The 87702-nt window shown below is 54.4% G+C and carries 80 protein-coding genes, 5 pseudogenes and 1 riboswitch (1 of these 86 cut by a window edge); of the genes and pseudogenes, 57 read left to right on the top strand and 28 right to left on the bottom strand.

Translation table 11 applies throughout. The features are described from left to right. Positions 1–84: 84 nt before the first annotated feature. The 3 genes from A1830_RS08710 to A1830_RS23265 all read right to left on the bottom strand — a co-directional run bounded on the left by A1830_RS08710 (position 85) and on the right by A1830_RS23265 (position 1108). Positions 85–522, bottom strand: coding sequence for a DcrB-related protein (locus A1830_RS08710; RefSeq protein ID WP_067704597.1), 438 nt, complete (start codon positions 520–522; stop codon positions 85–87). 290 nt (positions 523–812) lie between these two features. Further along, positions 813–914 carry a MobA/MobL family protein gene (locus A1830_RS23270; RefSeq protein WP_231877599.1) on the bottom strand — a complete coding sequence of 34 codons (102 nt, stop codon included), beginning with the start codon at positions 912–914 and terminating at the stop codon, positions 813–815. Then, entirely contained in the window at positions 914–1108 is a 195-nt protein-coding gene (locus A1830_RS23265) for a hypothetical protein (RefSeq protein ID WP_067704594.1), read from the bottom strand. Before A1830_RS23265 ends, A1830_RS23270 begins: the two co-directional genes overlap by 1 nt. 916 nt (positions 1109–2024) lie before the next feature. Here A1830_RS23265 and A1830_RS08700 point away from each other — a divergent pair. Further along, positions 2025–3251, top strand: a complete 1227-nt coding sequence (locus tag A1830_RS08700) for a hypothetical protein (protein ID WP_067704591.1) — start codon at positions 2025–2027, stop codon at positions 3249–3251. Between the two features lie 794 nt (positions 3252–4045). On the opposite strand, the gene A1830_RS08695 is transcribed toward A1830_RS08700, so the two are convergent. The 3 genes from A1830_RS08695 to tssD are packed head-to-tail and all read right to left on the bottom strand — an operon-like array spanning position 4046 to position 5375. Beyond that, positions 4046–4513: a hypothetical protein gene (locus tag A1830_RS08695; RefSeq protein ID WP_067704588.1), complete on the bottom strand. Its 468-nt coding sequence runs from the start codon at positions 4511–4513 to the stop codon at positions 4046–4048. Further along, positions 4510–4872 (bottom strand): tlde1 domain-containing protein, encoded by a 363-nt coding sequence (locus A1830_RS08690; protein ID WP_067704585.1) that lies wholly within the window; start codon positions 4870–4872, stop codon positions 4510–4512. The genes A1830_RS08695 and A1830_RS08690 overlap by 4 nt, the downstream gene beginning before the upstream one ends. 11 nt (positions 4873–4883) lie before the next feature. Next, positions 4884–5375, bottom strand: a complete 492-nt coding sequence (tssD, locus tag A1830_RS08685; RefSeq protein WP_067704582.1) for a type VI secretion system tube protein TssD — start codon at positions 5373–5375, stop codon at positions 4884–4886. A 613-nt stretch (positions 5376–5988) separates the two neighbouring features. Between tssD and A1830_RS08680 the strand changes: the two genes are divergently transcribed. The 7 genes from A1830_RS08680 to A1830_RS08650 all read left to right on the top strand — a co-directional run bounded on the left by A1830_RS08680 (position 5989) and on the right by A1830_RS08650 (position 12654). Beyond that, the gene (locus A1830_RS08680; protein WP_067704578.1) at positions 5989–7050 is read left to right on the top strand and encodes an ABC transporter substrate-binding protein; all 1062 of its coding nucleotides are present in this window, start codon (positions 5989–5991) and stop codon (positions 7048–7050) included. A gap of 9 nt (positions 7051–7059) precedes the next feature. Further along, the gene (locus A1830_RS08675; protein WP_067704574.1) at positions 7060–7875 is read left to right on the top strand and encodes an alkaline phosphatase family protein; all 816 of its coding nucleotides are present in this window, start codon (positions 7060–7062) and stop codon (positions 7873–7875) included. Continuing rightward, complete coding sequence (locus A1830_RS08670) at positions 7875–8723, top strand: ABC transporter permease (RefSeq protein WP_067704571.1); 849 nt, start codon at positions 7875–7877, stop codon at positions 8721–8723. Before A1830_RS08675 ends, A1830_RS08670 begins: the two co-directional genes overlap by 1 nt. A gap of 3 nt (positions 8724–8726) precedes the next feature. After that, positions 8727–9512 (top strand): ABC transporter permease, encoded by a 786-nt coding sequence (locus A1830_RS08665; protein ID WP_067704567.1) that lies wholly within the window; start codon positions 8727–8729, stop codon positions 9510–9512. 2 nt (positions 9513–9514) lie between these two features. Next, a complete protein-coding gene (locus tag A1830_RS08660) occupies positions 9515–10507 on the top strand; it encodes an ABC transporter ATP-binding protein (protein ID WP_067704564.1) in 993 nt (330 codons plus the stop codon). Between the two features lie 123 nt (positions 10508–10630). Next, positions 10631–12256: a Na/Pi cotransporter family protein gene (locus A1830_RS08655; RefSeq protein WP_067704560.1), complete on the top strand. Its 1626-nt coding sequence runs from the start codon at positions 10631–10633 to the stop codon at positions 12254–12256. Positions 12257–12420: 164 nt separating this feature from the next. Beyond that, entirely contained in the window at positions 12421–12654 is a 234-nt protein-coding gene (locus tag A1830_RS08650) for a hypothetical protein (protein ID WP_067704699.1), read from the top strand. 44 nt (positions 12655–12698) lie between these two features. Here the strand turns inward: A1830_RS08650 and A1830_RS08645 are convergent, their stop codons facing one another. From A1830_RS08645 to A1830_RS08635, 3 genes are all read right to left on the bottom strand, one after another. Further along, positions 12699–13619 carry a ketopantoate/pantoate/pantothenate transporter PanS gene (locus A1830_RS08645; protein WP_067704557.1) on the bottom strand — a complete coding sequence of 307 codons (921 nt, stop codon included), beginning with the start codon at positions 13617–13619 and terminating at the stop codon, positions 12699–12701. Between the two features lie 65 nt (positions 13620–13684). Continuing rightward, complete coding sequence (gene lysC / locus A1830_RS08640; protein WP_067704554.1) at positions 13685–15037, bottom strand: lysine-sensitive aspartokinase 3; 1353 nt, start codon at positions 15035–15037, stop codon at positions 13685–13687. Positions 15038–15132: 95 nt separating this feature from the next. Continuing rightward, a riboswitch (Lysine riboswitch) is annotated at positions 15133–15437 on the bottom strand. 52 nt (positions 15438–15489) lie between these two features. Next, a complete protein-coding gene (locus tag A1830_RS08635; protein WP_067704551.1) occupies positions 15490–17295 on the bottom strand; it encodes a cation:proton antiporter in 1806 nt (601 codons plus the stop codon). Between the two features lie 218 nt (positions 17296–17513). Here A1830_RS08635 and pgi point away from each other — a divergent pair, with 218 nt between their 5' ends. The 9 genes from pgi (at position 17514) to A1830_RS08590 (ending at position 29015) form a co-directional block, all read left to right on the top strand. Further along, the gene (pgi, locus tag A1830_RS08630; protein WP_067704549.1) at positions 17514–19163 is read left to right on the top strand and encodes a glucose-6-phosphate isomerase; all 1650 of its coding nucleotides are present in this window, start codon (positions 17514–17516) and stop codon (positions 19161–19163) included. Positions 19164–19940: 777 nt separating this feature from the next. Beyond that, the gene (gene yjbE / locus A1830_RS08625; protein ID WP_067704547.1) at positions 19941–20189 is read left to right on the top strand and encodes an exopolysaccharide production protein YjbE; all 249 of its coding nucleotides are present in this window, start codon (positions 19941–19943) and stop codon (positions 20187–20189) included. Positions 20190–20266: 77 nt separating this feature from the next. Beyond that, the gene (locus A1830_RS08620; RefSeq protein WP_067704543.1) at positions 20267–20914 is read left to right on the top strand and encodes a YjbF family lipoprotein; all 648 of its coding nucleotides are present in this window, start codon (positions 20267–20269) and stop codon (positions 20912–20914) included. After that, positions 20911–21666 (top strand): capsule biosynthesis GfcC D2 domain-containing protein, encoded by a 756-nt coding sequence (locus A1830_RS08615; RefSeq protein ID WP_067704539.1) that lies wholly within the window; start codon positions 20911–20913, stop codon positions 21664–21666. Before A1830_RS08620 ends, A1830_RS08615 begins: the two co-directional genes overlap by 4 nt. After that, entirely contained in the window at positions 21666–23762 is a 2097-nt protein-coding gene (locus A1830_RS08610; protein ID WP_067704535.1) for a YjbH domain-containing protein, read from the top strand. The genes A1830_RS08615 and A1830_RS08610 overlap by 1 nt, the downstream gene beginning before the upstream one ends. A gap of 121 nt (positions 23763–23883) precedes the next feature. After that, positions 23884–24282 carry a phosphate-starvation-inducible protein PsiE gene (psiE, locus tag A1830_RS08605; RefSeq protein ID WP_067704532.1) on the top strand — a complete coding sequence of 133 codons (399 nt, stop codon included), beginning with the start codon at positions 23884–23886 and terminating at the stop codon, positions 24280–24282. 91 nt (positions 24283–24373) lie between these two features. Next, positions 24374–24901 carry a chorismate lyase gene (ubiC, locus tag A1830_RS08600; RefSeq protein WP_067704529.1) on the top strand — a complete coding sequence of 176 codons (528 nt, stop codon included), beginning with the start codon at positions 24374–24376 and terminating at the stop codon, positions 24899–24901. A 1-nt stretch (position 24902) separates the two neighbouring features. Beyond that, positions 24903–25784 carry a 4-hydroxybenzoate octaprenyltransferase gene (ubiA, locus tag A1830_RS08595; protein WP_067704525.1) on the top strand — a complete coding sequence of 294 codons (882 nt, stop codon included), beginning with the start codon at positions 24903–24905 and terminating at the stop codon, positions 25782–25784. Positions 25785–25910: 126 nt separating this feature from the next. Continuing rightward, positions 25911–29015 carry a hypothetical protein gene (locus tag A1830_RS08590; protein ID WP_156484967.1) on the top strand — a complete coding sequence of 1035 codons (3105 nt, stop codon included), beginning with the start codon at positions 25911–25913 and terminating at the stop codon, positions 29013–29015. A gap of 78 nt (positions 29016–29093) precedes the next feature. On the opposite strand, the gene plsB is transcribed toward A1830_RS08590, so the two are convergent. Beyond that, positions 29094–31517: a glycerol-3-phosphate 1-O-acyltransferase PlsB gene (gene plsB / locus A1830_RS08585; RefSeq protein WP_067704517.1), complete on the bottom strand. Its 2424-nt coding sequence runs from the start codon at positions 31515–31517 to the stop codon at positions 29094–29096. Between the two features lie 128 nt (positions 31518–31645). Here plsB and A1830_RS08580 point away from each other — a divergent pair, with 128 nt between their 5' ends. The 4 genes from A1830_RS08580 (at position 31646) to A1830_RS08565 (ending at position 34651) form a co-directional block, all read left to right on the top strand. Further along, positions 31646–32014 (top strand): diacylglycerol kinase, encoded by a 369-nt coding sequence (locus tag A1830_RS08580; protein ID WP_067704514.1) that lies wholly within the window; start codon positions 31646–31648, stop codon positions 32012–32014. Positions 32015–32121: 107 nt separating this feature from the next. Beyond that, positions 32122–32730: a transcriptional repressor LexA gene (gene lexA, locus A1830_RS08575; protein ID WP_067704511.1), complete on the top strand. Its 609-nt coding sequence runs from the start codon at positions 32122–32124 to the stop codon at positions 32728–32730. Between the two features lie 136 nt (positions 32731–32866). Further along, positions 32867–34195 carry an MATE family efflux transporter DinF gene (dinF, locus tag A1830_RS08570; RefSeq protein WP_067704507.1) on the top strand — a complete coding sequence of 443 codons (1329 nt, stop codon included), beginning with the start codon at positions 32867–32869 and terminating at the stop codon, positions 34193–34195. A gap of 246 nt (positions 34196–34441) precedes the next feature. Then, positions 34442–34651, top strand: coding sequence for a CsbD family protein (locus A1830_RS08565; protein WP_067704503.1), 210 nt, complete (start codon positions 34442–34444; stop codon positions 34649–34651). Positions 34652–34842: 191 nt separating this feature from the next. Here A1830_RS08565 and zur read toward each other — a convergent pair whose 3' ends face one another. Continuing rightward, positions 34843–35361 carry a zinc uptake transcriptional repressor Zur gene (zur, locus tag A1830_RS08560; protein WP_067704500.1) on the bottom strand — a complete coding sequence of 173 codons (519 nt, stop codon included), beginning with the start codon at positions 35359–35361 and terminating at the stop codon, positions 34843–34845. A 477-nt stretch (positions 35362–35838) separates the two neighbouring features. Between zur and A1830_RS08555 the strand changes: the two genes are divergently transcribed. The 3 genes from A1830_RS08555 to pspG all read left to right on the top strand — a co-directional run bounded on the left by A1830_RS08555 (position 35839) and on the right by pspG (position 38627). Next, entirely contained in the window at positions 35839–37083 is a 1245-nt protein-coding gene (locus tag A1830_RS08555) for a conjugal transfer protein TraF (protein ID WP_067704695.1), read from the top strand. A 184-nt stretch (positions 37084–37267) separates the two neighbouring features. Next, the gene (dusA, locus tag A1830_RS08550; RefSeq protein WP_067704693.1) at positions 37268–38260 is read left to right on the top strand and encodes a tRNA dihydrouridine(20/20a) synthase DusA; all 993 of its coding nucleotides are present in this window, start codon (positions 37268–37270) and stop codon (positions 38258–38260) included. 145 nt (positions 38261–38405) lie between these two features. Further along, positions 38406–38627, top strand: a complete 222-nt coding sequence (gene pspG / locus A1830_RS08545) for an envelope stress response protein PspG (RefSeq protein WP_197473303.1) — start codon at positions 38406–38408, stop codon at positions 38625–38627. Between the two features lie 263 nt (positions 38628–38890). On the opposite strand, the gene A1830_RS08540 is transcribed toward pspG, so the two are convergent. After that, positions 38891–39871, bottom strand: coding sequence for a quinone oxidoreductase (locus A1830_RS08540; RefSeq protein WP_067704492.1), 981 nt, complete (start codon positions 39869–39871; stop codon positions 38891–38893). A 99-nt stretch (positions 39872–39970) separates the two neighbouring features. On the opposite strand from A1830_RS08540, the gene dnaB reads away from it, so the two are divergent. The 4 genes from dnaB to A1830_RS08520 all read left to right on the top strand — a co-directional run bounded on the left by dnaB (position 39971) and on the right by A1830_RS08520 (position 43948). Beyond that, positions 39971–41386 carry a replicative DNA helicase gene (gene dnaB / locus A1830_RS08535; protein WP_067704489.1) on the top strand — a complete coding sequence of 472 codons (1416 nt, stop codon included), beginning with the start codon at positions 39971–39973 and terminating at the stop codon, positions 41384–41386. Positions 41387–41970: 584 nt separating this feature from the next. Next, a complete protein-coding gene (locus A1830_RS08530) occupies positions 41971–43164 on the top strand; it encodes an amino acid aminotransferase (RefSeq protein WP_156484966.1) in 1194 nt (397 codons plus the stop codon). Between the two features lie 28 nt (positions 43165–43192). After that, on the top strand, positions 43193–43609 hold the full coding sequence (locus tag A1830_RS08525) for a secondary thiamine-phosphate synthase enzyme YjbQ (RefSeq protein ID WP_067704484.1): 417 nt from the start codon (positions 43193–43195) through the stop codon (positions 43607–43609). Positions 43610–43615: 6 nt separating this feature from the next. Further along, positions 43616–43948: an MmcQ/YjbR family DNA-binding protein gene (locus A1830_RS08520; protein WP_067704480.1), complete on the top strand. Its 333-nt coding sequence runs from the start codon at positions 43616–43618 to the stop codon at positions 43946–43948. A gap of 77 nt (positions 43949–44025) precedes the next feature. Here A1830_RS08520 and A1830_RS08515 read toward each other — a convergent pair whose 3' ends face one another. Together A1830_RS08515 and uvrA are read right to left on the bottom strand one after the other, a co-directional pair. Next, positions 44026–45078 (bottom strand): NAD(P)-dependent alcohol dehydrogenase, encoded by a 1053-nt coding sequence (locus tag A1830_RS08515; RefSeq protein ID WP_067704476.1) that lies wholly within the window; start codon positions 45076–45078, stop codon positions 44026–44028. A gap of 174 nt (positions 45079–45252) precedes the next feature. Next, a complete protein-coding gene (uvrA, locus tag A1830_RS08510; protein ID WP_067704472.1) occupies positions 45253–48084 on the bottom strand; it encodes an excinuclease ABC subunit UvrA in 2832 nt (943 codons plus the stop codon). 304 nt (positions 48085–48388) lie between these two features. Here uvrA and A1830_RS08505 point away from each other — a divergent pair, with 304 nt between their 5' ends. Next, entirely contained in the window at positions 48389–48943 is a 555-nt protein-coding gene (locus tag A1830_RS08505; RefSeq protein WP_067704468.1) for a single-stranded DNA-binding protein, read from the top strand. A gap of 156 nt (positions 48944–49099) precedes the next feature. Here A1830_RS08505 and A1830_RS08500 read toward each other — a convergent pair whose 3' ends face one another. Then, entirely contained in the window at positions 49100–50038 is a 939-nt protein-coding gene (locus A1830_RS08500; protein ID WP_156484965.1) for an aromatic alcohol reductase, read from the bottom strand. An 82-nt stretch (positions 50039–50120) separates the two neighbouring features. Between A1830_RS08500 and A1830_RS08495 the strand changes: the two genes are divergently transcribed. Further along, the gene (locus tag A1830_RS08495) at positions 50121–50543 is read left to right on the top strand and encodes a winged helix-turn-helix transcriptional regulator (protein ID WP_067704686.1); all 423 of its coding nucleotides are present in this window, start codon (positions 50121–50123) and stop codon (positions 50541–50543) included. Between the two features lie 202 nt (positions 50544–50745). Beyond that, positions 50746–51183, top strand: a complete 438-nt coding sequence (locus tag A1830_RS08490) for a DUF3828 domain-containing protein (protein ID WP_067704464.1) — start codon at positions 50746–50748, stop codon at positions 51181–51183. 33 nt (positions 51184–51216) lie between these two features. On the opposite strand, the gene A1830_RS08485 is transcribed toward A1830_RS08490, so the two are convergent. Then, positions 51217–52152 carry a VirK/YbjX family protein gene (locus A1830_RS08485; protein ID WP_067704461.1) on the bottom strand — a complete coding sequence of 312 codons (936 nt, stop codon included), beginning with the start codon at positions 52150–52152 and terminating at the stop codon, positions 51217–51219. Between the two features lie 1108 nt (positions 52153–53260). Then, positions 53261–53656, bottom strand: coding sequence for a transposase (locus A1830_RS08480; RefSeq protein WP_067704458.1), 396 nt, complete (start codon positions 53654–53656; stop codon positions 53261–53263). A 542-nt stretch (positions 53657–54198) separates the two neighbouring features. Between A1830_RS08480 and A1830_RS08475 the strand changes: the two genes are divergently transcribed. Both A1830_RS08475 and A1830_RS08470 read left to right on the top strand, forming a co-directional pair. Further along, a complete protein-coding gene (locus tag A1830_RS08475) occupies positions 54199–55455 on the top strand; it encodes an MATE family efflux transporter (protein WP_067704455.1) in 1257 nt (418 codons plus the stop codon). 8 nt (positions 55456–55463) lie between these two features. After that, positions 55464–56423 carry an ATP-grasp fold amidoligase family protein gene (locus A1830_RS08470; protein ID WP_067704452.1) on the top strand — a complete coding sequence of 320 codons (960 nt, stop codon included), beginning with the start codon at positions 55464–55466 and terminating at the stop codon, positions 56421–56423. Positions 56424–56485: 62 nt separating this feature from the next. On the opposite strand, the gene A1830_RS08465 is transcribed toward A1830_RS08470, so the two are convergent. After that, positions 56486–56767, bottom strand: coding sequence for a YjcB family protein (locus A1830_RS08465; protein WP_067704448.1), 282 nt, complete (start codon positions 56765–56767; stop codon positions 56486–56488). Between the two features lie 172 nt (positions 56768–56939). Beyond that, a complete protein-coding gene (soxS, locus tag A1830_RS08460) occupies positions 56940–57341 on the bottom strand; it encodes a superoxide response transcriptional regulator SoxS (protein ID WP_067704445.1) in 402 nt (133 codons plus the stop codon). Positions 57342–57466: 125 nt separating this feature from the next. Between soxS and soxR the strand changes: the two genes are divergently transcribed. The 12 genes and pseudogenes from soxR (at position 57467) to mazF (ending at position 64976) form a co-directional block, all read left to right on the top strand. After that, a complete protein-coding gene (gene soxR / locus A1830_RS08455) occupies positions 57467–57937 on the top strand; it encodes a redox-sensitive transcriptional activator SoxR (protein WP_067704442.1) in 471 nt (156 codons plus the stop codon). A gap of 41 nt (positions 57938–57978) precedes the next feature. Next, positions 57979–58641, top strand: a complete 663-nt coding sequence (locus tag A1830_RS08450; RefSeq protein ID WP_067704438.1) for a glutathione S-transferase family protein — start codon at positions 57979–57981, stop codon at positions 58639–58641. 405 nt (positions 58642–59046) lie between these two features. Continuing rightward, a complete protein-coding gene (locus A1830_RS08445; protein WP_067704435.1) occupies positions 59047–60396 on the top strand; it encodes an NCS2 family permease in 1350 nt (449 codons plus the stop codon). A 168-nt stretch (positions 60397–60564) separates the two neighbouring features. Then, positions 60565–62214, top strand: a complete 1650-nt coding sequence (locus A1830_RS08440; protein ID WP_067704431.1) for a Na+/H+ antiporter — start codon at positions 60565–60567, stop codon at positions 62212–62214. A gap of 2 nt (positions 62215–62216) precedes the next feature. Then, the gene (locus tag A1830_RS23935; RefSeq protein WP_082804124.1) at positions 62217–62630 is read left to right on the top strand and encodes a plasmid SOS inhibition protein A; all 414 of its coding nucleotides are present in this window, start codon (positions 62217–62219) and stop codon (positions 62628–62630) included. Next, the gene (locus A1830_RS23260; RefSeq protein ID WP_231877591.1) at positions 62602–62739 is read left to right on the top strand and encodes a hypothetical protein; all 138 of its coding nucleotides are present in this window, start codon (positions 62602–62604) and stop codon (positions 62737–62739) included. Before A1830_RS23935 ends, A1830_RS23260 begins: the two co-directional genes overlap by 29 nt. A gap of 58 nt (positions 62740–62797) precedes the next feature. Next, positions 62798–63070 carry an AbrB/MazE/SpoVT family DNA-binding domain-containing protein gene (locus tag A1830_RS08435; protein WP_067704427.1) on the top strand — a complete coding sequence of 91 codons (273 nt, stop codon included), beginning with the start codon at positions 62798–62800 and terminating at the stop codon, positions 63068–63070. Further along, positions 63070–63435, top strand: coding sequence for a type II toxin-antitoxin system PemK/MazF family toxin (locus tag A1830_RS08430; protein WP_067704424.1), 366 nt, complete (start codon positions 63070–63072; stop codon positions 63433–63435). Before A1830_RS08435 ends, A1830_RS08430 begins: the two co-directional genes overlap by 1 nt. A 104-nt stretch (positions 63436–63539) precedes the next feature. Continuing rightward, positions 63540–63618 (top strand): annotated as a pseudogene (locus A1830_RS23930) (IS6 family transposase); the annotation flags it as partial. A gap of 27 nt (positions 63619–63645) precedes the next feature. Continuing rightward, positions 63646–64215: pseudogene (locus tag A1830_RS08425) on the top strand (IS6 family transposase); the annotation flags it as partial. Between the two features lie 116 nt (positions 64216–64331). After that, complete coding sequence (locus A1830_RS08420) at positions 64332–64643, top strand: AbrB/MazE/SpoVT family DNA-binding domain-containing protein (RefSeq protein ID WP_369815696.1); 312 nt, start codon at positions 64332–64334, stop codon at positions 64641–64643. Next, a complete protein-coding gene (mazF, locus tag A1830_RS08415; protein WP_064645507.1) occupies positions 64644–64976 on the top strand; it encodes an endoribonuclease MazF in 333 nt (110 codons plus the stop codon). Between the two features lie 39 nt (positions 64977–65015). Here mazF and A1830_RS08410 read toward each other — a convergent pair. Continuing rightward, positions 65016–65426: pseudogene (locus A1830_RS08410) on the bottom strand (IS6 family transposase); the annotation flags it as partial. On the opposite strand from A1830_RS08410, the gene A1830_RS21290 reads away from it, so the two are divergent. After that, the gene (locus A1830_RS21290; protein WP_082804129.1) at positions 65417–65632 is read left to right on the top strand and encodes a tlde1 domain-containing protein; all 216 of its coding nucleotides are present in this window, start codon (positions 65417–65419) and stop codon (positions 65630–65632) included. The pseudogene A1830_RS08410 and the gene A1830_RS21290 overlap by 10 nt on opposite strands. A gap of 378 nt (positions 65633–66010) precedes the next feature. On the opposite strand, the gene A1830_RS08405 is transcribed toward A1830_RS21290, so the two are convergent. After that, positions 66011–66496 (bottom strand): Hcp family type VI secretion system effector, encoded by a 486-nt coding sequence (locus tag A1830_RS08405; RefSeq protein WP_067704419.1) that lies wholly within the window; start codon positions 66494–66496, stop codon positions 66011–66013. A 170-nt stretch (positions 66497–66666) separates the two neighbouring features. Between A1830_RS08405 and A1830_RS08400 the strand changes: the two are divergent. Then, positions 66667–67089: pseudogene (locus A1830_RS08400) on the top strand (Rpn family recombination-promoting nuclease/putative transposase); the annotation flags it as partial. Between the two features lie 183 nt (positions 67090–67272). Here the strand turns inward: A1830_RS08400 and A1830_RS08395 are convergent. Continuing rightward, the gene (locus A1830_RS08395) at positions 67273–68175 is read right to left on the bottom strand and encodes a LysR family transcriptional regulator (protein ID WP_067704417.1); all 903 of its coding nucleotides are present in this window, start codon (positions 68173–68175) and stop codon (positions 67273–67275) included. 101 nt (positions 68176–68276) lie between these two features. Here A1830_RS08395 and A1830_RS08390 point away from each other — a divergent pair, with 101 nt between their 5' ends. The 3 genes from A1830_RS08390 to A1830_RS08380 all read left to right on the top strand — a co-directional run bounded on the left by A1830_RS08390 (position 68277) and on the right by A1830_RS08380 (position 70123). Continuing rightward, positions 68277–68705, top strand: a complete 429-nt coding sequence (locus A1830_RS08390; RefSeq protein ID WP_067704413.1) for a CidA/LrgA family protein — start codon at positions 68277–68279, stop codon at positions 68703–68705. Next, positions 68698–69396: an LrgB family protein gene (locus A1830_RS08385; RefSeq protein ID WP_067704410.1), complete on the top strand. Its 699-nt coding sequence runs from the start codon at positions 68698–68700 to the stop codon at positions 69394–69396. The genes A1830_RS08390 and A1830_RS08385 overlap by 8 nt, the downstream gene beginning before the upstream one ends. Positions 69397–69577: 181 nt before the next feature. Then, complete coding sequence (locus tag A1830_RS08380; protein WP_067704407.1) at positions 69578–70123, top strand: YfaZ family outer membrane protein; 546 nt, start codon at positions 69578–69580, stop codon at positions 70121–70123. A gap of 48 nt (positions 70124–70171) precedes the next feature. Here A1830_RS08380 and A1830_RS08375 read toward each other — a convergent pair whose 3' ends face one another. The 3 genes from A1830_RS08375 to acs all read right to left on the bottom strand — a co-directional run bounded on the left by A1830_RS08375 (position 70172) and on the right by acs (position 74414). Then, positions 70172–71815, bottom strand: coding sequence for a cation acetate symporter (locus A1830_RS08375; RefSeq protein ID WP_369815700.1), 1644 nt, complete (start codon positions 71813–71815; stop codon positions 70172–70174). A gap of 20 nt (positions 71816–71835) precedes the next feature. Beyond that, a complete protein-coding gene (locus A1830_RS08370) occupies positions 71836–72147 on the bottom strand; it encodes a DUF485 domain-containing protein (protein WP_067704401.1) in 312 nt (103 codons plus the stop codon). A gap of 311 nt (positions 72148–72458) precedes the next feature. Further along, positions 72459–74414, bottom strand: coding sequence for an acetate--CoA ligase (gene acs / locus A1830_RS08365; RefSeq protein ID WP_067704396.1), 1956 nt, complete (start codon positions 74412–74414; stop codon positions 72459–72461). Positions 74415–74945: 531 nt separating this feature from the next. Here acs and gltP point away from each other — a divergent pair. After that, positions 74946–76250: a glutamate/aspartate:proton symporter GltP gene (gene gltP, locus A1830_RS08360; protein WP_067704393.1), complete on the top strand. Its 1305-nt coding sequence runs from the start codon at positions 74946–74948 to the stop codon at positions 76248–76250. Positions 76251–77120: 870 nt separating this feature from the next. Then, positions 77121–78665, top strand: a complete 1545-nt coding sequence (locus tag A1830_RS08355; protein ID WP_067704390.1) for a methyl-accepting chemotaxis protein — start codon at positions 77121–77123, stop codon at positions 78663–78665. Between the two features lie 609 nt (positions 78666–79274). Here the strand turns inward: A1830_RS08355 and sbmA are convergent. Then, positions 79275–80501, bottom strand: a complete 1227-nt coding sequence (gene sbmA / locus A1830_RS08350; protein ID WP_067704385.1) for a peptide antibiotic transporter SbmA — start codon at positions 80499–80501, stop codon at positions 79275–79277. Between the two features lie 286 nt (positions 80502–80787). Here sbmA and A1830_RS08345 point away from each other — a divergent pair, with 286 nt between their 5' ends. The 3 genes and pseudogenes from A1830_RS08345 (at position 80788) to A1830_RS08335 (ending at position 84477) form a co-directional block, all read left to right on the top strand. Continuing rightward, positions 80788–81525 (top strand): gluconate 2-dehydrogenase subunit 3 family protein, encoded by a 738-nt coding sequence (locus A1830_RS08345; protein WP_067704381.1) that lies wholly within the window; start codon positions 80788–80790, stop codon positions 81523–81525. A gap of 2 nt (positions 81526–81527) precedes the next feature. Next, positions 81528–83152: pseudogene (locus tag A1830_RS08340) on the top strand (GMC family oxidoreductase). An 11-nt stretch (positions 83153–83163) separates the two neighbouring features. Beyond that, positions 83164–84477, top strand: a complete 1314-nt coding sequence (locus tag A1830_RS08335; RefSeq protein ID WP_067704378.1) for a c-type cytochrome — start codon at positions 83164–83166, stop codon at positions 84475–84477. A 39-nt stretch (positions 84478–84516) separates the two neighbouring features. Here A1830_RS08335 and A1830_RS08330 read toward each other — a convergent pair whose 3' ends face one another. Next, on the bottom strand, positions 84517–85458 hold the full coding sequence (locus A1830_RS08330) for a LysR family transcriptional regulator (protein ID WP_067704374.1): 942 nt from the start codon (positions 85456–85458) through the stop codon (positions 84517–84519). Positions 85459–85557: 99 nt separating this feature from the next. Here A1830_RS08330 and A1830_RS08325 point away from each other — a divergent pair, with 99 nt between their 5' ends. Continuing rightward, positions 85558–86625 (top strand): SDR family oxidoreductase, encoded by a 1068-nt coding sequence (locus A1830_RS08325; protein ID WP_067704371.1) that lies wholly within the window; start codon positions 85558–85560, stop codon positions 86623–86625. A 1-nt stretch (position 86626) separates the two neighbouring features. Here A1830_RS08325 and A1830_RS08320 read toward each other — a convergent pair whose 3' ends face one another. Continuing rightward, complete coding sequence (locus tag A1830_RS08320) at positions 86627–87148, bottom strand: GNAT family N-acetyltransferase (protein WP_067704681.1); 522 nt, start codon at positions 87146–87148, stop codon at positions 86627–86629. 234 nt (positions 87149–87382) lie between these two features. Between A1830_RS08320 and A1830_RS08315 the strand changes: the two genes are divergently transcribed. Beyond that, positions 87383–87702, top strand: the beginning of a protein-coding gene (locus A1830_RS08315) for an L-threonylcarbamoyladenylate synthase (protein ID WP_067704367.1). Its footprint extends 460 nt past the window's final position; 320 of the gene's 780 nt are visible here — the first part of the coding sequence; its start codon is at positions 87383–87385; its stop codon lies off the right edge, out of view.

Below are 87702 nucleotides of genomic sequence, written 5' to 3'. Positions count from 1 at the left end.
CGGCAATCATCCCTGCCAGCGCATGAGAATGGCCGATATCATCGCCCACGCGTGCCGCTTCAAACATAACAACGTTCCTTATTGTCAGGTGTTAAAACAAAAGCCGGAGAGCAGCGCCTGAAATTGTTGACTGTCCCCGTCCGTCAGTATCGCGGTGCAGGTCATAGTGAACACCAGAACAGGGTTATCTGCTGAATTAAAGACAGCCTGCTGCTGAAAGACCCGTTTACCTTCACGCATGTAGCTGGCATGCACACATTCACCCTGCAACAGGTTATCACCCAGTACAACAGACACCCGTTCCGTCTGCTTCCAGCCTTTCAGATGCTTCTGCATCAGCGTTAACTGCCGGCCAATATAAGCCGACAGCGTTTCGTCATTATTCATCGAATCGCGGGAGATATTAAAGGCAGGCGTGTTCTTACCGGGGAGGGTGAAGACATTAACGGTGCGGTCCTGATACCGATCAGGAAGGGTGATGCGGCCTTCAGTAAAAACGCAGAGAGGGAGATTTTCAGACATTAAGCAGGTTCCGTATGCTTCAGAAAGGGTTAAGTGTGCCACAGGGNGATGCGGCCTTCAGTAAAAACGCAGAGAGGGAGATTTTCAGACATTAAGCAGGTTCCGTATGCTTCAGAAAGGGTTAAGTGTGCCACAGGGAATGCCCACTGGCTATATACGCTATCGGGTTTCATTAAGTGAGTAGGAACAATGACCATTAATATCGTGAATAACAACGTCGGCAATAATGCCTTGCCTGGTAAAGTGCTGAAGAACAAAAGCTGTAGTGAGTTCAATATTCTGTTTTGGTATTAGCCCGGCAGAAAGGCAATTTTAAGCTCTTTAGCAAGACGAGCATCTTTTATCTTCTCTGAAGCTTGAACAGCATTCCAGAGTGTTTCACTGTCAACAATCAGGTCAGTGGAATATTTTCAGGTGCAAAAATCTGCGCAAAGGCAAGGTCCTTTTTATGCGCAATTTTGCTACCACAAACTTCACCCGTTCTGTTATCGAAGAAAACTTTACGGTGACGATATGCAGCAGAGTTAACCGAAGACTGACCTTCGCCTCTGCTGATGTTCTCCATTTTAGAACTGTATATCGCCATCCAAACATTCCTCAATGCTAAATGCTGCTTTTCATTTTACGCAAGGAAAACGTTGGTGTTGACGTTGACCGTGATTTTGTTTCCGAAGGAAAAGGTTTTAGCCTGAGGCAGGCAACCGTCGCCAGACCCCACGGCAATGCAGCGAAGCGCAATGCGTAAGTGGGTATTGCTTTATTTTTTATTGCCATGAATGGCTCAAAAATAAAGGGATTGTAAAAACCATTACTACTTGATTAATAAGAAATATATTAATGTCTGTAAAAGAATGCCGAATTAAGCGGTGCAGTCTGGATAGGTGGGAGAAGAATTCCTCGATATTATACGGGTAGGTTATTGATGACGTCCGAAGGACGAAAATGCTCTTAGTTTATCCCGCCGTAAGGCGGGATAAACTAAGCACATAAAAGGGCGGGCGGGGATTTTCCAGGTTGCACGATTTACAGGTTCAGATAAGGCGTCAGAATAAAAAATTTACAGGTGAATTTAAAAGTGTCAGTAAAAAATTAAGTAACGTATAAAGAGTTTATTTAAGCAGGCAGAGCGGAGGTAAACAGGTAAAGGAAGATGAAGGATTCAGTGAGTATTTTGAAATCCCTGAAGTGATGATAAGGGAAAGTATAATGAATGATGAATTTCCTGCGGTTTATAACCTTATAACTGTGTTATAGATTTACCGCACATCAGAGCCTGACATGCTTGCTATCATTGAAGATATGAAAAAAACCGATAGGAGAGTATAAAGAAAAACAGGGGTCCAGTTGATCTTTGAGGGAAAAGCGAAGAATTTTATGCATTTTTTAGAACATCGTTTGGAATGAAACTTTTTATTTATTCCATAGCGCTTTTTTGGTTGGTTGTGTTATACACTTAATGGATGTGTAGTTAAATTCCATCCAAATAAGGTATAGGGTATTCAATGACAGCTATCGCACTTTTAAATAGTGAAAACGATCCACATGTAGTTGCTGATACATTACTAAGTGCCGATGGGGCAGATCCAAACAAATATCAAAGTATTTGGCTTCCTGCCTTGGGCGACATCCATAGTGAATGGGAAAATAAGGACGGGAAATGGCATATTCCCCGATTGGGCAGAAAAACTTTCGCCGTTCCTGTTTATTCAGGTCTTTTGGCGTTTGCCGGGCACTGTTCAAGTGCTTTCAATTTTTGGGATGAGTTATCTGCTCATTTCTACAGCCGACAAGCATATGATCCAAACTATAGCATCACTAAGGATATCGTTGAAAGCATCCTGAACAGTAATAAAAATGCTTACCGATTTTCTCTGCTCGGTATGGTGAAAAATAATAATGGGGAATTGATTCCATTAATTCACAGGCCAGATGCAGTTATTGAAACAGAGAGTTATGGCGTATGTTATATAGCCGGCACAGGTTCTGATATGCTAAAAAAAATCATTCTTGAGCGCGATAAGCTAATTGGAAATCATTGTAGGCCTACAAAAATTTCGCATACGGAAGATCTTGCAGAATACATCTCTGCGGAGATGTTATACAATGAGTCTGATATAAAAAATGGATTTGAAGAGGGAACGCCACTCGATTATTATTGCGGTGGGTTTTATGAATGGTATGGAATAAATCGTGAAGGAATAAAGGCTTTACAGCCCAGGGTTGATATGAGTGTTAGCTTAACCGAACATGGTATCGTTATAACGAGATTATATTTTTCAGAACAGCATACGTTTCCTGCTGCGAGTAATTCATCTATTTACTCTTATAAATATCCCATCTTTGTTGTTAGCCTTGTTTCTGAGTTCAAAAATATTAACTATACATCACTTCTTAATGAAAAGTTTACATTTACTTCAGGTGAAGTGTATGGGAACCATATTGATTCAACGTTTTCTGGTTATGACGGTAATTCTCACTTTATTTCTCGACAATCAAAGCCAATTCTTGGTGAAGTAGCTGATCGTTTTTTCGGTTCTTCTGTTGAAGTTAGGAGGATTAGGTTGTTTGTCAATAACGGGGGAGATACTTTATGCAAAGGATTTGTTAATCCTATAAACACTGCTTGTTATGTTATAATTCAGTATGCTGACGATTGCTTTACAATTAGCATTGATGATACAGTTAAAGAATATATCCTCAGTAAAGCATTGTCATCTGGGTTCATTTGATTTTTTTAATTATAAAAAACTGTTTTATAATGCATTCCTATATATTTTTAGTGCTGCTGATCATCTTCTGATGAACTATTTTTCTGGTATGTTAGGAAAAGGTTGGAATTATTTATTTATCACGAATGAAGGAATAAATATGAAAGTTAAACTGTCTACTCTGTATCTATTAAGTGTATGATTTTTTATGCTCAAGCAGATGTGTTATCTAAAGTCGTTTCTGATAATAATAGTTGGGCATTAAAATTTGCCTGTCATAAAAAGAAAGAAAATGAATCATTAACAAATGTTGAACAACTTCATAATCTTGTATATCTCCCCAGTGTCAGGATACGTGTCAACCCCATCAAATACGCTAATGAGGCGATGGGGCCATGGCATGAAACGCATTTCACTCGAAACGAAAGGCTACCACACAGGCCAAATTACTCCCTCCCTACAACATGACGGTCTCCGCAGTTGCGTAAATGGAAGGGATATCGGAAGCGACTCTCTACAACTGGCGTAGTCAGGCAAGAGAAGGGGACAATCGGTGCCGGGTGCAGACAAAAACAGCGAACAGTGCCCGGCGCAAGCCCGCCTGGCGGTGATTATCGAGACCGCCACACTCAGTGAGACCGACATCGCGGCGTACTGCCGCAGAAGGTCTGTATCCGGAGCAGATAATGGGGTTTGAGGGTCAACCGTGTAAAAAACCACGCTAATAACATAATGTATTGTTTTAAATTTAATTTAATTTAATTAATTAGGCATTCGTTAAGAAAACCCGGCAAGCGCCAGGTTTGTTCTGAGGATTACTTTGCTGGGTTTTGTGCGGTTTCTTGTCTGACCTCGTCAATCGTGTCACGCATATTGCTCAGACATTCTGCGGCAGCAGCTCCAGCCTTTTCCAGCACGGGTACTGCCTTCGCGAAATACTCCTCAACTTGTGTCATTGTGGCATTCGTCATCAGTGGAATGCTGCATATCAGTAATGTGCCAAAACGCTGCTGTAGACGGTCTGGGCTCGTCTTAAACTGATTGGTGACGTTAAGCACAGCTACCGGCTCCTTAATCAGAGCCATGCTTATAGCGGTCGTCAGTTGTTCCGTGTGCTTGTCATCCAGGCTGTCACCAATGCTTTTAATTTTCGCTGGCAATGCCTGAATTGTCGCGGGGTCAGCGCTGACGACCAGATTAATGTATGTGTCCCAGTTGCTTTCTGATGCCATACAGGAGGCAGAAAGAAGACAAGTTGCGAGAACGATGCCACGGCGGATCATCTGACAACCTCTAACTTGTTATCACTGGAATGAATGATTTTTCCGCGTACTACCGGCCCCATGATTATGCAGCCCTCAGAGGCGAATCCAGGGACTTTCGGCGGCTTTTTCTCGCCGTGGATACGGAACAGGGAGCGGCCGAAACTTTCTCCGGACGTTTGAATCAGAATGATTGTCATTGGCCCCTTTGAGTTTGTATAGTCACCAATGCGATACGTTCCGCGAGGAATTGGCCCCATACCTTTAACGTGTTGACGATCCGGGTTGTTTTTGTTGGTCAGACTCCCCGAATAACCTTTACCCATTAACTTACCGTTGTGCCACAGTTCGCCGGTACTTTGGTGGTATATCCATGCCATGTGTTGTTCTCCTATGCCGCGCTGCGCTCTTTCCAGGAATCAGAGTGAATAATATTGCCGTCCAGATATTTCCAGGTGATTTTTTCATACGTCATTTCGAGCAATTCAAGGTGATCGTGACGTTCGTAGTCCGGGTCTTTAACATCTTCCATAAAGGGGACGACACAGGTAATGCGGGCATTCTCAAGGAGTACGTTAAAATATTCTTCTTCCTGTCCGGCGTAATTAATACGATAGAATTTAAGCTCGGCAGATTTTAAGAGCTTTCCGGCGCTGACGAACTGATAAAGGTACGGGCTGGAAGAGTCCAGCGCTTTGGTGAGGATAAAGGGAGCATGTTCGCGAGTGGCCGTTATCTTACCGGACAGATCATCTGTGGGGAGAGATACCCCGTGAGCCAGCGCGGTTATCTCTATGCTTCCCTCGCGTTGCTGCACATCAACAGAGCCTTTGACGGGATTTCCCCCATCGTCCTTCAGCCATAAATAAACAGGTATAGCCATTCTGTGAACTCCTTTTCGTGATTAAAGGGGGGATTATCACCTTCTTTTCCTTTATGGAGGAGACACCACTTGAGTTTTTATTAATTTAAATCAATGAAATGAATTGTTTTTGATTTTCGTTTCAGACGGAAATACGTGGCGCGGGATATGCCCGTTTTCTCTGCCACCGTTTTAAATGACTGCCCGCCGCCTCCACGCTGACAAGGATTATTGGTGAAGTAAGTGAACGAGTTAATCGTCGTCTGTGGAGAAAGCTGGCGTCGCTGCCTGACAGCTGGCAGACAGCACAACTGGCTGGTTAACCGCGCGTGATAACGTCCTGCTTATCTCCCTGGTAACGCCCGAAGCACGACGGGTACTATCTGACTCAGCGCATGGGCGATCAGGCCTCTATTTAGTGCGAAGCTGCACATAAACGGATCGAAAGCCGCGCATAAAGCCCGGCCGGCTGCTATCTCAGTTAAGGGCGGTTTCGTGCTTCATGCGCTGGCTGCCTGACATCCGCCCATGCCCGCGTCTTTTCATAAAACTGTCATCTCACCAGGTTAGATTGGCGCGGATCTTGCTGGATTGATCCAGAAATCCCTTCAACGACCCACCCGGAGCAGCAGTGATGAAACCAATATTCGCATCTGTTTTAGTCAGTGCCCTTCTTCTGAACCTCTCCGGCGCCCGCGCGGCGGACGGCGACCTCGCTGCGCTGGAGAAAGCGGCAAAAAGTGAAGGGGAGGTGAACAGCGTCGGGATGCCGGACAGCTGGGCCAACTGGAAGCAAACCTGGGATGACCTCAGCAACAGGTACGGTATTAAGCACAGCGACACCGATATGTCGTCGGCGCAGGAGCTGGCGAAGTTCGCGGCAGAAAAGAGCCAGGCCAGCGCGGATATCGGTGACGTAGGGTCCTCTTTTGGGCCGATCGCGGTACAGAAGGGGCTGGCGCAGCCCTATAAGCCCAGCACCTGGGAGCAGATCCCGGCGTGGGCGAAGGATAAAGAGGGCAACTGGGCGCTGGCCTACACCGGTACCATCGCGTTTATCGTGAATAAGGACCAGGTGAAGGAGGTGCCGCACAGCTGGGCCGATCTGAAAAAGGGCAAATACGTGGTGACCATCGGCGACGTTGGCGTGGCGGCCCAGGCGGCCAACGGCGTGCTGGCGGCCAGCTATGCGCTGGGCGGCAGCGAGACCAACCTCAAGCCTGCGCTGGCGTTCTTTGGCGAACTGGCGAAAGAGGGGCGGCTGGGGGTAAGCGATCCGGTGATTGCCAACATCGAGAAGGGCGAGATTCAGGTGGCGGTGGTGTGGGACTTTAACGGCCTGAACTATCGCGATCGCATTGACAGGAACCGCTTTGAGGTCGTTATCCCGTCCGATGGATCCATCACCTCGGGCTACACCACCATCATCAACAAATATGCGCAGCACCCTAATGCCGCGAAGCTGGCGCGGGAGTATATTTTCTCCGACGCCGGGCAGATTAACCTTGCGCGCGGCTACGCCCGCCCGATCCGCGCTGAACATCTGACGCTGCCCGCCGACGTGCAGGCCAAACTGCTGCCCGCCTCCGCCTATAAGAGCGCACACCCCATCGCCGATCCCGCTGCGTGGGATAAAGCCGCTAAAATGCTGCCGCGCCTGTGGCAGGAAAACGTCATCGTCAATATGAAGCAGTAGGGAGTCGGGATGAAAACGATTCTGGTGGTGCTGGACGGGCTGAATTATGAGGTGGCTGAGGCGACGATGGGCTATCTCCAGGCGGAGTGCGCGCAGGGTAACGGGCAGCTCTATCAGCTGACCTGTGAGCTTCCCTCGCTGTCGCGCCCTTTGTATGAGTGCATTCTTACCGGCGTCACGCCGGTCAAAAGCGGGGTGGTGCATAATGGCGTCAATCGCCTGAGCCGGGAACGCAGCGTGTTCCACTATGCGCGCGAGGCCGGGCTGACCACGGCGGCTGCGGCCTACCACTGGGTGAGCGAGCTGTATAACCGTTCGCCGTGGCAGCCCGCCCGGGATCGTCATACCGTCGATGCGGCGCTGCCCATCCAGTACGGTCATTTCTATTATGACGACGGCTACCCGGATTCCCATCTGTTTGAGGATGCGGAAAGCCTGCGGCTGCGCCATAACCCCGATTTCCTGCTGATCCATCCGATGAATATTGATGACGCCGGACATAAGTTTGGCCTCTCCTCGCCGCAGTACCGTAATCGCGCGCGGACGGCGGACGGCTATCTGTCGCACTGGATGCCGGGCTGGCTGGAGGCGGGGTATCAGGTGCTGGTCACCGCCGATCATGGCATGAATGACGATCGCAGCCACGGCGGCATTTTGCTGGAGGAAACCTCGGTGCCGCTGTTCGTTTTCGGCCAGGCCTTTTCACTGCAAATGGATGCCGCGCCGCTGCAAACCGAGCTGTGCGGCACGCTGTGTGAACTTCTCGGCGTCGATCATGATAAGCCTCTCTGCCCCGAGCTGCTGGCCCGGCGGGAGGCAGAGTGATGAGGGGCAAAGGGTTAGCGCTGCTGTGCCTGGTGCCGTTTACGCTGTTCTATATTGCCTTTCAGGTTGCGCCGCTGGTGTGGATTGCCATCCACAGCTTCTACAGCGAGATGTATGAGGCCTGGGGCTGGGGCAACTACAGCGATATTCTGACCTCCACTTTTTACCGTCAGGCGATGCGCTTCTCGCTGCATATCTCGTTCTGGTCCAGCGTCTGGGGCCTGCTTATTGCCCTGGCGGGCGGGTATTCGCTGCATCAGCTCGGCGGCGGCAGGCTGCACCGCTTCCTGATGTCATTCACCAATATGACCAGCAACTTCGCCGGGGTGCCGCTGGCCTTCGCCTTTGTGATTTTGCTGGGGCTGAACGGCTGCGTGACGCTGCTGATGCATAAATATGGCCTGATGCAGACCTTTAACCTCTACTCGGCCGACGGGCTGATTGTGGTTTACAGCTGGTTTCAGATCCCGCTGGGGATCCTGCTGCTCTACCCGGCCTTTGACGGGCTGAAGAAGGAGTGGCAGGAGTCGGCGGCGCTATTAGGTGCCGGACGCTGGCACTACTGGCGGCATATTGGTCTGCCGATCCTGTCGCCCGCGCTGCTCGGCACCTTTGTGATTCTGCTGGCGAATGCGCTGGGGGCTTACGCCACCATTTATGCGCTGACCACCGGTAACTTCAACCTGGTCCCGGTGCGGATTGCCGCGCTGGTCTCGGGCGATATCTCTCTCGATCCCAATATGGGCAGCGCGCTGGCGATGCTGCTGGTGCTGCTGATGGTGGCGATCACCCTGGTGCACCAGTGGCTGCTGCGCCGCAGCTACCAGTACGCAGGCCGGAGGAGCTGACGGATGTCACGGCGTGAATATCTCTATCATCAAGTGGTGGTGTGGCTGGTGTTTTTGATTCTGGCGCTGCCGCTGCTGGCAACGCTGCTCTATGCGCTTTCCACCACCTGGGGAGCAACCATTCTGCCGCGGGGCTTTACCCTCAGGTGGATGGTGCAGCTGTGGAGCGATCCGCGCTTTATGACCGCGCTGGGCCACTCCCTGCTGATTTGCCTGGGTGCGCTTGTCTTCTCGCTGGTGCTGGTGCTGCCTGCCATGTTTGTGATTGCTTACTATTTTCCCCGGCTGGACGCGGTAATGAACGTGCTGATCCTGATGCCGTTTGCCGTGCCGCCGGTGGTCTCCTCGGTGGGCCTGCTCCAGCTCTACTCCGACCCGCCGCTGATGCTAACCGGTACGCCCTGGATTTTGATCGGCTGCTATTTCACCCTGGCGCTGCCCTTTATCTACCGTGCGCTGGCCAACAATATGCAGGCGATCAATATGCGCGAGCTGATAGATGCCGCGCATCTGCTGGGGGCCAGTACCTGGCAAGCCGCGCTGCTGGTGGTGCTGCCGAATCTGCGCAAAGGGGCCTTTATTGCCGTGCTGCTCTCCTTCTCATTCCTGATAGGTGAGTTTGTGCTTGCTAACCTGCTGGTCGGCACCCGCTATGAAACGCTACAGGTTTATCTCTATAACGTGCGCAATGAAAGCGGTCACTTCAGCAGTGCCTTAGTGATTTCCTACTTCCTGGTCGTCCTGCTGATCACCTGGCTGGCGAACGCCCTGAACCGCGAGAGAGGCTGAATATGAGCTGGCTGAACGTTACCCGCCTGAGTAAAAGCTACGGCCCGACGATGATTTTTCAGGATATTGATTTCTCTGCCAGCGAGGGGGAGTTCGTTACCCTGCTTGGCCCCTGCGGCTGTGGTAAATCCACGCTGCTGCGCTGTATCGCGGGCCTGACCCCGGTCAATGGCGGGCAGATCCTCCTGGACGGGCAGGACATTGCCCCGCTGACGCCGCAGAATCGCGCCGTTGGCATGGTATTTCAAAGCTACGCGCTGTTTCCCAATATGACCGTGGAGCGCAACGTCGCCTTCGGCCTGAAGATGCAGAAACTTCCGGCATCCGCGATTTCGCAGCGCGTCGCGGAGGTGCTGGAGCTGGTGGAGATGAACGACTACGCCCGCCGCTACCCGCATCAGCTTTCCGGTGGGCAGTGCCAGCGCGTGGCGCTGGCGCGATCGCTGGTGACGCGGCCACGTCTGCTGCTGCTGGATGAGCCGCTTTCGGCGCTGGATGCGCGTATTCGCCGCCACCTTCGCGATCGTATTCGCAGCATTCAGAAGGAGCTCAACCTGACCACGCTGTTCGTCACGCACGATCAGGAGGAGGCGCTGGTGCTTTCCGATCGCATCGTGCTGATGGACCAGGGCAGAATTGTGCAGACCGGTAATGCCGAGGCGCTCTATACCCAGCCCGTCAATCTGTTTGCCGCCGGTTTTATCGGCCACTACAACCTGCTGACGGCAGAGCAGGCAGCGCAGCTGACCGGCGAGACCTTCCACCGCCAGGTGGCGCTGCGGCCTGAATCCGTGGTTTTCTGTCCGTCCGGGCAGGGCATTCCGGCGCAGATACTCGGCCACAGCCTGTTGGGGAACGTTATTCGCTACCGGGTTAAGGCAAAAGAGGTCGAGCTGTGGGTCGACGTGCTGAACCGCTCGGTAGAGAGCCTGCATCCGGCGGGCTTTCAGGTCGGTCTGCTGCTGGAGCCGGGCACGCTGCGCGAAGTTGCCTGATAGTGACCAGATATCACGCTGATTAAACACATTTTTTCACCAAATCGACTACGCTTAAGGCGGTAAGCGGGGCGGACAGAATCGCCCCGATGGTATGTTTGTGATGTAACGAGGTCGATACCGGTGTTAACCCTGCTTAATTTACTTTCTGCCGTGGCGCTGCTGATCTGGGGAACGCATATTGTGCGTACCGGGATTATGCGCGTTTACGGTGCTGATTTACGCCGCGTGCTGAGCCGCAGCGTGGCAAAAAAACCGATGGCGTTTATGGCGGGTATTGGCGTCACCGCGCTGGTACAGAGCAGTAATGCCACCACGCTGCTGGTGACGTCCTTTGTGGCGCAGGAGCTGGTGGGACTGACGCCCGCGCTGGTGATTATTCTGGGGGCCGACGTCGGTACCGCGCTGATGGCGCGTATCCTGACCTTTGACCTTTCCTGGCTTTCCCCGCTGTTTATCTTCTTCGGCGTGGTGTTCTTTCTGGGCCGTAAGCAGACGCGCGCCGGACAGTTGGGTCGCGCCAGCATCGGGCTGGGGCTGATCCTGCTGGCGCTACAGCTGATCGTCGCCGCCGCCACGCCGATTACTCAGGCCTCCGGGGTGAAGGTTATCTTCTCGTCGCTGACCGGGGACGTGATGCTGGATGCGCTGATTGGCGCGGTGTTTGCCATTATCAGCTACTCCAGCCTGGCCGCCGTGCTGATCACCGCAACGCTGACGGCCACAGGGGTTATCTCCTTCAAGGTGGCTCTGTGCCTGGTGATCGGTGCTAACCTCGGGAGCGGGCTGCTGGCGATGCTCAATAACAGCACCGCCAACGCGGCGGGCAAGCGCGTGGCGCTGGGCAGCCTGCTGTTTAAATTTATCGGCTCGCTGGTGGTCCTGCCGTTTGTGGATATCCTGGCCGTCTGGCTGCATAAGCTGCCGGTAAACGACGAAGAGCTGGTGATATTCTTCCACGTTTTCTACAACCTGATCCGCTGCCTGATTATGGTGCCCTTTGCCGAGCCGATGGCCAGGCTGTGCCGCCGCCTGATCCGCGAGGAGCCTGAGAGCGATCTGCGGCTTAAACCGCGCCACCTCGATCCCAGCGCGCTGGATACGCCCGCGCTGGCGCTGGCAAATGCCTCGCGCGAGACGCTGCGTATGGGCGACGTGCTGGACCAGATGCTGGCGACCTTCGCTAAGGTCATTCACGGCGAGGTGCGGGAGGATCGCGAAATTCGTCGGCTGGACGACGATGTGGACGTTCTCTATACCGCCATCAAGCTCTATCTCGCCCAGATGCCGAAGGAGGATCTGCCTGAGGACGACTCCCGCCGCTGGGCGGAGATTATTGAGATGGCGCTTAATCTGGAGATGGCGGGCGATATTCTGGAACGGATGAGCGGAGACGTGGCGGACAAATCCCTTAACGCCGGTCGGCCTTTCTCCGTGGACGGGCTGAACGAGCTGGATGCGCTGCTGGAGCAGCTCACCAGTAATCTGCGCCTGAGCCTGTCGGTGTTTTTATCGCAGGATATGACCAGCGCAAAACGGCTACGCCGCGCCAAGCATCGCTTCCGAATCACCAACCGGCGCTACTCGCATAAGCATGTCGATCGCCTGCACCAGCAAAACGTGCAGAGTATTGAAACCAGCTCGCTGCATCTGGGCCTGCTGGGCGATATGAAGCGTCTTAACTCGCTGTTTTGCGCGGTGGCCTACAGCGTGCTGGAGCAGCCGAATGATGAAAGGGATGAGGAGTAGGGCCGGGTCAGCCACGAGGGTATGCGGGAAAGTGCCTGCGCCTTCACCGCAAATCCAGACTGTTCTGGAATCTCTCTCTGTCACCTGTTCTTTCTGATAAAGAGCGCTATGCTCTCCTGTCTGACGATGGTGTATTTTTTGATTTTTTTGAGGATGAGATGGGTATGCGTAAACTTCAAGTATTTGTTGTGACCCTTGGCCTGCTGATGTCTGCAACGTCACAGGTTGAAGCGGCGGGCTGTATCAAAGGTGCCGCGGTAGGCGGCGTGGCGGGGCATATCAAGCATCACGGTGTAGCGGGTGCGGCAGCGGGTTGTGCCGTCGGTCATCATATGGCGAAAAAGAAAGCCAAAAAAGCGGACGAAAATCAGCAGCAGCAGCAGCAGAACGCGCAGTAAAGGGCGTTGAGGGATAACAGAGTCTGCGTTATCCCTCGTTTCCCTCAAAATTTCTTTTTGACGGGTTTACCCGACCAGTATCCTGCCAGCAGCGATCCGGAGAGGTTATGCCAGACGGAGAAGAGGGCGCCAGGCAGCGCCGCCAGCGGGGAGAAGTACAACTTGCCCAGCGTAGCGGCCAGCCCTGAGTTCTGCATACCGACCTCCAGCGCCAGCGTGCGACAGGTTGACTCGTCAAAGCCAAACAGCTTGCCGCCCCAGTATCCACCCAGCAGCCCGATGGCGTTATGCAGAATGACCGCCGCGATCACCATCAGTCCCACTGAACCGATAAAGCCCTGGCTGCCCGCTACCACCGCGCTGATGATCAGCAGAATGCAGACCATGGAAAACGCGGGAAGATACGGCTCCACGCGCCTGACCACGCCGTTGAGCGTATGGTGAACAATCAGGCCAATGCCGATCGGCACCACCACAATCTTGATAATACTCAGCAGCATACCGACCACATCAACCTGAATGTGGGTGTCTACATAGAGCTTAGTCAGCAGCGGCGTAGCGAACACTCCGACCAGCGCCGACACCGAAGAGATGGTCACCGACAGGGCCACGTCACCCTTTGCCAGATAGATCATTACGTTTGACGCGGTGCCGCTGGCGACGCTGCCAACCAGAATCATACCGGCGGCCAGTTCCGACGGCATATGAAAGAGCTTAGCCAGGCCCCAGGCGGCAAGCGGCATCACCAGATAGTGCAGAAAGGTCCCGGCGATAACCGGCGCGGGGCGCGTCAGCACCCGTTTGAAATCGTTGATATTTAGCGTCACGCCCATGCCGAACATAATCAGCATTAACAGCGAGGTAACCCATGGCCCAATGCTCAGAAAGGGGGCAGGGGAGTACCAGGCGGCGGCGGAGAGCAGGACTGCCCAGAGTGGAAACAGTCGCGTAACGGTGGCGAGCATAGCCAGACTTCCTTTTTTCAGTCGTTGTTGTGGTGTGCAGGATTTGCCATCAGCATTCGGAAGCGTTACTCGAACAAATTGTGATGCAGTTTCTGAATGACTTTTTCAGCGTCCTGGCCGGGGACCAGGAAGCAGAGGTTGTAGCTGCTGGCACCGTAGCAAATCAGGCGCAGATTGACCCCCTCCAGCACGCCAAACACCTCTTTACCTACGCCCGCGGCCTGGGAGAGCTTATTGCCGATCAGCGCGACCAGCGCCAGGTTCTCTTCCACCTCGACCCGGCACAGCGACGACAGCTCCGTTAGCAGCGCCTGCGTCAGCAGACTGGTGCCCGTTGAGGTGGAACCGGTAGTATCCAGCGTCAGCGCCACGCTGACTTCCGAGGTGGTTATCAGGTCAACTGAGATACTGTGACGCGCCAGAATATTGAACACTTCGGCCAGGAAGCCGCGCGCGTGCAGCATATTCAGGCTGTGCAGCGTCAACAGGGTTTGCTTGCGGCGCAGCGCCAGCGCGCGGAACAGCGGGGGATTCCGCGTCTGATTGCACACGCGGGTGCCGCCCGCTTCCGGGTCCCGGCTCGAGCCGACAAAGACCGGGATGTCGCTGCGCACCGCTGGCATCAGCGTGGCGGGGTGCAGTACTTTCGCACCGAAGGTCGCCATCTCCGCCGCTTCTTCGAAGGTGATTTCGTCAATGCGTTTCGCTGAGGGCACCACGCGTGGATCGGTGGTGTAGATGCCCGGCACGTCGGTCCAGATATCAATGCGGCTGGCGTGCAGCGCTTCGCCCAGCAGCGCGGCGGTATAGTCGCTGCCGCCCCGGCCCAGCGTAGTGGTGCGGCCTTTGGCTTCGCTGCCGATAAAGCCCTGGGTAACGATCAGCGCTTCTGCCATACGCGGGGCAAGCTGGGTCTGCACAAGGTCAGCAAGCAGCGCAACGTCAGGCTCGGCGCGGCCAAAGTGATCGTCGGTGCGCATCACTTTGCGCACGTCAAACCACAGAGAGGGGGCGTTGCGCTGGCGCAGCACTTCGACGAACAGCAGGCTGGACATCAGTTCACCGTGGCTGACCAGTTCGTCGGTCAGGGCGGTTGAGGTTGCCAGCGCCGCCGCTTCGGAGAGCATGGTAATGTTTTCCAGCACGCGATCAATTTCGTCACGGATAATCTCAGGCTGGGTGAGCTGGTCGATGATGGCATACTGAATACGGCGGATCTCGTCCAGCAGCCGGGCGCGCTGCATCTGCTCCTGGCCTTCAGCCAGCGTGACCAGCAGATTGGTCACGCCCGCCGAGGCGGAAAGCACCACCAAACGCGTACCCGGATTAGCAAGCACCACGTCGGCGCTGCGGTTCATGGCGGCGAAATCGGCCACGCTGGTTCCGCCAAATTTAGCCACTATCAGTGTTTGGGACATGTGTTGACATACCTCGTGTCAGGTTAGTTTCCATCAGCGTTGGCACAAGGGAGGAGCAGAAAGGGGGAAGACGTAGAAAAGCGTTTAACTACGCGTCACCCAGAAGCGCCCCACCTTGTTTACCCGCTTACCTGACGCGGCGGCTATGCTCTCTGCGCTAACTTACCGGTTCACTTTTAACAGTTTATCGGAACGCATTTGCCTGCCGCAACGTCAACTAATCAGGATAGGGCGCGGGATATCGTCGCACGCGCCCGGTGACAACCCAGGGGATTCAGCCCCTGTAGTCGATGCTCCCCACGCCGCAGGGTTCGCACCTCGGCGTCGCTCCCCCTGATGTGTTTTCGATGGATTCGGCTCCTCAAACACACTGCCTGGGCGACGCGCCTCTTCTGGCTTGCACATCAGATGCGCAAGTAGCCGACTACAAATATCGGGTTATGCGTTCGCTGTCAATCCCTGCCGGTTGAGGGGATCTCATTTTGCACCAGCGCAATCAGCGTGCAGGGGAGCGGCGGCGTCTGTTCACCCTTAACCGCACTCAGCTTTCCCTGCTCGTTATAAACAAACAGCGGGATCACCCCCTGGTTTTTCTCCAGGTACTCCAGCCAGCCAAAGTTTTCATTCAGCCGCGTGGCTTTGAGCGTCGCCCCCTTCGCCAGCAGGCTGCTCAGCCGGGCATAGGTCTGCTGCGGGCCAAACAACACTTCATGCCGGCGGAAGCGCGGGCTTTCACTGTCCCGTCGCCCCTTCAGCGTGGCCCCCGAGCGAATGGCGGCCACTTTATCGGCACCAAAAATATGGCTGAAGTGATAGACCGCCAGCGCGTTCTGATGGCGATTAGGGGACAGGGCCAGCACCTGCGCGGTGTCGCTGAGGTCGAGGAAGTTTTCTGCATACTCGGACCAGGCGTTGCCATACCACGCCGGGATCCCCTCCATGCGCGCCTGACGATAGTATTCCCAGCTGCTGTCGGTGACCCGAACCGGAATATCCAGCTTTTTGAGGGCCAGGGCCAGCGCACGAGCCACGCTGTTCGCCCCGATAATCAGCACGCCGTGAGGCTCGCGCTGCCTGACGCGCAGCACCCGCGCCAGTACGGCGCTGGTGAGGCTCTGTAGCACCACGGTGCCAATAATTACCGCAAAAACCACCGTCACCAGCCTGTCCGCGCCCTGATAGCCGATTTTTTCCAGCGTCAGCGCAAACAGCGAGCTCACGGCAGCGGCAACAATCCCGCGCGGTGAGATCCAGCTGAGCATCAGCTTTTCACGCCAGTGCAGGCTTGACCCCAGGGTCGAGGCGGCAATACAGAGCGGGCGGGCGATAAACTGCACCACCAGCAGCAGGCCAATCAGCGGCCAGCCCATCGCCACCAGCGCGCTGACGTCCAGCCGGGCGGCCAGAATAATGAACAGCGCGGAGATCAGCAGCGCCGACAGCTCCTCTTTGAACGCGATAATGTCCGTGAGATCGACATCGCGCATATTGGCCAGCCAGACGCCCATCACCGTCACCGTCAGCAGCCCGGACTCATCTGCAATGGCGTTGGAGAGGCCAAAGGCGGTCAGCATCACGGCCAGCACCGCAAAGTTTTGCAGGTATCCCGGCAGCCAGACGCGCTTCAGCGCGATGCCCAGCAGCCAGCCAAAGAGCGCCCCGGCAATCAGGCCGACGGCGGCGGTAAAGCCCAGCGTCCAGAACAGATGCGTTAAGGATTCAGCTTTCTGACGCAGGACAATGAATTCAAACACCATCAGGGTAAAAATAGCGCCAATGGGATCGATAAGAATGCCTTCCCAGCGCAGGATCTGATTGATGGCTTTATTAGGCCGCACTACGCGCATCAGGGGCGCAATCACCGTCGGGCCGGTCACCACGGTAACCGCACCGACCAGCGCTGCCAGCTCCGGGGGGAAGTTCAGCAGCCCCCAGCAGGCCACGCTAATGACCAGGAAGGTGAGCAGCATGCCAATGCTAACCAGATTACGTACCACGCTGCCGAGGCCGTCAATTTCATCAAAGCGCAGAGTCAGCGCGCCTTCAAAGAGGATGATGGCCACAGAAAGTGAGACTAAGGGGAAGAGCAGGCTGCCAAACAGCGCATCCGGCTGCAAAACGTGGCAAAAAGGCCCCAGGACAATGCCGAAAATGAGCAGGGGCAGAATGGCAGGCAATCGCAGCAGCCAGGCTACCCACTGGGCTACCAGTGAACTTAGTCCGATGATAACCAACAGCAGTGGGGCGGATAACTCCATAAAATTTTTCCTTTCGACGGTAAGAATAGTCATACTGAAAAGCTGAACGGCGTTAATCCCCGTCGCATGAATTATAAATAACCCCGGACAAAAGGGTGGGAAAATCCTGCCCCTGATAGTTTTAGCCTGTTGCAGCAAAAGAGGTGTTGCAGAAGACGCTTCCGCTAACATGGCGTCCGGTCTGATTTACGGTTCTTAAATAAAAAGAGTGTGTTGCTATGAAAAATATCAATCCGACACAAACCGCTGCCTGGCAGGCTCTGCAGCAGCATTATGAAGAAATGAAAGATATCAGCATCGCGGACCTGTTTGCCAAAGATGGCGACCGCTTTGCCAAATTTTCTGCCACTTTTGACGATCAGATGCTGGTGGATTTCTCGAAAAACCGCATTACTACCGAAACGCTTGAGAAGCTCCAGGCGCTGGCAAAAGAGACCGACCTGCAGGACGCCATTAAATCGATGTTCTCCGGTGAGAAGATCAACCGCACCGAAGACCGGGCGGTACTGCACGTGGCGTTGCGTAACCGCAGCAATACCCCGATTGTGGTTGACGGCAAAGATGTGATGCCGGAAGTGAATGCGGTGCTGGAGAAGATGAAGTCATTCTCTGAGCGCATCATCAGCGGTGAGTGGAAAGGCTATACCGGCAAAGCGATCACCGACGTGGTGAATATCGGTATCGGCGGCTCCGATCTCGGTCCGTTTATGGTCACCGAGGCGCTACGCCCGTATAAAAACCACCTGAATATGCATTTCGTCTCCAACGTTGATGGCACGCATATTGCCGAAACGGTCAAGGATCTCAGCCCGGAAACCACGCTGTTCCTGGTGGCGTCAAAAACATTCACCACCCAGGAAACCATGACCAACGCCCACAGCGCGCGCGACTGGTTTTTGAAAACTGCGGGCGATGAGAAGCACGTTGCGAAGCACTTTGCCGCGCTCTCTACTAACGCTAAAGCGGTGGGCGAATTCGGTATTGATACCGCCAATATGTTCGAGTTCTGGGACTGGGTCGGCGGACGCTACTCGCTGTGGTCAGCGATTGGCCTGTCAATCATTCTGTCGGTGGGCTTTGATAATTTTGAGAAACTGCTCAGCGGCGCACACGCGATGGACAGGCATTTCTCCACCACGCCAGCCGAGAAGAACCTGCCGGTGATCCTGGCGCTGATCGGTATCTGGTATAACAATTTCTTCGGCGCCGAAACCGAAGCGATTCTGCCTTACGATCAGTATATGCACCGCTTTGCGGCCTACTTCCAGCAGGGCAATATGGAGTCCAACGGCAAGTACGTTGATCGCAACGGTACGCCGGTTACCTATGAAACTGGCCCTATTATCTGGGGTGAGCCGGGTACTAACGGCCAGCACGCGTTTTATCAGCTGATTCACCAGGGCACCAAGATGGTCCCCTGTGACTTTATTGCCCCGGCCGTGACGCATAACAAGCTGGGCGATCACCACGCCAAGCTGCTGTCAAACTTCTTTGCGCAGACCGAAGCGCTGGCATTTGGGAAGTCGCGCGAGGTGGTGGAGAAAGAGTTTACCGATGCGGGCAAATCGGCCAGCGAAGTTGAACACGTGGTGCCATTCAAGGTATTTGAAGGTAACCGCCCCACCAACTCCATTCTGCTGCGCGATATCACCCCGTTCAGCCTGGGCGCGCTGATTGCGCTCTATGAGCACAAAATCTTCACCCAGGGCGCAATCCTTAACATCTTCACTTTCGATCAGTGGGGCGTTGAGCTGGGTAAACAGCTGGCTAACCGTATTCTGCCCGAGCTTTCCGGCAGCGAGCAGATCAGCAGCCACGACAGCTCCACTAACGGGCTGATTAACCGCTATAAAAACTGGCGCGGTTAATTAACCTCGCTCGCGCAGCGCGCTAAGCGGGTTTAAAGGGCCGGGGGGATCCGCTTCCGGCTCTGCTATCAGGTCTACAGGGCCGGGGAGGATCCGCTTTCGGCTCTGTTATCAGGTCTACAGGGCCGGGGAGGATCCGCTTCCGGCTCTGTTATCAGGTCTACAGCGGTCGCGCCATGCGGTTTGCACCGAGGTCTGTGGCTGCACCCCTTTATAGCATCAGCGCCAGCATATTCTGCGGTGGTCCTGGTTGACAGATCCGTATTAGCCCATCCCGCCCGCTAAATCACTCACCGGCGTTAGGAAAAGCCTTATGCCGCGCATAATTACCCCCAATATTTACTCAAGTCGCCTGCACGAGGATGAGGATATTCTTAAAACTGACCCATAAAGGGTGTTTTCTGGCAGGATAATTCTGAAACGTTTGTGCCGGGATTTCTGCGATCTGGCGCAAAGTTAATATCTAATTCGTTGAAAAATAACTATTATTAAGCTTTACCCCTCCTCACAAAGCCCGTTAAGCGATAGCTTCCCCTGAAAAAGTCATTAATGGCGAATGGTACTAATTAAAGCCATTAATTCAGTCATAAATTTCAATATATCGCATCATTTCGATAAACATCACCATATTAAGCTGAATAATCTCGATTTTCCGCGCGCGAAGACTCCCCCTTGCCAGCCAGGGGCGCTTCATGATTTCTGGTAATTTATTGCCTTATACTGAACGCGCCTGAAACTCTTCAGGCGATATCCATTCATTCAATGAAGGGAAATGCTATGAAAAAAGTCTTATGTGCTGCTGCAGCCATAGTGTACTTAGCGGGTGCTTCTGCTGCGTTTGCTGCACCAGAAGAGACCGGCACCGCAGCCGGTGCGACCGCGGGAACGCTTTCCACGGGAACCGCGACCGCAGTAGGTGTGGGTGCGCTTGGCGCACTGGTCGGCGTTGCGCTGGCGGCGAGTAGTGGCGGTAATGGTTCCAATACGGGTACCACGACCACCACAACCACAAGCACCACGCGTTAAGTACTCAAAATTAATCATAACCACACGCCCGTGTGGTTATTTTTCGACATTGTCAGACTTTTCAGGGACTCACACCGTTGCGCTACATACCACTGTTGTTTCTGTGCCTGTTTCTCCAGGCCTGTACCCAAACGCAAAAAGGGCTGGGAGAGACGGTTAAACTCGCCCTGCTTGGTCCGGATGATGTTCAGGTCTCCGATGAACAGGTTGAAAGCCTTCCCTATGCCAGCATGTATCTGCGCGTCGACGGCGGGCAGCGCATCTTTGTGGTGCTGGGCTTTGACGAAAACGGCCAGCAAAAATGGATCACCCGCGACCGCTCAATGGTGGTCACGCAGCACGGCCGCGTGGTCAAAACGCTGGGGCTGAGAGACAACCTGACTGAGGTGACAAACCTCCAGCAGGATCCGCTGGCCGATCCGCTGCATCTGACCGAGGGAGCAAGCTGGACGCGCCTGATAAGCTGGACAGAGAGCGGTAAATTCCGTGCCGGGACGGCCGTTTCCCACTTCAGCCGCCTGAACGATCGGGTACTTGATATCGCCGGTCGCCGCGTGGCCTGCCGGGTATGGCAGGAGAAGGTCTCCATCGCCGCAGACGGCAGCGCATGGACCAACACCTTCTGGATCGACACCACCACCGGACAGGTTCGTCAGACACAGCAGAAGCCCACCGGCGATGACTTCCTCGTTGAAACCACAATCCTGAAGCCCGCGAAATCATGAAAAAAATAACGCTACTCCTCGCAGGGATCTCACTTGGCGTCTCGCTAAGTGCTTATGCAGAAAGTCAGGTTACGGTGTACTCCCCCGGCCAGACGCAAACTTCCACTGTTGACCATGCACAAAACCTCGCGCAGCTGGTTTCCAGCCCGGCGCTGATGGGAAAAACCTGGTGGCCCGGGACGGTGATCGCTGAAAAGCTGGCAACGGCGGCGGCCATTCAGCAGCAGCAACAGCTGCTGGCGCGCCTGCAGGGCTGGAGCGCCCGGCTGCGTGCGGATGATGACGGCGACAAGGCGGCAGTGGTCGATAACCTGCGCCAGCAGATTGCGGCGGTGAGGGTCACCGGGCGGCAGATTGTTAACCTCGATCCTGACTGGGTGCGTATGCGCCCGGCGGAGAATCGCCGTCTTGAGGGTGACTACAGCGTCTATACGCTGCACAAACCTGTCACGCTGACCCTTGCGGGGCTTATCACCGACAGCGGCAAAACCTCATGGCAGCCTGGCCGCAGCGTGGTTGACTACCTTAATGCGCACGACCGCCTTTCCGGTGCCGAACGTAATACCGCCGTGCTGATTTCACCCGAGGGCAGGGTAACGGAGGTGCCAGTCGCCTACTGGAACCGGCGTCACGCTGAACCCGAAGCGGGTAGCACTATTTACGTTGGCTTCTCCTCATGGTCGCTGCCCGGCGATTATGACGATCTCAACCAGCAGATTGTTTCTGTACTGACGCACCGGATCCCTGACTGATGAAAAAAACCTGTCTTCTCAGCCTGCTGGCTGTCTCCGTTGCCTGTGCCTGCCAGGCGCAGGCCGCGACCTTTGCCGATCCGGTTGGGCCATCGCAGTCTGACTTCGGCGGGGTTGGCCTGATGCAGGTGCCGACCGCGCGTATGGCAAAAGATGGCGAATTTAGCCTCAACTACCGCTATAACGACCAGTACCGCTTCTATTCTTCATCGGTGCAGCTGTTTCCGTGGCTGGAAGCCACCATCCGCTATACCGACGTAAAAACCCGCCGCTACAGCGCCGTGGACAGCTTCAGTGGCAATCAGAGCTATAAAGATAAGGCGTTCGATCTTAAAGCGCGGCTGTGGCAGGAGGGCTACTGGCTGCCGGAAGTCTCAGTCGGGGCGCGTGACCTGGGCGGTACCGGCCTGTTCGACAGCGAATATGTCGTGGCGACCAAGGCCTGGGGACCGTTCGACTTCACCCTGGGGATGGGCACCGGCTACCTTGGCAACAGCGGCACGGTAAAAAATCCGTTCTGCCAGGCCGACAGCAGTTTCTGTAATCGCTCGAACGGCAACGGCACGGCAGGATCGGTTAACGGTAAGGACCTGTTTAAAGGTCCGGCCGCGATCTTTGGCGGCGTGGAGTATCAGACGCCGTGGCAGCCGCTGCGCCTTAAAGCAGAGTACGAAGGCAACGATTATCAGGATGATTTTGCGGGCCGCCTGGAGCAGAAAAGTAAAGTTAACGTGGGCGCAATCTATCGCCTCAGCGACTGGGCCGATGTCAACGTCAGCTACGAGCGCGGCAACACCTTTATGGCCGGATTCACGCTGCGCACCAACTTTAACGATCTGCATTCTGCCGCCGCTGACGTGCCGAAACCGGCTTATAAGCCTCAGCCGCAGGGCAGGTTCCTGGAGCCAACCGTCGTCGCCAGCCAGCTGACGGATCTGAAATATAATGCCGGGCTGAACGGTCCGAATTTACAGGTGAAGGGCAATACCCTGTATGCCACCGGCCAGCAGAGTAAGTACCGCAACACGCAGGAAGGGGTCGATCGCGCCAACGTGATCATGATGAACAACCTGCCTGCCAACGTTGATACGCTGAACGTGACGGAAACCCGTAGCAATATGCCGCAGGTGACCACCGTAACCCGCGTTGACAGCCTGCGCCAGCAGCTGGAAGGCTATCCGCTGGGTAAAGAGAAAACCCTCGATCAGCAGCGGGTGGAGCCGGTCGATCCGGGCCATACCGAGCAGGGCTACCATATTGATGCAGACCGGCTGGACTACAGTCTGGCGCCGGTACTGAATCAGTCGGTCGGCGGCCCGGAGAGCTTCTACCTCTATCAGGTTGGGGTGATGGCCAATGCCAACTACTGGCTCACCGACCACCTGCTGCTGGACGGCAGCGTATTTGCCAACCTGGCGAATAACTATGACAAATTTAACTACAACGGCGCACCGACCGACTCCACGCTGCCGCGCGTGCGTACCCATATTCGTGATTACGTCGAAAATAACGTCTATGTGAATAACCTACAGGCTAACTACATGCACGCCCTGGGGAATGGCTTCTACGGGCAGATGTATGGCGGCTATCTGGAAACGATGTACGGCGGCGTGGGGGGCGAAGTGCTCTACCGTCCGCTGGACTCTGACTGGGCGTTTGGTATTGATGCCAACTACGTTAAGCAGCGTGACTGGGACAACATGATGCAGTTTACCAGCTACCACGCAAAAACCGGTAATCTGACCGCCTACTGGCGTCCCTCTTTCTTCAACAATCAGGTGTTGGTGAAGGCGAGCGTCGGGCAGTATCTGGCCGAGGATAAAGGCGCGACGATCGATGTCTCACGTCAGTTTGACAGCGGTGTGATAGTCGGCGCTTACGCCACCAAAACCAACGTGTCGGCGGAAGATTACGGCGAAGGGGACTTCACCAAAGGCTTCTACATCTCGATTCCGATGGATCTGTTTACCGCCTCACCAACGCGAGGACGCGCTCAGGTTAACTGGACGCCGCTGACGCGCGACGGTGGCCAGATGCTCGGTCGTAAATACCAGCTTTATGATATGACCTCCGATCGCGATATCGATTTCCGCTAACCTGCCGCAGGCCGCGTCCCTACGCGGCCTGCAACTAAACTTGTGAACTTCATCACACTAAAGCATATTATCCGTGCCAGGACTTTCCTGACGAATAACGTGTTTTTTTGAGGAAGTTTGCATGATTACCGCTTCGCGTATTGCCTGGATTTTACAGATGGTGCTGAATATTGGCCTGATTATGCTGGCCTGTATTCTGGTGGTTTTTTTAGGCAGGGAAACGTTTCATCTGGCCAATGTGCTACTGAATACCGGGGAGCAGACCTCCTCCTATCTGCTGATCGACGGCATTGTTATCTATTTCCTCTATTTCGAGTTTATCGCGCTTATCGTGAAGTATTTCCAGTCCGGCTACCACTTCCCGCTGCGCTACTTCGTCTATATCGGCATTACCGCCATTATCCGGCTGATTATTGTCGACCATGAAAACCCGTTAGACACGCTGGCCTACGCCGTGGCGATCCTGATCCTGGTGATCACCCTGTGGCTGGCGAACAGCAATCGTCTGAAGCGTGAGTAGTCAAAATTTCCGATAATGGCACCCGCAGCGGTGTACCCGATCGGCGACTGCGCTACACTATGGCACCGAAATTTTTATCCGAGGACGCCGTATGGCTGATAACGCGCTGGCACAACTGCGCGCCATGGCATGGCTGCCTGTGACTTCGTCGCTGCTCACGCCCCCTCTGCTTGACTGGCTGATGGAAGAAGACTCAATGACCCGGCGCCTGGAGCGGCACTGCAGCCAGGTGACCGTGGAGGTCCAGCAGGAAGGGTTTATTCGCGCCGGGGAGGCGGGCGACGAGGTCGCCCTGCTGCCCGCAGAGACCCGCTACTGGCTGCGTGAGATCCTGCTATGCGGCGACGGCGTACCCTGGCTGGCTGGCCGTACCCTGGTACCAGCGTCAACGCTGAATGGCCCGGAGCAGATGTTACAGCAGCTGGGTACGCGCCCGCTGGGACGCTACCTGTTTGCCTCTTCCACGCTGACGCGTGACTTTATTGAGCCAGGGCAGGTTGATGGGCTGTGGGGGCGTCGCTCACGCCTGCGCCTCTCCGACAAGCCGCTGCTGCTGACCGAGCTGTTTCTACCCGCTGCCCCCCTTTACTCATCCCACCCAATGGACAGGAGCCTGTAGCATGGAGAGAACGTTCCCCGCGGGTAAACTCCAGGCCTACAGCCGACTGATGCGTATTGATAAGCCCATCGGGTCGCTGCTGTTGCTGTGGCCAACGCTGTGGGCGCTGTGGCTGGCGGGCATGAGCCTGCCCCCGCTGAAGGTGCTGCTGGTCTTTGTGCTGGGCGTATTTTTTATGCGTGCGGCGGGCTGTGTGGTAAACGATTTTGCCGACCGCAAAATTGACGGCCACGTTAAGCGTACCGAGGGGCGACCGCTCCCCAGCGGCGCAGTCACCTCCAGGGAGGCGAAACTGCTGTTTGCCGGACTGGTACTGGTGTCGTTTTGTCTGGTGCTGACGATGAATACCATGACCATCTGGCTCTCACTGGGCGGCCTGGCACTGGCCTGGGTCTATCCGTTTATGAAGCGCTACACGCATCTGCCGCAGGTGGTGCTGGGCGCTGCGTTTGGCTGGGCCATTCCCATGGGCTGGGCTGCGGTGAGCGAAACGGTGCCGCCAGCCTGCTGGCTGGTGTTTCTGGCGAACGTTTGCTGGACGGTGGCCTACGATACGCAGTATGCGATGGTTGACCGCGACGACGATCTGAAAATCGGCGTGAAGTCTACGGCAATCCTGTTTGGTCGCTTTGACCGACTGATTATCGGGCTGCTACAGCTGGCCACGCTGGTGCTGATGGTCATTACCGGCTGGATGCTGCAGCTGGGTAGCCTGTTTTACCTCTCTGTTCTGCTGGCGGGCGCGCTGTTTATCTACCAGCAAAAGCTGATTGTCGACCGGGAGAGAAAGGCATGCTTTCAGGCCTTTCTGAATAATAACTACGTGGGCCTGCTGCTTTTTGCCGGCATCGTTCTCAGCACTGCGCCGCTGGCGGGCGGCTAACAGAAGGGGCCGGAGAGAGCGTAGGCGGCTAACAAAAAGGGTTGGGAGAGGGCGGGCAGAGCATTTTAGGGAACCCGTCCTGATTAAAAACCACACAGTTTCTTTTATAAGAAAAGGTGTGAAGCCATGAAATCACTTTCGGCTGGCGCAAATCCTGCGCCACCCCTACAACCTCTGTCGCCTGGCGCAAACTCTGCGCCAGCCCAACAACCTGTGCAGCTGGCTCCCACGGAGCGCGACCGTATTAGCGCCCGCTTACGCACCGGCGAGGCGCATCAGGGTGGTCGCCCGATCGCCCGCCGTCAGAGCCTGGACAATGGCTCTCCCCCTTTGCACCTCCAGCAGCAGATTGCTGATGTTGAGAAGCAGATAAACGCGGCGCGTGCGAAAGACGACCTGGACGGCGTTCCGGGTGCGCTCAGTCTGGATTTATATAAGCATCTGGTGACGCAGCACCGCTATGAAAAAGCCGCCACGGCCGATCTGCTCGGGTCGCAACCCTGGAAACGTATGCGCTGTGCGCAGTTGCAGAGCACGCCAGGTGGCGAGGTGGCTGCCGCCCAGTATGGTCTGGGGTTTGCTCACGACGATAGCGGTGGCAAAGCGCCTTTTAGTAAGCTGGACTTAGCACATGAGATGAACGGGTACTATCAGCGTATGGCTCCCTCCGGGGATACGACCCTCCTCTGTGAGCATCTTTATAAGCGGCGATATCCCCAGGCTAAGCAGCAGGATCAGCACTTCGTTAACAGCGAGTTTATGGCGGATAAAATTCTTAAAGAGTTTCACGCGCGGGGACACAATCATGGTCCGATAAAAGCGGAACAGGTTGCGCCCGGTATTGTTGCGATCGGCTGTACCAGCAATAAGGACTGGCAGGCGATAGATATTTTAATCGATAAATTTGGTGCACGTCCGTCAGCGTACCAGGTCGCACGGCATGCCGCTGTGCCACAGGGTAAACCCAGTCCACAGATCAGCGATCCCCGGGTGCAAAATCTTCAGATGATCAGGGCGCTGGGCTCATCCGATCCACAAGGTACCCTCTCGCAGCTCCGCCAGGTTCCCGATATCCTTAGCACGGCGACCTTAGCGCACGCCGATGCCGATATGATTCTCACATTGCTGCATACGCTGACGGTTCCGCACCTGGCACAGAGGCATCAGCACAACCCGCTGGTAGCGCAGGGATTACAGGGGATACGGCATATCGCTGATTCCATGCCCGCGCTGGCAACGGACAGTACCCGTTTTGGTAATGCGCATCGCGCACTGATGGAAGAGCTGCAGGTTGTTTTAAGCGCGGTACGTCCCTATGCTCCGGGGGCGTTCAAATCCTTTGCATCACACCGCATCCGCGAATCGCTCTCACAGCAGCAGGCAGCAAAATTAGCGCCGCCTGAAGCCTTTTTACTCTCTTCCGGCATGCAGGCGCTCACGGAAGGCATCGACACCGCAACGATGGCGACAGGTGGCCGTCTGGCACCCCTGATGAATGGCAGCAAAAGTTCGCAGTTTTACTATGAAGCTCAGGAGTATGCCGACAGCTTCGATACGCCTCCCGATTCAGATCCCCACGACGCCGCATTTTATACTTCCCTGAGCGACAGCTTTGTTCCTCACAGTAGCCAGCCCGAGCACAGCTGGGCACTGAATGACATTATTGAGGGTATCGGGCAGCAGATTGAGGCGCGTAAAAACAAAAATGCGCCGCTGAACGTTGTCATCGACACCACGATTGAAAAAGGGGGTGAGATGAAAGCGCTAATGGACAAGTTTGCTCCTGCGCTAGCCGACAACCAGCTTCGTTTGCTGCTTTGTAAGAGCCATCAAAAGTTTGCCAATCTGGGGGCATCAAAAGTGCTGGGAGGAAGCATAATCCTGGTTGGCGCGAAGACCCCGGAAAATGAAAGCGCGCAGGCGGATTTCAGACGCTACGAAGCGAGCCAGAACTGGTTTGGCAATGATGAAAGCCAGCTGCTGACGCATCTCACCGGCGCAGCCATAAAATCTGAACCCGAGATGTTAAAAACCGCCATTGATAATGCCAATTTTGTCGTTAAGCACTGCTTTAACGGAGAAAACGGTCATACCCGCTTCGCCGGACACCGCCCCGATAAACCCTTCGCGATGTTTGATAGTTTTACTCACCAGCCCGATGAGCGTTTACCTAAACTCCTGATACGCGGTGATAGCGACGAAACGCTGACCCTTAATTCGGTTGACATGGTTGATGGTAATCTAATCCGCGCCAGGGGCTCTTTTGGTTTTACCGAAAGCAATATGGGGGGAATTGGCACTCTGCCTGGCTATGACGGCAAGATGATGCGTTTATCCTTTGGTCAGGAGAACAAGCCCGAGCTGATCGAGCGGTTCTGGATGCTGAGCAGAGAGATGCAGCTCGACAGGCCCCCCTTCACCGCGCAGGCCGCGCGGGATCTGGCCAATAAGCTGGTGAATGATGCTCTGACGCCGGAGCAGCAGCAGAAGCTTTTACATAAGCCTCTGAGCGAGAGGCTACGCCAGGTGGGGAAAAACGAAGCCACGCCGTTAAGCGACAGCCAGCGAAATACCGCCGGGGTGAGTGAGCTGCGGGCAAACGCCGCCGTTTCTCATGGGTATACGCTCAATAAAGTCGCGTCGATTGTCGGGTACCTTAACTTCCTGCTAAGCAGCCGGGACGTGATGACAGAGATGGCCGACTCGGACGATCGTCAGGCGCTGCACGATTTGATCCTTGGGCTGACGGAATCAGGTATGCCCGGCGTGTCCCGTACGGGGCAGGAACAGGCGGTGATGCTGCAGTGTCAGCTAAGCCTGGAGGATATGTGGAATAGCGAGCCGGAGATGCGGCGCTTTGGCGCTAACAATCTGGTTGCTACCCTCGAGAAAAGTCATCTCAGCCGTAGCGTGGGGATCGTTGATGAGTCGCTCCCGAATCAGGCCTGGCAGGAGTTGTCGCAGGCGCACAAAGACAGGCTGATGAATGCCATCTTTAGCAGGCTGGATGTTAACAGCCAGCTGGAGTTTCTGCACAGCAACAAAGAGCGGGTAGCGTGCAGCCAGTTTACCGAGGCGTGCGCGATGCAGCTGGCCGGCAGGCTGCGAAATACGCCCCCTCAGGAAACGGCCCGGCACTGGCAGGGTACCATCGCGCAGGCGATGATAGCTCACGGGATTATTGAGCCAGAACCAGAGCCTGCTCAGGGCGATGATCCCTCATCGCCCTGATTATCAGTTATGCGACAGGCTACCCATGCTCACCGGGCAGCGTTACGTCGTAAGCCTGATTATCACTTACGCGACAGGCTACTCGTGTACCGCCGCGCTCTCGATGGTCATTCTCACTTCCTGCGTAATCAGCTCGGCCAGCAGATGATAGACCCGCTGCGTCTGCTCTACATGGGCATCGCCGGTATCGCTGATATAGCCTTGATCACGTAACGTCAGCACCAGCGTGGAGAAGACCGCCTTATCAAAAAACTCCGGCGCGTTAATGCCGTGCAGTACAGACAGGCGCTGAGCCATGGTCCGGCTCTCTTTCTCCAGCGTACCCCGGTTGATTGACGGGTTGGCGCTGAGGATGGAGAAGGTGATGGCGTAGCGCTGTAGCGTTTCGCGAACGCCCGCCGCCAGCAGCTGCAGGGTGCGGAAGCGGGCCGGGCTGAGGCGCAGACTCTCTTCATCAGCGGTGAGCAGGCCCTGGCGGGCCATTTCGCTGACCAGTCCATTAAGCACCGTCGGCAGATCTTCCTTGTTCCAGTGCAGGAACAGCTCGCTTTTAAGCATCGGATAGATAACGCTTATCTGGCGCAGCAGTTCGGCTCGGGTAAGCTCGCGATGCTGCATGACCAGGACGGCGATAAGCGACGGCATGACCAGCATATGGTGAATATTGTTGCGGTAATAGGTCATCAGCACCGCCTGCTCGCGCGGCAGAATGATGATCTCGCCAATATTATCCTGCTCGATTTCAAACTTGTTCATGCCCAGCGCATGATCAAGCAGCGCCTCCGGGGTCATATCCGGCACCGTGGCATCGGGTGAGTAGGGCACATTGCGCAGTAGCTGTACGTAGCACTCGAGCTGTGCAATCAGCTGTTCACGCGTCATCGAGCGCTGGCGCGAGGCCAGCAGGGCGGTGACGCAGAGGTTCATGGCGTTAGCCGCCCCGGCGTTGTTTATACGCATCATCACCTGCGAGGCGATGTCGTTAACCGCGGGAGTGAGCCAGGCGGGACGCTGCGCTTCGATAGGATCGATGGCGTCGCGCCATTCCGGGACGCGCTGATTCAGATAAGTGACCAGCGGCAGCGGCTCGCCAAAGTTGACGTAGCCCTGGCCCAGGTTGCGCAGCTTGCGTAACCCGCGCACCATCTGTAAAAAGCCCTCTTTCTCTTTGGTCGCGCCACGCAGTTCCTTCGCATAGGTGCCCACCTCCATAACGTGTTCATAGCCGATATAGATCGGCACCAGCGTTATTGGACGGTTGCCGCCGCGCAGCATGGCCTGAATGGTCATCGACAGCGTGCCGGTTTTCGGATCAAGCAGGCGACCAGTACGCGAACGTCCGCCCTCAACGAAATACTCGACCGAGTAGCCGCGGGTGAACAGCTCGCCCAGATACTCGCGGAATACCGTGGAGTAGAGTTTGTTGCCCTTAAAGGTACGGCGGATAAAGAACGCGCCCAGGCGGCGGAATATCGGCCCGGCAGGCCAGAAGTTCAGATTGATCCCGGCAGCAATGTGCGGCGGTACCAGCCCCTGATGATAGAGCACGTAGGAGAGCAGCAGATAATCCATATGGCTGCGATGGCAGGGAACATAGACTATCTCGTGTCCATCCTGTGCCAGCTGGCGTACGCGCTCGCCGCCGTTAACGTTAATACCCTGATAAAGCTTGCTCCACGTCCAGCCCATAATGCGGTCGGTCAGGCGTATCGCTTCATAAGAGAAGTCGGCGGCAATCTCCTCCATCAGCTCAACGGCATTCTGCTGAGCCTTTTCAAAGGGGATTTTTTTGCTGCGCGCTTCGTCCTCTACTGCTTTAGCAATCGCCCTGGACTGCAGGAGCCTGTTGAACAGGTCCTGGCGAACGGGCAGGCGCGGCCCAACGGCGGCCAGGCGCTGGCGGGCGAAATGCATGCGCGCCACGCGAGCCAGCTTCTGAGCAATGGTTTTATCGGTGCCGTGCTCCGTTGCCATGCGCCGCAGAGAGAGCATCGGCGAAAAGCGCACGAAGCTGTCACGGCCCAGCCACAGTACGGCGAAGAACTTTTGAATGCCGTTAAGCACGCGAAGATGGGGCTGACTCTCGCCCTGAACCTCACGGCCAGGGGCGCGGCCAAACATCACCGATACCGGGACCATCTGCACGTCCAGCAGCGGGTTGCTGCGGTGCAGATCCAGATATTCGTGAAACAGCTTCACCGATTCAATATTCGGCACAAAATAGGGGAATACGCGCGGACCGTCATGAATAAAGACATGGCGGGGCAGCACTGTCCCATCGATTTCCAGCGGATCTAAGGGATCGGGGAGATCCTGTTTGCGACACTGTTCACGTAGCGCGAGCAGATCGGCCTTTGAATCGTAAGGCAGCACATACATAATAGGGCGCGACGTATCAAGCCCCAGTTCAGCGACCGGCTCGGCGGGGATCGCCTTACTCTTTAGCAAGAATTTAACCGGTAAATTCAATAGGTTATAATATAAATTACGCCAACCTGACATAGACAACATGAAGCCTCTTGTTAGCAAAGCGCGGCAAGCATACCAGAAAGCGCCAGTGAGATCTGTGGTGTTGCAAAATGTGCGCCACTCAGACATTGACGTTAAACAGTTCAAAGGGTTCCCTCATTATGACAAATAACGTCACCGGATTGACCAGAATTATCAAGGCCGCAGGTTATTCGTGGCAGGGACTGCGTGCGGCATGGCAGAACGAGGCGGCTTTTCGTCAGGAAGCCATTGTGGCGCTTGTCGCCATCGTGCTGGCCTGCTGGCTGGACGTGACGCCGATAACCCGGGTGCTGCTGATCGGTTCGGTGGTGCTGGTAGTCGTGGTTGAACTGCTTAACAGCGCCATAGAAGCGATAGTGGACCGCATCGGCAGTGAGCGGCACCCGCTGGCAGGCCGCGCAAAGGATATGGGTTCAGCGGCAGTGCTGCTGACTATTCTCATGGCGATGACCACCTGGCTGATGTTGTTAGTGCCACATATGCGATAGACGTTCCAGAATCAGACAAACTGCTGTTTTTTGTCCATCTTTAGGTTTTCAATGCGCAAATACCTGTATATACTCACAGTCGACTGTATAAACAACCAGGGGGCGGGATGAAAGCACTAACGGTAAGACAGCAACAGGTTTATGACCTGATACGCGCCCATATTAACCAGACCGGCATGCCGCCAACGCGGGCAGAAATTGCCGCTCAGCTTGGCTTCCGCTCGCCAAATGCGGCGGAAGAACATCTCAAGGCACTGGCACGTAAAGGCGTAATTGAGATTGTGTCCGGTGCCTCGCGCGGCATTCGACTGATGATGGAAGACGAAGAAGGCCTGCCGCTGATTGGCCGCGTCGCCGCCGGTGAGCCGCTGCTGGCCCAGGAACATATCGAAGGCCACTACAAGGTTGACCCAGGTTTGTTTAAACCCAGCGCCGACTTCCTGCTGCGCGTGAGCGGTATGTCGATGAAAGATATTGGCATTATGGATGGCGATCTTCTGGCGGTTCACAAAACCCAGGAAGTGCGTAACGGCCAGGTTGTGGTTGCACGTATTGATGATGAAGTTACCGTCAAACGGCTGAAAAAGCAGGGCAATACGGTCCATCTTCTGCCTGAAAACAGCGATTTCGAGCCGATCGTCGTCGATCTTCGCCAGCAGACCCTGTCGATTGAAGGTCTTGCCGTGGGTGTGATCCGTAACGGTAACTGGGTTTGATACCGTTTTATCCGTTCTAACTGACTGTTAACTGACGCGCCGCCTCGCCAGCGCGTCAGTTTATCGTTGGCTACCACTCAGCAGACGATGTGTATGACAGTGACTTGCGCAGACACCCGTCGCGCAGTGGATACCGATGCGATTTTTAAACGCTGCTGACAAAAGCCTCTGGCGGCTTGCGCTGCCGATGATCCTCTCAAATATTACCGTGCCGCTGCTGGGGCTGGTCGATACCGCTGTCATTGGCCACCTCGATAAGCCTGTCTATCTTGCGGGCGTCGCGATCGGCACCACCATCACCAGCTTCCTGTTTATGCTGCTGCTTTTTCTGCGTATGAGCACCACCGGACTGACCGCTCAGGCTTTCGGTGCCGGCGACAACGCCGAGCTTGCACGCGCGCTTATGCAGCCTCTCTGCATTGCGCTGGCGGCCGGACTGACTTTTATCGCGTTGCAATCCCCTCTTACGCATCTGGCGCTGACGCTGGTCGGCGGCGATCCTGACGTGCAGTACCAGGCATCACTGTTTATGCATATCCGCTGGCTCAGCGCGCCTGCCACGCTGGCGAACCTCGTGCTGCTGGGGTGGCTGCTTGGCGTTCAGTATGCCCGCGCGCCCGTCATCCTGCTGGTAGTGGGCAATCTGGTGAATATTTTGCTCGATCTCTGGCTGGTGATCGGGCTGAAGTGGGGTGTCCAGGGGGCGGCTACGGCTACGGTTATCGCGGAATACTGTTCGCTGGCCGTCGGGTTGCTGCTCGTCTGGCGTGTAATGAAGATGCGTGGCATTCCGATGGCGCTAAAAAGCGCATGGCGGGGCGGGCCTGGACGTTTGTTCAGGCTTAGCCGGGATATCATGCTGCGTTCTCTGCTGCTTCAACTCTGCTTCCTTTCGTTAACCGTACTGGGCGCACGGCTGGGGGGCGACATCGTCGCGGTGAATGCCGTACTGCTGATGTTCCTGACCTTTACGGCTTACGCGCTGGATGGGTTTGCTTATGCCGTTGAAGCCTGCTCGGGCGAGGCCTTTGGCGCGCGCGACAGGCAGAGGCTGCTGCTGGTATGGCACGCTGCATGCCGTCAGGCGGGATGGGTCGCGCTGTTTTTCTCACTGCTCTATGCCTTTGCCGGGCCTTATATTGTCGCATTGCTTACCTCGATCCCTGCTTTACAGCAGCAGGCGGATCGCTACCTGATTTGGCAGGTCCTTCTGCCGGTATGCGGCGTCTGGTGTTACCTGCTGGATGGCATGTTTATCGGTGCAACCCGCGCCGCAGAGATGCGTAACAGCATGGCACTAGCGGCGCTGGGTTATGGCCTGACCCTGATTACCGTTCCGGTGCTGGGGAATCACGGTCTGTGGCTGGCGATGACGGTTTTTCTGCTGTTAAGAGGGCTAACGCTGGGCGCGATATGGCGGCGGCACCAGCGCAACGGAACGTGGTTTTTGCCTCCGGGTCAGTGAAATGTATATTGCATTGCCTTATTAACCTTTGATAAAAAAGAGTTTTTTACCTGCCGGGTCAGGAATAGTCTTAATCTGCCGCTTATTATCGTGTCGTTCCGTGCAATCCCCTCATCTTCTACTACAATTATCGTTAGGTTAAGCAGTTGAGCAGCGTTTTATATTGCTGCCAGGCGTTATGCTTAGACGATTGTACTAAATCTATTACACCTAACGCTCTTTACACTCAAAGTCAGGAGACACAAGATGAATAAAGATGAAGCCGGCGGTAACTGGAAACAGTTGAAGGGTAAAGTGAAAGAAAAATGGGGCAAGCTGACCGATGACGACATGACCGTCGTAGAAGGTAAACGCGATCAGCTGGTCGGTAAAATTCAGGAGCGCTATGGCTACGCAAAAGACCAGGCTGAGAAAGAAGTCAGCGACTGGGAAAGCCACAATAATCACCGCTTCTGATAAGTAAGTTCTTTTCTCTGACAGCATTAAAGCGTTTCAGGAAGATACTCCTACCCAGGCACATGGACTGTGCCGCTTAAACTCCGCAATCCCTTTTGAACCTTTACCAACACCTCACCTGAGCAGCGACCTGCAATCTGTACCTCGTCACTGGCCTGATTGTATTTTTGGGAGCGTTTCTCTCATTCCGGTTAGCGTCCGCGCTTTTTACCGGCAGTCTGGGTGTGATCGTGGTGGCAATTGTCCTGATGGGTACAGGCCTCAACCTCGCTACAGTCCCGACATAATCCATGCGTTTCGATGATGCTATGGGACAGGGTAAAGCCTGAGTTAAGGGCCAGCGTATTCAGGATATTTTCCACCCCTTCCGCGTGCTTCTCGGCGACAGACCCGCAGCGATCGCAGATCAGCATGGCAGAGGTGTGGGAGGGTTGCTCAAAATGATGGCAGACAACGTAGCTGTTGGTCGACTCAACGCGATGAACAAATCCCTGTTCCAGCAGAAAATCCAGCGCGCGATAGACGGTAGGGGGCTTAGCCTGAGGTTCCGTGGTGCGCAGCAGATCAAGCAAATCGTAGGCGCTAATAGCCCCGTGGTGTCCGCTCATTAGTCGCAACACTTCCAGACGCTGAGGCGTCAGTCTTACATTACGCTGCTGACAAAGTGATTCCGCCTGTGACAGGATTTTTTCAGCACTGCTAGTAGTCATTTTTCTTCCCCCTCACGCCAGATCGAATTGTTATGTTATCACGCCCGCCACAAAACGCCGAATCTCCTCGCGCCCCTCTTTTGTTGATTAACCGTCAAGGGTAAGCCGCTGAAAAAATTCCAGAAATGATTGGTATTTGACTAAAGTGGCTATCATTAAGCACTCTTAATCTGTCAGAGCATTTGGGGATATGACGTAAAAGGTCTATAAAACATCGTTTATGTAATTTGCAGCCACAAACGTTACTGACTACCTTGAGATAAGGAATAGCGGCATTTTAAGCGTAAAGGATTGAGATACCGGGCTAAACGATTAGTGTGATAACAGATAAATAAATCGGCAATGAGCTGATAAGCCCACGCATTGTTATTTACTTCACGGCAATGAATAGCTGCCTCTGTGTCCATTATGCAGGCAGTCGCACTCTTCTCGCTTACGTTAAGCGCTTTTTCCTTTTCTGGATGGGTCTACGGTAAAATGATTAAATTGATCGGTAAGTTGAACAGGCTGTCCCGGCCTGCGGTTTTCCCCGTATTGTTCCTTGCTCCCCTGAGCGCTCTTGCTGCCGGTAATTATTATGATGCGCGTAATGATGCAATGGGGGGAACGGGCGTCGCCTCTTCCACCTACGGCACGGCGGTGCTGGCTAACCCGGCGCTGATGACAAAAGCTCAGCCCGATGATGACGTCAGTATCATTCTGCCCGCTGCCGGACTACAGGTAACGGACAAAAATAAGCTGATTGATAAAGTCGATGACCTGACCGACAGCGTCGATCGTTATAAGGATATTGCCAGCAGTGGCGCCTTCAACTTTGCCGACTACCCGAAAATCCAGAGTGCCGCGGGCGATCTTGCCAGCCAGCTGCGTCACATAAAGGGCAATGAAGCCTCCGGCACCGCAGGCGCCGCCTTTGCCGTCACCATCCCGAATGAACAGCTACCGTTTGCCTTTGTGACCAAAGCCTACGGCACGGCACACATTACTGCTGCCGTCAGCCAGAGCGATATTGATTACCTGCAGGGCGTGGCCGATGGCACGATTTTTCCGCTGCCGGGCGACCAGAGTAAACTGACATCAGCAGGACTGGGGCGCGGGGCTATTGTCTATGACTACGGCATCGCCGTTGCTCATGAATTCAGTATCGCCGGGCATCCGGTGTCGTTCGGCGTGACGCCGAAGTTGCAGAGAACCTACCTGTATAACTACAGCGCCTCGGTTTATAACTACAATAAGTCCGACTTTACTAAAGGGCGTTATAAAAACTCTGATACCGGCTTTAACATTGATGCCGGTGCCGCGACCGATCTGGGCGAAAACTGGACGCTGGGCCTGAGCGCGCAGAACCTGATTTCGCGCGATCTGGAGACGAAAGAGGTTAACGGCTATAAGGATACCTATCAGATCCGCCCCATCGTGACGCCGGGGATCTCTTACCATATCGATCGTCTGACCACCGCTCTGGATGTTGACGCGACGCCCACGAAGCGATTTAAATCGCAGGATGAGAGCCAGTATGCGGGTGTCGGTGCCGAGTACCGTCTGCTGAGCTGGTTGCAGCTGCGTGCCGGCTACCGTGCCGATATGAAATCCAACGATACAAACGTGGTCACCGCCGGTTTTGGCATCTCTCCCTATAACCGCGTCCATCTGGATCTGGCGGGTATGAAAGGCGACGACCATACCTGGGGTGCCGTTGCTCAGCTAAACTTCACTTTCTAACGATGGCGGCAGGGCGCACGTGCTGTGCGTTCCTGCCATCACGTTATGCATCCTGCCACGCCTGCACCCCATCACTTCCTGAGGCGACACACTCAACGCGCGGTGTTAATGATTGCGGCATCAAGCCGTGATACCATTGCACACATTATCATCGTTTATTAAATATACCGAGTTTGCGCGCTTTATGACCCAGAACCTACCTGCACACCGCTTTTCTGTCGCGCCGATGCTCGACTGGACCGATCGCCACTGCCGCTATTTCCACCGCCAGCTGACGCGTCAGGCACTGCTCTACACCGAGATGGTTACCACCGGCGCCATTATTCACGGCAAGGGGGACTATCTGGCCTGGAGTCAGGAGGAGCAGCCCGTTGCCCTTCAGCTGGGAGGCAGCGATCCCGCTGCGCTGGCCGAGTGCGCCAGTCAGGCCGAAGCGCGTGGCTATAACGAAGTGAACCTGAACGTCGGCTGTCCCTCCGATCGCGTACAAAATGGCCGCTTCGGTGCCTGTCTGATGGGGGAAGCCGGGCTGGTTGCCGAGGGCATTAAAGCCATGCGCGATCGCGTTTCAATCCCGGTGACGGTAAAAACGCGCATCGGTATTGACGAACTGGACAGCTACGAATTCCTCTGCGATTTCATTCGCCAGGTTTCAGAGCAGGGCGGCTGCGAGATGTTTATTATCCATGCGCGTAAAGCCTGGCTCTCCGGCCTGAGTCCGAAAGAGAACCGCGAAATCCCACCGCTGGACTACCAGCGTGTCTATCAGCTAAAGCGTGATTTTCCGCATCTGACCATGGCTATTAACGGTGGCGTGAAAACGCTGGAAGAAGCGAAGGCCCATTTGCAGCATCTGGATGGCGTGATGATGGGCCGTGAAGCTTATCAGAACCCCGGCCTGCTGGCTCAGGTTGACCGCGAGCTGTTTGGCGCTGAAGGTCCTGCCGTTGATCCGGTGGCTGTTGTGCGTTCAATGTATCCCTATATTGAGCGTGAGCTGGCGAATGGCACCTGGCTGGGTCATATCACCCGCCATATGCTGGGCCTTTTTCAGGGCATTCCCGGCGCGCGGCAGTGGCGTCGTCACCTCAGTGAAAATGCGCACAAGGCGGGAGCCAATATTGAAACGGTTGAGCAGGCGCTGTGCCTGGTTGCAGATAAAATCCCAACGGCGTGAATTGTTCACCACTAAATAATCAAATTGACTAACCCCGCCTGCGGGGTTTTTAACCTGACTGAATAATTTCAACAGGTTAGCGTTTTCCCTCTTCTGGCATGATTCTTGTAATACCCCTGTAGCGATTGTCAACAGGAGCCATCTGATGGAAATTTTATTTGTGCTGGGCTTTTTCTTTATGCTGCTGCTCACCGGTATCTCGGTGCTCGGTATCCTTGCTGCGCTGGTCGTGGCGACCGGGGTAATGTTTTTTGGCGGAATGCTCGCGGTTGTCATAAAAATGCTGCCGTGGCTGGCTCTGGCGGTAGTCGTGGTATGGATTTATCGGGCGAATAAAAAATCAACGCCAAAGGTGAGTCGATGGTAGTGAGCCAGTGGTAAAGAGGCGTGAAATACCGCCCTGGCACATTTAGCCCGCAATGTGGCGCTGGTCACATTCCTGGACTTTGACCCGCTACTTTGGCATTCAGCCATTCTTTTTTCTTATGATTTCTGCAACCATAGGCGACTGAATTGAAATATATTCATTCGCCGCTGTACCCTACATTCAGCGCGAACTAAAAAAAGAAAAAAGGGCTTCCCACGGGAAGCCCTGCTCACATCTGGCGCGTGGGTAAGCGTGGAGCCAGCCTACGGGATCAGCAGGCTTGAGCCCTGGGTTCCACGGCTCTCCAGCGTTTTATGCGCCTGTTGCGCATCCTTCAGCGCAAACTTCTGCTGCTCGGGAACGTCAACCTTTATCGCGCCGCTGCCAATCATCGAAAACAGCTCATTGCTGGCCCAGATCAGCGCTTCACGCGTGGTCACGTAGCCATTCAGCGAGGGACGCGTGACGTAAAGCGAGCCTTTCTGGTTGAGTATGCCGAGGTTAACGCCGCTCACCGGCCCTGACGAGTTGCCAAAGCTGACCATCAGGCCACGTCGTTGCAGACAGTCCAGCGAGGACTCCCAGGTATCCTTACCAACGGAATCGTAAACCACCCGCACTTTTTTACCGTTGGTCAGCTCACTCACGCGTTTGGCGACATCTTCCTCACGATAATTAATGGTTGCCCAGGCTCCCGCTTTTTTGGCTCGCTCCGCTTTTTCTGCTGACCCTACCGTGCCAATCAGGTGCGCGCCGAGCGCTTTTGCCCACTGGCAGGCTATCAGGCCGACGCCGCCAGCGGCAGCCTGAAACAGGAAAATCTCATCAGGCTGGATAACATAGGTCTGACGCAGCAGATAATGTACGGTCAGTCCTTTCAGAAAGGAGGCCGCGGCCAGCTCGAAGGAGATGCTGTCCGGCAGGATCGCCAGCTTGTCGGCCTGTACGGCGTGAAATTCGCTGTAGGCACCCAGCGCTGACTGGGCGTAGACCACGCGATCGCCCGGTTTTACCGCCGTGACCCCCGCGCCAATGCTTTTGACGACGCCCGCCGCTTCCGTTCCCAGACCGCAGGGCAATGAAGCGGGATAAAGCCCGCTGCGTACGTAGGTGTCGATGTAGTTGATCCCGATGGCTTTGTTTTCCACCACCACTTCACCCGCCTGCGGTTCAGGCACATCGACCTCTACCCACTGCATCACTTCCGGCCCACCGTGCTGGCTGATTTGTATACGTTTTGCCATGGTCACTCCTGCTGATTCAGCGTCATTGAAAGAGGACGACGAGTCACCAAACGGGTATACTTGCGCGTCCCCCACTCAGATTTTTGGTATTGCATCACTATGGCAGGAAATAAACCCACCAACAAATCCGTTGAGAACCGTGAGCCACGGGATCGTCAAATGGAAGGGCTCAAGTTACCGCCTCATTCTCTGGAGGCAGAGCAATCCGTGTTGGGCGGGCTGATGCTGGACAACGAGCGCTGGGACAATGTGTCAGAGCGCGTGGTGGCGAAAGATTTCTTCAGCCGCCCACATCGAATGATCTTCAGCGAAATGCAGCGCCTGTTAGAGCTGGGTAAGCCGATTGACCTGATAACCCTGTCCGAATCGCTGGAAACCAAGGGTGAATTGAGCATGGTTGGCGGCTTTGCCTACCTTGCGGAGCTGTCGAAGAATACCCCCAGCGCGGCAAACATTGGCGCCTATGCGGATATCGTCCGCGAACGTGCGGTCGTCAGAGAGATGATCGCCGTTGCCAATGAGATTGCCGACGCCGGTTACGATCCCCAGGGGCGAACCAGTGAAGATCTGCTCGATCTGGCAGAATCCCGCGTTTTCCAAATCGCCGAAAATCGCGCCAATAAGGATGAGGGACCGAAAAGCGTCGATCAGATCCTTGAGGCGACCATCGCCAGGATCGAATCGCTGTACCAGACCCCGCACGATGGCGTGACCGGTGTGGATACGGGTTACCAGGATCTGAATAAGAAGACCGCCGGTTTGCAGCGTTCAGACCTGATCATCGTTGCCGCGCGTCCGTCGATGGGTAAAACCACGTTCGCCATGAACCTCTGCGAAAATGCTGCGATGTTGCAGGAGAAACCGGTACTGATTTTTAGTCTTGAAATGCCCGGCGAGCAGCTAATGATGCGTATGCTGGCCTCCCTTTCCCGCGTCGATCAGACCCGCATTCGTACCGGCCAGCTCGATGATGAAGATTGGGCGAGGATCTCCAGCACTATGGGTATTTTGCTGGAGAAGAAGAATATGTTTATTGATGACTCCTCAGGGCTGACCCCAACGGAAGTGCGTTCGCGCGCGCGCCGCGTTTTCCGTGAACATGGCGGCCTGAGTATGATTATGATCGACTATCTTCAGCTGATGCGCGTGCCGGCGCTGTCCGATAACCGTACGCTGGAGATCGCCGAAATCTCCCGCTCGCTGAAGGCGCTGGCGAAAGAGCTACAGGTGCCAGTGGTGGCGCTGTCGCAGCTTAACCGCTCGCTGGAGCAGCGCGCCGATAAGCGTCCGGTCAACTCGGATCTGCGTGAGTCTGGCTCCATCGAGCAGGATGCCGACCTGATTATGTTTATCTACCGTGATGAGGTGTATCACGAGAACAGCGATCAGAAAGGGATTGCGGAGATTATTCTCGGTAAGCAGCGTAATGGTCCGATTGGCTCAGTACGACTCACCTTCAATGGCCAGTGGTCGCGGTTCGATAACTACGCCGGACCCCAATACGACGACGACTGATCCTCATTCTGCATCCCTGCATTTTTCGTCGGCCATCAGAAAATAGTGTTGGACAGGGCGGCGAAGAATGCGGTTACCGGACCAGGTGGTGTACTGGAACAGCCTGCGGATTGAATCTGACTCAGATTGATGACTACGACCTTAAATGACTGACCTGACGTGAAGCCAACGGACGTCTGACTCATCAGGAGCTGAGCGAACGGGTTGGGCATTATGATCTCTTCCTCCCTCCAGCCTCACGGATAAGCCCGACACTATCACCACGATTCTCTGTTGCGTGAAGCCTTGCCTGGTGACAGCTTTCTTCGACGGGGGGCGAAGGCTATCCGCGTTTTACATCCGCTTTTCATCCATTTTCCCACGCTTAATTCCTTTTCTGCCACACTGTGCAGTAACCTGATAAGGAAAATTAGGTTTATAGTGTATTTTCGCTATATGGCCGGGCTGGGGAAAATTCTTACGCTGAACCAGGCGATTAATCCCTAATCGGTTGAGCCCCGCCCTGCCATAGCAGAACGTCGAGATTTGAGGGGCTTCCCGTTGGAGCACCTGAACTGCCCAATCATTAAATGGAGATCTGCACCGTGTTTCAAAACGTTGATGCCTATGCCGGCGATCCAATTCTCTCCCTGATGGAGACATTTAAGCAGGATTCGCGACCCCACAAGGTGAACCTGAGCATCGGGCTGTACTATGACGCACAGGGTGCGGTTCCACAGCTGAATGCGGTTGCCGGGGCTGAGGCCCGTCTGACCGCTCAGGCATCTGGTGCCTCTCAGTATCTGCCTATGGATGGCCTGCCTGCGTACCGAAGCGCTGTTGCACCGCTGCTGTTTGGTCAGGATCACCCGGCGCTGACAGCGGGGCGTATTGCCACTATCCAGACCGTTGGCGGCTCCGGCGCACTCAAAATTGGTGCCGATTTTCTGAAGGCCTATTTTCCACAGTCACAGGTGTGGGTCAGCGATCCTACCTGGGAAAACCACGTGGCGATCTTCTCCGGCGCCGGTTTTGAGGTCAATGCCTATCCGTGGTATGACGACACCACCAACGGCGTGAAGTTTGACGAGCTGGTTGCCACACTGAAAACCCTGCCGCCGAAAAGTATCGTGTTGCTGCACCCGTGCTGTCATAACCCCACTGGTGCCGATCTGACTAACGATCAGTGGGACGTGGTGACCGGCGTACTGAAAGGACGCGACCTGATCCCCTTCCTGGATATTGCCTACCAGGGGTTTGGGGCCGGAATGGAGGACGATGCCTACGCCATTCGCGCCATTGCCTCCGCCGGATTGCCCGCCCTGGTCAGCAACTCTTTCTCCAAAATATTCTCGCTGTATGGTGAGCGTGTGGGCGCCCTCTCCGTGGTCTGTAACGATGCGGAAGAGGCCTCGCGCGTGCTGGGCCAGCTGAAAGCGACCGTCAGGCGCAACTACTCCAGCCCGCCTAACTTCGGCGCGCAGGTGGTGTCATGCGTGCTGAATGATGCACAGCTTAAGGCGAGCTGGCTGAAAGAGGTGGAAGCCATGCGCCTGCGGATTCTGGCTATGCGCCAGACGCTGGTCGACGTGCTCTCCACCGCCGTGCCCGGTAAAAACTTCGACTACCTTGTGAAACAGCGCGGCATGTTTAGCTACACTGGCCTGAGCGCTGCACAGGTTGACCGGCTGCGTAATGAGTTCGGCATCTATCTGCTTACCAGCGGACGTATGTGTGTCGCAGGCCTGAACGACAAAAACGTTCATCTGGTGGCTGAAGCTTTTGCCGCTGTGATGTAATGCCTATATTTCCTGAAGGAGCCGTATGATGTGGTATCAGCAAACGCTAACGTTAAGCGCAAAACCGCGCGGATTTCACCTGGTCACTGATGAAGTGCTGGGTGAGCTGCGTCGCCTGAAAGACGTACAGGTAGGGATGCTGCATTTGCTGCTACAACATACCTCGGCATCCCTGACGCTGAATGAAAACTGTGACCCTACGGTAAGAAGCGATATGGAGCAGCATTTCCTGCGCGCGGTGCCGGATAACGCCCCCTACCAGCATGACTATGAGGGAGCAGACGATATGCCAGCGCATATAAAATCATCGCTGCTGGGGGTGTCACTGACGCTGCCCGTTGCCCGGGGGCAGCTGGTACTCGGCACCTGGCAGGGGATCTGGCTGGGGGAACACCGAATACAGGGTGGTACCCGGCGCATCGTTGCCACGCTGCAAGGAGAATAAGAGAGTATGACTGTTTCGGATCTTCTTACTTACTGTATGGATAAGCCGGGCGCGGAACAGAGCGTGCACAGCGGCTGGAAAGCGACGCAAATTAAACTCGATGATGTGTTGTTCGCTTTGGTGCATGAAGTTGAGGGACGTCCAGCGGTAGCGCTGAAGTCCACACCCGCGCTGGCTGAGCTGTTGCGGGACTCACACAGTGACGTACGGCCCAGTGAACATTTGAACAAGTCGCACTGGAGCACGGTGCTGCTGGACGGAACGCTGAAGGATTCGCAGATCTACTACCTGGTGGATGCCTCATGGCAGCAGGCGCTTAACAGTAGAACGGCGCACTAAGCAGTTTAAATCAGCGGTAGATGAAATTGTAAAACGGGGCGAATCGCTTCGCCCCGTTTCAGGTTTCGCGCGGCCTGTTAGCTGCGCAGTGAATCAATGTCGATCACAAAGCGATATTTCACATCGCTTTTCAGCATACGTTCGTAGGCTTCGTTGATCTCATCAATTTTAATCATCTCAATATCGGAAGTGATATTGTGCTTACCACAGAAATCCAGCATTTCCTGGGTTTCTTTAATCCCGCCAATCAGTGAACCAGCAACGCTACGACGTTTGAACACCAGGTTAACCACCTGAGGTGCCGGGTGGTCATGCTCCGGTACACCAACCAGCGTCATGGTACCGTCACGGCGCAGCAGGTTAATAAACGGGTTCAGATCGTGCTGAGCCGCTACGGTGTTCAGGATAAAGTCAAAGCTGTTGGCCTGTGCTGCCATCTGCTCGGGATCTTTAGAGATAACCACTTCATCCGCGCCCAGGCGCTTACCGTCTTCAATTTTAGAAGGGGAGGTGGTGAACAGTACGACGTGTGCGCCCATCGCATGGGCAATTTTCACACCCATATGGCCTAAACCACCCAGACCGACAATCCCGACCTTTTTGCCCGGGCCCACGCCCCAGTGGTTAAGCGGGGAGAAGGTGGTGATACCGGCGCACAGCAGCGGTGCGGCGGCAGCCGGATCAAGGTTTTCCGGGATGCGCAGCACGAAGTCTTCGGTTACCACAACCTGCGTAGAGTAGCCGCCGTAGGTGATGTCGCCGGTAACGCGATCTTTACCGTTATAGGTGCCGGTAAAGCCGTTTTCGCAAAACTGCTCCAAATCTTCTTTACAGCTGTCGCAGGTGCGACAGGAGTCGACCAGACAGCCTACGCCGACCAAATCGCCCACTTTATATTTTTTCGCGTGGCCGCCGACGGCGGTGACACGACCGACAATTTCATGGCCTGGGACGACGGGAAAAACGGTGTTTTTCCACTCGTTGCGGGCCTGATGGAGGTCTGAGTGGCAAACGCCACAGAATAAAACTTCGATCTGCACATCGTGATCGCGCAGCTCGCGCGGCTGATACTCAAAGGGAGCCAGTTTGGATTTAGCGTCCTGTGCTGCCCAGGCATGCGTAATATTCATGGTATCTCCAGCTAATGAAAAGTGTCGTGAACGTAACGCAGAAATCTGAACGTTAAGGATAGTCAGTGCAGGTGAAAGCGGGTATGTCTGAACCTGTTTAAATCTTGCCTGATCCTGCAAGATTGTGGGGAAGTGGGTGAAGAATGGGGCGGAAAGTACCGCCCCGGCTCCATATTATTTCATTTTTAATAAAGGCTTGAGAAAGCGGGCCGTGTGCGATGCTTTGCATTTCGCGACCGTTTCCGGGGTGCCGGAAACCAGTATTTCACCGCCGCCGCTGCCGCCCTCAGGACCCAGGTCGACAATCCAGTCTGCGGTTTTAATCACGTCCAGATTGTGCTCAATCACCACAATGGTATTGCCCTGATCGCGCAGCTGATGCAGCACCTCCAGCAGCTGTTGAATATCGGCAAAGTGCAGGCCGGTAGTCGGCTCGTCAAGGATATAGAGCGTCTGGCCGGTGCCGCGCTTGGACAGCTCGCGCGCCAGCTTCACGCGCTGCGCCTCCCCGCCGGAAAGCGTGGTGGCTGACTGGCCAAGGCGGATATAGGAAAGACCTACGTCGATCAGCGTTTGCAGCTTACGCGCCAGTGCCGGTACGGCATCGAAGAATTCACGCGCCTCTTCAATGGTCATTTCCAGCACTTCATGGATGCTTCGGCCTTTATATTTGACCTCCAGCGTTTCGCGGTTATAGCGCTTGCCCTTGCACTGGTCGCACGGCACGTAGATATCCGGCAGGAAGTGCATCTCTACCTTAATGACGCCATCGCCCTGGCAGGCCTCGCAGCGCCCACCACGGACGTTAAAGCTGAAGCGACCCGGCGTATAGCCGCGCGTACGCGACTCGGGAACGCCGGCGAACAGCTCGCGTACCGGGGTGAATATTCCCGTGTAGGTTGCCGGATTCGATCGCGGCGTGCGGCCAATCGGGCTCTGGTCAATGTCGATAACCTTATCGAAGTGTTCCATCCCGCTGATATCGCGGTACGGCGCCGGTTCAGCAAGCGTTGCACCATTCAGCTGACGCTGAGCGATAGGGAACAGGGTATCGTTGATCAGGGTCGATTTACCCGACCCGGATACGCCGGTGATGCAGCTAAACAGGCCTACCGGCAGCGTGAGGGTCACGTCTTTCAGGTTGTTGCCTTTGGCCCCGGTCAGCTTTAATACCTTCGCAGGATCGGCTTTAACCCGCTCTTTGGGTATGGCGATCTCGCGCTTGCCGCTAAGGTACTGACCGGTGAGAGAGGCTTCGACCGCCATGATATCGTCCACCGTTCCTTCTGCCACCACCTGACCGCCGTGGACACCAGCGCCTGGCCCGATATCAATAACGTGGTCAGCGGCGCGGATCGCGTCTTCATCATGCTCGACCACAATGACCGTATTCCCCAGGTTCCGCAGGTGAACCAGCGTCTCCAGCAGGCGTTCGTTGTCGCGCTGATGAAGACCGATTGACGGCTCATCCAGCACGTACATCACGCCGACCAGCCCGGCACCAATCTGGCTGGCGAGGCGGATACGCTGCGCCTCACCGCCGGAAAGGGTTTCGGCAGAGCGGGAGAGAGAGAGGTAGTTCAGTCCGACGTTGACCAGGAACTTCAGCCGGTCGCCAATCTCCTTAAGCACCTTTTCGGCGATTTTCGCGCGCTGACCGCTGAGCTGCATATTCAGGAAGAAATCCATCGCATGGCCGATGCTCATATCAGAGATTGTCGGCAGCGTGGTGTTCTCAACGTAGACGTGCCGCGCTTCACGACGCAGACGGGTACCGTGACAGCTGGCGCAGGAGCGGTTGCTGATAAACTTAGCCAGATCCTCACGCACGGCGGAAGATTCCGTCTCTTTATAACGGCGCTCCATATTATGCAGCACGCCTTCAAACGCGTGGCGGCGTACCGAGGTGTCACCGCGGTCGTTAATATATTTAAACTCAATAGTCTCTTTGCCGGATCCGTAGAGGATCACCTGACGGGCTTTCTCACTTAGCGAGCCAAATGAAGCTTCAATATCGAAGTTCAGGTGCTCGGCCAGCGAACGCAGCATCTGGAAGTAGTAGAAATTACGGCGATCCCAGCCGCGGATCGCACCGCCGGCCAGCGACAGCTCAGGATTCTGTACCACACGATCCGGATCAAAATACTGCTGTACACCGAGACCGTCGCAGGTCGGACAGGCACCGGCCGGATTGTTAAATGAGAACAGGCGCGGTTCCAGCTCGCTCATGCTATAGCCACAGACGGGGCAGGCGAAGTTGGCGGAGAACACCAGCTCTTCCACTTCAGGGTCGTCCATATCGGCAACCACCACCGTACCGCCGGAGAGCTCGAGCGCGGTTTCAAAGGATTCAGCAAGGCGCTGCTGCAAATCGTCGCGCACCTTGAAACGATCCACGACGACTTCGATGGTGTGCTTCTTCTGCAACTCCAGCTTGGGCGGATCGGAGAGATCGCAGACCTCGCCATCAATGCGGGCGCGGATATAGCCCTGCGATGCAAGGTTTTCCAGCGTCTTGGTATGCTCACCCTTACGCTCTTTCACAATCGGGGCCAGCAGCATTAGCCGGCGGCCTTCCGGCAGCGCCAGCACGTTATCAACCATCTGGCTGACGGTCTGCGCGGCCAGCGTCACGTCGTGATCGGGGCAGCGCGGCTCACCCACGCGGGCAAACAGCAGGCGCAGGTAGTCATGAATTTCAGTGATCGTACCGACGGTGGAGCGCGGGTTATGCGAGGTAGACTTCTGCTCAATGGAGATGGCTGGCGACAGCCCTTCTATATGATCGACATCCGGCTTCTCCATTAAAGAGAGAAACTGCCGGGCATAAGCAGATAGGGACTCAACGTAGCGGCGCTGTCCTTCGGCGTACAGCGTATCGAACGCCAGCGAAGACTTACCGGAGCCTGACAGGCCTGTGACAACGATCAGTTTGTCGCGAGGGATGATCAGGTTAATATTTTTCAAATTATGGGTGCGTGCACCCCGTACTTCGATCTTATCCATTCACAATTCCCGGATTAACACAGACCTCGCCATGCCGGTCCGGCACGGCCAGAATGAAGCCTGTAAGTATGGCACAAAAAAACCTGATTGAATATACAGTGTTCTGGCGCAGCCCGGGGGACAGGATCCCAACGGCTATCATGCCCCCGACTTAAAAATTTACGATCCCGCGCAGGCCGCTCGCTGCAATGCGGCAAGCCGTATAAAGCCTCTGAGACCCACATCTGAAAGTAGGATATAAAGGTACGCCATGTTAGAATTTTCGGCTTAGACTTAAAGCAGAACAATTATCGGAGAGACGTACATGGCCAGCAGAGGCGTAAACAAAGTGATTCTGGTCGGAAATCTGGGTCAGGACCCGGAAGTCCGCTACATGCCGAATGGCGGCGCCGTTGCCAACATTACCCTCGCCACGTCCGAAAGCTGGCGTGACAAGCAGACCGGCGAAACCAAAGAGAAGACGGAATGGCACCGCGTCGTGCTGTTCGGCAAGCTGGCAGAAGTTGCCGGTGAGTACCTGCGTAAAGGCTCTCAGGTTTATATCGAGGGTGCACTGCAGACGCGTAAATGGACCGATCAGGCGGGCGTGGAAAAATACACCACCGAGGTCGTGGTTAACGTTGGTGGCACCATGCAAATGCTCGGTGGCCGTCAGAACGGCGGTGCAGGCGCGCCAGCTGGCGGCGGTCAGGGCGGCAGCAACAATAACAACGGTTGGGGCCAGCCACAGCAGCCACAGCAGGGCGGCGGTAACCAGTTTAGCGGCGGTTCACAGCCATCCCGCCCGCAGCCTCAGCAGAACAACGCACCGGCCAGCAGCGAACCTCCGATGGATTTTGATGACGATATCCCATTTTGATTCTCGTCTGAGAATATGTCGTTAGCGGGCAAGAGTCCGTTTTAGGGCAGCCAGAAATTCTCTGGTTGTCTTAGCAGGTAAGGCTCCGTCAACGCGGGGCCTTACTGGTTTATGGAAGAATAAAACCCGTCCTTCCTGGCCTCTGCCCCGCCGTTATCAACCAGCGACTGCCCTGTCATTATCTGCCAGCCACTGCTCTGCCGTCACCGTCGCAATGCCCCGTTGTGCATTAAAGGTGTCGCTTTTACGCCAGGCCACGCCGTCTTTGCGGGCAAATGCCAGACGATACTTCGCCGCGACGTCATCGGGGCGCGCACGTATGTCGGCATTGAGTTTTTCCTTATCCAGCAGTACGCGGTTGACGCGGCTATTCCAGACCTTTCCCATCAGATCAGCCAGCTCAGCATAGGTCAGCGTGTCACCGGCAATGAAAATGACCTGATTACGTATCACGGGCTGGTAAAAGAAGAGGGCGGCGGTCAGTCTGCCGATATCCTCCGGCGTGGTCAGCGTTACAGCATACTCCCAGTCACCTAAGGCATATACCGTCCGGGTACTGGCCTCAACCACGCCAAAGGAGGGTTCAAAGAGATAGCTGGTGAAGATGCCGGTAGAGACAATCACCCAGTCGGTGGCCGTTTGCCTTCGCAGCAGGTGACGGACGTCGAGCTGCTCATCCCACACCTGCTGACCGCTGCCTTTTCCGACCACATCGTAATCCACGCCGAACTGCCACGGGAAATAGCGTTTAATACCTGCATCAAGGACTGCCTGGGTTACCCTTAACTGTGTTCCAGGCCCCCCGACAAAACCGCTACAGTTAATCACTGCATTAAAAGGGCGGAACAGCGCAGCCAGGTCGGATGTGGATTGCTGCAAATCGCCCGCCAGCACGCTAATCCCCAGCCTGGCCAGGGCATCCAGGCGGGCTTTCCCCTTCCCGGCGGCAGCGTGAGCGGCTTCAGGCCTGAGTAATACGGTGATGTGGGTATGGCTCTGGCGCTGCTGACTCAGCGCACGCAGCACCGCGAGCCCAAGTTCTCCGGCACCCAATACTAAAATAGACGTTGATGAATGTTGCGTTGCATCGATCATACTGTTCTCCTGTTGAGTCGGACCAGGGTGACATGCAGTCGTTTGACGCACAATTAGGTACATGAGTGATACCGGGGGCGAAATGGAGTGGGACAGTGAGGCCGTGCTGCAGTTTTCCAAAATCGTATGTGAAGGGCTGAGCGATGACGACGATGGCCTGAAGCGGGATATTCTTACCCATGCGGGTAATCGCTGGTCACTTGGCGTCGTGCATCTGTTGGGTACCGAGGGGCCAATGCGGCATGCAGAAATCAGCCGTCGTCTGGACGGTGTGACCCAGCGGATGCTCACCCGCACCCTGCGGCAGCTGGAACGTGATGGTTTGATCTCCCGGCACGACTATCGGGAGAAGCGCCCGCGGGTGGAGTACGCTATCACTCCCCTGGGAAAGGGGCTGCTGGTGCATATGTTACCCCTGTGGCGCTGGGTGATTGACTCCGCCGCACAGTTTCGTCAGGCTCGGGGACGTTATGACAATGTGTTGCGGGATGACCAGGAAGAGTGAAATTGGTATCCTCAGTGAGCGGGTAGAGATAAGGCGGCGCTGGCGTGTTGCCCTCCCGGTATAAACGGTTACTAAAAATAACGCAGAAAATCGCTCGACTTCACAGGTTAAAGAGTAAATTAGCTGAGCATTTTACGACGCAGCGGGCAGGGACATCAGCAAAGCGTGAGAGGGAGCGATGAACAGGCAGAGACGGCACTTCATGAAGAGATGGTTACTGGCGCTGGGTATAGCGCTTTTTGCACTGCACGCTGCGGCGAAGGAAAACAGCGCCGATCCCCAGTCACTCAGCAGAGATTTTTACAGCTGGTATCTGACGGCGTTAAGTAAGGATGAAAGCCCAATTGACGAACGCGATCCGCTACTGAAAGAGTACGTCACCCCGCAGCTGTTACAGAAAATCTACGTTCTGATTAAAAGTCCGGACGGCATGGATGATGACTATTTTCTGCAGGATCAGGATTATAGCGATGGCTGGGTCGATCACGTTAGCGCTGGGAAATTCACCATTAACGGTGAAACGGCCTCAGGGGATGTGACCCTGGGCAGCGATGCCAACGACAGGCAGCTGCTGCTGATAACGCTGCATCGGGATCGCGATGGATGGAAGATCGATGATGTGGCAAAAGAGAATCCGTAGCCCTGGGTTAACAGGGCTGTAAACCGGTAAAACTTAGCGGCACTGATCGGCGAACCGTTCAGCCATGGTATCCAGCAGTTCATAACGCCTGCGCGCTTCAGCGCGCTTTTTACTGGCGATGTCTTCAAGCGGCTTGCGCGCGATGGGCATCGGCAGCGTATAAAGATTCTCAGACAGCGGCTGCGCGTTCAGCGTTTCCCAGAATTCGTTATAGTTCGCATGGAAGAGGCTCTTCTTCTTCAGGCGATAACGCAGGCTGCGGAAAATATGCCCGCTGTCGCTGACCGCCTGTATCTGAGTAATTCCCGTCGCAGCAGCAAACAGCATCAGCGTCTCCAGCAGCAATCTTTTAGGGAACAGGCCGTAGCAGGCTTTTGTCGCCTCACGGATCAACTCATGTGGCGTATCGCGATGGGCTCCCTGAATACCACCTATAATCAGCACCTTTACGCCCTGCTGTTCCGTCACTGCAAAGGTCAGCATGGCCAGTTTAACGCCATCACAGGTCACAAACAGGTTCACCTCTCCCTCTCTTTCACAGCTGCCGGTACAGGCAAGGGTGATACTGAAAGCTTCACCGTTCTTTCCCGCAAATTCAACCAGCGCAACGCCCTCTTTGGTCAGCATCGCCTGACGTAAACGTACCGCGCTGAGGTCCTGAGCGAAGCGGTAGTGATCAATTATCGCCTGAGCGCGTTTAACCATCGGCATGCCACCATAAAGGTAGGGGCGATGGATTTTGCTTGGTAGCGTGTGCTGGATCGGCAGAATATCACGCATTACCGGACTCTCTGAGATGGCGCTAACAAGCCTTTGAGTGGCTATCGGGTAGGCCAGCGAGCGGAACAGATACTTAATACGGTAGTCGCGATCGAACCACAATCTTCCTGGCGTTAGCTTGCCAGTAACCAGGGACAGGAAAAAGGTCAGGGAAGTATCCTGACGAGGTGCAACCGCAGTATCAGACATGTTCTGCATTCCAGGGGGGAGGGGTAAAACGGCATTATAAAGATGTCACTATCAACACAGAGTAAATGCGTTTTTAAGGTTGATGTTTGTTTAGGGTTTGTTGAGGAAATTCCTAATGGATGTGGGCGCTAATCTACATTACCCACCGTGGAACGTGGCCTTGCTGGTGGCTCAGCAGACAATCAGGAGGCATAAACCGTCCGGTAGTACATATTTTTTTGGTACCAGGATAAGAGCGATCCCGAGGCGCCTGGTACATTGATTAACCTGCACCAGTACGCAATTAACTCTAAAAATCTTCTTCAGACTGGCCGTAATGTCCCTGGTTTTGTATCACATTTGTGATGTAAGACACTTTTTTAGGAGTGTTCCTGCCCCCTTACCCGCCGTTTATTTTCTCAGGTGTCTGGCACAGCTCAGAATTGTTCCGCTATAAGAATAATCGCTAATGGCATTCATCTATATTTATGGACAGTAAATGTGAGCTACTTAATGCCGTTTCGCCTGAATCTGAGACTACTGAAGATTTATCAATCCAGTATTAACTCAAATTTTGTCCTTAAAGAGTGCGACAGGACGTCAATGTTAAGAGGCAATACATAAGGAAACGGCAGTCTCAGGACGGCCCAATGATTAATAAATGAGCATAAAAGGCGATATCCTTAAGTTTGCCTTTATTGTTTTCCTGGGTGCACATTACGCTGTGGCGTCATGATGTGCGGGTTGGTAAGGGTTGGGGGCCATGATGTCAGTTTTGTGACGCGGGTTTTCTCTTGATATGGATCAAATTTATGAATCATTTGAGACCAGGGAATTATTACGATTTTTCACGTCTAAGAGGGGATGGTTGAACAATCAGTAAGAAGGTTTAATGTCATAGATTGCGCATTTATCTTTGAAAACAAAGATAAATGCGCATTTAACTACATGAAAAAGAAGGGTATTTATCTGATTTGAAAAGCGATCACAGCTAAACTGGTGAAATTGGATACAGCTAACACATCAACTAAAAACGACTCCACGGAAACTATTTATAGATTTCAATTAGCATTAAAGATATTTAAAATTGGCATCAGCAGTCACGAGTTTTAAGATTATTGCGTAAGCCCTAGTGATTTTCACAATTGTAAGGATAGTGGTAAACACTACGGCTAATATCAAGCAGGCGGCAGCTTCGGCGGGTTCCGATTTCAAACGTATCCTGAAGGTAATTCACCGCCTGCCGCTTATCGTGAGTGGTAAAGAAGTTCTTTAAAACGCTTTGCAGCATCTCCTTATCCGAGGAGAGTATCTGCAGCTCACGTTCAAAGTGGTGCACTTTGTCTTCCAACTCCTTGATTTTCCTGCCTTCCTCTGAGGATAATCCGGCATATTTCTTCTTCCAGCTATAGAACGTGGCCTCAGAAATCCCCAGCTCTTCACAAATCTCTTTAACCTTTACACCACTATCAGAAGCTTTAATGGCATTGGTGATTTGCTCTTCGCTATATCGTGACTTTCTCATAAATGCTATTACCTTTCTTAACTATAATGTGATGAGAGTAACTGCACTATTTAATGGATCTGATTAATGAACCAATAAGGGCAATGACATTAAGTGCGCGATTTTTATGACAGTCATTAAGTTAAGGGATTATGGATAAATATCATCATGGGATTTCTCCGATTTTATTTCTAAAGGCCGGAGTTAGCTTTCGATATTTGGGTTTTTGTTATAAATTCGTTTCATGCCGACAACAAGACCAGTGTCTAATTCAGAATTCTCCAGCAGGCGAAGGAGGTTTTCTGTGCGAGTCTGTTAACTGTCAGGCAGCACTTTCAGACGAAGACCGAGGGTTTCAAGACCAGGTAAAGACAGAAAAAGTTATTGCCGTAAGGTAGTATTTTAAAATAACGCTTTTCGTTAAGAGCGAAAGCTATCCTGCTGTATGATTAAAAATATTCAGGCGTCTTTTTTAGCCAGGGGAAATTCAGCAAATTTCTTTTGTTGTAAACAAGGATGTACCGTTTTTTGCAGTAAGTAGTTCGTGTCAAAAGGATGCTTTAATGAAACACAGTGTTATGTCAAACGCCGCCTGGATGATGTCGGAAAAAATCGTTTCCGTCTTCGGCGTGATATTTGTGACGTCTTATGTCGCGAAATCATTTGGTCCTACTGTCTTTGGACAAATAGCATTTTCTGCTTCACTTTTTTCAATTGTTCAGACGGTCGCCATTTTTGGCACAGAGACCATTTTATTTAAGAGTATTAGCAAAAGCGTGCCGAAGGGGATGCGCCTGATGGCAGTAGCGAAGCAGCTGCGGATGGCGCTTTTGCTCATACTTTCTTTACCGGTATTACTTTACATTTGGCTGACCATGCGCGAAAACTTTATGGTATTTGCGATCGCCTCTTTTCTTTCAGCCATATTTGTTACACAGGATATTTTCAGCGTTTACAATAATGCGCGGCTGGCGTCGAGAATGAATACCGTCGCCAATGCCACAGGAATGATACTGAGCTTCGCCATCAGTTTTACCATCGCCTGGATGAAGCTCAGCCCGTTACTGTTATCGCTGTCGATTGTTGCCGTCACGCTGGTGCCCTATCTGATTAAACGCGGCATGTTTTATCAGGCACAGAGCATTACTCCGCCGCCCAGGCGTAAACATAAAACCTATCTGCGCTACCTGCTGCATGCGGGCCTGCCGCTGGCCATATCCAGCGTGTTTATCTCGATTCAGGTGAAGCTGGCGCAGTTTTTTTTGGTTGGGGTGGGTTCAGCGCATGAGCTGGGGCTGTTTACTGCCGCGAATACAATATCGGCCTCGTGGATTTTTATCCCGGTGGCGATCATTACGTCCTGCTTTACAGAGATATTCAGGGCGCGGTCAGATGTTGCAATCCAGCTGGCCTCAAGGCTCTACGGCTATGTTATGGCAGTCTCATTTCTGATGCTTATTTTCATTGCGCTGTTTGGCGACAGAATTATCAGTGTCCTCTTTGGGCACGACTACACACAATCTGGAAATCTCGTTACGTTATTGTCGTTAGCAACCTGCTTTTCGGCAATGGGGACAGTAGCTTATCGCTATATGGTGAAAGAGGGTGGTTTTAATTATCTGTTGGTAAAGATTATTTTACTGGTGGTAATTAGCGTGGCAACCAACTGGTTTTTCATCCGTTCCTGGGGGTTAACAGGCGCAGCCTGGAGTGTTCTTGTGACGGAACTCTTATCCCTGACCGTAATGAACTATTTCTTTAAGAATGCCGTCATTCTTAAAATACAGCTTTCCTCACTTAACTACAAAACCTACAAATGAGGTGAAAAATGTTCAAGCTCAAAACTGAACTGAGAAAAGGCGTCTTATATCTGTTAAAAAAGATGCCATGGTCCTACCAGGACAGAATTTATTATTTCCATAAATTTAGAAAGTTACCTAACATTCGCCAGCCGAAGTTATTTAATGAGAAGGTTTTATATCGTAAATTTATCACCGGAGACTACGTTCGTTATGGGATCCTATCGGATAAAATTCTTGTGAGAGACTATATTTCAAAAACCATCGGCGAAGAGTATCTCATTCCGCTGCTGTATGAAACGGCCGATCCCATTACGCTGCTGGGACTTAAATCATTAAAAAATACCGTTATCAAACCGAACCACGGCTCCGGTATGGTAGAAATCTTCCTGGATGAGCCGGACTGCATCCAGAAACAGCTGTTGATTAAACGCTGTGAAGAGTGGTTGAGTCGTGATTTTTCGCATGAAGCACGCGAGATCCACTATCGTTACATCAAGCCCAGGATTCTGGTGGAGCAGTATGTGGGCGACGGCAAGTTCGCTGCTATTGACTACAAGTTTCATATGTTCAATAAAAAAGACGGCAATTATGAGTACGTGCTGCAGGTGATTTACAACCGCAGCGGCAACTCGCCGCTCTCTATGAACTTTTACGTCAACAATCTCAGCCACTGCTTCTACAAGATCCGCGATACGGGTCTCGATATCAGCGGCGATCGGGAGACGCTCGAGAAGGCTCTGGAGTTAAGTAAGAAGCTGGCGAGTGACTTCGATTATGTTCGCGTTGACTGGTACATCAGTGAGGGCCAGATCTACTTTGGCGAGCTGACTTTCACGCCGGGCGCGGGGATGGTCACCGGACTGGAACAGGGGCTGGATAAAATGATGGGTGATATGTGGCTCCAGGAGCGTAAATCTGCCGCGCTGCCGCGGGCGCATCGCCCGGAAGAGACCGCGCCTCTACCTGCTGTATTTAAGAAGATCTGATGATGTGGTTAAGGTAAACGGTGAGCCGCCTGTTACTCAGAATTTGCGGCTCACGGGGGCGGTTAAGGCATGGGGTAATCGGCGGGCGTGTGGCTCATTACGTCGATGAAGACATCTTTAGTGACGTGCCAAAAATTTTGTAGATTGCTCATGCTTAGCGTCATGCCCAGCAGGCCGGTTACAAACCAGCAGGACATGCCAATCCCGATGCCGGTAAAGATAAAGGCCATTGCGTTATGGCTGCTTTTGCGGCACCTGACGTTAAATGTGCTGGCCAGAAACATCATCACAGCACTCACCAGTTCCCATCTCATCAATATCAGGCTTGTGGTTAAGGTTCCCATATCTCGTTCAAACTCCGCGAATAACTGCCCTGACAATAGGTAGTGGCATCACGCGATTTGGACGAAGGGTTGCCAGGATAAGCCCTTAGTCGAAGCTGACCCAGAGGTCATGTAAGTGTGACGACGGTCACATTATATCACTCGTTTTTAAAATTTGAATAATTTTTAGGCATTAAAGCAGGCTATTGCTGTGATATCCCATGCCAGCACTGCAGTCAAAGGCATAGCTGGTCTGACGGGTCAGCGACTGGCGGCGCATGCTATGGCGGTAAGCGGTAGGCGTCAGGGAAAACTGGCGGCGGAAGACGCGGGAAAATGTCTGCTGCGAATCATAGCCATACTGCATCGCAATATCAAAAACCGGCCGCTGCGTCTTACGAAGCGCTTCAGCGGCCAGCGTTAACCTGCGCTCACGAATATATCCCCCCAGCGTCTGTTTGGTCACGGCGCGAAACATCCGCTGCAGATGCCATTTTGAATAGCCCGATTTAGCGGCGACGTCATCAATTGACAGGGTTTTGTCGAGATTATTCTCAATCCAGTCGGTCAGTGTGTGGATGATGTTGTCATGCATACGTCTTTTCTCCCTGGTTCAGCTGCGCTGTCAGCCCCGGATGGGTAAATTGCGCCAGAAACGATGTCGCCTTCTCAATGGCTGCTGAGTATAATTCCTCAAGTTAACTTGAGGTAAAGGGCAAAATGAAAAAAAATCTCCACGGCGCGAACAAGCGTGAACTGACACCAGGCGATGTGGCACAGCGCTGTGGCGTCGCCGTATCAGCGCTCCATTTCTATGAAAGTAAAGGATTAATCAGCAGCTTTCGCAATCCGGGAAATCAGCGGCGCTATAACCGCGACGTACTGCGACGGGTCGCAATTGTTAAAATTGCCCAGCGCATCGGTATACCTCTGGCAACCATTGGTGAGCATCTGCTGCAATTTCCACCGGGAAAAAGGATGTCGCCTAAGGACTGGCGAGGCCTGACCGAACGCTGGCGGCAAGAGCTGGATCGACGTATCGCGACGCTGACCCGACTGCGCGACGACCTGGATGGCTGCATCGGCTGCGGCTGCCTGTCTATGGCCGACTGCCCGTTGCGCAACCCTGATGACCGTCTTGGCGAACGGGGGACCGGTGCGATCCTGCTGGAGCCGACGAACGAGCCATAAGGTCTATACTCAACGCTTCGCAATCATTATAAGGCCAGCCCATGATTACCGTTCACCATCTGAATAACTCCCGCTCACAGCGCGTACTCTGGATGCTGGAGGAGCTTGACGTTGCGTATGAAATCAAACGCTATCAGCGAGAAGCGTCGATGTTGGCACCCGAGGCGCTAAGAAAAGTGCATCCGCTGGGCAAATCTCCGGTTATTAGCGATGGCGATCGGGTTATTGCGGAATCCGGCGCGATCCTTGAGTACCTTGCGGAACGCTATGATAGCGAAAACCGACTAAAACCTGTTGATGATGACGCGCGTCTTCAGGCTCGTTACTGGCTGCACTACGCCGAAGGATCGCTGATGCCGCTGCTGGTAATGAAGCTAATCTTTGGCCGGATGGGGAAACCGCCGGTGCCCTGGCTGTTACGCCCGATTGGTGGCGCATTCGGCAAGGGGGTGCAAAAGGCGTATCTCGATAAACAGCTGACCACGCATCGGGAATTCATTGAGCAGCACCTGAGCCGTAATGCATGGTTTGCCGGCACGCAGATAAGTATTGCCGATGTGCAAATGAGCTTTCCGCTACAGGCGTTTTCGGCGCGTGGCGGGGCGGAAAACTCACCGGCTATTCAGGCATGGTTAAGCAAAGTGCAGGCCCGAAGCGCCTGGCAGCGCGCCCTGCAACAGGGCGGCGAAGTCAACCCTGGCTAAATCTTCCCCTGAAATTAGCATGAGCGGCGCAGGTGGCTTCCTGCGTCACCGTATCATAAGAAAGTGCTATTAGAGCGCGTTATGCCGGGTGGGTAGAGTCACCCTGGTGGCTAACTGAGCAGGGTGACCGCCCTGACGACCCTGTCGGCGTAAATATATGCGCGATCGGAGTTGAATCTGCGGCATTAAAGGCTGGATAATCGTTTGCCTTTTAAAACAATGCGGCTTTAAACAATGCGGCTTTTTTGCGTGGCGTAGTTAACGTTTCCCTTTTTTCCGATCGTCGCCTCTGAGGGGGCTTTTGCGATCTGTGAACATAGCGGGCCAGGATGTAAACGTTGAACCCGGTTGTGCTTCCTGCACCACGCATTGATAAATCATAAAAATTTTCAGGGGATTTTCACTATGTCGACTCCTTCACAACCGGCGCGCGGAACGTTAGATGCCTGGTTTAAGATCTCATCGCGAGGAAGCTCCGTTCGTCAGGAGATTCTGGCGGGCCTGACCACCTTCCTGGCAATGGTCTATTCGGTGATTGTGGTTCCGTCTATGCTGGGCAAGGCCGGTTTCCCACCTGCGGCGGTATTTGTTTCAACCTGTCTGGTCGCCGGTTTTGGTTCGCTGATTATGGGAATGTGGGCCAATCTGCCCATGGCTATTGGCTGCGCAATTTCACTGACGGCCTTTACCGCTTTTAGCCTGGTGCTGGGTCAGCATATCAGCGTGCCGGTGGCGCTGGGGGCAGTATTCCTGATGGGGATCCTCTTTACCATCATTTCAGCGACCGGTATTCGGGCCTGGATCCTGCGTAACCTGCCGATGGGTGTGGCACATGGGACAGGCGTCGGCATTGGGCTTTTCCTTCTGCTGATCGCGGCCGACGGCGTAGGCCTGGTCGTGAAGAACCCCGCACCGGGCTTACCGGTGGCGCTGGGTGATTTCGCCTCTTTTCCGGTGATTATGTCGTTACTGGGGCTTGCAGTCATTTTTGGGCTGGAGAAGCTGCGCGTGCCTGGCGGTATTCTGCTGACCATCATTGGTATTTCCGTTATCGGGCTAATTTTCGATCCGGCAGTGAAATACCAGGGGCTGTTTGCACTACCCAGCCTGCACGATGCACAGGGAAATTCGCTGGTTTTCAGCCTGGATATTCTGGGGGCGCTCAAACCTGCGGTGCTGCCAAGCGTACTGGCGCTGGTCATGACGGCCGTATTTGACGCCACCGGCACCATCCGCGCCGTAGCCGGACAGGCTAACCTGCTGGATAAAGATAATCAGATTATCAGCGGCGGCAAAGCGCTGACCACGGATTCCGTCAGCAGTATTTTTGCGGGTCTGGTGGGCGCTTCTCCAGCGGCTGTCTATATTGAATCGGCGGCGGGTACGGCGGCGGGTGGCAAAACGGGCCTGACGGCAATCGTGGTGGGTATCCTGTTTCTGCTGATCCTGTTCCTTTCTCCCCTGGCGTATCTGGTGCCTGGCTATGCGACGGCGCCGGCACTGATGTATGTTGGCCTGCTGATGCTTAGCAACGTTTCAAAAATTGATTTTGAAGACTTTGTTGATGCGATGTCCGGGCTGCTGGCTGCGGTATTTATCGTTCTGACCTGTAACATCGTTACCGGTATTATGCTCGGCTTTGGTTCGCTGGTTGTCGGTCGGATTTTTGCCGGTGAGTGGCGCAGGTTGAACCCAGGTACGGTGATTATTGCCATCGCGCTGGTGGCCTTCTATGCGGGCGGCTGGGCCATCTGATGCCTCGCGGGGCCGTTAATACGGCCCGTTAACTTTTCAGGCTATTCTGCGTCGATAGCGCACATCCTGTTTTTAAACCATCTATTTTTTTGTTTTACTATTGCAGCGAACAAGCTGATTTAATCGATTGGATCACGTGTAAAACCCAGGAAGCCGTTTAAGGAAAGCATGGAAATCTTTTTTACTATCCTCATATTAACGCTGGTGGTGTCGCTGTCTGGCGTCGCTGCCCGCATCATTCCCTTTCAAATTCCGCTGCCGCTGGTACAGATAGCGATGGGGGCGCTACTTGCCTGGCCTACGTTCGGGCTGCATGTAGACTTCGACCCCGAACTGTTTTTGGTGCTGTTTATCCCGCCGCTGCTCTTTGCCGACGGTTGGAAGACGCCAACCAGCGAGTTCCTGCATCACGGACGCGAAATTATCGGTCTGGCGCTGGTGCTGGTGCTGATCACCGTGGTGGGTATTGGCTATCTGATTTACTGGCTGGTGCCGGGTATTCCACTGCTGGGTGCCTTTGCCCTGGCGGCAGTACTTTCGCCCACCGATGCCGTGGCATTATCCGGCATTGTCGGAGAAGGGCGCATCCCGAAAAAAATTATGTCAATCCTGCAGGGTGAGGCGCTGATGAACGACGCGTCTGGCCTGGTGTCACTGAAGTTTGCCGTTGCGGTCGCGATGGGAACGATGGTGTTTACCGTGTCGGGCGCCACCCTTGAGTTCTGCAAGGTCGCGATTGGTGGTCTGCTGGCCGGGATCGCAATCTGCTGGCTGTATGGTAAGTCGCTGCGCCTGTTCAGCCGCTGGAGCGGGGACGACCCGGCAACCCAGACCGTGCTGCTGCTGCTGCTTCCCTTTGCCTCTTACCTGATTGCGGAACATATTGGCGTATCCGGTATCCTGGCCGCCGTCGCGGCGGGTATGACAATCACCCGCTCTGGCATTATCCGTCAGGCCCCGCTTGCTATGCGTCTGCGTGCTAACAGCGTCTGGCAGATGCTGGAATTTGTCTTTAACGGCATGGTCTTCCTGATGCTGGGTCTGCAACTGCCGGGTATCCTTGATACCTCGGTAAGCCAGGCGAAGGCTGATCCTAACGTCGAGTTGTGGATGCTGTTTGCCTCAGTAGTGATGATTTATGGCGCACTGATGATAGTGCGTTTTAGCTGGCTGTGGATGATGCAGTTAATCAGTAAGCGCGTGCTTAAAAAGAGCCCGATGGAATTCAGCAGCTATTCGCTGCGTGAGCTGTTAATTGCCTCATTTGCGGGCGTACGCGGTGCCATTACGCTGGCCGGTGTACTCTCCATTCCGCTCTATCTGACCAATGGGGATGCCTATCCCGCTCGCTATGAGTTGATATTCCTCGCGACCGGCGTGATCCTGCTGTCCCTGCTGGTGGGTGTAGTGCTGCTGCCCCTGCTGCTGCGTGGCATTCCCGGCATGGACAAAACGGCGCATCGACATGAAGTGCAAATGGCGCGCGCGGTTATGGCGGGTACGGCGATTGAAAGCCTGCATAAAATGGAGGAGCGTCTGATTGCCGACACCGAAGAGAACATTGACGTTGAACTGCTGAAAGAGGTGAGTTCGCGGGTGATTGGCAATATGCGCCGCCGGGTGGATGGTAAAGAGGATTTAGAGCGTGCGCTGTTTGCCGAAAATCTTGAACGCCGCTTCCGCCTGACTGCGCTTCGTGCGGAGCGCGGGGAGCTTTATCATCTGCGTGCGACGCAAAAAATCAGCAACGAGACCATGCAGAAACTGCTGCACGATCTTGACCTGCTGGAAACGCTCCTTATCGAGAAAGAAGAGTAGTCATCGGGCACTGCCTGGATTTTCTGAGCTTTGCGCCGCAAACGCGCTACAGCCTGGACGAGCTTATCCGCACGCGGGGCGAGCGTTGCCCGCTGCCGCTGTCCTTATACACGGGACAGAACCTTTTTCCTGAAACCCTGACGCGAACCGCCGAACGCCAGACCCGTCGCATTGAGCTGCGGGTTAACAGGCGGTTTTCACGCGAGGCGAGGGAGCGGGAGCAGACGCGTAGACGCTACCAGAACCGCCTGGCACAGGCCGAAATCGACCTGGCGTTTCACACCCCCTCCACGGTCGGCAGCTGGATGTGTATGAGGAAGATTTGCAGATGCGTGTGTATGCCTGGCTGCGGCGCTTCCCGTGCGGTCCGCGGGCAGGCCGCATGGAATGGGAGGGGGAGAAACTCTGGCGGGTGATGCTGGACATCAGCGATATGGCGGGGAGCTGGTACCTCACAAGCAGCTGGCCGACCGCATGGCGCTGCCTGACCGGCTGCAGGGTCAAAAATATACCGGGGAAGTGTGACTTTGTGGAACATAAAGCGTATCGTAGGTGTAACTAAGTCACACTATGAGAGGCAATTATGTCACTGACAAGACTGAGACAGCAGGGCGGGGCGGTGGTGCTGACCATACCCAGTGATATCGCCGCGAGAGCGGGCTGGAGCGTGGGAACCGTACTGGACGTTACCGCAGAAGGCGAGGCGGTCAGCATCCGGCCAACTGGCCGCATTGCGCGGGGCAGAAAAACGGTCGCGCAGCTGCTGGCCGGAATTGATGAGAGCGAAATCCGCGACTTCAACGAGGCGGTCAGCGACGGGCTGAATGATAACCCGCAGGGCAGGGAGACTATCTGATGGTATCGCGCAGGGTGCCGCAGAAAGGCGAAATCTGGCACGTCAACGGTGACCCCGTTGAGGGCCGGGAGTTTAAAGGCCCGCACTATTACCTGGTTATTTCACCCCGTGAGCTGGTCGCTGCGCTCGGTACGGCGGTCTGCATTCCCGTCACCAGCGGTTGCGGGGCGGCCCGCTCACAGGCCGTCACCGTTTATCTTGACGGTGACAGCACCGATACTGGCCAGGTTACCGGCGTGGCACTGTGTTATCAGCTACGCTCGCTGGACCTGACGGCGCGCAGCGCCAGCTATGCGGCCAGAGTCGAGCCACACATCATGGACGAAATCTTGTCGATGGTGGTTGATCTCATAGACCCGCGCTGAGGGAGGCCGGGGCCGCCGCAAGGCCCCCTTTCCTGCCCCGGTAACGTGACCGCAAATGCTGACCGTAGAGATCGAGGCACTGTTGCAAAAATCTGGAGGTGATAATTTACCGCTGGGTTCAGCGTTATGCGCCTGAAATGGAAAAACGACTGCGCTGGTACTGGCGTAACCCTTCCGATCTCAACCCATGGCACATTGATGAAACGTACGTGNATTTACCGCTGGGTTCAGCGTTATGCGCCTGAAATGGAAAAACGACTGCGCTGGTACTGGCGTAACCCTTCCGATCTCAACCCATGGCACATTGATGAAACGTACGTGAAGGTGAATGGCCGGTGGGCTTATCTTTACCGGGCAGTCGACAGCAGGGGCCGCACCATCGATTTTTATCTCTCCTCACGTCGTAACAGCAAAGCCGCATACCGGTTCCTGGGTAAAATCCTCAAAAACGTGAAGAAGTGGCAGATCCCGCGATTTATCAACACGGATAAAGCGCCCACCTATGGCCGGGCCCTCGCGCTACTCAAACGTGAAGGTCGGTGTCCGCCTGACGTTGAACACCGACAGATTAAGTACCGGATTAACGTCATAGAATGCGATCATGGCAAGCTGAAAAGGATAATCAGCGCCACGCTGGGATTTAAATCCATGAAGACGGCCTACGCCACAATCAAAGGTATTGAGGCTATGCGTGCACTACGTAAAGGTCAGGCCTCAGCATTTTATTATGGTGCTCCTTTGGGCGAGATGCGTCTGGTGAGCCGGGTCTTTGAAATGTAAGGTCTTTCAATAAAACAAAAGGCCACCTCATCGTGAACTTTGCAACAGTGCCCTTTTCGCCCTTACCTATATCACTACTTAAAGTTAGCTAAACACCCGGTCTAGCAGGAAGGGGGATGCTTGTAGATACATTGTTTATCCTCTACAATGTATCTACAAATATGAGGGAGGACATGTTAATGACAACAGTAACGCTAAAAAAATGGGGCAATAGCCCATCGATCAGAATACCAGCCAGCGTAATGCAAGCAGCAGCACTTAATGTCGAAGATAAACTCGATTTGAAAATTGATGAAGCTGGCCAAATTGTTTTAGTACCATTGAAATCTAAAGATTATTCACTGGATGTACTGTTATCAGGTATCACACCAGATAACGTTCACGGAAAAATAGATTTTGGTTCGCCAGTTGGAAAGGAATTGATCTAAATGGTTTCACGTTACGTACCAAATTCTGGTGATCTAATCTGGCTGGATTTTGACCCCGTAGAAGGTCACGAACAGGGGGGCCATCGCCCTGCTGTCGTCCTTAGCCCTTTTTCTTACAATAATCCCGTAGGGTTGCTGCTTTGCGTTCCGTGTACCACTAAAGCTAAAGGCTATCCATTTGAGGTAGAACTATCGGGTAGCCGCGAAAGTGTTGCTCTTGCCGATCAAGTTACCTGTGTTGACTGGAGAGCGCGAAAAGTAACAAAAAAAGGCACTGTATCGCCTGAAGAACTTGCTGAGATCAGAGCAAAGGCTAAGGCTCTAATCGGATGAAAAATCCCTGCCGCGCTTTGCTTGGCGGGGTCTGAAGCCCAACCGTACGATCTCGTACGGTTGGGCTTCAGACCCCTTGTTGAGGATTTTCCCCAGGAACCGATAGGCGGCTTTGCTGTTACGCCGTGGTGAAAGATAAAAATCGATGGTGCGCCCCCTGCTGTCGACTGCCCGGTAAAGATAAGCCCACCGGCCATTCACCTTCACGTACGTTTCATCAATGTGCCACGGGTTGAGATCGGAAGGGTTACGCCAGTGCCAGCGCAGTCGTTTTTCCATTTCAGGCGCATAACGCTGAACCCAGCGGTAAATAGTGGAGTGATCGACATTCTCACCACGCTCAGCCAGCATCTCCTGCAGCTCAGGGTAGCTGATGCCGTATTTACAGTACCAGCGTACCGCCCACAGAATGATGTCACGCTGAAAATGCCGGCCTTTGAATGGATTCATGCGCTGCTCCGTCAGCAAAAGGTGGCCATAATTTTATCAACTTCAGATTTTTGCAACAGTGCCGTAATTTTCGACTACATCCACCTGGGCCTGCGGGAGTTTCTCTGGGTTGCATTACACTTCAGCATCGTACCGATTTTCTCGCCATACGGCAGGCACTGCTTTCTACACAGCAAATTAAACTCCTTAATGGCTTAATGGCTTAATGGCTTAATGGCTTAATGGCTTAATGGCTTAATGGCTTAATGGCTTAATGGCTTAATGGCTTATGGCACAATCGAGGTAATTCTTAATGGAAGCTCAACGTGTCCCAACAGGATTTAGGATTCTCATTGGCGCTGTGATCTGGGTTCTCGCATTTGTTGTAGCAAGACCTTCAGATCCCATTACAAGAGGTGAATTCGCATTCTGGGACAAGGCAGCTAGTCTTTTGGGGAGAATGATGTAGATGGTTTTATCGGTATTTCACTTCTTGTCGGATGTACACTGATAACTATCGTGGGCTACCAGATTGCAGTTCGCCTAATAGAAAAAATGTTGAACAAATTACGATAAACGAAATCGGGCTACGCCCGGTAACTTCTTCAGGCACGGTCTTCCCAGCTGTCAGAGAACAAAATGTTCCCGTCGCAATATTTCCAGGTGATCTTTTCATACATGAAAGATACCGACTCCATGTGGTTTATCGCTGACATTCCTGCCATTTTAGCATTTGGCATACCAGGATTCACTGACACTACTTTTACACCTTCCAGTAGCATATTGAAGTATTCTTCTTCCTGACTTGCATGATTGATCCGATACCATTTGAATTCAGCTGATTTGAGCGTCTGCCCTATTGATACAGCTTTATAAAGATAGGGGCTTGATGAGTCGAATTCTTTTTCAAAGGATATTGGGGCGTGGGAGCATTTTCCGGTAATTTTACCCGTAGCGGTATCAACTGGAAGATTAACGCCGTGCGAAAAACCGAGTATTTCAATACTACCTTCGCGATCCTGTACATCAACAGTGCCACGAATATCGGCACCACCATCATCTTTGAGCCAAACATAAGCGGGTATTGGCATAAAATTTTTCCTTTAACTAATCCATGTAAACATCGTTGATTATGAGGAGTTAAATGGTTTTAGTGGAAAGTTTGTACTCAAAATCATTCTTGAAAATCATCAGAAATACATAAATTACAGATAGTTATTCTCTTAACGTGTTTTTTTATACCGTTGGACTTCAAACCCCTATGGCGGCCCTGACTCTGCTACAAAAGCATATTCACCAGCGTGATCTGACCTGCCTGCTTGACAGGCTGGCTACCGTTTTGCTGAAGGAGCACATGACAGGACAGCAGCTGGTTTCGCTGATAAACTATCTGTTACAGGCGGGTGAGACTTCAGATGCAGAGGCCTTTGTACGCGAACTGGCACAGCGGGTGCCGCAACATGAGGAGAAACTGATGACCATCGCACAACAGCTTGAACAAAAGGGCATTGAGAAGGGCATCGAAAAGGGTATTCAGCTCGGTGAGCAACGCGGTATTGAGAAAGGTGAACGTGAAGCCACCCTTAAAATCGCCCGCACCATGCTGCAGAATGGTATCGATCGCCCTACTATCGTTAAAATGACCGGCCTTTCAGAGGAAGTCCTGGCGCAGATCCGCCACTAAACGTCGTTAAAATGACCGGCCTTTCAGAAGAAGTCCTGGCGCAGATCCGCCACTAAACGTCGNGAAGTCCTGGCGCAGATCCGCCACTAAACGTCGTTAAAATGACCGGCCTTTCAGAAGAAGTCCTGGCGCAGATCCGCCACTAAACGTCGTTTGGGTAGCCTTCACTGCAAATGAACCGGCTTAAACCGATAGCGTGGGCGCTTCACCCGGCCAAAACTCCCGGCAGCAAGCTATCCATGCCTGGGCGCTTTTTGACAGATAGCTCCCTTCCCGCCAGATCAGCCCCAGCTTCCAGACCAGCTCCGACTCCAGAGGCAGCCACAACAGGTGGGTTTTATCCAGCCGCTGGCAGATAGGCTCCGGTAAAATCGCCACGCCCATTCCTGCCTGCACCATTGCTGCCAGAAAATCCCACTGACCGCTGCGCACCGCAATCTGCGGTGTAAAACCGCTGGCCTGAAAGGCGCGCATTAGCTGACGGTTAAGCGAAAACTCCTCGTTATAAATCAGGATCGGATGTCCGGCCAGTTCGGCAATGGGCATATGCGTCCGCCGCAGCCAGGCCTGGGTCCGTGGTACAAGGACGCAAAGTGGATGGCTCATCAGCGGCAGGGCGTTGAGCGGTAAATCGTCGGCGACCGGCAGCGCGGTCAGGGCAATATCCAGCGTGCCCGACAGAACGGCCTGCTGTACGGTCAGGCCGCCAAATTCAGAAATCTTCAGCTCCACGCCGGGGTAGCGCTGGCGAAACGCAGAAATTGAACCCGCAATCTGCATGCCGACCATCGGAGGAATGCCCAGCCGCAGTTCGCCGGTTTTCAGATCGTTGATGTCGCTAATTTCTGCCTCCAGCTGCTTAAACTCCTGAAGGATAGTGACACCGCGCTGATAAACCGCCTGACCGGTATCGGTTAAATGCAGCTTGCGGCCCTCGCGGATCAGCAGCGTACAGCCCAGCTCATCCTCGAGCTGACGCAGCATTTTACTGATGGTGGGCTGGGTAACAAAAAGCTGCTCAGCCGCACGGGTAAAGCTTTGCTGGCGCACCACTTCCACAAAATAACGCAGGGCCCGAACGTCCATAAACATTCCTGTAAGGCATAGTTTGAATAATATTAAGTCATTTTTTTCACAGTTTGATACCGCTTTATACTCTTTCTCTACACCGTAAAGGAGAAATTATTATGGCATTGGTCTCGCGCCCGTCGATATCCGGCAGATGGCAGTGGGTGCAGGTTCCGCTCCAGGTCGCGCTGTATGTCGCTTTTTTTCTACTGGCCGAACAGCTGGTGGACCGTCTGCATCTCCCCTTACCGGCGAATATCGTCGGTATGCTGCTGCTGCTGGCGTTGATTATGCTGCGCGTGCTGCCGTTAAACTGGGTGAGGGCCGGATCGCGCTGGCTGCTGGCCGAGATGCTGCTGTTTTTTATACCCGCCGTGGTGGCAGTGGTGAACTATTCACAGCTGCTGCGCGTAGAGGGCTGGCGCATCATGCTGGTGATAGGCATCAGTACGCTGCTGGTATTGAGCGCTACCGCGCTGGTCGTGGATCGCGTGTACCGTTTCGAGATCTGGCTTGCCCAGCGCAGCCGGGAGAAGGGCGATGAGTGATTTTTTTATCAGCATGCTGTGTCTGGTGGCAACCGTACTCATATACCTGCTCAATAAGCGCCTGTATCGACGCTGGCACAGGCTGTTACTAATGCCGCTGGTGATGACGCCGATGGTTTTGGTCGCCCTGCTGTTGCTCACCCATACCTCATGGCAGAACTATATTGGTGAGAGCCACTGGCTACTCTGGTTGCTGGGACCGGCAACGCTGGCATTTGCCGTACCGGTGTACGAAAACAGGGCGATTATTCGTCGTCACTGGCTCTCGCTCAGCGCGGGTGTCATTACCGCAACGTTGGTTGCCGTTTGCAGTTCAGTCTGGCTGGCCCGGCTGCTGACCCTGCCGGAGGCGATTCAGCGCAGCCTGGCCGTGCGTTCCATTACCACACCCTTTGCGCTGGCGGCAGCTAAGCAGATTGGTGGCCAGCCCGATTTGGTGGCGCTGTTTGTGGTGATTACCGGCGTGTTTGGTATGGCAACGGGCGATCTGCTGTTTATTCGACTGGCGGTAAAACAGGGAATGGCGAAGGGGGCCGGTTTCGGTGCCGCCTCGCACGGTGCCGGTACGGCGCGGGCCTATGAGATTGGGCAGGAAGAGGGGGTAGTGGCAAGTCTGGTCATGATGCTTTCTGGCGTGGTGACGGTGATCCTCGCCCCCGTTATCGGCCATATTATGTGGGCCGCACTCTGACCGCTTGCGGGTGGCTTCTGTATTTGCGGCGGAGGTGAGCGCGCAGGCGCGTCAGAGTTCGGAGAGAGATGCGCGTAAAGTGTGCGCAGATAAGCGGATTTCTCATGTTATTCAGCCTGAAGTTGGTTTACTCTGCGAAGCCGCCGGTAAACGGCGTGAGTAAATTCATCAGGAGAATAAAATGAAAGCAGTGGCAACTCTTGCAGGCGCAGTGGCGATTTTCGCCCTGGCAGGTCCGGCGCAGGCAATCGAAGGCGGCGTTGACGTCGGCGAGCATTACACTAACGTGCGCGTGGGAATGGGTACCACCTCGCCTGGCTTTGCGCTGTCAGGTAACTGGCTACGCAGCGATCACGACGGCAACGCTGAAAGCGTCGGTCTGGGCTATAACGTCGCGGTTGGCGACCTTTTTCTCTCCCCAACCGTGAAGGTTATGTCAACCAACCCTACCGACAGTAAGGATGGCTACGCCGTCGCGGTCGGTGGCAGCGCACAGTACGCGGTGACCAGCATGTTTAACGTTTTTGGCGAGTATTACTACTCCCCGGATGCATTCTCCAGCCATATTGATGACTATCAGGAAGCCTCGGCGGGCGTAAGTTTCCAGCCGATTTCGCTGGTGGACGTGCGCGTGGGCTATAAATATATGACCATGAACGGCAAAGATGGCCGTAAAGATAATGTGATTGCTGATGGTCCGTATGTCGGTGCAGCGCTGCATTTCTGATGAAAAAAAGGCGAATCTCACGATTCGCCTCTCTTCCCCTCACTGGCGCTAATGCACCTGGCCGTCGTCTATTCCTATCCCCGTTTGTGACCTGACAAACTGCGCCTTAAAGCGCAGACGCTCCTGTTTGCCCTCGGCTGAGCTGTCCGTTACTGAGAACAGCCAGATGCCAATAAAGGCCACTGCCATGGAGAACAGCGCAGGGTATTCATAGGGGAAAATCGCTTTAGTGTGTCCCAGAACCTGAACCCACACCGTCGGGCCCAGGATCATCAGCACCACTGCCGTCAGCAGCCCCAGCCAGCCACCGATCATCGCCCCACGCGTTGTCAGCTTCGACCAGTACATCGACAGCAGGATGATCGGGAAATTACAGCTGGCGGCCACGGAGAAGGCCAGCCCCACCATAAAGGCAATATTCTGCTTCTCAAATAAAATGCCCAGCGCGATGGCAACGAAACCCAGCACTACCACGGTGATTTTGGACACTTTTAGCTCCTGCCGTTCCGTGACCTGGCCCTTACGCACCACGCTGGCATACAGGTCATGCGACACGGCTGAGGCTCCGGCCAGCGTCAGCCCGGAAACTACGGCCAGGATGGTGGCAAAGGCGACCGCAGAGATAAAGCCGAGAAACAGACTGCCGCCCACGGCATCCGCCAGATGTACCGCAGCCATATTATTCCCGCCAATCAGCGCGCCCGTCGCATCCTTAAACGCTGGGTTCGACCCGACCAGCAGGATGGCCCCGAAGCCGATAATAAAGGTAAGAATATAGAAATAGCCCATAAAGCCGGTGGCGTAGAACACGCTTTTCCTTGCCGCGCGCGCATCGCTGACGGTGAAAAAACGCATCAAAATATGCGGCAGCCCAGCGGTGCCAAACATCAAGCCCAAGCCGAGCGACAGCGCTGAAATAGGGTCGTTCACCAGGCCGCCGGGCCGCATAATCGCGATGCCTTTTGGATGAACCGCAATGGCCTGCGTAAACAGATTATTAAAGCTGAAACCCACCGTTTTCATCACCATGATGGCCATAAAAGTCGCGCCAAACAGCAGCAGCACCGCTTTGATGATCTGTACCCAGGTGGTGGCTAGCATGCCGCCAAACAGCACGTAGAGCATCATCAGAATTCCGACCAGCACCACGGCAACATGATAGTTAAGCCCGAACAGCAGCTGAATAAGCTTACCCGCGCCTACCATCTGCGCAATCAGATACAGCGCCACCACCGCCAGCGATCCGCAGGCGGAGAGCGTACGAATCGGAAGCTGTTTCAGACGGTATGAGGCCACGTCGGCGAAGGTATAACGCCCCAGGTTACGCAGGCGTTCGGCGATCAGGAACAGGATAATGGGCCAGCCGACGAGGAACCCGAGCGAGTAAATCAGTCCGTCGTAGCCGGAGGTATAGACCAGCGCCGAGATCCCGAGGAACGAAGCCGCTGACATAAAGTCTCCGGCCATCGCCAGACCATTCTGAAAGCCGGTGATATTGCCGCCAGCGGTATAATAATCACTGCGTGAGCGGGTGCGTTTTGCGGCCCACCAGGTAATCCCCAGCGTGGCGGCGACAAAGACGATGAACATCACGATGGCTTCATAGTTGACCGGTTGCCGCTCAACCGCACCGCTGAGCGTATCAGCCGACAGGGCAGAAAAGGCAATCGGTAACAGCAGGGCAGGAAGCATATAAACCAGGGGGCATCGTTTCATCCCTTCACCTCTTTCAGCAGCTGACGCGTCAGGCGATCAAACTCGCCGTTAGCCCGCCAGACGTAAAGACCAGTGAGCAGGAAGGAGATAAGAATTAAACCGATACCGATGGGAATACCACGCGTTACGCTGGTACCCGCATAAAGCGGCGTGCCCAGCCAACCCGGCGCAAAGGCGATCAGTAAAATAAAACCGACATAAAGGATAAGAACAATGGCGGTGAGCAGGGCGGCAAAGGTCTGGCGTTTTCTGACCAGCTCTTTAAAGCGCGCACTCTTCTCCATCCGTTGATAAATAACGTCATTCATCACAGTTTCTCCCTAGGGTATATTATGGCGGCCTTACCCTGTGCTGCCGGATAATGTCCGCCTCCGGAATGCTCTTTAGTAATTATTGCGAACTAAATGACTGCGCGTAATATCGCTATACGTTATTGCGCACCCCGTTTGCACCATGCCGGTTAATGTTATAATGCGTAAACCAGAAATTTTATTTATTCGGCTATCATCATCGAACTGAAAATCAAAGTGGGTTCTGAAAAGGTATGTTAAGGAATATTATGAGAGCCTCATGATAATAAAAATGAGGCTCTCGTATGCATGAATCTTCACCAGGGAACTTAAGGCATTTTAATCGCCTGTTTTTCCTCAAGCAATTTATCCACTACGCCCGGATCGGCCAGCGTAGAGGTATCCCCCAGGTTGCTGATATCACCGGCGGCGATTTTGCGTAATATCCGTCGCATAATTTTTCCCGAGCGGGTTTTTGGCAGTGAATCCGTCCAGTGCAAAATATCGGGCGTGGCAATCGCGCCAATCTCCTTACGCACCCAGTTGCGGACTTCGGCATATAACTCCGGTGACGGCTCTTCACCGCTGTTAAGGGTAATATAGGCGTAGATCGCCTGACCCTTAATACTGTGAGGGATGCCAACAACGGCTGCTTCGGCTATTTTGGCATGAGAAACCAGCGCAGATTCAATCTCGGCCGTCCCCAGCCGGTGGCCGGATACGTTAAGCACGTCGTCCACCCGGCCGGTTATCCAGTAGTAGCCGTCCTCATCGCGCCGTGCGCCGTCCCCGCTGAAGTACATGTTTTTAAAGGTAGAAAAATAGGTCTGCTCAAACCGATCGTGATCGTTAAACAGCGTGCGGGCCTGACCGGGCCAGGAGTCGATAATGACCAGATTGCCTTCGCAGGCCCCTTCCTGCGCATTACCTTCGTTATCCACCAGCGCAGGCTGTACGCCAAAGAAGGGTTTCGTTGCCGAACCCGCCTTCAGCTCGATGGCACCGGGCAGCGGGGCGATCATAAAGCCGCCGGTCTCCGTTTGCCACCAGGTATCGACAATGGGGCAGCGGCCATCGCCAATTTTGTTGTAATACCACTCCCAGGCTTCCGGGTTGATGGGCTCGCCGACTGAACCGAGGATCCGCAGGCTGGTACGGTGGGTCCCGGCTATTGCCTTATCGCCCTCAGCCATCAGTGCACGGATAGCCGTTGGCGCCGTATACAGCAGCGTGACCTTATGTTTGTCCACCACCTCAGCCATGCGCGCTGGCGTCGGCCAGTTGGGTACGCCTTCAAACATCAGCGTGGTGGCACCACAGGCCAGGGGCCCATACAGCAGGTAGCTGTGGCCGGTGATCCAGCCCACGTCGGCGGTACACCAGTACACATCTTCAGGGTGATAATCGAACACGTATTTAAAGGTGGAGGCGGCATAGACCAGATAGCCGCCGGTGGTGTGTAGAACGCCTTTGGGTTTGCCGGTGGAACCCGAGGTATAAAGGATAAACAGGGGATCCTCAGCGTTCATCTCTTCCGGCTGGTGGTGGGCGCTGGCCTTATTCACCAGCTCATGCCACCAGATATCCCGGCCGTTTTCCCAGCTCGATTCCACACCCGTGCGGCGGAAAACCACAACGTTGGTGACTGACGTGACTTTCGGATTCGCCAGCGCAAGGTCGACGTTCTTTTTCAGCGGGATGGTTCGTCCGGCGCGGAGACCTTCGTCTGCGGTAACGACCAGTCTGGCGTTGGAATCAATGATGCGGCCAGCAACCGCGTCCGGTGAAAAGCCACCAAAGATGACGGAGTGCACTGCGCCAATGCGCGCGCAGGCGAGCATGGCGATAGCGGCCTCAGGCACCATTGGCATATAGATGGCGACCACATCGCCCTTTTTAACCTCCAGCTCCTTCAGCGCGTTGGCGAAGCGGCAGACTTCACGATGCAGCTCGCGGAAGGTCAGCGTTTTGCTTTCACTGGCGTCATCGCCTTCCCAAACGATCGCCGGATGGTCACCCCGGCTGTGCAGATGGCGATCAAGGCAGTTGGCAGCAAGGTTCAGCGTACCGTCTTCAAACCAGCGGATATCGATATTACCCGGCGCAAACGAGGTATTTTTCACGCGGGTATAAGGCTTAATCCAGTCGAGGATCTGGCCCTGTTCCCCCCAGAAGGCATCCGGGTCCTGTACCGATAGCTGGTACATTGACTGATACTGTTGGGCATTAATCAGGGTGTGCTCCGCAATGCTGGCGGGGACGGGATGTCTGTATTGTTGGCTCATGGCTGATCTCCTTGAAGTTGTTAATACTATGTCAACCAAAGGTTAAATGGGGTATGGCGCGTGGCTTTGTTTTCTTTTTGCGCGACAGATCACGTCATAGCGCCCTTAATAAGAATAAGGGCATTAATGACCTTAAGTCAGCGGCTTAAAAGGGCCTGTGCAGTCGCTTAAGTCATTTCATAACGAAACTCACCGTGTAATTTTTAGTCAATTAAACCCGGCGATGCATAGCGAGCCAGGGCCTGGTTTGCATACCTATGCGTAATACCTTCGCAATATTGCCAATTATAACAACAGGTTAAATCTTTTGGCCCATTCCAGAGCATTATCCTGTCAGGTGCTAATAAAGTAGCCACAATTCACGCAGGCTTGCATTTGTACCAGTGAAAATGGTACTTATCATCTGCCTGAAAATCAGGTATCAACCATCCCATATCCGTGAATTAGCCGACTTCGGCAAAGCCTCCCTTGAGCGTGATTCATTCCGCAGCCCACCGCGGAGAGCGGGTTTTGTTAAGGAAAAGATAAGTTATGAAAGCTGCTAAATTCAGCCTGGCCTGGCAAATATTGACGGCGCTGGCCCTGGGGATCATCGTTGGCGCGATACTGCATAACCAACCCTCCGATCGTGAATGGTTAATCACCAATATCCTCAGTCCGGCCGGTGATATCTTTATTCATCTGATCAAGATGATTGTTGTACCTATCGTTATCTCTACCCTGATTGTAGGCATTGCCGGCGTGGGTGATGCGAAAAAACTGGGACGTATCGGTGTAAAAACCATCGTCTACTTTGAAGTGATTACCACCATTGCCATTGTGGTAGGTATTACCCTGGCGAACGTGTTTCAACCCGGCTACGGCATTGATATGTCGACGCTGGCAACGGTGGATATCTCTAAGTATGAAGCGACAACGGCGCAGGTGCAGGGTGGGGCACACAGTCTGGTCACCACTATCCTTTCGCTTATCCCGCAGAATATTTTTGCTGCAATAGCGAAAGGTGACATGCTGCCGATTATCTTCTTCTCGGTACTGTTTGGGCTGGGGCTCTCTTCGCTGCCGTCTGAGCACCGCGACCCGCTGCTGAAGGTGTTCCGCTCGACCTCTGAAGCCATGTTCAAGGTAACGCATATGATTATGCGCTATGCGCCGATTGGCGTCTTTGCGCTGATCTCCGTGACCATTGCTAACTTCGGCTTTGCCTCGCTGTGGCCGCTGGCTAAGCTGGTTATTCTGGTTTACGCGGCGATCCTCTTTTTCGCCTTTGTGGTACTGGGTACGGTTGCCCGCATCTGTAAGCTGCGTATTACCACCCTGATACGCATCCTGAAAGAGGAGCTGATCCTGGCGTACTCGACCTCCAGCTCTGAAACCGTGCTGCCGCGCATTATGGAGAAGATGGAGGCCTACGGCGCGCCCAAGTCGATTTGCAGCTTTGTCGTCCCTACCGGCTACTCGTTTAATCTGGACGGTTCCACGCTCTATCAGAGTATTGCTGCGATATTTATTGCCCAGCTGTACGGCATTAACCTGTCCATCGGTCAGGAGATCGTTCTGGTACTGACCCTGATGGTGACATCTAAAGGTATCGCCGGCGTGCCTGGCGTCTCCTTTGTGGTCCTGCTGGCGACGCTGGGCAGCGTAGGTATTCCGCTGGAGGGGCTGGCGTTTATTGCCGGTGTCGACCGTATTATGGATATGGCGCGTACTGCCCTTAACGTCATTGGCAACGCACTGGCAGTGCTGGTTATCGCCAAGTGGGAGCACCAGTTTGACTCAAAGCGGGCCGTTGCTTATGAAGCAAAAATGAAGCATGCGGCGTTGAATCCTTAACACCCGGCCTGATCGGGGGCAACACGGCGTGGGGCGTCAGGCAGTTAACGCTGCGACGGCCCCGCGCGGTTTATTGCGTAAGACCGATGATAATCGTCGTCAGAGAGCGCTTTTTATCTCTGACGCTGTTTAGCTTAACCCATTAATTGTGACCGCTTTTAATACGACATTTCCATTCTGAATAACGCTGCATTTCCTGAGTTGTGCTAAAAAAACCTTCTCTCGCGCACGCTTTTATTTCGTGAATCTTAAAATTTCTTATTTTCATGCTGTTCTACCTGCGACTAAAAGCGATGCTTAGCCCACTGTCTGAAAAAGTAATTATCATTTAATTATGTTCCGTTTAAAATCAGGGTCCGGGTAGCGCTTTTCCTGGTTTCTATTTATTTCATTATTTATTCTGGTGGGTGTGGGTTTTATATCCCGCCTGGCGATAATGAAAGTGGCTCGCTCGTATTAACCGTTGTGTATTGTTAAAATAACTCTACTGATTCTTTTTAACGCCATTTTCCTGCGTGGTTTCTCCCATTTTGTGGAGGGTTACCCCTTGCTGAAATTACATCCTCTGGTTGTTGCCCTTTTTGCTGCGCAGGGTCTGTCGCTGGCTGCATACACTCGCCAGGCGATAATATGGGCGCGGGTACTATTATGATATTAATAAATATAACTTATCAAAATGGTGTTTTTCTGCGGCTGGAGTGGATACCCTCCTCTACGGGTGGATCACTGTCCGGCCTCTGCCTGCTTTGTAACCGCGATCGCAAAATGGCGTTTACAGGCTAAAGATCCGTTCATTCCCGCCGAAAATAATAAAAAATAATAATCATTCAATTCAAGCTCAGTCCTGCCACTGCTTCAAGGATCCATCGCATGCGAACCAATCTACCCGTTACCCAGCAGGAATATCCTTTTGACGACAGCGCGACGCTGATGTCGACCACGGATACCCACAGCCATATCACCTACGCTAATGATGCCTTCATCGCGGTTAGCGGCTTCGAGCCTGATGAGATTAACGGGCAGCCACATAATACCGTGCGCCACCCGGATATGCCGCCGGAAGCCTTTGCTGATATGTGGGCGACGCTGAAGCAGGGTGAACCCTGGACGGCGCTGGTCAAAAATCGCCGCAAAAATGGCGATCACTACTGGGTCAGGGCCAATGCGATCCCGGTGGTGCGTGAAGGGAAGGTGCAGGGCTATATGTCAGTGCGAACCAAACCGGGCGCAGAAGAGATTCAAAAAACCGAACGGCTCTACCGCGAATTCCGCGAGGGGAAGCGTAAGGGCTGGCACTTCCATAAGGGCTTGCTGGTGCGCACCGGTCTGCTGAAGTGGACCTCAATTTTTAAAACCCTGCCTCTGCGCTGGCGTATCCGGACTACTTTGGCCGCCATCCTGCCATTCACCCTGGCGGGCGCCTGGGCGCTGGGTATGGCCGCGCAGCCTCTGAGCCTCTTTGCGGGTATCATGGCCGTGTTGCTGTTTATGGCCGGCGCCTGGCTGGAGCAGCAGGTCTCCCGCCCGATCGAACGCGTTTGCCAGCAGGCGCTTCAGGTAGCGACCGGCGCCAGTCATAAGGTCGATCAGCTTGACCGGGTGGACGAGGTGGGCACCACGCTGCGTGCCGTCGGCCAGCTGGGACTGATGTTTCGCTGGCTGGTGGATGATATCAGTGGGCAGGCCGTAAACGTCCTCAGCGGCAGCGATGCCATCGCGCAGGGGAATAACGATCTTAGCCGCCGTACCGAACAGGCGGCAGCAAACGTACAGCAGACCGCCGCAACAATGAATGAAATGACCGCGACGGTGAAAAGTAATACCGAAACCGCCAGGCAGGTGAATACCCTGTCGCAAAGTACCCGGGATGCGGCGATGCAGGGCGGGCAGGCCATGAATGACATGGTGGATATGATGGATGAGATCGCCCTCAGCTCACAGAAAATCGCCAGCATAACCAGCGTCATCGACGGTATTGCCTTTCAGACGAATATTCTGGCGCTCAATGCCGCAGTAGAGGCCGCCCGCGCCGGGGAAGAGGGTAAAGGCTTTGCCGTGGTCGCAGGGGAAGTACGCAGCCTGGCCCAGCGCAGTGCAAAGGCCGCCAGTGAAATCAAGGCTCTGGTTGAAAACAGTACGGCTAAGGTCCAGTCCGGCAGTCAGCATGTCAACGATGCCGGAAAGACGATGGAAGCGATCGTTTCCCAGGTGCAGAACGTCACCGCGCTGGTTGCTCAGATTAGCGCGGCTACCGCTGAACAGGCGACTGCCCTCAGCGAGGTCAGCCTGGCGGTGGAAGACCTGGATAATATTACCCATCAAAACGCGGCAAGGGTCGAAGAGGGCGCCCAGGCGTCGGATCGTATGGCGCGGCAGGCCACCAGGCTGGTTGAGGCGATCAGCGTATTTCGTTAGCCGTCTGGTCAGTGCTGCTCTGGCTTGCCTCCGAAGCCTGCGCGTAGCTGTCATTCGCTGACCTGTCGGTCAGCGCCTTTTCCGCTCACTGAAGCCACAAAAAAAAGCAGACCTCTCGGTCTGCTCTCGGGAACGCCCTGGTGTTGGCGTGATAGAAACTGAATCAGGGTGCCTCGCGGCGGTCTGAGGCTGTCACCTCTGACCGATACTTTAATCACGTGCGTTTATTCTGTCCGACACTTATGCACCAGAAAACCCATTATTTTTAAATTATTTAGTGATCTCATGCAGCTGATTTATTAGCAAAACGTGATTGTACCTGCAAAGAATGCGTTATCAGACACGCTTTAAGCGTCTACAGCATTAATAGTAGTATTTTTTTAAAATAATTTTCCGCTTTTTAATTCTAATCGGGCAGATTAAAGCGCGCTCTTTGCCTGAAATGAGCCTGCTGCGTGAGCATTGATGAGGCTGCAAGATATTATGCTAAATAATGCATGATACGAAATAGAAATAATTAGCTGTTCTACGTAAGGAAATTCCTGGTTATATTTGCCTGCCCGACTCTTCCTGTTCATGCGGCGGCCCCTTTCAGGGCCGCCGATCCGTTCACAGGCTGACGCTCTCTTTTTCCGGCTGTGCATTCAACACCTGTTCAAAGCTGCGCAGACGCTTGTAAATGGACAGCAGTTCCACCAGCGTTGTCCAGGAGTTAATCAGATACTGGAACGAGCTGCGCACCTGATCAAATACATTCGTTATCTGCGTCATCAATCCCAGGGTAATCGCGCCGGTAATGATGGAGGGAAACAGGACGAAAAGGCTAAAAACGGCATCAAGCTGCAAATAGAGGATACGGGCAATATTGAAATATAGGTAATGAAAGTAGAGGCGGAAATAGTTTTTACGCACGTTAGAAAAAAGTTTGCGTACGGTCGGCGGCGTTGCGCGCTGCGGATCATCTTCGCCATAGACCAGCTCTTTACGATAGGCGGCTTCCACCCGCTGATTACGGAAGGAGAGACCAGGAAGCTTAATGCCGATTACGGCCAGCATACCGGTGCCAAGCAGCGACCAGAGGATGGCGGCAATCACCAGCGCGTAGGGAATACTGCCCAGAATCGGCACGGTTTTCACATGCACCGACAGCGCGACCAGTACCGGTAGAAACGCAATCAGCGTCATAATCGCGTTAATAAAGCTAACGCCCATATCCTCAAGCGTGGACGAGAAACGCATGGTGTCTTCCTGCACACGCTGTGCTGCTCCCTCAATCCCGCGCAGCTGTGACCAGTGCGCCATATAGTAGTTGTTCATCGCCGTGCGCCAGCGGAAGACGTAATGGCTGATAAAAAACATATTAAGTACATTAATGACCACCGCGATCAGCGCAATACTGAGGAAACCCGCCATCTGCGTATAAAACGTCTCAATTTTAACGGTATTCGGGTGTGACATCGCCTGCTGAATCAGATCGTAAAAGGGATCATACCAGCTGTTGACCGCCACGCCAACCTGCACGGAAAACCAGGTGGCAAAGATAATCAGCGCCGATCCGAGCACCGACCAGCGCTGCCACGGGTGAGGGCTGAACAGGAACCACATACCAGCAAACAGGGTGACCACCACCAGATAATAGAGATAGAAAGCCAGCCCGCCCGGCGCAATAAACCGCAGCGCATTATTGGGCAATGGTGCGCTGGCATTTCCGGCAAACAGCGGCAGGTGAAGGATCCAGTCTCTGCCGCCGCCAAACCATAGCAGGATGGCAAGGGCGCTCCAGAGAACAACACTGCTGAAGAACAGCGCTGGCCGGGGGAAGAAAGATTTAAACATAGGCACTCCGCTGTTAATGTTCTCTTTTTTTATAACGCTTTTTAACGTTAATGGTCTCATCGCGGTTGTTTCTATTAATTTCAGCGCCGCAGGGATTGTTAATGAATTAGTGCTTTTTTGTTTGTTTTGCTAAATTATTGCTGGAAGAACTGTTAAACTTAGCCTTTGTTACCGGTAACAATGGTGATTAATACCCCTGATTTTTCAATCATTACTAAAATAGACCCTCAGGCAATCGTCAAACCCGATCGTTTTCATGCGGCTTACGCGTGAATAAGGCAATGTTATGTCGCAAGAAAAGAAGGGGAGCTCCCGCAGAGAGTTCCTGCTTAAGACTATTACCCTCGCCCCCGCCGTCGCCATTGGCACCAGCGGGGTAGGTTCACTCACCGCCGCAGCGCCTGCCATGGCCAAAGAGCCTGTTCCCAGCGGGCCTCAGCGGGCCAGAACCTACCAGCCCAGCTGGTTCACGCCGGAAGAGTATGCCTTCCTCCAGGCTGCGGTCGCCCGCCTGATCCCCGCCGACGATCGGGGGCCTGGCGCGCTGGAAGCGGGCGTCGCGGAGTATATCGATCGGCAGATGAACACGCCCTATGCCACCGGTGCTAACTGGTATATGCAGGGACCTTTCAACCCCGAGGCCGATAAGGCGCTCGGCTATCAGCTACCGCTGGTGCCGCAGCAGATCTATCGCCTGGGCCTCGCCGACGCCGACGCTGCTGCCAAAGCGAAGTACGGCAGCGTCTTCGCCAGCCTGCGTGCGGAGCAGCAGGATGCGCTCCTTGAGGCCTTTGAAGCCGGGAGCGTCGAATTCAGGCAGGTTCCGTCCACGCTATTCTTCAGCTATCTGCTGCAAAACACGCGGGAGGGCTTTTTCAGCGATCCCATCCACGGCGGCAATCAGGGAATGGTTGGCTGGCAGCTGATTGGTTTTCCGGGCGCGCGCGCGGACTTTATGGACTGGGTTGAGCGAGGTGAACGCTATCCGTTCCCACCGGTCTCGATTCGCGGGGAGAGAAGCTGATTATGGGCACTGAAATGAAAAAGGTTGATGCGGTAATCGTCGGCTTTGGCTGGGCCGGGTCAATAATGGCGAAAGAGCTGACCGAAGCTGGTCTGAATGTCGTGGCGCTGGAGCGTGGACCGCATCGTGATACTTATCCGGACGGCGCCTACCCGCAGGTAATTGACGAACTGACCTATAACATCCGTAAAAAGCTGTTTCAGGACCTGTCGAAAAGCACCGTGACCATCCGCCACAATTCAACGCAGACCGCGCAGCCCTATCGCCAGCTGGCGGCATTCCTGCCGGGAACCGGTACCGGCGGGGCAGGGCTGCACTGGTCGGGCGTTCACTTTCGCGTCGATCCCATTGAGCTGCGGATGCGCAGCCATTATGAAGAACGCTACGGTAAAAAATTTATCCCCGAAGGGATGACCATTCAGGACTTCGGAGTGACCTACNCTCGGCACAAATGTTTGCCCAGGCGGCAGAGGCTGTGGGTTACCATCCTTACGACCTGCCCTCGGCCAATACCTCCGGTCCCTATACCAACACCTATGGCGCGCAGATGGGGCCATGCAACTTCTGCGGCTACTGTAGTGGTTATGCCTGCTACATGTACTCGAAGGCTTCGCCAAACGTCAATGTGCTGCCCGCCCTGCGCCAGGAAGCGGGATTTGAGCTGCGTGAAAATTCCAACGTGCTGCGCGTAAACCTGACGGCAGATAAAAAGCGCGCCATCGGCGTCACCTATGTTGATGCACTGGGCCGTCAGATTGAGCAGCAGGCCGATCTGGTCATCCTCTCTGCATTCCAGTTTCATAATGTGCATCTGATGCTGCTCTCGGGTATTGGCAAGCCTTACGATCCGGTGACGAATGAGGGGGTGGTGGGCCGCAACTTTGCCTACCAGAACATCTCCACCATTAAAGCCTTCTTCGATAAAAGCGTCTTTACGAATAACTTTATTGGTGCGGGCGGTGCGGGCGTCGGTGTGGATGACTTTAACGCCGATAACTTTGACCACGGCAAATATGGTTTTGTCGGCGGGTCACCTTTTTGGGTGAACCAGGCAGGGGTGAAGCCGATTTCCGGCCTGCCTACACCCCCGGGTACGCCCGGCTGGGGCAGCAAGTGGAAGGCGGCGGTAGCCGATCACTACACGCACCACGTCTCCATGGATGCGCACGGTGCGCACCAGTCCTATCGCAGCAACTACCTGGATCTGGATCCCACCTACAAGGACGCCTTTGGTCAGCCGCTGCTGCGTATGACCTTTGACTGGCAGGAAAACGACATCAAAATGTCGCAGTTTATGCATGGCCGCATGCATAAAATCGCCGAAGCCATGAATCCCATGATGATCAGCGGCTCGCCAAAAATGCCGGGAACGCACTTTGACACCACCGTTTACCAGACCACCCATATGAACGGCGGGGCAATAATGGGAGACGACCCGAAAACCAGCGCGCTGAACCGCTATCTGCAAAGCTGGGACGTACCGAACGTGTTTGTGCCGGGTGCTTCGGCGTTCCCACAGGGTCTGGGATATAACCCGACTGGCCTGGTGGCCGCCCTGACGTACTGGTCGGCGAAGGCGATCCGTGAACGGTATCTGAAGGAGCCAGGCCCGCTGGTGCAGGCGTGAGGAGATCCACGATGAAAATGTTAATTTCTGCCCTGTTACTGGGGATGACCACCTGTGCCGCCTTCGCGGATGATAGCGGTGCGGCGCAGATCAAACGCGGCGAATACCTGGCACGGGCAGGCGACTGTGTAGCCTGCCACACCAAAATGGGCGGTAAACCCTTTGCGGGCGGGCTGCCGATGGCAACGCCGATCGGCACCATTTACTCCACCAATATCACTCCCGATAAAAAAACCGGCATTGGAAACTACAGCTGGGATGACTTCCAGAAAGCGGTGCGGCACGGCGTGGCGAAAAATGGCCAGACGCTCTATCCGGCAATGCCTTATCCCTCTTATGCCGTGGTGAGCGATGAGGATATGCACGCGCTCTATGCCTGGTTTATGCACGGTGTGCAGCCGGTTGAACAGGCTAATCGTAAGAGCGACATTCCCTGGCCCCTCTCGATGCGCTGGCCGCTGGCGATCTGGCGCGGCATTTTCGCCCCTGACGTTAAGGCTTTCCAGCCGCTCAGCGGGCAGGATGCGGTGCTGGCGCGTGGGCAGTATCTGGTGGAGGGGTTAGGCCACTGCGGTGCCTGCCACACGCCGCGTAGCCTGACCATGCAGGAAAAAGCCCTGAACGACAGTGAAGGCAGCGACTATCTTGCCGGCAGCAGCGCGCCAATTGATGGCTGGACCGCCAGTAATCTACGCGGCGACAGCCGTGATGGATTGGGGGGCTGGAGCGAGGATGAGCTGGTGCAGTTCCTGCGCACCGGGCGTAACGACCGCACGGCGGTATTTGGCGGGATGACGGACGTCGTCCAGCACAGTCTGCAACATCTGAGCGCGGAGGAAGCAACGGCCATTGCCCGCTATCTGAAGTCGCTGGGTGCACGCGATCCGAACCAGGTTGGTTTTGCGGCCGATAATGCTGAAGCCAACGCGCTCTGGCACGGCGATGACAGCAAACCGGGAGCGTCGGTCTACATTGATAGCTGTGCGGCCTGCCACAAAACTGACGGCAGCGGCTACAAGCGCTTCTTCCCGATGCTGCGTGGGAATGCCGTGGTGCAGGCCGGGGATCCGACGTCGCTGATCCATATTGTCCTCAGCGGCGCCACGCTGCCCGGCGTAAAGGGTGCACCCTCGACCATCACCATGCCGGCGTTTGGCTGGCGGCTGAGCGATCAACAGACGGCCGACGTGGTCAACTTTATTCGCACCAGCTGGGGGAATACGGCAAAAACCCCGGTCAGCGCCCGCGACGTGGCGAAGGTGCGCAAAGAGATGGCAGAACCGCAGGGAAGCCCCGACGTAGAGAAGCTGATCGAAGTGAAATAAGCCTGAGCAGAACGGCCAGCGGGCTGGCCGTTCTGATTTTCAACGGGTCTCCTTCTCCGCCTGGAGGCCGTTCTGGCCAGAAATGGATAGCCCCTCCAGCGCCGTTAACAGCGCATCCACCTTTGGCGTAAGCTGCTTTCTGCGCGGCCACACCACGTAGAGCGGCAGGCCAGTGACGGCCAGTTCGGGCAGAATTTGTACCAGCTGCCCCTCAGCCAGCTGCTTTTCCATCAGCCAGGTCGCCATTTGCGCCACGCCCAGGCCGGCGACGACGGCGGCAACCTGCGCTTCGCCGTCTCCCAGTGCCATGCGGTGCGGGACGGTGCGCGTAGCAATGCGCCCGTCAGGCGAGGCGATGTACCACGGGCTGGTGCTGCCGTCCACGCGGTCATAGACAATAGCCTGGTGATCGCTAAGTGATTCAAGTGAATCTGGCGTGCCGTGCTGCGCCAGATAGTGCGGCGCGGCGCAGAATATCAGCTGCTCGTTGCCCAGATAGCGAAATCCCAGCGAGGGCGGATACTCTGCCGGGCCACCGATGCGCACGGCGATATCCACACCCTCTTCAAACAGGTCAACAAAGCGGTCGGAGAAGGCCAGGCCAATCTGCATATCCGGATTCTGCTGGCAAAACTGCGTAAGCAGAGGCATTACGCTCATCCGGCCAAAGGTGTGCGGAACGGCGATCCGCATCCTGCCGACCGGACTGGTGCGCTGTGCCGCCAGCACCGATTCCGCTTCCGCCAGCTCGCTCAGCACCCGATTACAGGTGTCGTAAAAAGCCTGTCCCGCGTCAGTGAGCGCCAGACGGCGCGTGGTGCGCTCAAACAGCCGCGATCCCAACCGGTTTTCCAGCCGTGCAATGCTTTTACTGACGGCAGAACTGGTCAGATGCAGGCTCTCTGCGGCGGCGGTAAAGCTGCCGTGCTCAACGGTGGCCACAAAGGGCGTGATCCCCCGTAGCCGATCCTGACTGTGCATGATTGATGACTCTTATTCATTAATGATGTGAATTTATACCTGAGATAAGAATTTAATTCTCTATTAAGCTTACCGGATAATCAAAACAGGAGATAAATTATGCAACAGCGTGCATTAATCGTTGGCGTCAGCGGCGTGATTGGTACCGCCCTGGCCGAACAGTTGAACACCGATGGCTGGCAGGTTCTGGGTCTGTCCCGTGGCCGTACCGCCGTCCCGGCAGGCTGCACCTCACTGACGGCTGATTTGACCGACAGGGAGTCCGTAAAGCAGGCGCTGAAGGATGTTAAGGTCGATAAGGTCTTTTTCAGCGTCTGGGCGCGTCAGGAAAACGAGAAAGAGAACATTCGCGTGAATGGTGCGATGGTACGCAACGTGATTGACGCGCTGGGCGATGGGTTGAAAGGCGGTCACGTAGCGCTGGTCACCGGGCTGAAGCACTATCTGGGGCCGTTTGACGCCTACGGTAAGGGTGCCGTTCCGGTAACGCCGTTCCGTGAAGAGCAGGGCCGTCAGCCGGTTGATAACTTCTACTACGCGCAGGAAGATGAAGTCTTTGCGGGCGCAGAGAAATATGGCTACACCTGGAGCGTCCATCGCCCGCATACCATTATCGGCTTTGCCCTGGGCAATGCGATGAACATGGGTCAGACGCTGGCCGTCTATGCCAGCCTGTGCAGGCAGACCGGCCAGCCGTTTATCTTCCCTGGCTCGAAAACCCAGTGGGAAGGTGTGACCGATATGACCGATGCGCACGTCCTTGCGCAGCAGCTGGAGTGGGCTGCTACCTCGCCTGCTGCCCGGGATCAGGATTTTAACGTCGTCAATGGCGACGTCTTCCGCTGGAAGTGGATGTGGAGCGAGATTGCCAGCTACTTCGGCATTGAGGCGGCGCCGTACCCGGATGAGATGCAGCCGCTTGATGGCCGGATGGATGCCGCGCCCGGGCAGTGGAAAGCGATTGCCCAGCAGTTCGATCTGAAAGAGGACGACATCAGTCGTCTGGTCTCCTGGTGGCATACCGACGCCGACCTGGGCCGCCCAATGGAAGTGATCACCGATATCAGCAAAAGCCGTAAGGCGGGCTTCACGGGCTATCAGTCTACCCGGGATGCGTTTATCACCCTGTTTGATAAGCTGAAAGCGGAAAAACTGATCCCAGCCTGATTCAGGCGGCGCTGCGCGCGGTGAATTCCGCGCGCAGCAGGCCATAAAAAGCGCTGTCCCAGCGCGCCTCTCCTACCGCTACGCATGCCCGCCTGACCCCCTCACGCACAAATCCCAGCTTTTCGTAGGTGCGCACCGCCGCCCGATTCTGCGGATAAACAACCAGCTCAAGCCGTTCGATAGCGGGATCCTTAAAGGCGGTATGGATCATGACGTTCAGAAGTTCGCCCGCCAAACCTTTTCCTCGCAGCGCCGGATTGACGGCCACGCGGCACAGGCAGGCAAGATGGTTCTCCCAGTCGAAGCTCAGCTGCGCTACCGCCGCGAGCCGGCCGTCACGTCGCGTGGCAAAGGTGAGCAGGCGTGCTGGCTGCTGTTCATCGGAGTCAAGCAGCGTACGCATAAATCCCGCCGTCAGCGGCCAGGCGACACCCGGCCCGGCCCACTGCGTCACCGCCTCCTGGGAGGAAAACCAACTGCGCAGCTCGCTCTGATCTGCCGCGCGGAAAAAGTCGATGTGCATGCTCTTGCTCCTCTCAGATTTATGCTGGGTGGCCAGGGTGAAAGAAAAGTTCAGTCTTGCCATCTTATTTGCAACGACTGTTTCCTGATGGAAACAATGAATCTAAAAGATGCTTAATTGTTGCGAATACGGGCGGGGAGGGTAGGATGGCTTTAACAGGTTATGCCGCCCTCCACCTGCATAAGGGAGGGGCGCAGACTGACACTCTTAATTTCTGAACAGGCAGGTGTGCTCATGAGTAATAAAACCATTCACTGGAACGGCGGCTTACAGCCAGAAGCGGTAAAAATTCTGTCTGCTGACGGCGGGATGATCGTTTGCCCAACCAAGGTGGGCTACATCATTATGACCTCTGATGCCAAAGGTCTGGAGCGTAAGTTTGACGCCAAGCAGCGTAACCGTAATAAGCCGGGCGTGGTACTGTGCGGTTCGCTGGAGCAGTTAAAAGAGCTGGCTCAGTTGAACCCGGAAATTGAGTCCCTGTATCAGCAGCACTGGGATAACGATGTGCTGCTGGGCTGCATCCTGCCGTGGAAAGAAGAGGCGGTGGCGCG

This window comes from Erwinia sp. ErVv1, assembly GCF_900068895.1.
Taxonomy (GTDB): Bacteria; Pseudomonadota; Gammaproteobacteria; order Enterobacterales; family Enterobacteriaceae; genus Erwinia.
This window is presented reverse-complemented; position numbering and strand designations above follow the sequence as displayed.

Bases quoted from the DNA above. Each gene is read 5' to 3' on its own strand.
- A1830_RS08710 (WP_067704597.1), bottom strand. From the start codon at position 522: ATGTCTGAAAATCTCCCTCTCTGCGTTTTTACTGAAGGCCGCATCACC.
- A1830_RS23265 (WP_067704594.1), bottom strand. From the start codon at position 1,108: ATGGCGATATACAGTTCTAAAATGGAGAACATCAGCAGAGGCGAAGGT.
- A1830_RS08700 (WP_067704591.1), top strand. From the start codon at position 2,025: ATGACAGCTATCGCACTTTTAAATAGTGAAAACGATCCACATGTAGTT.
- A1830_RS08695 (WP_067704588.1), bottom strand. From the start codon at position 4,513: ATGATCCGCCGTGGCATCGTTCTCGCAACTTGTCTTCTTTCTGCCTCC.
- A1830_RS08690 (WP_067704585.1), bottom strand. From the start codon at position 4,872: ATGGCATGGATATACCACCAAAGTACCGGCGAACTGTGGCACAACGGT.
- tssD (WP_067704582.1), bottom strand. From the start codon at position 5,375: ATGGCTATACCTGTTTATTTATGGCTGAAGGACGATGGGGGAAATCCC.
- A1830_RS08680 (WP_067704578.1), top strand. From the start codon at position 5,989: ATGAAACCAATATTCGCATCTGTTTTAGTCAGTGCCCTTCTTCTGAAC.
- A1830_RS08675 (WP_067704574.1), top strand. From the start codon at position 7,060: ATGAAAACGATTCTGGTGGTGCTGGACGGGCTGAATTATGAGGTGGCT.
- A1830_RS08670 (WP_067704571.1), top strand. From the start codon at position 7,875: ATGAGGGGCAAAGGGTTAGCGCTGCTGTGCCTGGTGCCGTTTACGCTG.
- A1830_RS08665 (WP_067704567.1), top strand. From the start codon at position 8,727: ATGTCACGGCGTGAATATCTCTATCATCAAGTGGTGGTGTGGCTGGTG.
- A1830_RS08660 (WP_067704564.1), top strand. From the start codon at position 9,515: ATGAGCTGGCTGAACGTTACCCGCCTGAGTAAAAGCTACGGCCCGACG.
- A1830_RS08650 (WP_067704699.1), top strand. From the start codon at position 12,421: ATGCGTAAACTTCAAGTATTTGTTGTGACCCTTGGCCTGCTGATGTCT.
- A1830_RS08645 (WP_067704557.1), bottom strand. From the start codon at position 13,619: ATGCTCGCCACCGTTACGCGACTGTTTCCACTCTGGGCAGTCCTGCTC.
- lysC (WP_067704554.1), bottom strand. From the start codon at position 15,037: ATGTCCCAAACACTGATAGTGGCTAAATTTGGCGGAACCAGCGTGGCC.
- A1830_RS08635 (WP_067704551.1), bottom strand. From the start codon at position 17,295: ATGGAGTTATCCGCCCCACTGCTGTTGGTTATCATCGGACTAAGTTCA.
- pgi (WP_067704549.1), top strand. From the start codon at position 17,514: ATGAAAAATATCAATCCGACACAAACCGCTGCCTGGCAGGCTCTGCAG.
- yjbE (WP_067704547.1), top strand. From the start codon at position 19,941: ATGAAAAAAGTCTTATGTGCTGCTGCAGCCATAGTGTACTTAGCGGGT.
- A1830_RS08615 (WP_067704539.1), top strand. From the start codon at position 20,911: ATGAAAAAAATAACGCTACTCCTCGCAGGGATCTCACTTGGCGTCTCG.
- A1830_RS08610 (WP_067704535.1), top strand. From the start codon at position 21,666: ATGAAAAAAACCTGTCTTCTCAGCCTGCTGGCTGTCTCCGTTGCCTGT.
- psiE (WP_067704532.1), top strand. From the start codon at position 23,884: ATGATTACCGCTTCGCGTATTGCCTGGATTTTACAGATGGTGCTGAAT.
- ubiC (WP_067704529.1), top strand. From the start codon at position 24,374: ATGGCTGATAACGCGCTGGCACAACTGCGCGCCATGGCATGGCTGCCT.
- ubiA (WP_067704525.1), top strand. From the start codon at position 24,903: ATGGAGAGAACGTTCCCCGCGGGTAAACTCCAGGCCTACAGCCGACTG.
- A1830_RS08590 (WP_156484967.1), top strand. From the start codon at position 25,911: ATGAAATCACTTTCGGCTGGCGCAAATCCTGCGCCACCCCTACAACCT.
- plsB (WP_067704517.1), bottom strand. From the start codon at position 31,517: ATGTCAGGTTGGCGTAATTTATATTATAACCTATTGAATTTACCGGTT.
- A1830_RS08580 (WP_067704514.1), top strand. From the start codon at position 31,646: ATGACAAATAACGTCACCGGATTGACCAGAATTATCAAGGCCGCAGGT.
- lexA (WP_067704511.1), top strand. From the start codon at position 32,122: ATGAAAGCACTAACGGTAAGACAGCAACAGGTTTATGACCTGATACGC.
- dinF (WP_067704507.1), top strand. From the start codon at position 32,867: ATGCGATTTTTAAACGCTGCTGACAAAAGCCTCTGGCGGCTTGCGCTG.
- A1830_RS08565 (WP_067704503.1), top strand. From the start codon at position 34,442: ATGAATAAAGATGAAGCCGGCGGTAACTGGAAACAGTTGAAGGGTAAA.
- zur (WP_067704500.1), bottom strand. From the start codon at position 35,361: ATGACTACTAGCAGTGCTGAAAAAATCCTGTCACAGGCGGAATCACTT.
- A1830_RS08555 (WP_067704695.1), top strand. From the start codon at position 35,839: ATGATTAAATTGATCGGTAAGTTGAACAGGCTGTCCCGGCCTGCGGTT.
- dusA (WP_067704693.1), top strand. From the start codon at position 37,268: ATGACCCAGAACCTACCTGCACACCGCTTTTCTGTCGCGCCGATGCTC.
- pspG (WP_197473303.1), top strand. From the start codon at position 38,406: ATGGAAATTTTATTTGTGCTGGGCTTTTTCTTTATGCTGCTGCTCACC.
- A1830_RS08540 (WP_067704492.1), bottom strand. From the start codon at position 39,871: ATGGCAAAACGTATACAAATCAGCCAGCACGGTGGGCCGGAAGTGATG.
- dnaB (WP_067704489.1), top strand. From the start codon at position 39,971: ATGGCAGGAAATAAACCCACCAACAAATCCGTTGAGAACCGTGAGCCA.
- A1830_RS08525 (WP_067704484.1), top strand. From the start codon at position 43,193: ATGTGGTATCAGCAAACGCTAACGTTAAGCGCAAAACCGCGCGGATTT.
- A1830_RS08520 (WP_067704480.1), top strand. From the start codon at position 43,616: ATGACTGTTTCGGATCTTCTTACTTACTGTATGGATAAGCCGGGCGCG.
- A1830_RS08515 (WP_067704476.1), bottom strand. From the start codon at position 45,078: ATGAATATTACGCATGCCTGGGCAGCACAGGACGCTAAATCCAAACTG.
- uvrA (WP_067704472.1), bottom strand. From the start codon at position 48,084: ATGGATAAGATCGAAGTACGGGGTGCACGCACCCATAATTTGAAAAAT.
- A1830_RS08505 (WP_067704468.1), top strand. From the start codon at position 48,389: ATGGCCAGCAGAGGCGTAAACAAAGTGATTCTGGTCGGAAATCTGGGT.
- A1830_RS08500 (WP_156484965.1), bottom strand. From the start codon at position 50,038: ATGATCGATGCAACGCAACATTCATCAACGTCTATTTTAGTATTGGGT.
- A1830_RS08495 (WP_067704686.1), top strand. From the start codon at position 50,121: ATGGAGTGGGACAGTGAGGCCGTGCTGCAGTTTTCCAAAATCGTATGT.
- A1830_RS08490 (WP_067704464.1), top strand. From the start codon at position 50,746: ATGAAGAGATGGTTACTGGCGCTGGGTATAGCGCTTTTTGCACTGCAC.
- A1830_RS08485 (WP_067704461.1), bottom strand. From the start codon at position 52,152: ATGTCTGATACTGCGGTTGCACCTCGTCAGGATACTTCCCTGACCTTT.
- A1830_RS08480 (WP_067704458.1), bottom strand. From the start codon at position 53,656: ATGAGAAAGTCACGATATAGCGAAGAGCAAATCACCAATGCCATTAAA.
- A1830_RS08475 (WP_067704455.1), top strand. From the start codon at position 54,199: ATGAAACACAGTGTTATGTCAAACGCCGCCTGGATGATGTCGGAAAAA.
- A1830_RS08470 (WP_067704452.1), top strand. From the start codon at position 55,464: ATGTTCAAGCTCAAAACTGAACTGAGAAAAGGCGTCTTATATCTGTTA.
- A1830_RS08465 (WP_067704448.1), bottom strand. From the start codon at position 56,767: ATGGGAACCTTAACCACAAGCCTGATATTGATGAGATGGGAACTGGTG.
- soxS (WP_067704445.1), bottom strand. From the start codon at position 57,341: ATGCATGACAACATCATCCACACACTGACCGACTGGATTGAGAATAAT.
- soxR (WP_067704442.1), top strand. From the start codon at position 57,467: ATGAAAAAAAATCTCCACGGCGCGAACAAGCGTGAACTGACACCAGGC.
- A1830_RS08450 (WP_067704438.1), top strand. From the start codon at position 57,979: ATGATTACCGTTCACCATCTGAATAACTCCCGCTCACAGCGCGTACTC.
- A1830_RS08445 (WP_067704435.1), top strand. From the start codon at position 59,047: ATGTCGACTCCTTCACAACCGGCGCGCGGAACGTTAGATGCCTGGTTT.
- A1830_RS08440 (WP_067704431.1), top strand. From the start codon at position 60,565: ATGGAAATCTTTTTTACTATCCTCATATTAACGCTGGTGGTGTCGCTG.
- A1830_RS23260 (WP_231877591.1), top strand. From the start codon at position 62,602: ATGGGAGGGGGAGAAACTCTGGCGGGTGATGCTGGACATCAGCGATAT.
- A1830_RS08435 (WP_067704427.1), top strand. From the start codon at position 62,798: ATGTCACTGACAAGACTGAGACAGCAGGGCGGGGCGGTGGTGCTGACC.
- A1830_RS08430 (WP_067704424.1), top strand. From the start codon at position 63,070: ATGGTATCGCGCAGGGTGCCGCAGAAAGGCGAAATCTGGCACGTCAAC.
- A1830_RS08420 (WP_369815696.1), top strand. From the start codon at position 64,332: ATGCTTGTAGATACATTGTTTATCCTCTACAATGTATCTACAAATATG.
- mazF (WP_064645507.1), top strand. From the start codon at position 64,644: ATGGTTTCACGTTACGTACCAAATTCTGGTGATCTAATCTGGCTGGAT.
- A1830_RS21290 (WP_082804129.1), top strand. From the start codon at position 65,417: ATGGATTCATGCGCTGCTCCGTCAGCAAAAGGTGGCCATAATTTTATC.
- A1830_RS08405 (WP_067704419.1), bottom strand. From the start codon at position 66,496: ATGCCAATACCCGCTTATGTTTGGCTCAAAGATGATGGTGGTGCCGAT.
- A1830_RS08395 (WP_067704417.1), bottom strand. From the start codon at position 68,175: ATGGACGTTCGGGCCCTGCGTTATTTTGTGGAAGTGGTGCGCCAGCAA.
- A1830_RS08390 (WP_067704413.1), top strand. From the start codon at position 68,277: ATGGCATTGGTCTCGCGCCCGTCGATATCCGGCAGATGGCAGTGGGTG.
- A1830_RS08385 (WP_067704410.1), top strand. From the start codon at position 68,698: ATGAGTGATTTTTTTATCAGCATGCTGTGTCTGGTGGCAACCGTACTC.
- A1830_RS08380 (WP_067704407.1), top strand. From the start codon at position 69,578: ATGAAAGCAGTGGCAACTCTTGCAGGCGCAGTGGCGATTTTCGCCCTG.
- A1830_RS08375 (WP_369815700.1), bottom strand. From the start codon at position 71,815: ATGCTTCCTGCCCTGCTGTTACCGATTGCCTTTTCTGCCCTGTCGGCT.
- A1830_RS08370 (WP_067704401.1), bottom strand. From the start codon at position 72,147: ATGAATGACGTTATTTATCAACGGATGGAGAAGAGTGCGCGCTTTAAA.
- acs (WP_067704396.1), bottom strand. From the start codon at position 74,414: ATGAGCCAACAATACAGACATCCCGTCCCCGCCAGCATTGCGGAGCAC.
- gltP (WP_067704393.1), top strand. From the start codon at position 74,946: ATGAAAGCTGCTAAATTCAGCCTGGCCTGGCAAATATTGACGGCGCTG.
- A1830_RS08355 (WP_067704390.1), top strand. From the start codon at position 77,121: ATGCGAACCAATCTACCCGTTACCCAGCAGGAATATCCTTTTGACGAC.
- sbmA (WP_067704385.1), bottom strand. From the start codon at position 80,501: ATGTTTAAATCTTTCTTCCCCCGGCCAGCGCTGTTCTTCAGCAGTGTT.
- A1830_RS08345 (WP_067704381.1), top strand. From the start codon at position 80,788: ATGTCGCAAGAAAAGAAGGGGAGCTCCCGCAGAGAGTTCCTGCTTAAG.
- A1830_RS08335 (WP_067704378.1), top strand. From the start codon at position 83,164: ATGAAAATGTTAATTTCTGCCCTGTTACTGGGGATGACCACCTGTGCC.
- A1830_RS08330 (WP_067704374.1), bottom strand. From the start codon at position 85,458: ATGCACAGTCAGGATCGGCTACGGGGGATCACGCCCTTTGTGGCCACC.
- A1830_RS08325 (WP_067704371.1), top strand. From the start codon at position 85,558: ATGCAACAGCGTGCATTAATCGTTGGCGTCAGCGGCGTGATTGGTACC.
- A1830_RS08320 (WP_067704681.1), bottom strand. From the start codon at position 87,148: ATGCACATCGACTTTTTCCGCGCGGCAGATCAGAGCGAGCTGCGCAGT.